Consider the following 113868-nt stretch of genomic DNA (forward strand, 5'->3'; position numbering starts at 1 on the left):
CGGGCATTTCGACGAGCTGATGCGCACCTTGGACGGCGAACGCAAGCGGGCCGATGCCTACCGATTGGCCCACCAAGGCGGACCGCAACGGATGATCGGTACCAGCGAGGCATTCAAACAGTTGCTGGGAGAAATCGACCTGGTGGCGCCCAGCGAGCTGACGGTACTCATTACCGGTGAAACGGGCGTGGGCAAAGAGCTGGTGGCGCGTCGGCTCCACAGCCACTCTCACCGTGCCGACAAGCCGATGATCAGCGTCAACTGCGCCGCCTTGCCGGAACACCTTGTCGAAAGCGAACTGTTCGGCCACGTCAAAGGCGCATTTTCAGGCGCCGTTGAAAACCGCCTCGGCAAATTCGAGATGGCCAGTGGGGGCACGCTCTTCCTCGATGAAATCGGCGAGCTGCCGCTGTCGGTGCAGGCCAAGCTGCTGCGGGTGCTGCAAGGCGGTGATGTGCAGCGCGTGGGCTCCGACCGTTCACACGTGGTGGATATTCGTTTGCTGGCAGCGAGCAACCGCGACTTGGCCGAAGAGGTTCGGACAGGTCGCTTTCGTGCCGACCTCTATCATCGTCTGACCGTGTACCCGTTGCGCGTGCCGCCACTGCGAGAGCGCAAGGAGGACATCCTTCTTCTGGCAGGCGCGTTCGCCGAGGAAAATCGGTACCGAATGGCACTGCCTCCGGTGCGGTTCGCTACCCACGCCAAAAGTGCGCTTGGGCAATACACGTGGCCGGGCAATGTTCGCGAACTGGAGCATCAGATCGCTAGAGCCGTGTTGAAGGCGAAAAAGCGGGTTTCAGGTTCAGCCCGTAAAGACATGCTCGTTCTGCTGGCAGACGATTTCGACCTCCCGACCACCGCCAGAGTCCTGGAAACCGAGCCCGCGCGTTCAAGCGACTCCGTTCGGTCGATGCCCCTCGACTACAAGGCCGCCGTTGATGACTACAAGAAAGAGCTTCTGGAAAACGCACTGATCCAGCATCAAGGCAATATCACCGCTGCCGCCAAGAGCCTCGGTCTGGATCGAGCCAATCTGGCAAGGCTTGCAGCTCGGCTAGGTGTCAGTGTTCAGCGTGCGTAGGGGCAGCTTTAACCAGTGCTTATCGCTGAGCATCGATCGAGGTATCGCAAACTTGTGTTGGTGCTGTGCAAAAACTAAACTTGACAAGATTTCCTCGTCAAATCAAAGATTACTAAAAATCGAGAACCGATCCTAGAGCCTGAAGAAACAACTCAATGCAAAACAAAAATGCGAATCACAGGCCCGTATTCTATAAACACCAAAGCAGCAAAAAATCCAGCAGCTTTTATCAATGGTAACGGCGCCTCCAGCTCAAAACCGGATCGCTCTTATCGCTCGTTATGGTTAATCAGACAATGTCGCCGTTTCAAAAAAGCTTGTTGCTTATAGCCGTCATGGCGCTGATCTGGGGTGCTGGCTTGCCGGTATCCAAGATTGGCGTGCAAACCCTGGGCGCTTGGCCGTTCCGATTAGCATGCGCTTTTATTAGTGTTCTTTTCCTCTACGCAGTATTTTGGAAACCTGTGAATGACCTCAGTACAAGCTTAAACGCCAAGCTTTATCTAAAGCTTTTCATTATCGCAGTTCCAAATGTCTTCCTTGTTCCGGCTTTAAACAATATAGCACTGGAGCACTTAAGCATCTCTGACTCCACTTCTCTAATCTCAACCGTAAACTTGATAGCTTTTCCATTGCTTCACTGACGCTCTGCTCAGTAGGTGTCTGGCTCATCATCGGAAGCTTTGAATTTTCTTCAAGCCACTTGATCATCCTGTCAAGCGCCGTCTCTTGGTCGATCGGCTCCCTCATCGCACAGCGATTAAAGACTGATATAGATTTTCGGGTGAAGGTATTTTGGCAGGTAACCTTCGGGTGCTTTTGCACCTTCTTGGTGTCGCCGCTATTTTTTGATTGGCCCACCGATATCATGGCGTTTTCTAGAAGCTTGTCATTATCTGCTGCTGCGTCGATTTTATTTATGGGCGTTGTTGGCGGCGCGATCGTTTTTTATATCTGGTTCTACCTGATCAAACTTCAAAGCGCCGAATACGCAAGCTACGCGACTTTATTTTCACCTATCATTTCTGTCGTATTGGCCATGACCTACTTCGGCGAAACACCTCCAGCCAGTACAATCATTGGCTTTGCCTTCATTCTTACGAGTGCATTGATCGTGAATATCTTGCGGCCTGCCTGGGTTTCAAGGACTTCTCCGGGGACCACATGATGTGTTCCGATAAAGTTGTTGGACAAATCAACCACCGCTTTGAGTCCGCGGCTCATCGCGTTGATGAGGACGCGCCCATGCTTAGCCTCGACGATGGAACGCTCACCGCCTGACCGTCCACAGCTGCCCGAGCTGCGTCGTATAGCTCTGGCTCATCATCTCCCTACGCATGCCCCAGTCCGGGTTGGTCGGCACCGCTGCTGGGCGCAGCGTGCCCCTGCCCCAGCGACCGTTGACCTGGTCGAGCACCTGCATCAGCCGCTCGGCGGCGGCCGGTTGCGCGCTGGCGAACAGGTCGTCGGTGAACTCGCCGCGCTGACACAGGCCCAGCAGGAGTATTTCCGCTTTGCTGTAGGTGAAGCCGCTGCGAAAGATGAATTCCAGGCCCTGCACCGCCGCCTTGGTCAACAGGCGTACATCGTCGGTCGGGTATGGCAGCTGCACCACCACGCCGTTGGCGTACTTGGCTTCCAGCGGGTTGAGCATGCCGGTGCGCACGCTCACGCGCAGCTGCCGACACAACGAATGCTGTGCCCGCAGTTTTTCCGAAGCGCGCATCACGTAGCTGGCCACCGCCTCGCGGATCGGCGCGATCTCGGTCAGGCGCTTGCCGAACATCCGGCTGCAGCAGATTTCCTGCTTGGGCGGATCGGGGTCTTCGAGCGCCAGGCAGGGCGTGCCGCCCAGTTCACGGGCGGTCTTTTCGATCACCACGCTGAACCGGCTGCGCAACAGCGCAGGGTCGGCGCAGCTCAGGTCCCAGGCGGTAGCGATGTTCATGCCTTGCAGGTGTGCGCTCATCTTGCGCCCGATGCCCCACACATCACTCACCGGGGTGACTTTCAACAGACGATCGCGGCGACCGGCCTCGCGCAGGTCGAGCACGCCGCCCAGCTGTTTATGCCATTTCTTCGCGGCATGATTGGCCAGCTTGGCCAGGGTCTTGGTGCCGGCGATACCCACGCCTACGGGGATGCCAGTGCGCCGGTAGACCTGTTCGCGAATGTCTCGGCCCAGTGCATCCAGGTCCTGGTGCATGCCAGTGAGGTCGGCGAATGCTTCGTCGATGCTGTAGACCTCAAGGGCCGGCACCATGGACTCGATGATGCACATCACCCGTTCGCTGATATCACCGTATAGCGCGTAATTGGAGGAAAACGCCACGATGCCATGCTGGCGCAGCAGGTCCTTGATCTGGAAATAAGGCGAGGCCATTTTCACCAGCGCCTTGGCTTCGGCGGATCGAGCGATCACGCAGCCATCGTTGTTGGACAGGACCACGATCGGCGTCTTCGCCAGGTCCGGGCGAAACACCCGCTCGCAACTGGCGTAGAAGCTGTTGCAGTCGATCAGCGCGAAGACCGGCTCATTCCTTTTCATGGGCACGTACGCTGAAGGTCACCACGCCCCAGATCAGCAGCTCGTCGCCTTCCATGATGTAGCGCGGCGGGTAATCGCGATTGGCCGACTTGAGGATTACCTCGCGTCCCCGCTTGTGCAGGCGCTTGCACACCGGTTCGCTGTTCACTGCGGCGATGACAACATGGCCATGCTCGGCCTCGATCGAGCGATCCACGATCACCAGGTCGCCGCAGAAGATCCCGGCGCCCTGCATGCTGTCGCCCTGGATGCGCACCAGGTAGATGTGCGGTGCGCGGATTTCCAGCAGCTCGTCCAGCGAAATGCGCTGTTCCATGTGGTCAGCCGCAGGCGAGGGAAAACCGGCCGGGACCTTGAACGAATACAGCGGATGCGCGGTGCTGCCCTGGGCGAGCGGGCCAAGAATGGTGATCATGGGATTGCCTGGTATTGATACTGTACGAATATACAGTTAACTTTGTAAGAACCTCGAGGTCAACCAAAGACCGCGACAATCTGACGGAGAACACCATGTGTGGTCGCTACTCGATGTACGAAGCGATGGAGGTCTATCTGCGCGAGTTGGCCCCGCGTCAGCAGGTCATCAGCTATGTCGACCCACAGCCGCAGGCACGCTACAACATTGCGCCGACGCAGCGCGCCATGGTGCTGCAGGGTACTGAGCAAGGCTTGCTGATCGATTCGGTGAAATGGGGCTGGGCGCCGTTCTGGGCTCAGGGCAAGCGCCCTGCCCCGATCAACGCCCGGGTCGAAACCGTGGCCACCGGCAAGTTCTTCAAGCAACTGTGGCCCAATGGGCGTGTGTTGGTGCCGGCCAACGGTTGGTACGAGTGGGTCAAGGATGCCGACGACCCGAAAAAGAAGCAGCCGTGGTTCATTCATCTTGCGGACGAGACACCGATGTTCTTCGCCGCCCTGGCGCAGGTCACGCCTGGGCTTGAGCCTGGTGAAGGCGATGGCTTCGTGATCATCACCGATGCCAGCAACGAAGGCATGGTCGATATCCACGACCGCCGCCCCGTAGTGCTGGCACCGGAGCAGGCGCGGGAATGGCTGGAAGCCGACGTGAGTGCCGAGCGCAGTCTGGAGATCGCCCAGCATGAAGGCCGGCCGGTGGCCGACTTCCGATGGCATACGGTGAGCAAGGCCGTTGGCAATGTGCGCAACCAGGGTGCGGAGCTGATTGCGCCCATTGATGAGGCGTCCTGATGCCGTGCTCGCCGCCTGCTGAACTCAGCCGCTGACGTTGACCAACGAGCCGGGTTCGAGCTGTTCCGTGCCCAGCGCGTGGATCAAGGTGATTGCTCGGGTCGACACCGCACGCAAGTGCACGGTGATCACTTCATCGATACGCGTCACATCCACCCACTGCCCATGAAACTGCACTGCCAGGCTCACGTCGCCCAGACCGGGCGGTGGCGCCGGGAACACCCGCAGCCCTTCCACGGCCGGACACACACCCAGGTAATGCCGCTGCATGACGTCCAGGGCGCCGGACATGGCTGCCAGGTGGACCCCTTCGCGCACGCCGCTGTCGGGCTTGGCGTCCAGATCGGTGCGCAGGCAGTGCTGGTAGTACATCCACGAGGCATCACTGTCGGTATGAGCCAGCGCACCGGCGCAGACGGTTTTCGACAGGCTGGATTCGTGGAAGACGTGGCCCAGGTGATAGTCCATGGTGCGCCGTGCGATGTCGTCGTCGAACGGGTAGCGCAAGCGAGCGAACAGGGCGTGCAACTGCTCATTGGACAATAGGTAGAACAGCATGAGGGTGTCGGCCTGCTTGCTGACCTGATAGTGGTCGCAATGATCACCGCGGGCCTCGAGCATCCAGTCCAGGCGTGGGTTGTCCTCGCTTTTCCACTCATCCGGGGCGGGCTGCAATCGTTCGAAGCCCTCGAATTGGTCGAGCACACCGTCGGCGGTGAATGGCAAGAACATGTTGCGGCTGACATGTTCCCAGTGCGATGCCTCGTCGGGACGCAGTGCCAGGCGTTCGACGAGGTCTTCGCGCAGCGCCGTCGGCAATCGCTGCAGCACGTCCAGTGCACGGCACAGCGTCCACACCGCCATCAGGTTGGTGTAGGCGTTGTTGTCCAGCCCCGGTTGCTCGGCATGGGGATAGGCGTTGTGGTATTCGTCGGGGCCGATCACGCCTTCGATGACGTAGCGCTGCCGGGATTCATCGAAGCGCGCCACGCTGGCCCAGTAGCGCGCGACCTCGATGATCAGGTCGCCGATCTTTCCGGCCAGTTGCTGTTCGTCACCGGTGGCCAGGTACAGCGTCCAGGCGTCGTAGGCCACGGCCGAGCCGATGTGACGCTGCAGGTGCGTTGGGTCGGGCACCCAATGGCCGGAAAGGGGGTAGTACTGGAACGGCGGGGTCTGTTCCTCGCCATCGTGGGCGCTGCGCCACGGAAACATTGCGCCGGAACAGCCCAGCCGAGCGGCTCGGCGCCGCGCTGCCGGCAGACGCGCATGGCGGTAGTCGAGCAACGAGCTGGCCAACTGCGGACGGTGGGTGGCGAACAACGGAAAGGCGAACAGCTCGTCCCAGAACACCTGGCCGAAGTAGCCCTCCTGCCAGCCGCGCGCCGGAAAACCCAGGTCATGGCTCATGCTCAGTGGAGAAACCGTCTGTTGGATATGCCAGCCGGCGAACTGCAGGGGGTGGTCGACAGCCGGATCGGCAACGCGGATGCGCCCGTATTCCCACGTGTCCTGCCACGCCTGCTCATGGGCAGCCAGCAATTGCGCATGGCTGGCGTCGGGCAGTGCCGCCATGCTGCTAGACAGTCCGTGAAACTCGTCGTCGACTTGAACGATGACACGCTTTTCCAGTACCAGCGGGCCATGCTCGGGCCACTCGACATCAGCTTCCTGCACCAGACGGTCGTCCGCCACTTGCCCCTGCCATTGGCACGGGGCGCAGGTCTGCACGGCCACGGCGACCTTGCGCGACGAGTCATCGAGGGTCGCCACGACCCCTGCCCGACCATCCGCCAGGTGTTCCCAGCGATGGCTGTGCAAACGACGCCCCTCGTAGTCGCGGTCGCGTTCGATCAGATAATTGCCGCGGCTGTTGTCCAGCGTCGTACGCACGCGCAGGCCGGTCAGCGGTTTCTGGGCATGCAGCTCCCAGCGCAGCACCGCCAGTTGTGCATTGGCGAGGCTGACGAAACGGGTCTCGACGAGTTCCACCGGAACATCGTCCAGCAGCAACGACAGCCGACGGGTCAGAACACCGCGCTGCATGTCGACATGCTGGTGATAGGACTGCAGGGTGTCCGGCCCAAGCTCAAGCCACGGCTGGTGATTGAGCGACAGCGTCAAGCCGAAGGGGTCTGGCAGGTTGACCAACGCCGCGGTATGGGTGGTGGTGCCGTTGACCTGGCGTGCGGCATCGTCGTACCAGCCCGCCCGGTACAGGCCGGGGTAATGCCCTTCGGGCCGTGGCACGGCGCAGGCCTCGGGCGAACAGGCGCGCCATGAGATCACGCCGTTGGCCAGGGTGAACAGCGCTTCGCGGCGCTGTTCGTCGTCGAGGTCGAAATGGTCGAAGACCAGGGAATGGGTCGGGCGATCCTTCATGGGCGTTGCCCACGAGCGTGCAACGGGGCGAGAGCGGTAACCGGCGTAAGCGTCATGCAAGGATTCCTCGAGTGTGCAGGCGTCGATAGTCCTCAATGCAGACCCATGCACAGGCTCTAGGTTCGGCCTCTTGGGGGGTGCGCAGTGGTTACATCATGTAACGCCGATGGAACTCCAGGGTGGCCTGATTCTTGTGCTTGGCCTCGAACATGATGTCGAAGCGCTCGAGAAACTGCAGCGCGTAGAGGTTGGTCCAGTGGTTCCACATAAGCTCGCTGTGGCCATACAGGTCGCGCTTGGACACCACTTGCAGCAGCGCTGGCATCTCCAGCTTCTGCTCGGCGCTGAAGCCTAGTTCCTGCAGGCGCTCCTGGGGCTGCGAGTAATGCATCACCGGGCGCACGCCGCGCCAGCTGTCGATGATGCGGTCCACGCGGGGATCGTTCGGGTCGATGTAGTCGTTCTCGTTGATCCAGCAGTGGTGGATATCCAGCACCACGGGTGCCAGGTCGGCGAGCTGCAGGCAGTCGTCGACGCCGTAGGTTTTCTCTTCGTTCTCGAAGGTGATGCAGTGGCGCGCCACGCTGGACAGGCGCGGCCAGATCGCGCGGATGCCTTCGGAGCCGAGGCGACCGGCGATGTGCACGTTGCACTTGAAGTCCTGGTACTGCACACCGTAGCCCATCATGCGGATCATGTCGGCGTGGTACTCGAATTCCGCCAGGCTGTTTTCCACCACCGGTGGCTTGTCCGAGCCCAGCACGCAGAACTGGCCGGGATGGAAAGACAGGCGGATGCCTGAATCGCGCGCCAACTGGCCCATGGCCGCGAAGCGTTCGGCCAGCCACGCCTGGCGCTCGGGCTGCTGGTAGAACGGCGCAACCTGCGGGTGGCTGTAGAACGGCAGCAGGTCGCTGCTCAAACGCAGCATGCGCATGGCTTCGGGCAGTTGCGCCACATAGTCGAGCAGTTGCAGTTGCGCCTGCAGGTTGTGGCGGACGACCTCTTGAAGCTTTTCGTGAGCCACTTGCGTGGCGACGCTGTTCATCCAGCGCAAGGTGGTAGTGCGGGGGTTGTAGGCGCCCTCGATGAGCTTCAATTCGGCGAGGGTCAGGGCGCGGATCGCGTGTCGGTATTGGCAGGCGAAGCCGATGCGGGGAGTGTTCATTCGAATAAGAGCCTGGCATTCAAGTAGGTAGGTCATAGACAACCGCAGCCAGCGTTCCTCTCTCCTTACCGCTACACAGCCGGGCAAATTGACAGACGCCCTGTGCCACTCTTAATCTGTAGCCAATACATTGTAAATTGGTATTACCAATTCAGCTTGCTCCCGGCAGATCTCCAACAACAATCAGGGAATCCGACCCATGCCAACGAACAGTTCAGCCTGCGCCGTTCTTCACGTCCGGGAGATGGCGCGCCCATGATCATTTCTGCCTCTACCGATTATCGCGCCGCGGCGCAGCGCCGCTTGCCGCCGTTCCTGTTCCACTACATCGACGGTGGCGCCTACGCCGAGCACACCTTGCGACGCAATGTCAGTGACCTGGCGGACATCGCCCTGCGTCAGCGGGTGCTGCGCAACATGTCCCAGCTGAGCCTGGAAACCCAGCTGTTCGGCGAGACGCTGGCCATGCCGGTGGCGCTCGCTCCAATCGGCCTGTGCGGCATGTTTGCCCGTCGTGGCGAGGTGCAGGCAGCCAAGGCGGCGGATGCCAAGGGTATTCCGTTCACCCTGTCGACGGTATCGGTCTGCCCCATCGAAGAGGTCGCACCGGCCATTACCCGGCCGATGTGGTTTCAGCTGTATGTGCTCAAGGACCGCGGCTTCATGAAGAACGCCCTGGAGCGCGCCCGCGCCGCCGGGGTGAAGACGCTGATCTTCACCGTGGACATGCCGGTGCCCGGCGCTCGCTACCGCGATGCGCACTCGGGCATGAGCGGCGCTAACGGGCCTATGCGGCGCATGTGGCAGGCCGTCACGCACCCGGCGTGGGCCTGGGACGTTGGCCTGCACGGTCGTCCGCACGATCTGGGCAATATTTCCACCTACCGCGGCAATCCCACCGGGCTTGCCGATTACATCGGCTGGCTGGGCAGCAACTTCGATCCGTCGATTTCCTGGAAGGATCTGGAGTGGATTCGTGAGTTCTGGGACGGGCCGATGATCATCAAGGGCATTCTGGATCCCGAGGACGCCCGCGACGCCGTGAGCTTCGGTGCCGACGGTATCGTGGTGTCCAACCATGGAGGGCGTCAGCTCGACGGCGTGTTGTCCAGCGCACGGGCCTTGCCGGCGATTGCCGATGCGGTGAAGGGCGATCTGGCAATCCTGGCCGATTCGGGGATTCGCAGCGGGCTGGACGTGGTACGGATGATCGCGCTGGGGGCCGACACGGTGCTGCTGGGTCGGGCATTCATCTACGCCCTGGCGGTGGCCGGGGGCGCGGGTGTGAGCAATCTGCTGGGATTGATCGAGAAGGAGATGCGGGTGGCCATGGTGCTGACCGGGGCCAAGTCGATCAGCGAGATCGGTTCGGATTCGCTGGTGCGTTGAGCGATAGGCATCACGGCAGCAGGTGGACCAGTTGCGGGTGCACCGCGTCGGGCTGGACGTCGAGCACCACCAGCGTGACGGGCAGCCTGAAGCGGCGACGGCCGGCACTGCCGGGGTTGATGTACAGGCACTCGCCGCGCCACTGGATCAGCGGTTTGTGCGAATGACCGGTGATGACCAGGCGTGTATCTTCGCGCAGCGCCGCGGGTACATCGGCGATGTCGTGTACCAACAAGGTGGGCCAGCCTTCTAGCTCGAAATGCAGTACCTCGGCGAGCGAGTCGGCCCAGGCCATGCCGACGTCGTTGTTGCCCGACACCACTTGCACCGGGGCAATCGCGGAGAGTTGCTGGACGATGTCGCCCTTGCCGATGTCGCCGGCATGAACGATGCGCTCGCAGCCCTGCAGTGCCGCCACCGCTTCGGGCCGCAACAGGCCGTGCGTGTCGGAAATGATGCCTACTTTCACTGTCGATATCCTGGGTGAGCTGTGCGGATCTGGACTGTGATCTACCTGGGCAGGTTCCCCCAAGATCATCCATCGACCGCAAAACCTACCGCAATCCTGCCACTACTAAGCGGTGAACCCTTCGCGGCCGGTGACCGCTCCTACGGGGGACCCAATACCTTTCTAGGAGCGGTCAGTGGCCGCGAACAGACGCTGCGGTGGGTCAGGTACAGGGGGATAACACTACTTGGCAGTGATCACCGCCAGTTTGGTGATGCCCGCCTTTTCGATGGAGGCCATGGCCCGGGCCACTTCGCCGTAGTTGACGCCGTCATCGGCCTGCAGCTGCACCCGCACATCAGGATCCTTCTGCCGGGCGTTCTGCAGGTTGACCTGAAGCAGGTCCGGCTGGATTTCATCCTTGTTGATGAACAGCTTCCCCTGCCCGTCGATGCTGACCACCAGCGGATCCTTCTGCTCGGCAGGCGCCACCGCTTCGGTCTTGGGCAGGTTGATCGGGATCGAATTGGTCAGCAACGGTGCGGTGACGATGAACACCACCAACAGCACCAGCATCACATCCACCAGCGGCGTCACGTTGATCTCGCTGAGCACTTCGTCCGTGTCCTGAGTCGAAAAGGCCATGTCAGGATGCCTCCTTCACTTTGTGGCCGGAAGCCGCAGTACCACTGCGAGCCAACGCCGGATGTTGCAGTACGCGGAAGGAATGCTTCTGCGCCAGGCTGTAGAAGTCATGGGCGAAGTCATCGAGGTCTGCCGCGGTCAGCTTCAGGCGCCGCAGGAAATAGTTGTAGACCAGCACCGCCGGCACCGCGACGGCAATCCCCACGCCGGTCGCCACCAAGGCTGCGCCAATGGGACCTGCCACGGTTTCCAGACTGGCCGAACCGGCTGCGCTGATGCCCTTGAGCGCCGACATGATCCCCCACACCGTGCCGAACAAGCCGATGAAAGGCGAGGTACTGCCGATGCTGGCCAGTACCGCAAGGCCAGTCTCCAGCGAGCGCCGCTCACGCACGATTTGCTGACGCAGGGCACGCTCCAGCCGATCCTGATGATTGATGGCCTGGCTCAGATCGGTGTGCGCCTGCTCGTTGACCTGAATGGCGGCATAGCCCGACTGTGCGACACGGGCCGCTGCACCGGGTTGTTCCTGCGCCAGGTGGGCGGCCGAATCGAGGCTGGAAGCGGCCCAGAACTGCTTGTGAAACTTGCGATCCTGGCCCTTGAGCCGGGCGAACTGCAGCCCTTTGAGCAAGGCCAGGCCCCAGGTGGCAACGGAGAACAGGATGAGCAGCCAGATGACCGAGTGCTCGACGGAAGTGAATGGCGATTCTGTCAGAAGATTCATGGTGAGGCTCTCTGTGGCAAGGCAATAGGTAATGCGACGCGCCTTTGGTCAGGTAGCCCGCTTGGTGCAAGAAAAGTTGTTCAGCGCAGTTTGAAATCGATCGGCACACTGACCCAGCCGTCGACTGGGTCGGAGCCCCGTTTGGCCGGGACGAAGCTCCAGCGTTTCACCGCTGCCAGCGCAGCGTCGTCCAACTGGGTGCGACCACTGCTGGTCTGTACCTGAACCTCGCTGGGCTTGCCGCTGGCCAGCACGTGAACGCGCAATAGCACGGTCCCTTCCCAGTTGCGACGCATGGCCAGGGCCGGATACTCGGGCGCCGGATTGTGCAGGTAGCCGGCATTGGCCGAGGCCGGTGTCACCGGTTGCGGCGCAGGGGGTGCAGGCGGCGTGGGCGGCGTCGGTGCGGCCACGGGTTGCGGCGGCGCAGGCGGTTGCACGACCGGTTTGGGCGCAGGCTTTGGCACCGGTTTCTTGACCACGGGCTGGGGTTTGGGCTTGGGCGGCGGCGGTGGTGCTGGCTTGGCCGCCAGTTCATCCTCGACAGGCGGTGGCGGTTCGACAACCGGTGCGACCGGCTCGGGCGGTGGCGGCGGCGTCTCCACCACCGGCGGTGGCGCTGGCTGCGAAAACTCGATCGTCATGGGTGGGATTTCCGGCGGCACTGTAGGCAGCGCCGGTGTCGGGGTCTGACTGATCCAATAGATCACCGCCCCATGCAGCACCAGCGCGAACACCCCCAGCAGCACGCCCTCGCGACGACCAAGGATACGCTTCGGCGCACGTTGCAGACGCAGCTCGCCCAAGGGCTCGCGGAACACCCGGCCCAGGTCGAGCACATCGCCGGGTACCGGATGCCACCGCACCTCCAGGGCGGCCTTGAGGTTATTCATCAGTTACTCCTGTTGACGGGTGATCGTGAAGAGACAAGTCCAATCGGCCTCTTCGGCGGGCGAATGATGTTCAAACTCGACGGGTTCGAAAAGTAATTGTTTGTTATCCCAAACTGCCTATCTGGCATAAGGGAAAGTTTGTGATTTAGCGCGTGCAATTCACTGTTGACTGCAGAACAGCTGAACAACTTAGCTGTTGCGCAGGCAACAACGGGTTGATTCGAGAAATATTCATTTCTCCAGCAGAATTAACCAGTTGCGCTCTACCGACAACGACCTTGCAAGCCGAGCAGGTGCATCGACGGACCGTCACGTTTTTTACGTCACGACATAAGCTAATGCTCATAAGGTATTTAACGATCGTTTTTTATATCCTTTAGTATCCCCTTCAGTGTCGCAGTGGCTGCCCAGGCAGCGCAGATGTGGCTTTAGATCGACTCATTCTTTTTACTCTGCACTTTGAAGGCGTCGCCATGCAGCTTTTGACACTCCCCCCATCGCCTGCCCTCGCCACCTCCATTCGCGCCACTGCCCAGGTGTTCGAAGACCCGAAGTCCAAGGCTTTGCTGGCGCATCTGGAGCAAGTTGCGCCCAGCGAGGCGAGCGTGCTGATCATCGGTGAAACCGGCACCGGCAAAGAGCTGGTCGCGCGCCATATCCACAACCTCAGTGGGCGGCGTAACAAGCCGTTCGTGGCCGTCAACTGCGGAGCGTTTTCCGAGTCGCTGGTGGAAGCCGAGCTGTTCGGTCACGAAAAAGGCGCTTTCACCGGCGCGCTGACAGCCAAAGCCGGATGGTTCGAGGAGGCCAACGGCGGGACTCTGTTTCTCGATGAAATCGGCGACCTGCCGATGCCCATCCAGGTCAAATTGCTGCGCGTACTGCAAGAGCGCGAAGTGGTACGCCTGGGTTCGCGCAAGAGCATCCCCATTGATGTTCGGGTATTGGCGGCGACCAATGTGCTGCTGGAAAAAGCCATCAATGCCGGCAACTTTCGCGAGGATCTTTATTACCGGCTGGACGTGGTCAACCTGGAGCTGGTGCCACTGCGCGAAAGGCCTGGCGATATCATCGCGTTGACCCGGCACTTCCTCGATGTGTACTGCAAGCGTCTGGGCTACAAACAGGCGACGCTGTCACCCGAGGCTGAGCACAAGCTGCTGCACTACAGCTGGCCGGGCAACATTCGCGAACTCGAGAACGTCATTCACCATACCTTGCTGATCTGCCGCAACGGCGTGATCGAGCGCGATGATCTGCGCTTGTCGAACATGCGCATCGAACGCGCCGATGACAGCCCGGCAGTGGACGATTCGGTGGAGGCTTCACTGGATCGGCTGTTCCAGCGGCTGTTCGACGAGCAGGTCGGCGATCTCCACGAGAAAGTCGAAGAGGCCCTGCTGCGCTCGGCCTATCGTTTCAGCCATTGCAACCAGGTGCACACGGCCAACCTGCTGGGCCTGAGCCGCAACGTGACCCGCACCAGGCTGATCAAGATGGGCGAACTGGCGGTGAACAAAAGGCGTGCTGTTTCCGATCAGCCCGATGCTCGGGTGTTCAGGCTGTCAATCTGAACCAGCCACTCGCGGCCGCTGACCGTTCCTGCATACAGAGAAAACCGTAGGAGCGGTCATCGGCCGCGAAAAGGACGTTGCGGTGTAGCAGGCACTGCGCGGTGAAGCCTTCGCGGCCGCTGACCGCTCCTACGGTGGATGTCGGGTCGACTGTCTTTCAGAACAATCCCGAGGTTGGCGGTGGCGTGCCCTTGAGCTGCCAGGTGCCCACCGCTGCGGCCTTCCAGTCGCGAGGGTTGTGGTTGGCCACCGTGCGGGCATTGCGCCAATGCCGGTCAAGGTTGTGGCCACGCCCTGTGGTGGAGGCACCGCCCACATCGAATACCCGTTCCGCCGCCTTGAGCGCACATTCGGCGGCGATGTATTGCGCCTGCGCGACCTCGATCGCCGCCTCATCCACCGCCGCCGGGTCGAGCCCGGCCCCCCAGGCGCGATCGATCGCTTCGGCAGCCTTGAGCACCAACGCCTCGGCGGTATAGGCGCGCGCTGAAATCTCGCCCACGCTCAACGCAACATACGGATCATCCACCGATTGAGCGGCACTGCTGTGCTTGATCGGACGCGCATGATTGCGCGCAAACGCCACTGCATCGTTCAGCGCATTGCGCGCGATCCCGGCCTGCACCGAGGCCAGGAACAACTGCAGGAACGGCGTCACCAGCGTACGCTTGCCCTCTTCCACCGTGCGTGCGCGTACTTCATGGGCATACACCTGCACGTTGTCCAGGCGCGTCGTGCCACTGGCGGTCAAGCGTTGGCCCATGGCATCGAAGTCATCCAGCAGCACCAACCCTTCGCGGTCACGGGGCAGCATGAATGACACTGGCTGGTCGTGCTCGTCCAACGCCACCGCGCTGATCCAGTCGGCGTACAGCGACCCGGTGCTGTAGAACTTGCTGCCGTTGGCGCGGTAGTGGTCGCCTTCGCGCACGATGCGCGCACTGATCGCCCCGTTGACACCGCCTACTTCCCATCCGGCATTGCCCAGCACTGCCCCTTGCAGGTAACGGGCGAACCAGAGCTGACGTTCCTGCTCGGCGCCTTCGGCTCGGGACACCAGCAGCCCTTCGATGAAAGCGAAACCTGGCCGCAGCGCTTGAGCCACATTGGAATCTGCCGAAGCGATGCGCACCAGCAGGCCGATGACGTCCTTGACCGAGCCGCCAGGGCCGCCGTAACGAGCGGGAATACGCAGGGTATAGAGCAACGCCTGGGCAATCTGCGCGACGGCCTCGTAAGGCAGTTGACGATCACGTTCGCGCGCCGCGGCGCCGGCAGCGATGTCCGGCAGCAGTTGCTCCGCGCGTGCCAGCAACTGTGCCACGCTCAGCGGCGCTTCGGGTGCAGTGGAAGGGGTGACTTTCGCAGCTTGAGTCATGAACGGTTCCTGTCTTGAAATGGGTGTAAGGAGCAGCGCGACGCCTTCAGATGGCGATCTTCCACAAGCGGGATTCATCGAACAGCAGCACGGCGTTTTCCGGTTCCAGTGGGGGCACCTGCAACGGCACGCCGGCACTGGGCAGCCGTGGCACCGCTCCCAGCAAGCGTTGCGTATACGGGTGCTGTGGCGACTCGAACAACTGCTCGACCGGCGCGTGCTCGACCACCTGGCCATGACGCATCACCAGCACCTCGTCGCTGACATGGCGGATGACGCCCAGATCATGGGAAATGAACAGGTAGGCCAGGCCCAGCTCGGCTTGCAGATCAGCGAGCAGATCCAGCACCTGGGCCTGTACCGAGACATCCAGTGCCGATACCGGCTCGTCGCAGACGATGACCTTGGGGTTGCTGGCAATGGCGCGGGCAATCGCCACCCGCTGGCGCTGGCCACCGGACAACTGCAGGGGCCGACGCGCGGCCAGCTCGGCAGGCAGGCGCACCTGTTGCAGCAGGCGGCGGATGTGCGGCGCTTGTTCGGCGGTGACGACGCCGGCCACGTCCAGCGCATCGGCAAGAATCTGCCCGACGTTCCAGCGCGGGTCGAACGAACTGAGCGGGTCCTGATAGATCACGCTGATGTCACGCCGCAGCGCTCGGCGCTGGCTTTCGGCGACCCGTGCGTCGGCGCTGCCGTTCCACGGCTGATCGAGGAAACGCACCTGGCCATCGTCTGTCTCGAGCAGCCCCAGGGCCATGCGCGCCACGGTGGTCTTGCCCGAACCGGATTCGCCGACAATGCCCAGGGTCTGGCCGGCACGCAGTTCGAAATCGACGCCGTCGACCACCTGGCGTACCTGTTGATCAGGCCCTACGTAGCGCTTGCCCAGGCCACGGGCGTGTAACAGCACCGGCTGATCGAGGCACGGCGTGCGGGCGATCGTGGCGGTACGCTCACCTGGGCTGAGCCGAGTGCCACGCGCATGCTCGGCCGGCACCGCATCGAGCAGGCTGCGCGTGTAGGGATGGCGCGGCGCGGTCAGCACCTGATGCATGCTGCCCTGCTCCACCACTTCACCGTGCTGCAGCACCAGTACCTCGTCGGCCAATTGCGCCACCACCGCCAGATCGTGACTGATGATCAGCAACGAACTGCCTTGGGCTTTGATCTCCTGCAGTACCCCGAGAATCTGCGCCTGGACGGTAGCGTCCAGTGCGGTGGTCGGCTCGTCGGCGATCACCAGCCCAGGATCCAGGGCCAGGGCGCTGGCGATCAACGCACGCTGGCGCAGGCCGCCGGACAACTCGCCAGAGCGCTGGCGGGCACGCAGGGCCGGTTCCGGTACGCCGACCCGTTCCAGCAGTTGCAGCACCCGCCCGGCACGGGAGGCACGGTCGCCCCAACCATGGGTCTGCAATACTTCGAGAATTTCCTTGCCGACCGGCCGCAGCGGGTCGAGCGAAACCAAGGCATCCTGCAGAACGAAGCCGATGTCCTTGCCGCGCACCCGACGCCACTGGCGGTCGCTCAAGGCCAGCAGGTCGAGATCGCCATATTGCAGGCGCCGTGCCCGCACCTGCGCGCCCTCTCCGGCCAGACCGATCAGGCTGCGCGCGGTGACGCTCTTGCCCGATCCGGATTCGCCGACCAAGGCCAGGGTCCTGCCCGGTTCCAGGGTGAACGACAGGTTACGCACCACACTCTGCCCGGCGAACTCCACGCTCAGGCCTTCGACGATCAGCGTCTTGTGGCTCATGTCAGGCGACCCTCCAGGCGTTGTTGCAGATAGCGACCGGCAACGGTGGTCGACAAGGTGGTGAGAACGATGAAAAGCCCGGGGAAAAACGTCAGCCACCAGGCGTTGGCAATGAAGTCGCGGCCCATGGACAGCATGGTGCCCCACTCCGGCGTCGGCGGCCGCGCGCCCAGGCCGAGGAAACTCAACGCCGAGGCCCAGACGATGGCCTGACCGACGCCCATGGTCAGGGTCACGATCAGCGGGCGCATGGCGTTGGGCAGCAGCTGTCGCCAGATGATGCGTCGAGTCGGATGGCCCAGGGCGCGCGCCGCTTCGATGTAGCCGGCGTTGCGCACCGCCAGAACCTGCCCGCGGACCATCCGCGCATACCCCGGTGCAGCGCCCAGGCCGGTGGCGATGATCAGCGGGCCGATACCACTGCCGAAAATGGCCACGAACAGCAACGCCAGCACCAGGCTGGGAAAGGCGAACAGCACTTCCAGCAACCAGCCCACGCCGCGGTCGGTGCGCAGCCCGCCCAGGCCGCCCAGCAGACCGAGGGCAATGGCGATGCTCATCGCCAGGGCCGTCGCGGCCAGGCCAACGAACAGCGACAGGCGCGCGCCGTGAATCACCCGTGAATAGATGTCGCGACCGGACTGGTCGGTACCGAACCAATGCGCCCACCCAGGTGGATGAAAGGCGTCGCGCGGGACGATGGCCAGCGGGTCGCCGTGAGCGAACAGCTGCGGTACCAGCGCGGCCACGATCACCAGCGCCAGGAAGGCGATGGACAGGCTTGCACCGAGGTGAATCCGACGCGGTCGACGTTGGCTGCGCAGCGGCAGCGCCGGGCTTTCGAGGGTCAGATCGCTCATGCCAGGGTCTCCTTCTGCCGTGGGTCGATCCACTGGTACACCAGGTCGACGAGAATGTTGGCCAGCACGTAACCGGCGGCTACCACCAGGCTGATGCCGATGGTCAACGGCAAGTCTTGAAGCTGCACCGCCTGATACAACTGACGGCCCAGCCCCCTGCGCGAGAAGATCACTTCGATCACCACGGCACCGCTGATCAGCGCGCCGATCGCCCAGCCCGACAGTGACACCCCCGGCAAGACGGCATGGCGCAGCGCGTGCTTGAAGCGCACTGCCGCGTCGCTCAGGCCACGGGTGCGCGCGGTCAGCACGAAGGGTTGCTCCAGGGTCAGCTCGAGGGATTCGCGGGTGACCTGGCCGATGAACCCGGCCAGCGGTACCGCCAGTGCGATCGTCGGCAGCACCAGGGTCCGCCAGCCGTCGCTGCCTGCCGGTGGGAACAGGCGCAGGCCGAAGGCGAACACCGCCAGCAGCACGATGCCCAGCCAGAAATGCGGAAGGGCCGCGCACAGGGTTTCAGCCAGGGACGCCAGGCGCCCGACCCAGCTGCGGCGACCTGCGCTGAACACGGTCAGGGCCAGCACCAGCAGCCACGCCAGCAGCAGCGCGCTGAGCGTCAGTTCCAGCGTCGCCCCAGCCTGCTCGGCGAGTACCCGTGTGACCGGCATGTGCTGGGAGTAGGAAACGCCCAGGTCGCCTTGCACCAGGCGCAGCAGATACAGCCCGTACTGGACCGCCAGGGGCCGGTCCAGGCCGTACTCGCGGGTGACCTCGGCGATGGTTTCCGGGGTCGGGTTGCCGCTGGGTCCACCCAGAATGGCTTGCACCGGATCGCCCGGCATCAGCCGTAAGGCGAAGAAGGTCAGCGTCGCGACCGCCCATAACACCAGCAGTCCACCGCCCAGGCGCACGGCCGCGCGGCGGCCCAGGCGAAGCAAACGCTGACGGCGCGGGTCCGGCGGCGCGACGGTTACGCGTGTCGTGGTCATTTGTTCACCCAGGCGTCATAGAGGTAGGTCACGGCCAGCGAGGGTTCCAGACGAACCCCCTGGGTCGTCTTGTAGATGCCCAGCCGAGTGCTTTGCGGGTAGGTGGTCAGTTGCAGGTAGTGGCTGGAGGCAACGGCTTGCGCCTGGCGGTACAACGCCTGGCGTTGGCTGGCGTCCTGAGTGGCCAGTGCCTGTTGCACCAGATCGTCGAACTGCAGATCGCTGAAGCCTGCGGTGTTCTGGTGATAGCCGCCGACACCCGCAGGCTGGATGAACGCGCTGCTGAAGATGATCCGCAGCACGTCGGCGGTGTTGGTATTCCAGTAGCCGACGCGGATGTCGTAATCCCAATCGGCCTGGCGCTTGGTCGCCTGCACATCGCTCATCTGCTCCATGATCAGTTCGATGCCGGCCTGCCGCGTGGTGGCCTGAACCTGCTCCCACAAGGTGAATTCCGATGGCGGCGTGCGGTTGCCGAGGATCACCCTCACCTGCAGGCGCTTGCCGTCCTTGAGGCGATAGCCGTCCTCGTCGCGACCGGTCCAGCCGGCTTCGTCGAGCAGTTGTGCCGCACGTGCCGGATGGTAATCCTGGGCGTGTTCGAAGTCGGGGCTGTAGAAGCGCGTGGCGTTGCTCAGCGGACCACCGGCGCGGGGAAACTCGCCGAAGTAGACGCTTTTCAAGGCACCTTCGATGTCGGCGCTGCGCACGAAGGCCTCGCGCACCTTGATATCGTTGAACGGCGCACGGCGGATGTTCAGGGTGCCGTTGGTGGGGTTGCCGGGGCGCTGGGCAATGATCAGTTGCAGGTCCGGGTTGCGCCGCGCCGCTTCGTGGGATTCGGGTGGCAGCGCTTCGATCACGTCCACTTCACCGGCCTGCAGCGACGCGAAACGCACGGACGGCTCCTGGATGAACTTCCAGACGATGCGCTCCAGATACGCGGGCCCCTGGTGCCGGGCCGTGGGCGGCGCCGAGTTGTACTGCGGGTTGCGTTCAAGCACGACCTGGCTTTGACGGTCCCAGCGCACCACCTTGAAGGGGCCGGTGCCTACCGGGCTTTCGCAGTTCACATCACGCGAGCGCAGTAGCGCTTCGGGGGATTCGATGCCGAGAAAACCTTGCGCCAGCACTTCCAGGAATGCCGCGTAGGGTGTGGCCAGGTGCACTTGGGCGGTGTAGCTGTCGAGGACATCGGTGCGCTGGTATTGACGGATGTAGCCGCCCGCGGTGCTCGACTGGGTCTTGGGGTTGGCCATGTGGTCGAGATTGGCCTTCACCGCCGCGGCGTTGAACGGCGTGCCGTCGGTGAAGCGCACGTCGTCGCGCAGGTGGAAGGTGTAGGTCAGGCCGTCGGGAGAGATCTCCCAGCTTTTCGCCAGCCATGGCCCGATGTGACCTTCGGCATCCATCGACACCAGTGAATCGAGGACTTGCTGGGCGAGAAACACTTGCGGCATGTCGCCGGCTACATGTGGGTCCAGGCAGGTCGGCTCGCGGTCGGTGGCATAGATCAACGTGCCGCCGCTGACGGGGGTGTCGGTGCGTGCGGCATTGGTGAGATGGTTGTCGCAACCGCCCAGCAGCAAGCTGACGGCCAACAGGCTGGCCCACGCGATGCCTGCGGGGGGTGTTGCGGGGGAACGCGAATGAATGTCTGGCATGGGTCGGGCTGCGCCTTGTGTCGATGCTGAAGCTCACAAGGGGTGATTGCACAAGCCATGCCGACTGCTCCGCCCCGTTGTTGCGGGGCTTTCCAGCGTTGTGTGAATGAAGGGACGAGGCATTTTGTTGAATGGGTGTTGCCTGGCAGACAGTTGCTGTGCCGGAGCCTTTGGAGTGCTGGATTATTTGATTTGACTACCGTCGGAAAAAGCCGCTGTCGCGAGCGGCTTCATACATACCTCGCGACAACCCGCCAATGCTCAAGGGGTTTTGCGGTGTAATATATTCACCACCACTCAACGCCGAGGTTGCCATGACCGGTATATCGCTGAACCTTCCGGAAGATCTGTCCAACTCTCTTTCGGACCTTGCCAAGAGCCATGGCCAGAGCGCGAGCTATCTAGCCATGGACGTCCTTCGCGACTACATCGAACATGAAAAAACACTGACAGCGCAAATCGAGCAGGCGGTAAAGGAAGCCGACAACGGCAAATTTGCCGATGAGGAACGAGTAGCGGCCATGCGTGCCCGGCGTTGGAGTCGGAATGAGGGTTGAATGGCTGGAAAAGGCCCTCAAGAACCTAGAGGACGAAGCCAACTACATTGCGTTGGAAAATCCGAAAGCTGCAGATGATTTCGCAGATGCAATCTTCGCAAGTGTTGATAAACTCGCGCAGTTTCCTACGATGGGACGCGAGGGTCGGGTCAAACACACACGCGAGTGGGCGGTTCCGAACTGGTCCTATCTGATTCCGTACCGGATTTGTGGCGATCGCCTGCAGATCCTCGGGATCTTCCACACAAGGCAGCGGCCACGCTCCAACTGGTGACGTGCACGACCTTGGCGAGGGCAATCCTGAATGCCCTCGCTGTGCAATAGCTTCAGCAGGCACATAACTCGCCCCACACACCGCTATTCTGCGGCGAATCACGATCAGGCTAAGCCGATGCGACTTCTTCGTCGTACGCGTTCTGTGCCTGGCGGCTCCATAGGCGGAAGTACTGGCCCTGCTTTGCCAGCAGGTCATCGTGGGAGCCGTCTTCGATGATACGGCCGTCCTCGAACACCAGGATGCGGTCCAGGTGGGCGACGGTCGAGAGCCGGTGGGCCACGACGATCACGGTCTTGTCCTGCATGATTTCGTCGAGTTTCTCCTGAATGAAACGCTCGGTGATCGAGTCCAGCGCCGAGGTCGCCTCGTCCATCACCAGGATCGGTGCGTTCTTGAGCAGCACGCGGGCGATGGCGATCCGTTGGCGCTGGCCGCCGGAAAGCTTCACACCGCGTTCGCCGACCAGCGAATCCGCGCCCTGGTCCATGCCGTCGATGAACGCGCTGGCGCCGGCGCGGTGGATGGCTTGTGCCAATTCCTGCGGGCTGGCATCCAGCCGTCCGTAGTTGATGTTTTCGGCAATGCTGCGGTGAAACAGGCCCGGCTCCTGAGGAATCAGGCCAATCTGCTGATGCAGCGAATGCTGGGTCACGCTGCGCACATCCTGGCCGTCGATCAACACCTGGCCCTGATTGACGTCGTACAGGCGCAACAGCAGATTGAGCAGCGACGACTTGCCCGAACCGGACGTGCCGACCAAACCCACCCGCTGTCCCGCCGGGATCGACAACTGCAGGTGTTCGAACACCGGTTTCTGCGGTGAATAGCCGAAGCTCACATCGCGGAACTCGATGGCGCCGCGCACGGCGGCGAGCGGCTGCGCATCGGGCTCGTCGACCACCTCATGGGGGCGGATCAAGGTGCGCACGCCATTGGCGATGTTGCCGGTGGCCTCGAAGAAGTCCAGGAAGCGCCGCGACAGGTTGGCCACGTCGGTGATGATCAACAGCGACAGGCTGGTAGCCATCACGAAGGTCGCGATGTCGATGCTGCCCAGGCGCCACAGGTACAGGGCGATCAGCAGCATGCCGACCTTCAGCGACAACCCGCAGATCGACTGGAACCAGCGAATCTTCTCCATGTAGCCAAACGAACGGCCTGCGGCTTTCAGCTCGCGGTCCAGGTAATCGCCCAGGTAGCGATGCTCGAACGAGTGCCGGGCGAACAGGCGGATGTTGGTCAGGTTGGACACCGCATCCACCACCTTGCCGTTGCTGGTGCTGCGCGCTGCCGAGTATTGCTGGGACAACGGATGGCTGCGCTTGGCCAGGAAATAGCACACGGCAATGAACGCCACCGACCAGCCGAACATGAACAGCGCCAGCCAGACCGAGGCCGTAGCCAGCACCGCCACGGCGAGCGTCAGGGTGACCAGCAACGGAATCAGGTCGAACAGCAACAGCGCCAGCGCCTGGCCTACGCCCATGGAGACTTCGGAGATCTTGTGCGCCAGGGCGCCGGCGAATTCGCTGCTGACGAAGCGATGGGAGTGACGCTGCAGGTAAGCGTAAACCGCATGGGTCACGGTGCGTCGCTGCAGCGGCAGCACCCGGATGTGCGCACCGGTGGCGCCACGGGTGCACAGCATTTCCAGCAGCAACAGGCCGGCGAACAGCAGCAGAGGTTGGCTCAATGTCTGCCAGTCGAGGGTCGCCGCGCTGGCGTTGCTCACCACCCGGGTGATCTGCCCCAGCACCCAGGGCACCAGCACCGTGCAGGTGACCGCCACGACCTGCAAAAGGAGAATCGCCAGGTACCAACCGCGGAAATGGCCGACGAAGAAGCGGGCAAAGGCAAAGGGCGTGTCCGGCAGCGACTGGATGTTCCAGCTGCGCAGGGCGTGTTGACGATCCTTGTACGAGGGTTTCAAACGATAGTCTCCAAGTGTCAGCGGCGCGAGCCGCTTTTGGGGTTTTGCGTTTCTACTGGTGCACCGCGTATGCCGCCGACGCGGCTTGCGCCGCTGCTACAGAGGAACGCGTAAATCGTGTAGCAGCGGCGCGAGCCGCGTCCGGTGTGGCGAGCGGACCGTGTAGGGGCTCGGCTCAGATCGCCAGGGGCAGATAGGTGAGCGCGCGCAGGGCGCCGGTCTGCAAGGTCGGTACGGCGCTGAGCAGGGCTTGGGTGTAAGGGTGTTGCGGCCGGTCGAGGACCTGGCGCACTGCGCCCGCCTCCACCACTTCGCCGTCCTTCATCACCAGCACATGGTCGCTGACGTGGTTGATCACCCCCAGATCATGGGAAATGAACAGGCACGCCAGCCCCAGCCGGTGTTTGAGATCGTCGAGCAATTGCAGAATCTGCGCCTGCACCGACACATCCAGCGCCGACACCGGCTCGTCGCACACCAGAATCTGTGGCTCGGCCGCCAGCGCGCGGGCGATCGCAACGCGTTGACGCTGCCCGCCGGACAATTCGATGGGCCGCCGATCGAGCACCGCAGCATCCATTTTCACCAGCGCCAGCAAGCGCTCGGCCCGAGCGTCCCAGGTCGCCCGTGGATGCCCCGCCACTTGCAGCGCTTCGAACAAGACCCTTTGCACGGTATAGCGCGGATCGAACGAGCCGAGCGGATCCTGGAACACCACCTGAATGCTGTGCCGGACCCGAGCTTGCCGGGCGTTGTCCAGATCGGACCAGCGCTGGCCGTCGATCCACACGTCGCCGCTGTCGGGACGCTCCAGCCCCAGGATCATCCGCGTCAGGGTGGTCTTGCCCGAACCGGATTCGCCGACGATACCCAGCGTACGGCCGCGCTCCAGGCGCAGCGAAACATCTGCCACCACCGTGCGCACACGCCCGTCCGGGCCTTGGAAAGACTTGCTCAGGTGCTCGGCTCGCAGCAGGACTTCACCGGCTGCAGGCGTCGCAGCGGCCGCGGCCGAGTCGCCGTAGGCGCGGCGGAAATGCACCGCGGTACCGGCTGCCAACAGGCTCTGGGTATAGGGATGGCGAGGGTCGCGCAGAATCTGATCGACGCTACCCTGCTCCACGATCACCCCGCGGTACATCACTGCTATGCGGGTGGCCAGGCGCGCGACTACCGCCAGGTCATGGCTGACGATGAGCATGGCGGTGTCCTCGCCGCGCAGCGATTCGAGCAGGCTCATGACCTGCGCCTGAACGGTCGCGTCCAGCGCCGTGGTGGGTTCGTCGGCGATCAGCAAGCGGGGGTTGCAGGCGATGGCCGAGGCAATCAACGCGCGCTGGCGCAGCCCTCCCGACAACTGGCCCGGATGCTGGCGTGCGCGCAGTTCGGGCTCGGGAACGCCGACCGAACGCAACAGCTCGATGACACGCAACTCGCGCTGCCGGCGCTTCAAATCGGTGTGCAGACGCAGCGGCTCGGCGATTTCCTGACCGACTCGCCGCAGCGGGTCCAGCGCCCCCAACGCATCCTGCATGACGAAACCCAACTGGGCGCCGCGCAGCTGCAACCAGTCCTTTTCGCGAAACGTGCGCAGATCACGCCCGGCGAACGACAAGCGCCGGGCCTGCACTTCGGAATGCGCGCCGGTGAGTCCGGCCAGCGTACGCGAAGTGACGCTCTTGCCCGAGCCGGACTCGCCCACCAGCGCCAGGCATTCGCCGGCGGCCAGCTGAAAACTGATGCCGCGGATCACCGGTTGCGCGTGGGCGCTGAACGCCACGTGCAGGTCTTGCACGTCGAGCAGCGGCTGCGGCGGATTGACGATGGCATTCATAAGCGCTTTCCTTCGCTGCGACGCAGCAGTTCACGGCCAATGGCGGTGATCGAGATGACGGTAAAGGTGATCGCCAGCGCCGGCCACGCCACCAGCCACCACGCGTTGGCGAGAAAGTTGCGGCCGATGGCGAGCATGGTGCCCCACTCCGGCGCGGGCGGCGGCGCGCCGAAACCCAGGAAGCTCAAGGCCGCCCCAGCGGTGATGTTGCCGCCGATGCCGATGGTGGCCAGGATCAGGATCGGCTTGATCGCATTGGGCAGCACGTGTCGCCAGATCACCGCCGCGCGACCCAGGCCCAGCGTCGTCGCCGCTTCCACGTAGCCAGCACCGCGCACCACCTGGGTTTGCGCACGCACCAGGCGGGCGTAGCGCGGCACGCTGGCGATCCCGACGGCAATGATCAGGTTCAACGTGCCCTGGCCGAAAAAGGTGATGATCACCAAGGCCAGCAACAGATCCGGAAACGCCAGCAGCACATCCACCGCGCGCATCACTGCGGCGTCGAGCCAGCGCGGCCCCAGGCCTGCAACCAGACCCAGCAAGGTGCCCAGCGCCAAACCCATGGCCGTGGCCGCCAAACCCAGCAGCAGCGACGGACGCACGCCATGGATCAGGCGGCTGAGGACGTCGCGGCCGTTTTCGTCGGTGCCCAGCCAGTGCACGGCGTCAGGCGCTCGATACGCATGGCGTGCCACAGCGTCGAGTGGATCGACCGTGGTCAGCAGGCCTGGGGCGATGGCTGCCACGATCAGCAGCAGAACGAACGCGCCGGCCAGTACCAGTCCCGGCCGCAGCCGGGTGCGCGCCCGAGGGTGATCGATGCCTGCGTCCAGCGTGCCTGCGGGTACCGGACCCAGCACCGTGAGTGATGAGCTGATTGCCATGGCGATTCTCCGTAGGGCAGGTACCGATCAAGGCGCCGGGTTGGGGGTCGCGCGATGGATCTCGGCGATCTTGTCCAGCAGGGTCGGGGTGAACTCGATGTCCAGCGCACTGAAGTTGTCCTGCAACTGCGCTTCGCTGGTCTGGCCGGTCAGCACGCTGCTGACGAACGGCTGCCGGGCGACGAAGCCCAGCGCCAATTGCGCGGGGGTGTAGCCATAGTCATTGGCCAACTGCACGTAGGCGGTGATGGCGCGGCTGGCCGACTCGCTGTCGTAGCGGTTGAAGGTGCGATACACCGACGTCAGCCGCGAGCCCTGTGGTCGCGCGCCGTTCAGGTATTTGCCGGTGAGCGTGCCGAACGCCAGCGGCGAATAGGCCAGCAGCCCTACCCCTTCGCGATGGCTGAACTCCGACAGCCCGCCTTCGTACAGTCGGTTCAACAGGCTGTAGGGGTTCTGCACGCTGGCGATGCGCGGCAGCCCGCGCTGCTCGGCCTGCTGCAGAAAGCGCGCAACGCCCCAAGGGGTCTCGTTCGACACACCGATGTGACGGATCTTGCCGGCCTTGACCAGTTCACCGAGCACCTCCAGGGTCTCTTCGATGGCGACGCTGCCATTGTCCTCGACGTACGGGTATTCACGCTGGCCGAAGATGTTGGTGGTGCGATCGGGCCAATGCAGTTGGTAGAGGTCCAGATAATCGGTCTGCAGGCGCTTGAGACTGCCGTCCAGTGCTGCGGTGATGTTGGCGCGGTCGTGGCGGGTCAGGCCGTCGCGGATATGCCCGCCGGTGCCCGGCTGGCGCGGTGGGCCGATGATCTTGCTGGCCAGCACGATGTCGGCACGGCGCCCGCTGCGCTGCAGCCAGGTGCCGATGAAGCGCTCGGTGCTGCCCCAGGTTTCGGCATGGGTCGGGGTGGGGTACATCTCTGCGGTGTCGATCAGATTGACGCCGTGCGCCAGGGCCAGGTCCAGTTGCCGATGGGCGTCCTGCTCGCTGTTCTGATGCCCCCAGGTCATGGTGCCCAGGCCCAGCAGGCTGACGTTGAGATCGGTATTGCCAAGGGTGCGATATTTCATGGTTCGAATCGGTCCGTTGCGGGCATGAAAGGTTCAGGCGCTGCGTGCGTACTGGCTGGCCGGATACGGCAGGCCCAGGTGATCGCGCAGGGTGTGGCCGCTGTACTCGTGGCGGAAAACACCGCGCTGGCGCAGCAGCGGCACCACCTCATCGACGAAGATTTCGACGCCGGACGGAAACATGTCCGGCATGATGTTGAAGCCATCGGCAGCACCGGCCAGGAACCAATGCTCGAGGGTGTCGGCGACCTGCTCCGGGGTGCCGACCAGCAAGCGGTGGCCGACCAGAATGCGCCGCGACAATTGGCGAATGCTCAGGTTTTCCCGGCGCGCCAGGTTCAGCTGGGCTTCGAGAAACCCGTGCGAGCCGCGCTCGAAGGATGCCACCGGGCCGATCCTGTCCCAGGGCAACGGCGCATCGGGGTCCAACTCGGCGACGCTCAACCCCACCCGCGCGGCCACCTGATACAGCAGCCCTTCTTCGCCGTAGAAATCGTTGAGGCGATCGAAACGTGCATGGGCTTCGGCCTCGGTGCTGCCGATCACCGTCGACAGCCCTGGCATGATCTTCAGGTGCGCCGGGTTGCGCCCCCATTGCCGGGCGCGGTGTTTCATCTCCTGATAGAAGCCCTGGCCGTCTTCCAGGGTGGTCTGGGTGGTGAAGATCGCATCGGCATAACGCGAGCCCAGCGCCTTGCCACCTTCGGACGAGCCGGCCTGCACCAGCACCGGCCGGCCCTGGGGCGAGCGCGGCAGGTTGAGCGGCCCCTTGACCGAAAAGTGTTTGCCGACGAAACCGGGCGTGTGCACCTTGGCCGGATCGGCGAAACGGCCGCTGACGGCATCGCCGATGATGGCGTCGTCCTCCCAGCTGTCCCACAGCTTGAGGGTGATGTCGATGAACTCGTCGGCGCGTGCATAGCGGTCCACGTGCAGCGGCGCACCGGCCAGGCCGAAGTTCTGCGCGGCGGCATCGCCAGCGTTGGTCACCACGTTCCACGCCGCTCGGCCACCGCTGATATGGTCCAGCGAAGAGAAACGCCGGGCCAGGTTGAACGGGTCGTTATAGGTGGTCGATGCCGTGGCAATCACGCCGATGCGTTGCGTAGCCAGGGCCACGGCCGTCAGCAGCACCGTGGGCTCGAGGCGCCCGGCCGGGTGCTGCGCCACGTCGCCGCCCAATGCCGGACCGTCGGCGAGGAAGATCGCGTCCAGCGTGCCACGCTCGGAGATGCGCGCGATGTTGCAGTAGTACTCGGCATCCAGGTAGGCATTGGCCGGCACCTCGCCCATTCGCCAGGCGGCGGAGTGCGAGCCGAAGCCGAGGATGTTCATGCCGATGCTCATTTGCGGTTTGGGGCTCATGGCGGTTCCTTGAAGGCGGTTCAGACGGCGCTGGCTTCATCGTGCAGAGCAGCGACCGGTTCGGATCGGGCGGCGGCGTGCTCGGCCTGCGAGGCGCGCCAGGCGGCATTCGGGCTGATGCCGTTGAGGTAGTAGTTGCCCAGCGCCCGTTCGCGGTAGATCGCCGGGTTGTGCGAGGCCAGCGTGCGCGCGTTGCGCCAGTGCCGGTCCAGGCGCCGCGACTGGCTGGTGGCCGATGCACCGCCCACCTCGAACAACAACGTGGTGGCTTCCAGTACCTGCTCCAGAACGATCTGCTGAGCCTGAAAGGCGCGCACCTCGGCCTCGGTGTAGTGGGCTTCACTGGCCTGCCCGGCGCGTTCGGCTTCGTGGACGTTCTGCAGCACCTGCGCCACCGCCAGTACCTGGGTCTGCGCGGCATAGGCCAGGCTCGACAGGCGGCCGACGACACGCTGCACCAGTGGATCGTCCTTGGGACTGGACTGGCCCGGCACACCGAAGGCACGGGTCCGGCCCTGGACGAATTCGCTGGCGTCGCGCAGCACCGCGCGGGCAATGCCGGCCAATGTCGCCAGGTGAAACAGCTGATAGAAGGCAGAGATATAGGACTCGGGACGCTGCTCGCCGGCCGCATAGCGACGCAACACGTACTCGGACGGCACCGGGACGTTGTCGAAACGCGTGGTGCCGCTGCCCGACAGGCGCTGGCCGAAGCCGTCCCAATCGTCGTCGCGGCTCACGCCTGGCGCGGTGGTGGGCACCGAGACGCTGACGAAGTCTTCACCGGTCAGCGCCGACACGGCGATCCAGTCGGCGTACAGGGTGCCGGTGCAGTAGAACTTCTTGCCGTCCAGGCGCCAGCTCTGCTCACTTTCGGCCGTCAGGGTCACGCTCTGTTTGCTGGTGTCGGTGCGCTCGGCCATGGCCGCGCCCCACAGGTCACCGGCCACCACCTTGGCCAGCCAGTACGCCTGCGACTCGGCTTCATCGCGGGACAGGCGGCCTTCGACGAAGCCGAAATGCGCGCGCAGGATATGCGGCAGGTTGGAGTCCGCCTCGGCTAGCTCGATCAGCAGCTCGAACAACTGCGGCAGGGTGGCGCCCGCGCCGCCCTGCTCGCTTGGCACACGCAAGGCACCAAAACCGGCCTCGCGCAGCCAGCTCACCGCTTCGAAGGCCAGTTCGCGCTGCTGTTCGCGGGCCAGTGCAGTCTCCTCGATGCGCGTGAAGATCGGCGCAAAAGGGGCACGCAGGCGGGCATAGTCGGGGGCCAGCGGGAAACCGCCGGTACGTTGTTCAACACTCATGGTCTTTTCCTTGCGTCATCGGGCTGCCTGGCAGCCGTGAAAATTCGGGTCATGCGGGCTTCACTCGCGGGTCGATCCAGTGGTTCACCAGGTCCACCACCAGGTTCACCGCCACATAGATCGCCGCTGCCAACAGGGTGATGCCCAGCACCATGGGCACGTCCTTGGCATTGGCCGCATCGAGCATCAGCCGGCCGATGCCTTGGCGGGAGAACAGCAGCTCCACCACCACCGCCCCGCCGAGCAGGCTGGCGAAGACGAAACCGGCCAGGGTCACCAGCGGCACCAGGGCATGGCGCAGGGCGTGGCGCAGGCGCACACCGGTCTCGGACATGCCGCGGGCGCGGGCCATGGCAATGAAAGGCTGGTCGAGAATGTCTTCCAGCTCCTGGCGCAACACCTGGGTCAGTACGGCGGCAATCGGCAGGGCCAGCGCCAGGGTCGGCAGGATCAACGACTGCCAGCTACCCGACCCCGAAGGTGGCAGCACGTGCCAGTGAAAGGCGAACACCAGCAGCAGGAGAATGCCGATGACGAACGAGGGCGCCGACGACAACACCAGCTCAGATCCCGATACCAGCGAGCGCACCCATGGGCTGCGCTTGGCCGTGGTGATCGCACTGATGACCGACAGGATCACGGCTACCAGCGCCGCGCAGATCGACAGCTGCACGGTGGCGCCGATCTGTGCGCCGATAGCCCGGGTGACCGGAATGCGCAGACGATAGGACTCGCCCAGATCGCCTTGAGCCAAGCGAGCGATATAGTGGCCGTACTGCACGATCAGCGGCTGATCGAGGCCGTATTCGGCGCGTACCCGCACGATCATCTCTGGGGTCGGCATGGATTCCGGACCGCCGAGAATGGCCAGTGCAGGGTCACCGGCACTCAGGTTGATGGCCAGAAAGGTGAGGGTCGCGGCTCCCCAGAGCACGCCGACACCGGCCAGCAGGCGCCAGAGCACCTTGCGCAGGACACTGTTCATTTCGCCTCCGGTTGCAGCCACAGGCTGGGCAGAAAGACCGTGTTGTGCGAGGTGTCGAAGATCACCCCGGCAAGGCGGTTCGAGTAGGCGACCAATACATGGCTCTCGAACGACGGCACCACCGGCACCAGTTCGGCCAGGCGTTGCTGGGCCTTGCTGTACAGCCGTTCGAGACGAGCCGGGTCGTGGCTGCGTCGGGCTGCGGCCAACAGTCGATCCAGTTCGGCATCGCGAAAACGCCCGCCGTTCTGGCCGATACGTTTTTCCGAAGTGATGGAATCGCTGTGGTACAGGATGTACAGACCGTCCGGGGTGTTGGTGTGCCAGTAACCACCGCCCATGACCTGGAAGTTGCCGGCATAACGGCGGTCGGTAACCTGGGCCAGCGGCAGCAGTTCGATGCGCAACTCGAAACCGAGCTTCTTCAGGTCCGCCTGAATCGCCACCGCAACACTGCTGGAGAAGCTCGCGCTTTCGGTTGCCAGCAGGGTCGCGCCCAGCCGCTCACCGTTGCGGGTGCGGTACCCCTGCGCGTCGCGCTCTGTCCAGCCGGCGTCGTCGAGCGAGGCGTTGGCGGCCTTGACGTCGTAGGCCAGCACATCCTTGTACGTGGGGTCGTAGTAGCGCGTATTGGCGGCGAGAAAATCCGCCTTCACCCGGTATTCGCCGAACCCGATGATCCAGGCCAGGCCCTCGCGGTCGATGCCTTTGGCTACCGCGCGACGTACCCGCACGTCATCGAACGGCGCCTTTTCGACGTTGAACGTCAGGCTGCGAAACGGGTTGCCCTTGCGAATGCGGCTGCGCAGGGTCAGGTCGGTGGAGGCGCGAATGGCCTTGGCGTTCTGCGGTGGCGCATCCAGCGTCAGGTCCGACTGCCCAGCCTGGAGTGAGGTGAAGCGGATCATCGCCTCGGGCACGAAGCTGAGTTCGATGCGATCCAGGTAGGCCTCGCCTCGATGGCGAGTCACCGGTGGCGACCAGTCGTAGCCGGGGCGACGGGTGAACACCGCACCCTGGTCGCGGGTATAGCTCTGCAGCACGAACGGCCCGGAGCCGACGGGGTGCTCGGCGATAGACTTGGGTGCTTCGAGGATCTGCTTCGGCGAAATCATCCCCAGCCAGGACTGCGCCAGCACGTCGAGAAACGGCGAATAGGGTTCGCGCAAAGTCGCCTGGAAGGTGTACTCGTCGATCACCCGACCCTGGTCATACGGTGCGATATAGGCTGCCGCCAAGGGCGACTTGGTCGCGGGATCGCGCATGTGTTCCAGGTTGATCTTCACCGCCTGGGCATTGAATTTCTCCCCGTCGCTGAAGGTCACGCCCTCGCGCAGGTGAAAGGTGTAGGTCCTGCCGTCTTCGGACACTTCCCAGGATTTTGCCAGCCAGGGCGAGACCCTGCCCTCCTCGTCCTGGTAAACCAGGCAGTCGTACAGCACTCGCCCCAACCACTGCACGTTGCCATGGGAAATCGAATGGACGTCGAAGGTGCCGGTGTCGGCGGCGGTGGTCACGCGCAGCGTCCCGCCGCGCTTGCCGGGTACCTCTTCGTGGTAGTCGGAAGCGGGGTAGCTGATCAGATCGCCATTGACGATGCCGTCGGTGCTCGGTGCCTGCGCCACCGGGGTGGCTGGCGCATCGGCAGCGGGCGAACAGGCCGAGAGCGTGAACAGCACGCCGATCAAGGCGCAGCCGAAGAAGGTCGAGGTCATGGGTCGGGCAGCCATCAGAAGTTGTAGGTCACGCCGGTGAACGCACCGAAGCCGTCCCCCGGATACAGCGCTGCAGTGTCCTGCCCCTGAGCGTTGTAGCCCGGTACGATGGCGGTCACGTAATCCTTGTCGCCAAGGTTTTTCAGGTCCACGTAGGCCTGCCACTTCTTGCTCGGCGCGTCGTATCCCAGGCGTGCGCCGAAGATCGTGTACGACGGTGCGTTGAACGTGTTGGCGTAGTCCACCGCCGTACTCGACGCGGAGCGAACGTTGACGCCGGCGTAGAAACCATTGGCGTACTGGTATTGCAGTTCGGCCTGGTAGATATGCTTGGGCAGGCCCGGTAACTCGTTCTTGCTGAAGGCAGGGTCGTGGCGGTAGTAAAAGTCGTTGAGGGTGTAGGCCTGGCGCCAGCTGAGTACATCACCGTTGCTGCCCTGCCAGAGCTTGGTGGTCAGGCCCGCTTCGATACCTTGGTGGATGGTCGGGGTGGCATTGGATGTCGAGACAATCGCCGCGCTGGTGCCGGTGGCGGCGGCAATCTGGGTGGTCAGCAACTCGTTCTTGACCCAGGAGCGGTACAGCACCAGGCTGCCGTCGAAACGCTCGGACTGGCCGCGGACACCGAATTCCACGGTGTTCGCGGTTTGTGGTACCAGCGGCTTGATGTAGTTGTTGGTCACCCCGGAGTTGGAGATCGACCACGAACTGGGCGGATCGACGGAGCGGCTGACGTTGCCGAACACTTGCAAGTTTGGGGTCAGTTCAAAACGCAGCCCCGCACGCGGTGCCAGGGACCAGTCGTCGTAGTCGTAGCGCGTGGGAAAGCCGCTGGTGTTGGGCCGATCGCTGAAAGACACGTCGATGTCGCGCTTGATCTGGATCGCCGAGACGCCGGTGGTCAGGTACAACCGATCGGTCAGGCCCAGGTCGTTGCCGACGGTGAACACATGGTCGAAGGAGCCGTCGTACTTGACGTTTTTCTGCAGGAGCCCAAGGTCCTTGTCGCCGCGATAGGTCTTGGCGCCTGCGTTCAAGTGCTCGGTGCTGGTGAAGCCCAGGGTGGTGGTGCTGTCGAGGCCGAACAGTTGGTCGTAGCGGGTGTATTTGAGCGATGCGTTGATGTCGCTCCAGTCCCAGTAGTTGGGGTTGACCGTGCTGCGACGGTTCAAGATCTGCGGATAGTCGTGGTACCCAACGCCGAATTCCAGGGTGGCGTCGTCGTCGAAGGTGTAGGTGGTCTTGCTGGCTACCCAGGTAGAGCCGCGTTTGGTCGAGTCGCCGCGGCTGGCGCGCGTGGCCGCGTTGGTCTGGGTGCTGTCGTGCTTGAGCTGGGCGCGCGTCAGCGCACCGGCGTTCTCGTGAAACTCCTCGCGGTAGCGCACGATCAGACGCGTCTGAAGTTTCGGATTGAACCGGTAGCCGAAGTTACCCACGACTCCCTTGGACTTGCTGAAGGTGTAATCCTGATAACCATCGCGTCGAGCGTTGTCGACGCTGACGAAATAGTCTGCATCACCGACCACACCGCCGGTGCGAAGGGTCTGTTTCTGCCAACCGAAACTGCCACCTTCCAGTTTGATCTGGCTGCCCGGCGCGCTGTAGCCGGTATGGGTGATGAAATTGATGCCGCCACCCAGAGACAAGGCGCCGTACTCGAAGGCATTGGCGCCACGCAGGATCTCGGTGTACTGCAAGCCCTGCCCGTCCAGCAGCTCGTACGGAGTACCGCCGGCGCCGGTCAATGCCAATCCGTCGAAGAGGAACTTGGTGCCCTCGCGGAAGTAGCCCGGTGATGCATTGGCGCCGGAGCCGCGGATGGAAATCTTGACCGCGTCGTTGCCACCGGCCGACTGCGCATACACGCCAGGCTGGTACGCCAGAGTATCTTCGAGGCTGGCGGAGCGCCCTTTGTCGACCTCGGCCTGCTCGACCAGGCTGGTGCCCCCGGGCACTTCCTTGAGCTGCGCACGGGATTGCTCGACCGGTGTCGCCTTGGCGGCCTGCACAGTGACCGTTTGCAAGCGTTGCTCTGGTGTATCGGCGAAGGCAGGAGCGACAGTGAACAACAGGCAGGCACTCAGGCCTGAAGCGAATTCGGTATAGCGATAGGCGGTACTGCGCCGACTGTTCAACGACGGCGTATAGGCATGTAACTTCAAATGTGTTGCTCCCACCCAATGAATATAAGGCGAGCTTCTATTGGTATAGTCGGACTCGAGTGATGAGGTCTGCGACGCCATCGATAACGTTGTAGATTGCAGTGTTCGTGCCAATCGCCAAGTGCCCTGAACAGGGAATTTCATTGATATCAGGTAGCGGCTGGATGTTTGAAATGGCCGCAACTGCTTAATGACTGCTGTTCCAGCAACACTTATCATCGTTGTGGGAGCGGGCTCTGCCCGAGAAGAATGTCCCCCAACACACCAGACACACCGCAGCGCCCTTTTCGCGGCCGACGACCGCTCCTGCGCAGGCATTGAGTCACCGGAAACTGTACTGCACCCCGGCATATGCGCCGAACCCATCCCCTGGGATGATTGCCCGCACATCATTGCCGCCGGCATTGAACGCCGGACTGATGGACGCGGCATACTTCTCGTCCGTCAGGTTGCGCAGGTCCAGATAGACATTCCAATCCTTCTTCGGCGAGTCCCATCCCAGGATCGCGCCCCACAGGTTGTAGGAGCCGGCATCCTTGGTATTGGCAAAGTCCATCGGCGTCTTGGAAGCGTAGTAAGTGTTCACCCCCACATACACGCCATTGCTGAAGTCATAACGCAGTTCAGCCTGATAGTTGTGCTTGGGAATACCCGGCAACCGATTGCTGCCGAACTGCTCGTCGTCGCGGTAGAAGAAGTCGCTGTAGGTATAGGACTGACGCAGGTGCAACGCATCGCCGTCGTTCTGGTACAGCAGAGAATCCAGACCCAGCTCCACACCCTGATGAATGGTCTTGCTGGCGTTGTATTCGGAGGTCAATGCATCGGCGCTGGAAGTCGCCTCCCTGATGATCACCGAGAGCAGTTCATCCTGCACATGGGAGCGATAGAACGTCAGGTCCCAAGTGTTGTTGCCCAACTGCCCACGGGTACCGAACTCCAACGTATCGGCGATCTGCGGTTCGAGCTTCTGCCCACCGGAATTGAGCCCGGTGGCCGGCCCGGACGTGAACACCTGCGCACCGGACACGTAGGCCCACGACTGCTGCGCCTCGACCGTGCGACTGAGGTTACCGAACAGCTGCCAGTTGGGGTTGATCTGATAACGCACCCCCAGCCTGGGCGCAAACTCCCAGTCGTTCTTTTCGATGGGGTTGTTGGGGTTGTCGGCCTCGCCACCCACCGGATACGACACCTTGGCCTTGCGCTGGAACTCCACGGCGGAAAGTCCTGCACTCAACCACAATGTGTTGTCGATCCACTCGGTTTCGTTGCTTGCGCTCAACACGGTATCGGAGCCTTCGTACTCAGCCTTGCGCACCAACGCGCCGGACGGCAGGTTGGCGGTGATACCGGAAGGAATCCGCACCTTGGTCTTGGCATAGGCATTCAAATGCTCGGTCCGCAGCGCGTTGAATCGGGTGATGCTGTTCTTGCCGAACAAAGTGTCCAGACGGTCGTACTTCAAACTGGCGGAGTAATCGCTGAAGCCCCAGGCCGTGCGATTGACACCCTGTCGCGCGTCGATTGGATAGTCGTGGTAGACCAATCCTACTTCCAGGTTGGAATCGTCATCGAAGGTGTACTGGGTCTTGCTGGCGACCCAGGTCGAGCCTGGCTGTTTGCGATGGGCGCGCACGTTCACGCTGGCCGGGTTGGCTTGTTCGGGGTCATCCTTGAGTTGCGCGCGGGTGATATAACCCGGCGTCTCGTTGTCGGTGGTTCGGTAGCGGTAGTACAGACGGGATTTCAACTGCGGCGAAAACTGATAGCCGACGTTGCCGACAAACCCGGCGCTCTTGCCTTGGGTCTGATCCTGAAAGCCGTCCGACGCCGAGTCGGTGAGGCTGACGTAATAGTCGAGCGGACCCAGCACTTGCCCCGAACTGATCTGACGTTTTTGATAACCGTAACTACCGGCCTCGTAGCGCACTTGCAAGGGCGCGGAATTGTAGCCGGTCTTGGTCACGTAGTTGATTGCACCCCCCAGATACAACGAGCCGATATCGAAAGCATTGCCGCCGCGCAGCACTTCGGTATGACTCAGGCCCAGCGGCTCGAACAGTTCGTAGGGGGTACCGCCGGGCCCGGACACCGGCAGGCCGTCGAACAGGTAGAAGATGCCGGCGCGGAAATAACCCACGCCCTTGTTGATACCCGACCCACGAATGGAAATCCGTGTGCCGTCGTTGCTGCCGCCGCCCTGGGTGGCGATTACACCGGGCTGCAGCGCGAAGATATCGGTACTGGTCGACACGCGCCCCTTTTCAACGGTCGCGGAATCGACATAGTTGACCCCGCCTGCCACTTCCTTCAAAGCCGTTTCGGCGCGTTGGTTCTCGTCCAGTCTGGCACCCTGAACAACTACGGTACTCAGTTGACTGGTCGGCTTCTGCTCGGCCGATTCGCTGACTGGTGCGGCATGCAGTTGGCCGATAAACAGCAATGTCGCCCCAGCGCCCAGCGCCGACGGCAAGCGACTGCGTGCCGTGGTTGTTGCAATGACTTCCCCGTTCATTCCCTGCTCCTGCTTGACTCATATAACACCGCCCTGAAAAAAGACGGTGCTTATTTATTGGCAACAGGGTGATAGCAGAGAGCGTGCCAGCTATTGAGCAGTTGAAACGCGTTAAAACCGTACGTTAGAGCGGCCAAGTGGCTGCCAGCACACACTTGCTGATGGACGACTGCCCAGATACGAACACTTGGACAGTATTAACGTTTGTCATTTGGCATTGACGATATTTACCTGCACGAGCAGTCATCGGCGGCGCAGGAAGACTCTCTTAACCAATCAGCGGCGCCACGCTTGAACACCAGCGTGTCACACCCCCCGAAGGCATCGGATCGACGATCACCGACCAGGGTGCGAACCAGGCGAAACCCGACCGACTCCGCGAGCCGGCGGCTAGCGGCGTTGGCCGAAGACGTAGTCAGGTACAAACGTGCTCCAGGCAACTGGGCAATCAGTGCCGTCAATGCTTCGCGCATCAACCCCCGGCCCTGGAACGATTGGTTCGCCCAGTAGCCTATTTCGTGGGAGCCATCGGCCTTGGGGGTGAAGCCAATACACCCCACCAGTTGCTGCGGGTGCTCGCGAGTCAGCAGGAAGAACTTTTTCTCCGCATCGTGGCGGACGAAATCGCTCTGCGCTCGCTGCAGGGTGTCCAGCGTATCGGTCAGCTCCCAGCGTGGCCGGCTCCAAACCAGAAACAGACGATGGGTTTCGTAACTCGCGTTCAAGGCATCCGCCAAGAGCTGTGCCAGGGCAACATCCGGGGCGACTATTTCAAGACGTGGCGTCAGCAGTGGTGTCTGCACATCCATGAACTGAACCTTGCCCTGCCCGCTTTGTAGTTCAAACGCTTTGAATTCCGTTTCCTGCATGTGATCGCCTCGTCCTGGATCGGTCCGCGTAACGTCCGTGTGAGTGGTGCACTAAAGCCATTCGGCGCCCGATGCGCCATGCAGAATCGGTCAATCAAAACCGAAACGCAACGCCAGTCGTGACGTTGAACGCATCCCCCGGATAGAAGTTGGCGGAATCCTGCCCGCGGGCGTCGTAGGTGGTGTTGGCTGCGGTGGCGTAGCGTTCGTCGGTCAGGTTGCGCATGTCCAGGAACACGTCCCAGCGTCTGCTCGGGGCTTCGAAGCCTACGCGGGCGCCCAGAATGGTGTAGGACGGTGCGCTGAAACTGTTGGCGTAGTCGACGAAATAGCTAGAGGCCGAACGCAGGTTGAGCTGGGCGTAAAAGCCTCCGGCCTGCTGGTACTGAAGCTCGGCCTGGTACACGTGGCGTGGCAGGCTGGGCAGTTCGTTGCCGCCGAAGGTGTTGTCGTGACGGTAGTAGAAATCGTTGAACGTGTAGGCTTGGCGCAGGTTCAGCGTATCGCCGTTGTCGCCTTCCAACAGCAGTGCATTCAAGCCCGCCTCGACGCCTTGGTGAATGGTTGGGCTGGCGTTGGACGAAGCCACCAGTTGGTCTTGATTGGCCGAGGCCTGACGCACCACCACGGACAGAATCTCGTCATCGATCCACGAGCGATAGAAGGTCAGGCTGCCATCGAAAATCCCGGCGCTGGCGCGCACGCCCAGCTCGGCGGTGGTGGCTTTCTGTGGTTTGACGTCGCGCACGAACGGCGAGCCGGTGCTGCCCAGCTGCCAGGTCACGGGCGGGTCGATGGAGCGGCTGACGTTGCCGAACAGCTGGATGTCTGGAGTCAGTTCATACCGCAGCCCCAGCCGCGGCGCGGTGTCCCATTCGGAGTAGTTCACGCCATCGGGAAACTCGCTGGTGTTCACCCCGGTGGTGTATTCGATCTCGGCCTTGCGCTTGATGTTGATGAACGAAAGCCCCGTGGACAGCCAGGTTCTGTCGTTGAGCTGCAACTCGTTGCCCAGCGCCAGCACGCTGTCGCGCGAGCCGGTGTACTTTGTGTACTGCAACAGTTGCCCGGTGCTGCGGCTGTGGGATTTGACATCGCCCAGGTAGGCCAGGGTATTGCTGAAGGTGATGCTGCTGTCGCTGGGCAGGCCGAACAGCTCATCATGGGCGCGGCGATAGCGCAGCACTACGCTGGTGTCCTTCGAGCGCCAGTCCTGCGGCGAGACCGAATACCGCCAGCCGTTGAGCAACGGGTAGTCGTTGTAACCCAGGCCCACTTCCAGGGTCGAGTCGTCGTCGAACCTGTAGGTGGTGTTGCTGCCCAGCAAAGTCGTGCCATCCTTCTTGCGACCAGTGGGGACGTCATTGCTGCGCGGATCGTGCTCGAGCTGCGCTCGGGTCAGGGTGTTGCCATTGGTGAGCTGTTCTTCGCGGTAGCGCAGGAAGAAACGCGTTTCCAGTTTGGGGCTGAACACATGGCCGAAGTTGGCGATCAGGTCGCGGCCCTTGTTGGCCGTATTGTCTTGATAGCCGTCGCGTTCGTTGTGCAGCACGCTGACGTAGTAGTCGCTGTCGCCGACCACGCCACCGGTACTCAGTTGCTGCTTGCGGTAGCCGAAACTGCCGACTTCGAACCGTGCGTAGTTGCCTGGGGACGTGCGTCCGGTACGGCTGACGAAGTTGATCGCGCCACCCAGCGACAGCGCCGTGTGCTTGAAGGCGTTGGCGCCGTACAGCACTTCGGTGTGATCGACTGCGGCCATGTTCAGCAGGTCTTCCTGAGTGCCGCCCGGCCCGGTGATCGGCAGTCCGTCGTAGAGGAATTTGATGCCCAGGGCATACCCCTGATAGAAGGTATTCAAACCCGAACCGCGAATCGAAATCTTGTTGGCACCGGTGCCGCTGGTGGCCTGCGCGAACACCCCCGGTTGTAGCGCAAGTACGTCTTCGGCATTGGAGGCACGGCCTTTCTCGACCTCTTTCATGTCGACGACTGCGGTGGTACCGGGAGTCTTGTCCAGTTCGACCTTGGCCTTTTGCGCCTCGCTGCGCGCCGCGCCCGTCACCACCACCGTGGACAGCTGCGTATCCTCCGCGTGGGCCAGGCCCAAACTGGTGACAGTGAACAATGCCACGCTGCTCGATACAAAAGCACGATATGAACCACTGGGCTTGCGGCCCGATGTTGAACCCATGAATGAAGCTCCTGAACGCTACGAAAAGAGAAGGAGCCTCTATTCGTATAGTCGCGCTCGCAGGGGGCTTCAGCAGCTATCGTGCCAAAGGTAAAACCCCATAGGCTGGGCTCGCGATAGCAGCGCAGCGATCGTTATCGTGCAACCTGTCCTTCTGCTGTTGGCTCAGCGACAGTACCGGCGGTGCAAAGGGATCGGTCGGGACACATGCGGCACCAGAACAACACTTGACCCTCATGCAATTGATCCAGAAAATCCTCCCAAAAAGGGAGATCCGCATCTATCATGAGAGTCATTGCCAAGCGAACATTGCGGGAATTCTGGGAGCGGAGCGGACACGGTGACGCGCAACGGCCGTTGATTGAGTGGCACAATCTCATGATCAACGCCAACTGGCTTACCCCTCAGGCGCTAAAAGCTGAGATCGGCACAGCGAGCATCATCAAAGCAGGCAGGGTCGTTTTCAACATAGCAGGCAACAAATATCGCTTGGTCGTAGCGATCGACTACAACCACCAGATTGCATGGTTAAAGTTCGTTGGCACTCATGCCCAGTATGACCAGATCGACGTGGAGACCATCTGATGAATCTGAAACCCATCCGTAACGAGACAGACCTTCAGAAGGCATTTGTTCGCATGGAGGAGCTGTGGGGTGCGCAGCCCGGTACTGCTAGTGCCGACGAATTGGAAGTCCTCGCGATACTTATCGAGAAATACGAGGACCAGCATTACCCTATCGGCCCGTCCAATCCTATCGAAGCGATAAAATTTCGAATGGACCAGCAAGGCCTGAGTATGCGCGATCTGGAGCCCTTCATCGGCTCGAGTGGGCGTGTGTCTGAGGTATTGAACGCCAAACGCTCCTTGAGTCTTGCGATGATCAAGCGCCTGCATGTCGGGATGAACATTCCCTACGAAAGCCTACTGGGCTAGCCTTTCTTCAGTCGAATGTTACTGGCTTCGAATCGCATATTTGTAGCCCAAGAAAAAGCCCGCGATGACCAGGTCAGCGCGGGCTTTTCTATAACCGTGGTATTGCGGGCGGTTGATTAGACCGCAGCAACAACCTTGGCAGGTGGCTGAGTGCGACGACCCAGTACACCCGCACCGGCCGATACCAGACCCGAGATCACCAGGGTGATCAGCAGGATCCAGGCGCCTTGCGAAACACGCTTGGCAGCCACTTCGGCAGCTTCACGGGCTTTCTGCTCGGCCTGAGCCTTCAGCTCTTGATACTTGGCGTAAGCCTGACGATAGCTGGCCTGAGCCTGATCGACGATCTGGTTGGCTTCGGCGTCGGTCTTGTTGCCACGAGCCTTGATCAGATTGACCAGTGCTTGACGGTCGGCAGCATCCCAAGCCTGGTCACCCTTGGCCTTGATGCGGTCCATCAGACCACCCAACTGGTTGTCGGCTTGCTGAGGATTCTCGGCGCTGCGCTGAGCAGTGTTCTGAGCATCCTGCTGAGTAGCCTGAGCTTCCTGCTTGACGTTGTCGGGGTTCAGTTCGGCTTTGCCGGTCTGACGCATGGCCAACTCGATTTCACCCTGGATATCGTCCAGGTTGAAGTCGATGCCCTGTGCGCGCAGTTGATCCTGGATCTTGTCGCCCAGCGCTGGAGCTACTTGGGCGATACCGCTACCCAGCGCCGACATGCCGCTGCCGGCCAGGTTCAGGCCGCCACGGACGACACCGGTGACTGCACTGGACACCAGGTAGACGGTGATCAGCGAAACGCTTGCCCATACCAGCAGACCGTGAAACGCGCCTTCGCGCTGTGCCAAACGACCTGCAGCCCAACCACCTACGAACAGCGAAATGACGGCGCTGACAACTACCCAGATGCCGGCACCGGTACCGATCCCGGACAGCGGATTGGCTTCCTGCATCGGATCGATGGTGGCCGTACCGATGGCCGTACCCAACAGGTTCAACAACAGCGAAACAACCATGGCCAGTACCACACCGGCCAGAATGGCACTCCACGAAATTCGCTTGAGCAACGGCGCGGTCGTGGCGTGGTCATGGTAGACCGGGGTGGTGTAGCCGTCTGGAGCGATACGGTCATCGCGGATCATGATGGTAGTCCTTGGGGTCAATGGCAGAGCGGGTACGAGCACCCGCTTACTGCAATGACCCAGGCGCAAGTGAAAAAGTTTGAAAAAAACCCTGAATATCTTTTTACGTACGAATGTGCCATATCCTCCGCCATCGGTAGCCTGCCACCTTTGCGCTGAGTACTATGCCGCCACAAGCCCTTCAATTTTCACGTATTGCAGCCCCGAGCACATGATGAGCACAGACCTGGACACGCTGTTCGACCGCACTGGCACCAGCAGCACCAAATGGAGCCGCTACCCGGAAGACGTACTGCCCATGTGGGTGGCCGACATGGATTTTGCTGCGCCACCGGCAGTCATCGAACGGCTGCAGGCGCGGCTGTCGCACCCTGTCCTGGGTTACAGCATGCCGTCCGAAGCGCTGCGTCAGGTGCTGGTCGATTACCTGCGCGATCACTATGACTGGCAGGTGCAGACGCAGGACATCGTGGTCCTGCCGGGCGTGGTGCCGGGGGTCAACATGGCCCTGCATGGTCTGGTGGCCGAAGGCGCCGGCGTGGTGGTGCATACGCCAAACTACCCGCCGCTGCGCGAAGCGGCCGGGCACTGGAAGATGCGCAGCATCGAAGTCCCGCTGACCGCCGATGCGCAAGGTGAATGGTCCTGCGACCCGCACCGCCTGCAACAGTCGCTGGGCGACAGCGCAGCGTTCATTCTCAGCAATCCACACAATCCGCTGGGCAAGACTTATTCGCGCGACGAACTCCAGGCCATCGCCGACACCTGCGTAGCGCAGAATGTGCTGATCATCAGCGACGAGATACATGCCGACCTGCAGTTCGACGGCCGCCGTCATGTCCCGATTGCCTCACTGTCGACTGAGGTCGCCGAACGCACCATCACTCTCATGTCAGCCAGCAAGACCTACAACGTAGCCGGGTTGAAGACGGCCTTCGCAGTGATCCAGAATGCTGATTTGCGCGCGCGCTTCGATGCTGCGCGGGTGGGCATGGTCGACAGCGTCAACCCGCTGGGCATGGAGGCCACTCACGCCGCGTATGCGCAGCCAGGCGAGTGGCTGCAGCAGCTGAAAACCTACCTGCAGGGTAACCGCGACTATCTGCTGGAAACGATTCGCGCGCGCCTGCCGGGCATCGTCGTCCATGCGCCGCAAAGTACCTACCTGGCCTGGCTGGACTGCTCGGCCCTGGGCCTGGACAACCCGCAGCGCTTTTTCCTTCAGCAGGCGCGCGTGGGGTTGAGCGCCGGCACGGATTTCGGTGCAGGCCTGGAACAGTTCGTACGGCTCAATTTCGGCTGCCCGCGCTCGCTGCTGACCGAAGGCCTCGCCCGCATCGAACGCAGCCTGCAAAACCGCCCCTTGTAGCAGCGGCGCAAGCCGCGTCCGGCCTCGACGCGTTCACCCAAACACACCGCAGGCACCGCCGACGCGGCTCGCGCCGCTGCTACACGCACAGCAGCCGCATCCGCACCCGACGCACCCCCTGTAGCAGCGGCGCAAGCCGCGTCCGGCTTCAACGCGTTTACCCAGACACACCGCAGCACCGCCGGGGCGGATACCGTATATCCAATGCATTGGCGAGCGCGGCGCCCGAGGCGGTGTTGTCGAACACACACCAGACCTCGGCGTCTGCGGTGGCCTCAGCCAGAATCACGCGCAAGCGTGAGAGATATTCGGCGTCGTACGCGTCGTGGTAGATGCGCGGCGAGCCATGCAGCCGCCAATATCGGAAGCCGCGCCAGCCACCGGGGGTGGCGTCGGTGGCCATACGCGAGGGATCGACAGCCGCCTGCGCAATACGCTGCGCCTGCAGCAGCGGCTCGGCCTCGACCCAGGAAAGGTGACGAGGCTCGACCACCACCGGCCCGACAAATCGCTCGCGCAGGCAACTGAAAAAGTCCTCGGCAACCTGAGCGTCGAACACCAGCGAAGGCGGCAACTGCACCAGCAGGCAACCGAGTTTGTCGCCAAGCTGTCCGCACTGCGCCAGGAATTCGTCCAAGGCCACAGCGCAATCTTCAAGCCGCTGCAAATGAGTGATCTGTTTCGGTACCTTGACCGAGAAGCGGAAATCATCGGGCACCGAAGCCGCCCATCGCGCATAAGTCTGCGGCCGGTGCGGACGGTAGAACGAGCTGTTGATCTCGACACAGCTCAACTTCGACGCGTAGCGCTGCAGATGGGTACCGTCAGCCGCGAAGCGCTCGGCATGTTCGCGTGACAGGCTCCAGCCGGCGCAGCCTACCCGTATGGAGTGACTGTTCAAAACAGCACCCCGCCCGCCTCGCGCATGAAAATCTCGACGGTTTTGGGCCCGACACCCTCGAACGCTTCCAGCTTGCGTTCGAAGTCACGGCGATCCGTGCTTGCCGCGCGCATCCCACCGATCGTACCGTCATACTCGGCTTGCAGTTTTTTCGCCAAGGCGCTCAAGCGCGTTGCGGTACTTTCGTCATAGCGCACGTAATGCGCCTCGCCCAGCATGGCCACCAATTCGCGGTGCGTGCAATTGCTCAGCTTGCGGGGCGTGTCGCGGTTATGTTTGTCGACCAGCACCCGATAGGCCTCCACGGCAATGTCCGCCTGGATCCGCTTGCCCATCAGAAAGCTGGCCAACAACCATTTGAACAGGCCGTGTTGCTCGTTGATGTCGATACCCAGTTCATGGGCGGTAACGTGCTTGCTCATCGGCTGGGTCCCCCATCGGCGTCATGCAGGTAAGGTTAGGTAGACGCTGGCCACGGCCGACAGGTTCGATCCGCCTGCATGCCAGTCGACCCCAGCCAGCGCCCGCGAACGGCGCCGCGACGCGCGGACCGTGCCGTCCCGCTCATTCGCCGCTACAATGGCGGCCTTGACCGTGATGACTCAGACCAGAAAAACATGTCCCTGCCCAAGCACCACCTCGAACTGCTCAGCCCTGCACGCGACGTCGCCATCGCCCGCGAAGCCATCCTGCACGGCGCCGATGCCATCTACATAGGCGGCCCCAGCTTCGGCGCGCGTCACAACGCCAGCAACGAGCTGAGCGACATCGCCGAGTTGGTGACCTTCGCTCGCCGCTATCACGCGCGAGTGTTCACCACGCTCAACACCATCCTGCACGACAACGAACTAGAGCCGGCCCGCAAGCTGATCCACCAGCTGTACGACGCCGGGGTGGACGCCTTGATCGTGCAGGACCTGGGCGTCATGGAACTGGACATTCCACCGATCGAACTGCACGCGAGCACCCAGACCGACATCCGCACCCTGGCTCGGGCCAGGTTTCTCGACCAGGCCGGGTTCTCCCAACTGGTGCTGGCGCGCGAACTGGACCTGAGCGAGATCCGCGCGATTGCCGCGGAAACCGACGCGGCCATCGAGTTCTTCATTCACGGTGCCCTGTGCGTGGCCTTCTCTGGTCAATGCAACATCTCCCATGCACACACCGGGCGCAGCGCCAACCGTGGCGACTGCTCCCAGGCCTGCCGCCTGCCCTACACCCTCAAGGATGACCAGGGTCGCGTGGTGGCTTATGAAAAACACCTGCTGTCGATGAAAGACAACAACCAGAGCGCCAACATTCGTGCGCTGGTCGACGCCGGCGTGCGTTCGTTCAAGATCGAGGGCCGCTACAAGGACATGGGCTATGTGAAGAACATCACTGCCTACTACCGCCAGCGCCTGGACGACGTATTGGAAGACCGCCCGGACCTGGCACGCGCCTCCAGCGGCCGCACTGCGCACTTTTTCGTACCAGACCCGGACAAGACTTTTCACCGCGGCAGCACCGATTATTTCGTCAGCGAACGCAAGATCGACATCGGCGCGTTCGACTCGCCGACCTTCACCGGCCTGCCGGTGGGGCTGGTGGAGAAAGTCGGCAAGCGCGACATGCTGGTGGTCAGCGAGCAGCCACTGTCCAACGGCGATGGTCTGAACGTGCTGGTCAAGCGCGAAGTCGTGGGCTTTCGCGCCAACATCGCCGAGCTCAAGGGCGAGTTCGAAGAGGACGGCCACAAGCGCTACCGCTATCGGGTCGAGCCCAATGAGATGCCTGCAGGGTTGTTCCAGCTAAGGCCCAATCACCCGCTCAACCGCAACCTGGACCACAACTGGCAGCAGGCACTGCAGAAGACGTCCGCCGAGCGACGCATCGGCCTGGCCTGGCTCGCACAGCTGACCGAGCAGCGCCTGCAACTGACTGCCACCAGCGAGGAAGGCGTGCGCGTGGAAGTCACGCTGGAAGGTCCGTTCGGCCCGGCCAACAAACCCGAGCAGGCCCTGGAGCAGCTGCATGATCTGCTGGGGCAACTGGGCACCACCCAGTACCATGCGACGGCCATCGAACTGGATGCGCCGCAGGCGTTCTTCATTCCCAACTCGCAGCTCAAGGCGTTGCGCCGCGAGGCCATCGAGGCGCTGACGGCCGCGCGTGTCCAGGCCCATCCACGTGGCAGCCGCAAGGCCGAAACGACGCCGCCGCCGGTTTATCCGGAATCGCACCTGTCGTTCCTGGCCAACGTGTACAACCAGAAGGCCCGCGACTTTTACCTTCGGCACGGGGTCGAGCTGATCGATGCCGCGTACGAGGCCCATGAAGAGCTGGGCGAAGTGCCGGTGATGATCACCAAGCACTGCCTGCGCTTCTCCTTCAACCTGTGCCCCAAACAGGCCAAGGGGGTGACAGGAGTGAAAACCAAGGTCGCGCCCATGCAGCTGATTCACGGCGACGAAGTGTTGACGCTCAAGTTCGACTGCAAGCCGTGCGAGATGCACGTGATCGGCAAGATGAAGGGGCATATCCTCGACCTGCCGTTGCCGGGTAGCGGAGTCCACGTGGTCGGTCAGATCAGCCCGCAGGACCTGATGAAGACCATCCGCCGCGCCCCGCATTGACAGTGACTCGACTGCGCGCACTCTGGCCCAGCCGCCAACCGATCAACGCTCGAGAAAAATGGCGCGCCTGCATTGGCGCGGCACTGGGCGTGCTGGTGGTCTGCACCTTAGCGGCGCTGGGCCTGCAAGGACACTGGGCTGCCGAACATGGCGCGTTGGGCCTGGCCATCGTGGCGCCCATCGGCGCCAGCGCGGTGCTGGTGTTTGCCCTTCCCGCAAGCCCGCTGGCACAGCCTTGGTCGGTGGCGGGCGGCAACACCCTGAGCGCGCTGGTGGGCATTGCTTGCGTCAAGTGGATCCCCGATCCCACGTTCGCTGCGGCCCTTGCAGTTGGCCTGGCGATCGCACTGATGCTCGCGGCCCGCTGCCTGCATCCACCCGGCGGCGCAGCAGCGCTGCTCATGGTGGTGATGGGCTGCGAGCAGTTCACCTACGCGGTGAATCCGGTGCTGATCGATTCGCTGCTGCTGGTCGCCGCCGGGCTGATCTACAACAACCTGACACGTCGGCCATGGCCCCATGTACCCGCCACCAGCACGCCGTCCAGCCCCAGCCGTTTCAGCCATGCCGACCTCGACGCCGCACTGGTGCACTACAACCAGGTGCTGGACGTCGATCGCAACGATCTGCAGGCACTGCTCGAGCACGCCGAGGCATCGGCGTACCAGCGCAACATGGGTGAGCTGCGCTGCGCCGAAGTCATGAGTCGCGAACCGATCACCGCACGCCAGGAAATGCCGCTGCGCGATGCCTGGGCGCTGATGCGCAAACACAAGATCAAGGCACTGCCGGTCATCGACCGACAGCGTCATCTGCTGGGCATTGTCACAGTGGCCGATTTCATGCAACAACTGGATCTGGATGCCCATGACGGAGTGGCCTGGCACCTGCGTGCCCTCCTGCGGCCCCGCCGGAACCAGCCGACGACGAACCTCGTCGGGCAGATCATGACGCGTTCAGTACGCGTAGCCAGCGCGGACCGCCTGCTGACCGAGCTGGTGCCGGTGTTCTCGGAAAATGGCCATCGGCACATCCCCATCATCGACACCGAACGCCATCTGGTCGGCATCATCACCCAATCCGATCTGATCCGCGCTCTGTATCGGGCCGTGAGGGCCTAGCGCACGACGCCTTCGGTCACTTCGATGTCGGTCAGCCCCATGCGCGCCGCCTGCTCGAGAACCTGCTCGTCGGTGTCCTCTGCAGTGGGCATCACCAAGCTGTTTTCGCCGTCGCCGAAATGCAATTGCAACAGATGCATCACGATGCTGTGAAGATTCTGCTCGACCTCGTCCGGCGGGGTCCAGTTGCGCGGGGCGCCGTTGAACAGGTATCGCACGGTTGCAGTTGCCATTGGCCAAATCCTCTCGATGGTGGGCGCGAGCCCGTTCTGGAAGGCCGCAAAGGGTCGGTCCTGAAGGAAATGACTGGGGTGATGCGCCAGCGTTCCATCCGACCCAAAGCGTACCAGACGCGGATTGTCTTGAACGTCTGCGGCCAAGTGCTTTCTGAAAACAGAACCGGGCAATGCGATGCGTTGCGTCCCTATACCTGCTGGAGAAGTTTGCATGAAGATCTTGATGGTTCTGACGTCCCACGATCAACTGGGCGATACCGGCAAGAAAACCGGCTTCTGGCTGGAAGAATTCGCCGCACCCTACTATGCCTTCGTCGATGCAGGCGCCGAAGTGACCCTGGTCTCGCCCAAGGGTGGCCAGCCACCGCTGGACCCCAAGAGCGACGAGCCGGATGCGCAGACCGACGCCACCCGCCGCTTCGCTCAGGACACGCAGGCTCAAAAAGTCCTGGCGGATACCTTTCCCCTCGGCGAGGCCGACCCGTACGACTTCGATGCCGTGTTCTACCCAGGCGGCCACGGGCCATTGTGGGACCTGGCCGAGGACACCGATTCGAAGACCATCATCGAAGCCTTCTACGCCGCCAACAAACCTGTTGCGGCTGTGTGCCATGCGCCTGGGGTGTTCAAGAACGTCAAGTCGCCGGACGGCGATTCCATCGTCAAGGGCAAGAAGGTCACCGGCTTCACCAACTCCGAGGAAGAGGCGGTCGGGCTGACGGATGTGGTGCCGTTTCTGGTCGAAGACATGCTCAAGGCCAATGGCGGCGAGTATTCAAAAGGTCCGGACTGGGGCAGCTATGTGATCGAAGACGGTCACCTGATCACTGGCCAGAACCCTGCGTCTTCCGAAGCCGCCGCACAGGCGCTGATCAAGCGCCTGCAACAGGAAGAAAACGCCTAACTGCGTTACCCCCCCGGCCAGCCGTTGCGCCCCCTTCGCGGCCAATGACCGCTCCCACGAGCCGTACGCCCTCCCCCCTGTAGGAGCGGTCCGCGGCCGCGAAGGGCCTCGACCGATAAACCTGACACACCGCGCCGCCCCCTTAGCGGCCGATGCCGCTCCCACGAACCGTACGCCCTCCCCCCTGCAGGAGCGGTCCGCGGCCGCGAAGGGCTTCGACCGATAAACCTGACACACCGCGCCGCCCCCTTAGCGGCCGATGCGCTCCCACACTGTGAGCAGCGGCAAAAATCATTCTAAAGTTTCATGTTATATCGTAACATCCGCATCCCGATCTATTCACGGATGCCATCCCATGGCCGACGCCGCTGCTTCCCCCCATTTCCAGGGCACTCTCTCCACCGCCAAGGTCACTGCCGCTTCACGCACCCGAATGCTCGCGATCGATGCACTGCGCGGCTTGGTCATGCTGTTCATGCTGGTAGACCATGTCCGAGAAACCTTCTTCCTGCATGTTCAGGTCAGCGACCCCATGGACCCGCTGAACACCCCTCCCGAACTGTTCTTCACCCGTATCAGCAGCATGGTCTGCGCGCCCGTGTTCGTCTTCCTCACCGGCCTCTCTGCCTGGCTGTACGGGCAGTCTCACAGCCCTCGGGAAGTGTCGATTTTCCTGTTGAAACGCGGCCTGTTCCTGGTTTTCCTCGAACTCACCCTGGTCAACTTTGCCTGGAACGCGACACTGGTTCCGACCACCCTGTGGCTGCAAGTGATCTGGGCCATCGGCCTGAGCATGATCGCACTGGCGGCACTCATTCACATGCCGCGCACCGCACTGGCGCTCGTGGGCGCGGTCATCGTCGCCGGACACAATCTGCTGGACGGCATCGTCCTGACCGCCGACTCACCATTCTTCGAGATCTGGTCGATCCTGCACCAGCGCGCTTTTCTGGAAATCACCGAATACACTCGCGCCCGCACCACCTACCCCATCCTTCCGTGGATCGGCCTGATCGCCCTGGGCTATTGCACCGGCCCTTGGTTCGCCCGCGGCGCCGACCCGGCACGACGCCAGCGCCTGCTACTCAATTGGGGGATTGGCCTGATCCTGGGCTTCATCGCCATTCGCTATCTCAATGGCTACGGCGAAAAACCCTGGAGCGTGCTGGACGACAACGTGCGTACCTTCATGAGCTTCATGTCACTGACCAAATACCCGCCGTCGCTGCTGTACCTGATGCCGACCATGGGCGCAGGCTTGCTGCTGCTTGCATTGTTCCAGCGCCTCGAAGGCCGGAAAGTGCTCGAGGTGCTGTCGCGCTACGGTGGCGCACCGATGTTTTTCTACGTGCTGCACTTGTTGGTGCTCAAGGCGATGTACCTGCTCGCCGTGCAGATCTGGGGTTTGAACCAGGGCAAGTACTACGGCTTCGACAGCCTGAGCGGAATCTGGCTGTGGACTGCGGTGCTGGCCATTGCCTTGTACTTTCCCACTCGTTGGTTTGCGCAGCTCAAGCAGCGTCGGCGCGACATCGGCTGGCTGAAGTACTTCTGAGCGCGTTCGAATCGCGCCTGCGCTACCGCTTGAACCGGGTAGACGACCGTTGATCGCCACCCTGCGCTCTTGCGCCGATATTTGAACGCATGGATGCACTTTAACGACGCTGAGGCAGTCCGACCGGAAGGCGTAGTATCACCATCGCAATGATGTCAAAATGACATCGAGTGACAGGAGGTCGCCGTTTCTCGTCCTTGTCTGGGTCCTTCACATGCTCGCAGCTGTCCCTGAAAAAGATTCAAAGCACACTGCTCTTCAAGGTCTGGTTCAGGCGGCAGCGGCCATCACCCACTGTTGCGGCGGCCTGCTCATCGAGGGCGCACCCGGCGCCTGGCGCGTGACTGCCGCCTTTGGCACCACGCGTGAAGTGCCCGTCGACGCCGCCACCGAGTCCTGGTTGCGCATGCTGATGTCCTACGGCGACGTAGTCGACATTGGCGACGGTTCACCTTTCATCCACTCGATCCCGGATTTCCTCGGCTCGCTGGCTGACACGTACCGCGTATGCATCGCTGTCAAAGACCACAGCGACGCGCTCGTCGGTATCGTTCTGTTGGCGCTGACGCCGCCGTTCAAGTTGCTTAGCCCCGCGCAGATCTACGCACTCAAGACCCATTCCGTTGCCCTTTACCACCCTGCACCGTCGCTGCTGGTCCCCACCAGTACCGGGCCTGCGGGGGTGATCGAGCGTCTGCGGCTGCTCGAGTCGGTGGTGGTGCATGCCAAGGATGCGATCCTGATCACCGAGGCGGAGCCGATCGACCAGCCCGGCCCGCGGATCGTCTACTGCAACCCGGCGTTCCTGGCGACCACCGGGTTCAGCCTGAAAGAAATCGTCGGCAAGACGCCGCGTATCCTGCAGTGCGAGGAAACCGATCGCGGCACCCTGGATCAGATCCGCAGCGCCCTGTCCACGTGGCAGCCGATCGAAGTCGAACTGATCAACACGCGCCGTGACGGTACCCGCTTCTGGGTGCAGCTGAGCATCGTGCCGGTGGCCAACGAAAAAGGCTGGTTCACCCATTGGGTGTCCGTGCAGCGTGACATCACCGAGCGCAAGGAAGCCGAAGAAAGCCTCAAGCAGGCGCAGATCGACCGCGAGGAACAGGTAGCGCTGCGCTCGCGCCTGGTGGAGCGTGAACGAATCCAGGAAGAGCTGACCTACGCCGCCTTCCACGACGACCTGACCCGGCTGAAGAACCGCGCCTACTTCATGGCCAAGATTCAGGAAGTGTTCAACCTTGACCATGCCGAGCGCGAAGCGGCAGTGCTGTACATGGACCTGGATCGCTTCAAATACATCAACGACGGCATGGGCCACCGTGCCGGTGACATCCTCTTGCAGATCGTGGCGCAGCGGCTGGAGTCCTGCCTGAACGGCAACGCCGTGCTGGCGCGCATCGGCGGTGACGAGTTCGCCATCCTCCACACCGGCAATGACTCCAAGCACGCTGCGATAGAGACCGCGCAACGGGTCATCCAGGCGCTTGGAGTTGCCGTCGACGTCGAGGGCCAGGCGATCTTCACCTCCTGCAGCGTCGGCATCGTCACACTCGACGCCGCCCACACCAGCGCCGAAGATCTGGTCCGCGATGCCGACGTCGCCATGTACGCGGCAAAGAAACAAGGCCAAGGCAAATGGACCCTGTTCGACCTGTCCATGCGCCAGGCGGCGGTCGATTTGCTGCTGATGCGCAACGCGCTCAAGCACGCCTTGGCGCGAGAAGAGTTCTACCTGGTCTACCAGCCAATTTTTGCCGCCCGCTCGCGCCGCATCGAAGGCGTGGAAGCGCTGGTCCGCTGGCAGCACCCCGTGCTCGGCAACGTGCCGCCCGACGTGTTCATCGCAGTGGCGGAAGACATCGGCATCATTCATGAAATGGGCCGCTGGGTCATGCAGACCGCCTGTGCCGAGCTCAAGCGCTGGAACGCCAATGCGGCCTGCACACTGAAGCTCAACGTCAACGTCTCGGGTGCCGAGCTCAACCATGTCGGGTTCGTGGCAAAGGTCGCGGAAATACTGAAGGACACCTCCTTCAGCGCCCACAACCTGCAGATCGAAATCACTGAATCGGTCTTCCTCAACGAACCGGAAACCGTGGCGATCGCCCTCGCCGACCTGCGCGAGCTGGGCGTACACATCGCGTTGGATGACTTCGGTACCGGCTACAGCTCGCTGGGCTACATCGACCGCTACCCGATCGACTCGATCAAGATCGACCGCTCGTTCGTCACGCGCATGATGACCCACAGACGCACCATCGCCATCGTCACCAGCATTCTGTCGCTGGGCAGCGCGCTGGATGTCGACATCGTCGCCGAAGGCGTGGAAACCCAGGACCAGCTGGACCGGCTGCAGGCATTGGGCTGCCCTTTCGTCCAGGGCTACCTGCTCAGCCCGCCGCTGCGCGGCGAGGAAATGAAGCAGCTGATGGCAGCGCGCAACGATACCTGAAAGCTACCGCGCGCCTGATCACATCAGGCGCGCGGCGGTGGAGGCATGTTCGCAGGTGGATAGCTTTTGAAAACGGATCGAGGCTAAGCTGCGCGCTCTACGGAAGGAGTCTGGAATGAAAACACTGTCTGCACTATTGATCTTGGGCGTACTGAGCGGCTGTGCCTCCTACAGCGACCAAGGCACCGGCGAAGGCGGTCGCGAGATCGGCAGCAAGGGCTACACGGTGCGCTGTGACGCCACGCCCGCCAATCAACCTGGCTGCTATTCTCCGCCGCCCTCCTATTCGTGGAATTTCATGAAGAATTTCCATCTCAAGCTTGGGCAGAACTGATCCGCAAGATCGGCCGCCTTCACGGCTTCCAGCGACCTCCCTCCACGATGACCAGATTAGGGTCGGTGTCCGCTGGCAAGTCCTTGCGCACGTACTGGTCATAAAGCTTGAGCAGGGCTTTCTCTTCACCCAGCTTGGCCAATTCGTCGTTCACCCAATCGCGCAGCTCGGTGTTGCCTTTCTTCACGGCCGGTGCGATAGGCGCCTCATCGCCCAGCTTCTGGGCGAGTACGCGGTAACCGGGGTTCTGTTTGGCCCAGTTGAACAGCACGAGGTTGTCCTGGGCATAGGCGTCGCCGCGGCCGCTGGCCAGGGCTTGCAGTGATTCGGAGTTCTTTTCGAACTTGAGCAGCTTCCAGTCAGGGTGATTCTTGGTCAACCACAGATCGGCCGTGGTGCCGGTGGTGACGATGGTGGTCTTGTCGGCCAGGTCATCGAGCTTCTGTACGCTGCTGCCGTCCGCCACCAACGCCTGCACGGCGACACGCAGGTTCGGGTTGGTGAAGTCCACCGCCTGGCTACGCTCGGGTGTCACGGTCATGTTGGCCAGGATCAGGTCGACCTTGTCGCTCTGCAGAAACGGGATGCGGCTGGCCGGCTCGACGCTGACGAACTCGACTTTCTTCTCGTCACCCAGCAGGTCCTTGGCGAAGCGCTTGCCCAGGTCGGTGTCGAACCCGACGTATTCGCCCTGCTCATTGACGAAACCAAAGGGCGGTTTGTCGCTGAACACCCCGACGATCAGCTTGTCGCGGGCCTTGATGGTTTCCAGGTAGCTGGTGGCAGGTTTCGCCGTCGCGGCTGGGGTGGCGGCCTTGGATTCGGCCGGTTTATCGCAACCGGCCAGCAATCCAAGAGCGAGTACGGGTAGAACCAGGGCAGTTTTGAAGTTCACGATGCTTTCCTTTTCGGCATGTTTTCTACGTAGGAAAACCTTTCCAGGAACTGCTGCGCGCGTGCGGTCTGCGGGGCGCTGAAGAAGGTTTCGGGATCGTTCTGTTCCGCGATACGGCCGCGGTCCATGAACAGAATGCGGTCGGCCACCGCGCGGGCGAAGGCCATTTCGTGGGTAACGATGAGCATGGTCATGCCGCCCTGCGCCAGGTCGAGGATCACCTCGAGGACTTCCTTGACCATTTCCGGATCCAGCGCAGCGGTGACTTCGTCGAACAGCATGACCTTGGGGTTCATGCACAGTGCCCGCACAATGGCGATCCGTTGCTGCTGGCCGCCCGACAGCTCGCGGGGGTAGGCGTTGGCGCGTTCGGCCAGGCCAACCCGAGCCAGCAGCGCCTCGGCCTGCTGCCGCGCTTCCCGGGCATCGCGCTTCTGCACTTGCAGCGGCCCCAGCAGCACGTTCTGCAGCACGGTCATGTGAGGAAACAGGTGATAGCTCTGAAACACCATGCCGATCTGCTGACGCACGCGGCGCCAGTCGGCATTGGCAGGCAGCAACTGCCCATCGAAAGTGAAGGTACCGCTGTGGCCCAGTTCCAGGCCGTTCAGGCAGCGCAGCAAGGTGCTCTTGCCGCAGCCGCTGGGGCCCAGGATCACCACCACCTCGCCTTCGGTCACCCGCAGATCGATGTCAGTCAGCACCGGTGTATCGGCGAATTTCTTGCTGAAGCTTGCGAGTTCGATCAATGCGCTCATGCGTGATTCCAGCGCCGTTCAAGCACGCGGGAAGCGGCCGACAGCGGATAGCAGACGATAAAAAAGAAGACAAACAGGAAGCCGTAGATCAGCACCGACTCGTAGGTGCGCTCGATGATCTGCTGGCCCACCTTGGTGATGTCGACAACGCCGATCAGCACCGCCAGCGAACTGGTTTTGAGCAAACGGGTGCAGACGTTGATGACCGGCGGCGTAAGGCGCTTGAGCGCCTGGGGCAGCAATACCCGACCGTACAACTGGCCCAGGCCCAGGCCGATGGCCAGTCCTGCCTCGCGCTGCCCGCGGGGTATGGAGCGCAGCGCGCCACGCACGACTTCGCCAATCTCGCTGGCGCCCCACAGCGACAACACCAGCACCGCGCACCAGAACGCAGGCAGGCTGACGCCGAAGAAGATTGGCAGGCCAAAGAAGAACAGGTACAACCAGACCAGTACCGGAATGGCGCGAAACAGCTCCAGGTAGACCCTCAGCGGCACGTCCAGCCAGCGCTTGCCCAGGCTGCGCAGCACGCCATAGAACAGGCCGCCGACACTGCTGAACACGATCGCAAGCGCGGAAATACCCAAGGTGCGACCGGCCCCGGTCAGCAGTTGAGGTGCCGATACCCAGAGCAGCTCAAGACCCGAACTGGCCATGTTGGAGCCTCCTTTCCAGCAGGCCCAGCAGCAACGACAGCGGCAAGAACAACAGCACGCACAACCCGGTCATCACTGCCAGCATCTCGTAGGTCTTGTAATACAGAGCGATGTAACTCTTGGTGGTGTAGAGAATTTCCGGCACGGCAACGGCCGACACCACCGTGGTCTCCTTGAGCAGGAACACGAAGTTGGCGAACAGCGCAGGCAAGCTGAGAATGCCTGCCTGGGGCAGCACTACATGGCGCAACAGCTGCCAGCGCGACAGACCGATGGACAGGCCAGACTCGATCTGCGACTTGGGCACCGCTTCGATGCCCGCGCGCAGTATTTCGGTCAGGTACGCACCTCCCATGAACGTCATGGCAATGACCGCCGCTGCGAAACCGGAAATCCGCACGCCCAGAGCGGGTAAGGCGAAGTAGATGAAGAACAGCTGAATCAGCAGCGGCGTATTCCGCGCAAGCTCGACGTACAGCGGCACGAGCCGATGCAGCACCGGGACCCGGAACGTGGCGATGGCCGCGTTGAGCACCGCGACGGCGAGTGAGCTCAGGATGGCGATCAAGCCGACCTGCAAAGTGACCCCCACGGCGCGCGCAAAAGCGGGAAGCGTGGACAACACGAACGCGTAGTCGAAGGTCATCGGTTGACCTCCAGACGTGTTGAAATAGATAAAGCGAACATCGGAAAGCGCCTGCGTCTGGCTTGCGGTCGCTGAGTGTAATCGACCGTTTTCAATCCAATTAATACTGAATAAACATAAGCTTAGACAGTGATCGTCAGGCCCCTCTTGCGTGGCGGACTTGACGGTCATGATCGCCACTAGCGCTTGTAGTGACAGTGAAAGAGGGCAATGCGAGGCGCCCTGCCCTCGGGTCGAGCATCTAAGGGGTGTAGCTTTCCAACAGATATTCGCAACAAAATATGAATAATAACCATTCCTATTTGTTACAGTTCTGCTTGTGCTGATCGTCGAGACGGAGGCGCGGCCTGATTTCGTCCCTCAGGCAAACAACGTTTAACGAACAGGAGTCCCCATGCCGGCAAAAAAATCTTTGCCTATCACCCGCTGACACTGGCGATGCTACTCAGTGGCCCGCCACTGAGCACGGCCTACGCCGCCGACAGCGCCAGCGCTGCCATATCCAACGCCACCCTGGAGCTGCAGGAAACCACCATCGATGCCCAGGCCCTGGAAAACCCGAATGGCCAGATCCGTGGACCTGTGGCCACGCGCAGCACCAGCGCGAGCAAGACCGATTCGGCGATCAAGGACATTCCGCAGTCGATTTCGGTCGTCACCCGCGACGAGATGGACAACCGCAAGACCGACACCCTGGCCGAGGCCTTGAGCTACACGCCAGGCGTGATCGCGCAGCCAGGCGGGTTCAGCCGTGTAGCCGACGACTTCGTGATCCGTGGCTTCAACGTCGGCTCAGGCACCGGCGGCATCCTGCGCGACGGGATGAAACTGCAAGGCAGCGTGTATGACGGAGGCATCGAGCCCTACGGCCTGGAGCGCGTGGAAGTGGTCAAGGGTGCTTCTTCTGTGTTGTACGGCCAACTGTCGCCAGGCGGTCTGCTCAACACCATCACCAAGCGCCCGACCGACACGCCCCTGCATGAAGTCAATGTCGAATACGGCAGCCATGCGCGCAAACAGTACAGCTTCGACCTGGGCGGCCCGATCGACGACGCCGGACAGTTCTCCTATCGCCTGACCGGCCTTTGGCGCGACAGTGGCACCCAGACCACCGATACCGACGACGACCGCCGCTACATCGCACCCGCCTTCACCTGGCGCCCGAACGAGAGCACCTCGCTGACGGTCCTGGCCAACTACCAGGAAACCCGTACCGGCTTTGCACCACCGCTGGATTTCGACCTGACCACCTCGTCCAGCACTCGCTACCCCAAGGTCGACCGCGACCTGTTCACCGGCGAGCGCGGCTTCGATCACTACAACAACTACTCGACCAGTCTGGGCTACCTGTTCGAACACGATTTCACACCCGACTTGAAAATCCGCCATTCGCTACGCCACTTCGAGGCGGACCTGAGCTGGGACTACATGCAGATCGCTGATACCGGCAGCGCCGCCCTGCGCAACCGAGGCCAGCTGGCGCGCCGAGCTAGCATCCGCCGCGAGCGCTCAGAAGGCTGGACCAGCGACAACAACATGCAATGGACCCTCGACAGCGGCCGCTGGCAGCACACCCTGCTGGCGGGCGTGGACTACTACCACAAGACCTACGACTCTCATCGCTTCGCTGGCGCCAACTCCATGTTCAGCCCGGCCAATCCGGTGTACGGCGCTGCGACCAACGTCACAACCGCCAACACCGGCTCGGACCTGCACAGCGCTCAGACCGGCGTCTACCTGCAAGACCAGATCAAGTTCGACGACAAGTGGATTCTGCTGCTGGGCGGTCGTCAGGATTGGGCCGAAAGCCGAACCTACAGCTTCGCCACTGGTGCTCGCACGCCGCGCGATGACAAGAAAGCCACCGGCCGTGTCGGCCTGGTCTACCAGGCGGACAACGGGCTGGCGCCTTATGTCAGCTGGAGCCAGTCGTTCCTGCCGGCCAACGTCTTCAACGCCAACGCCAACACCTCGTTCGATCCGACCGAGGGCGAGCAGTACGAGATCGGCGTACGTTACACCCCGCCCGGTACCACAGCGCTGCTGAGCGCTGCGGTCTACGACCTCAAGCAGAAAAACTCCCTGAGCACCGACCTCACCGGCAACAGCGTGCAGTTCGGTGAAACCCGCTCACGCGGTGTGGAGCTTGAGGCCAAAGCGGAGATCACCGCGAACCTGAGCGCCACTGCGTCGTACACCTACACCGATGCAAAGATCACCGACGATGCGGTGTCCACCCGCGTAGGTACGCGCATCGACGGCGTGCCGTATCACATGGCCAACCTGTGGGCCGACTACCGCTTGACTGCCTTGGGCCTGCCTCAGGTCATGGTCGGCGGCGGCGCCCGGTACATGGGCACCAGCCGTACGTCCAGCTCGGACGCCAACGAGAAGGTCTCCGCCTACACCCTGTTCGACGCGAAAGTCACCTATGAAGTCGACAAGAACTGGACCGTGGCCATGAAGGCGCAAAACGTCGCCAACGAGAAGTACCTGTTCTGCAACGTCTCGTGCCGCTACGGCGACGAGCGAGCGCTGATCGGTTCGGTCAACTATCGCTGGTAAGGGCTGATCATTGACACGTCGACCAGCCTCTTTGGTTAGTATCAGGTTCGCCTGGTAGATTGGGCTTTGTATCTGTCACGCACTGGAAACGAAGAACACAGGTGTACGGCACACATGCCTATCTGAACCGGGCGTTCATTTCTCCCAGGCTCAAGGTCAAGTCAGTGTCTATGCCAGACAGACGTTCGATGGCCAGGCGTTCAGAACGCAGATCCTCAAGGTCATCCTGCAGCGCTTGATAAGCGACCTGTTTTCGCACGAACGACCTAGTGTCTTGGTAGACTTGTCTCCCGTCACGTTTCGTACGGAACCGACCCGCATAGCAAACACCTCGCCAGCCCTTTTTCGTCCTCGAATAGCGGCCCCGGCGAAAGTGGTTAAGGTCATTCTCACAGTGGTAAAACTTACCACTCACCCCACGAAAACGTCCGAAAACGCCCGAAAACTGGTACAAAACGCGCAGAGTAAAATGGTACAGAATGTAGCTGAAACGCCCGTCACGCCTGGCCTGGAGCCCTCCCGCCGCTTTAGCGTGGCACCCATGATGGATTGGACCGACCGCCACTGTCGCTACTTCCTGCGCCTGCTCTCGCGGCACACCCTGCTCTACACCGAAATGGTCACCACCGGCGCTTTGCTCAATGGCGATCACGAGCGCTTTCTGCGCTACGACGATGCCGAGCATCCCATCGCGCTGCAGTTGGGTGGAAGCACGCCGGCCGATCTGGCCGCGTGCGCGCGCATGGCGCAGGCGCACGGTTACGACGAGGTCAATCTTAATGTGGGTTGTCCCAGCGATCGTGTGCAGAACAACATGATCGGCGCCTGCCTCATGGCGCACCCTGCGCTGGTGGCCGACTGCGTCAAGGCCATGCGCGACGCGGTGTCGATTCCGGTCACGGTCAAGCACCGCATCGGCATCAATGGCCGCGACAGCTACGAGGCGCTGTGTGATTTCGTCGGGCAGGTGCGCGAAGCTGGCTGCCGCAGTTTTACCGTGCACGCACGCATCGCCATCCTTGAGGGCCTGTCGCCCAAGGAGAACCGTGACATCCCCCCGCTGCGCTATGACATTGCCGAGCGCTTGAAGGCGGATTTTCCGGACCTGGAAGTGATACTCAACGGCGGCATCAAGACGCTGGAAGCCTGCGCCGAGCATCTGCAGACCTTCGATGGTGTGATGCTGGGACGCGAGGCCTATCACAACCCATACCTGCTGGCGCAGGTCGACCAGCAGTTGTTCGGCAGCGACACGCCGGTGATCAGCCGTTTCGACGCGCTGCGGCAGATGCGGCCGTACATCGCCGCGCATATCGCCTCAGGCGGCGCCATGCACCACGTTACGCGGCACATGCTCGGCTTGGGTACGGGCTTTCCCGGCGCGCGCAAGTTCCGTCAATTGCTGTCGGTGGATATCCACAAGGCCGATGACCCGCTGGCGCTGCTCGATCAGGCCGGGGCATTGCTCGAAGGGCGCTGATCGCCCAACGACGCATCATTGACCCGATAGGAGCGCATACTCGATCCATTGAACCGTCGCGCGGCGCGACACTCGAACGTAGGTCTTTCCGCCGCCCTCCCCCTGCTGCACGCCCTTGGCCCTTGAGCCGGACGCAGCGCTCGGGTAACGTCATTCATTCGCACAGGACAGAGCACGCTCATGACTTCCAAGCTGGAACAACTCAAGCAAATGACCACCGTGGTGGCCGACACCGGCGACTTCGACGCCATCTCCAAGCTCAAGCCGGTCGACGCCACCACCAACCCGTCGCTGCTGCTCAAGGCTGCCTCGCTGGAAGCCTACAAGGACATGCTGCGCAAGACCATCAGCGACAGCAACGGTGATGTCGGTCTGGCGTCGGACACTTTCGCGGTCGCCGTGGGTACCGGGATCCTCAAGGCCATTCCTGGCCGCATCTCCACCGAAGTCGACGCGCGCCTCTCTTTCGACGAGCAGGCCCTGCTGGCCAAGGCCAGCCAGATCATCGACCTGTACGAAAAGGCCGGTGTCGGTCGCGAGCGTGTGCTGATCAAGCTGGCCTCCACCTGGGAAGGTATCCGCGCCGCCGAGAAGCTGGAAAAGGCAGGCATTCAGTGCAACCTGACCTTGTTGTTCTCCTTCGCTCAGGCACAGGCGTGTGCCGACGCTGGTGTGTTCCTGATTTCGCCGTTCGTGGGTCGCATCTACGATTGGTACAAGAAATCCACCGGCCAGGAATACACAGGTTCCGACGATCCAGGCGTGCAGTCGGTGACGCGCATCTACAACTACTACAAAGCCAACGACTACAAGACCGTGGTCATGGGCGCCAGCTTCCGCAACATCAACCAGATCGAGCAGTTGGCCGGTTGTGATCGCCTGACCATCAGCCCGGAACTGCTGCACAAGCTGGCCGAAGATGAAGGCACGCTGGAGCAGAAGCTCAAGCCAGGCAATGCCGGTGAACCCAAGCAGATCCTCACCGAGGCGCAGTTCCGCTGGGCGTCGAACGAAGACGCGATGGCCACGGAAAAACTGGCTGAAGGCATTCGTCAATTCGCTCGCGATCAGGAAAAACTCGAAACCCTGCTGACTGCCAAGGTTTCCTGATTCCAGTCTGCCGCACACAAAAAAAGGCGACCGCAAGGTCGCCTTTTTTTATAGCCGAGCGAGTCACCCGAAGGTAATCAGCTGCGTTCCAGCGCGTTCACCAGATCGTGGAAGGCTTCGCGGTTAGACTCGTTCAGGCCCATGAGAATCTTGTGCGCTTCCAGCACCTTGGCCCTAACCACATCCTCGGACAGATCCTGCGAAGGCAGGTCGGTCAGGCAGTCGGGGCAAGGAATCGGGCGACCGACGATGTTGAACACCTGATCGAAACCCATGGACTGCAGCAGGCGCGTGATGTCCTCGTGAGTCGTCACCACCGTTGGCAGCAATCCGACTTTTTGACGAGACATGATCGACAACTTGGCCAGCAGGCCCAAGGTGGTGCTGTCGATGCTGCGGGTTTCGGTCAAATCGATCACGATGGCTGAAAAATCGAGGGCGGTGAAGATCCGCTCGATCGTCGCATCCAGCGCCGAGCAGAGCGTCAGGCGCACCTCACCCACGAATTTCAACACGAACGTGCCGCTTTGTTCAGCAAACTGGATTCTACCAGTACTCATGCAAGGTTCCTGCTCAGCACCATCAGGGCGATATCATCCGGCATCTCCCCGAGTGTGGCCAGTCCAAACTTTTGCCGCAAGCCATCCAGGCTGCCGCCCGCTGCACTGACGATCTCAGGCAATGCAGCTTCTTTTTCCTTAAGCGTTTCGCCTGGCAGCAAGTCCAGTATCCCATCGGAAAGCAGGGTAAGGCTGAACTGCTCCGGCAACGCCATGACGTGATCGGTATACGTGGCTTCGTTGAACAGACCCACCGGCAGGCCGCGGCCCTGCAGGTACTGCGTTTGCTCGGGGGTGTACAGCACTGGAAGCGGCAAATGCCCGCCGATGCTGTAGGTCAACAGCCCGGTGTGCTCGTCGATCACCCCGCCGACCATGGTGACATGCTTGCCCAAACGCGTGTTGATCAAACCCCGGTTGATATGGCCCAGCACGTCGGACGGTTTGAATTCGGGCATCGCACCACCGCGCCTTGATTCGAACATGAGGCGGGTGGTCATGAATTTCAACAGCACCGTGACGAATGCCGATGAAGCGCCGTGACCGGATACGTCGGCCAGATAGAACGCCACGCGGTTCTCGTCGACCCGGAAATAGTCGACGAAGTCGCCCGACAGGTACAGCGACGGGATGATCTGGTGTTCGAAACGGAATCCGTCGGTGCTCCAGGGACTCTGCGGCAGCATGTTCATCTGCACTTGCCGGCCGGCAGTCTGGTCTTCCTGCAGCAGATGCAGGCTGGCTTCCAGTTCACGATTGGCCGTTTCCAGCTTCTCGCGGTAGCGACGATTCTCCAGCAGCAGCCGCGAGCGATCCAGGGCCCGGCGAACCGAGTGCTCAAGCACGGCCAGATCTTCAAGAGGCTTTATCAGGTAATCGGCGGCGCCCAGGCGCAACGCTTCGACTGCGTCGTTCATCACCCCGGCACCAGACAGCACGATCACCGGAATATCGGGAGAACGCTCGGTCACCTGGCGAATCAATTCAAGGCCGCCCACCTGCGGCATGCGCAGGTCGCAGATGACGAGATCGGGCTGTTGTTGCTCGAAGACCTGGAGGCCCTGCAGGCCATTGTTCGCCTGCAGCACGCTGAAGCTGCTGTCTTCGAGGTAGGCCGCAAGGCTTGCGCGCACCACATCGTCGTCATCGATGATCAGCAGCGTTGCACTGGTTTTCTGCATGTGGGCAAACGGCGCCAAAAATTGGTTGTCGTAAGTAGGTCAGCAAGGTAAAAACTGGCGATGCAAGCAATGGGTCGCCTACCTTTACTTCTAGCCTCTCGCAGAGGCGAATACAAGCGCTGGGTGCCCTGAGCATTCGGATGCAGAGGTGCCTTGTAAGGCGCAGACGGTACTCCCATCCGGCAAGCGTTTCAAGGGTGTTGCGACACGGGCCAGGGCGGGCCGATTGGCCTATTACCTTGGGTTATAAGAACGTTAACAATAGCAACCAGATCGAAGGACAAACCATGAGCCACAGTGATCGTGACTACAGTGAGAAACGTGATTTCATCCGCATGACTGTGGATGCAAAGGTCGACCTCAGGGTCGGCGACGTTGTCGTTCCCGCCGTATGCAAGGATCTTTCGAGCACCGGTATGCAGCTGGAAGCCCAGACCCAATTAAGCGTAGGAGATCAGGTTGGCGTCCATTTGCCTTCCAACCACCCCATGCTCAGCGATCTGGACATCCAGGCGGAAGTGATACGCGTAGAAAGCTCGAAGCAGGATGGTATGCAGATCATAGGCCTGCACACGCTGAGCATGGACTGAACGCCGCGCATGAAAAAGGCGACCCTCGGGTCGCCTTTTTCATGCCTGGTTACAATTAAAAATCGTCTTCCACTTGGCCATCTTTGACCCGGAATTCACGGTTCTGCAAGTAAGCGTTACGCAAGAAGATGTACTTGTCGCCGTTGATCAGCTTTTCAGCCGACAGCAAGCTCGCGCGCGTATCCACCAGGTTCACCCCCAGCGTGGTATTGCGGGTCGGCACGTGGTCGATGTAGCGATACGGTGAGGTATAGGTATCGGGATACTTGGCGAACGCATCGCGCACGGTGCTTGGCCCCATCAGCGGCAGGACTACATAAGGCCCACTGCTTACACCCCAGTAGCCCAGGGTCTGGCCGAAATCCTCGTCGCTGCGCTGCAGGCCCATCTTGGTGCCCACATCGAAGAAGCCGAACAGGCCGAAGGTGGTGTTGAAGATCAGCCGCGCAGTGTCGGTACCGGCAGCGGCAGGCTTGAGCTGCATGACGTTGTTGGCCAGATTGCCAACGTCGCCGATGTTGCTGAACACGTTATGAATGCCGTCTTCCAGGAACTGCGGCGTGATCCACTGGTAGCCTTGGGCGATAGGCTTGAGCGCATAGGTATCCAAGGTATCGTTGACCCGGAAAATCGCACGGTTGACCGGCTCCCATGGATCCTCTTCGGCGGCCTGTGCTACCACGGGCGCCACGGCAAGCCCCAGGAGCAGACAGGCTCCAGCCACTCGGTCGATGACAGCTGAACCGGTCAGACGCATACATGTTACTCCTTGAGATACGATTGGGTCGCATGCGACCGCCAACAAAATGTGGCCCAGTATAAAGTGTCCAGGCCGGATTAGGCAGTGCGCTGGCGAACGCAGCGCTGCCGATCAATCTGAACTTACCCATGCCAGACTTCAGGCCCGCCCTCAAGTTCATTCGCGCAGCCGTCTGGAACGGCATGGAATTCCAATGATGCGAGCCGACACGGACCTTTGCGCACGGGGCGCGGTCCATGTAAGTGCCTATCACTCAAGGAGAACGTCATGCCAGCCCGCGAATTGCAGGAACAACTCGATGAACTGCGAGAGCAACTGGAAAAGAACCAGACGCTGTCGCTCGAGGAGCGTGAAGACATGCGCGTCCTGATGGAGCAGATCAAGGCGCGCATGGAGCTGGAAAATGCCACGGCGGACCCTTCCGTCGCCGACAGCGTGAACCTGGCCGTCGAGCGCTTCGAAGTCGACCACCCTGGTGTGGCTGGCGCACTGCGCAATATCGTGCAGACGCTCGGCAACATCGGTATCTGAAGACGGGACAACTGCAGCCGCCTGCCCAAGCGGCTGCTGGATGCACCCTTACTGGCGAACCAGCCGGCCATTGGCCGCGGGCAGCGTGTCAGTGCTGCGGTAGGGGTTGATGTCCAGGCCGCCGCGGCGTACGTAGCGGGCGAACACGGTCAGTCTTTCTGGCTGCAGAAGTCGCTGCAGATCGGTAAAAATCCGCTCGACACATTGCTCGTGGAAATCCGAATGCTGACGGAAGCTGACCAGGTAGGCCAGCACGCTGGCGTGGTCCAGCGCCGGACCGCTGTAGGCAACGCACACACTGCCCCAGTCCGGCTGGCTGGTGACTGGGCAATTGGACCGCAGCAGATGGCTATGGATGGTTTCTTCCACGAGGGAACTCGGGTCGCAACGCAGCAGCTCCGGCTGTGGGTGATCGTAGCTGCTGACCGTGATGTCCAACTCGTCGATGCACACCCCAGGCAGTTGAACCACGCCCTCCGCCTGCACATCTTCCAAGCGGCGCACCTTGACGCCTACCGTTTTGCCGGCAGCCCCGGAAAGGTCCGCCACCAGCACGGCCTGCAGGTCATCGATCGACGCAAATGCCGTCTGGTTGAGCGAGTTCAGGTACAGCTTGAACGACTTGGATTCGATGATGTTCGGTGAATCCGCAGGAATGGTGAATTCACCAATGGCTACGACCGGTTTTCCCGAAGGCAGCAACCAGGAAAGCTCGAAGCAATTCCACACGTCCACACCTGTATAGGGCAGGGTTTCCGCGCTCAAGCCCAACTCGGCCCACTTTGCTGCGCGGGGAATGGGAAACAGCAACGAGGGGGTGTAGGTGGAAACGTACTCGCTGGACTTGCCCAGGGGAGAATGTTCGGCTGCGGGATGCATGAAATAAACCTGACTGAATGAACGACGGCAGTTTAGCGAATTTGCCGCGTTGCTGCATGGCGACGACGGCGCGGCTGCAAGGCCGCACCGCAGTCGTCATGGATCACTCGTAGCGCAGGGCGTGCGCCGGTTCGATCTGTGAAGCCCGATAGGCAGGGTAGATAGTCGCAAGGAAGCTCAGCACCAGCCCTGCCCCGCAGATCAGCATGACATCTCCACCTTGCAGCTCGGAGGGCAGATTGCTGATGAAATACACGTCCGAAGTGAAGATGTGCTGGCCGCTGATGCGCTCCACCCAGCCGACGATGGCGCTGACGTTGATTGCGGCGATTACGCCCAGCACACCCCCGATCACGGTGCCGGCCACGCCGATGACCGTACCCTGGACCATGAAGATCCCCATGATCTGCCTCGGCGTAGCGCCGATGGTACGCAGGATGGCGATATCCGCGCCTTTGTCGTTCACCACCATGATCAGGGTGGCAATGATGTTGAACGCCGCTACCGCAACGATCATCAGCAGCAGCAGACCAATCATGGTCTTTTCCATTTTCATGGCACTGAACAGGCTGCCCTGGGTATGGGTCCAGTCGTCGGCCTTATAGGCCGTGCCTAGGTCCTTGACGATCGCCGCACTGACTTCCGGCGCCGTGTACAGGTCCTTTAGCTTGAGCCGCACACTCTGCACCTGACCCGGCTGCCAGCGCTGCATTTCCGCAGCATCCGCCGCGTTGATCAGACCCATGGAACCATCGAGTTCGGCGCCGACCTTGAACACGCCGACCACGTTGAGACGCTGCATGCGCGGGGTGATGCCACCCGGCGCAGTGCTGACTTCCGGAACGATAAGGGTGATCTTGTCGCCCACGTTCAAGCGGAAGCGCCTGGCAGTGATCTCACCGACGACGACGCCGAATTCACCTGGTTTGAGATCGTCCAGGCGTCCCTGGACGATGTGGTCGGCGACGATCGACACCTCGCCCTCGCGGGCCGGATCGACACCGCTGATCTGGATCGGCTGCATCATGCCCTTGTACGAGAGCATGCCGTCGAGCTCGGTGAACGGCACGGCCGCCAGCACCTCGGGGTTTTTCATGGCGGCGGCAGCGACTGGGCGCCAATCGTCCAGCGGCTTCACGCCCTGGATCATGGCGTGGGGCACCATGCCCAGGATGCGCGAGCTCATTTCGCGCTGGAAGCCGTTCATCACCGACAGCACCACGATCATCGCCAGCACGCCCAAGGCAAGGCCGATCATCGAGGTCATGGAGATGAACGAAATGAAGTTCTTGCGCCGCTTGGCGCGGGTGTAGCGCAAGCCGATGAAAATTGACAAGGGTCTGAACATGCAGAGGTAACCCGTTAGAAAAGAAGAAGCTAGATCGGCACCAGACGCCCGTCTTCCAGACGCAGTACGCGGTCCATCTGTCGAGCCAGGCTCAGATCATGGGTGACCACCAGAAACGCGGTGCGCAGCGAAACGCTGAGCTCGAGCATCAAGTCCTGAATGCCTTGCGCAGTGTGGTTGTCGAGGTTGCCTGTGGGCTCGTCGAGCATCACCAGCCCCGGCGTGTTTACCAAGGCCCGGGCAATGGCCACGCGCTGACGCTCACCGCCCGACAGTTCGGCCGGCTTGTGTTGCAGTCGATGGCCCAGGCCCACGCGCTCCAGCAATGCAGTGGCGCGCTGTTTCGCCTCGGGGATGGCGGTCTTGCCGATCAGCAGCGGCATGCAGACGTTTTCCAGCGCAGTGAATTCGGGCAACAGGTGATGAAACTGGTAGACGAAGCCCAGGGCACGATTTCGCAGCAGCCCGCGCGCCCGCTCGTTCAGCGCCGAAAGCTCTTCACCCGCCAGCCACACGCTGCCGCGGCTGGGCGTATCGAGCCCGCCAAGCATGTTGAGCAAGGTGCTCTTGCCCGAACCGGAGCTACCAACGATAGCCACGCGCTCACCGGCGTGCAGCTCCAGTTGCAGGTTGTCCAGCACGACCACGGATTCAGGGCCTTCCTCGTAGGATTTACCCAGGTTGCGACAACTCAGTACTGCTTGTTCACTCATGCCCGACTCACTCATAACGTAACGCCTCCGCCGGCTGGGTACGCGCAGCACGCCAGGCCGGATACAGGGTGGCGAGGAAACTCAGGACCAATGCCGCGCCGCAGACCATGAACACATCGTTGGCCATGAGCTGCGAAGGCAGGTAGTCGATGAAGTAGACATCGGCATTGAGAAACTTGTGGCCGATGGCTTTTTCCAGCAGGGCAATGGCCGCGCTGACGTTCAAGGCCGCCAGAATGCCGACCACGGCGCCGATCAAGGTGCCGACCACGCCGATCACCGTGCCCTGCACCATGAAAATGCGCATGATCTGCCCGGGCGTCGAGCCCAGGGTGCGCAGAATGGCGATATCGCCCTTCTTGTCGTTGACCACCATCACCAGCGTGGAAATGATGTTGAACGCGGCCACGGCCACGATCAGCAGCAACAGCAGGCCGATCATGGCTTTCTCCATGCCGATGGCCTGGTAGAGATTGCCGTGGGTACGGGTCCAGTCGCGCGCATAGTAGGTCTGGTCCCCCAACTGCTTGGCGATCTGCCAGGACACTCGCGGAGCCTGGAACAGATCTTCGAACTTCAAGCGCAGCCCCTGAACTTCGCCCGCTTTCCAGCGGTGAAGCTTGCCCAGGTCTTCGAGGTTGGCCAGGCCCAGGTAGCCGTCGAGCTCGCCGGCGCCGACGTGAAAGATGCCGGTCACGGTGAAGCGCTTCATGCGCGGGAACATGCCGGCCGGGGTGACCGTGACTTCAGGTGCGACGAAGGTGACCTTATCGCCCACACCCACACCCAGCTTGGTCGCGGCCTTGTCGCCGATCATCAGGCCGAACTCGCCGGCCTTGAGGTCATCGACCCTGCCCTGCTTGACGAAGGCGTCGATGATCGAGACGTTGTGTTCCTGCGCAGGATCGATGCCATTGAGCAGGATTTTCTGCACCTGGCCGGCGTGGGTCAGCAAACCCTGCATCTGGGTGAACGGCGCGACTGCCGCCACCTGCGGGTTCTGCCGGACCTGAGCCGCCAGCGCCGGCCAGTCGGCGATGGGCTGGCCGGATTCGACGGTGGCGTGGGGCACCATTCCCAGCACGCGGGTGCGCATCTCGTGATCGAAGCCGTTCATCACCGACAGCACCACGATCATCACGACCACGCCCAGGGCGAGGCCGATCATCGAGGTGAGGGAGATGAACGACACGAAATGATTGCGCCGCTTGGCACGGGTGTAACGCGCGCCAATGAAAACGAAAAGAGGTCTGAACATGTCGGGGCTTGTTCGGGTGAAAGAGGAGACGTCCTGCTGGCAGGGCGTGACGAGCAGCTTTACACTCGGACCATCGCCTCTACCCTGGGTTCGTCATGTCGACATCAGATGAAGAAGATCGCCGCGAATACTATCGCATCGATGACCGCATCGCACTGGAAATCACCATACTCCCGGCCAGCGAGACGGCGGGTGAAGACATGTTGCAGGATGCGTCGCCGCTGTTCGACCTGCTTGGCGAAATGCACCTGGCCGAGTTTGAAACCCAGCATCTGCTGCGCCAGCTCGGCGAAGCCGACCGTGCCGTGGAAGCCGTGCTAAAGGCCCAGAACAAGCGTATCGACCTGCTTGGCCAAGTGGTTGCGCAGACGCTAGTCGAGCGTATCGGCGAGGCTCGGCCAGTGGTGCTGTCCGAGGGCGGCCTGGCGTTCTTCCAGCAACAGCCGATGGAGGAAAATACGCGCCTGGCGTTGCGGATCGCGCTGATGCCCCAGGCGCTGGGGCTATCGCTCAAGGCAAGCGTCACCAACTGCATCGCAGTGGGCAACGACCAGTTCGAGATCGGTACCCAATTCGTCGACATCAGTGATGCCCAGCGCCAGTTGCTCGCCCGTTACATCCTGCACAAGCAGCAAGTCCAACGGCGTCAGGCGCGCGAGCGGCAAGACGCGACCACCGATTGATCCACTAATCTCACTCAAGGAGCGAACGTGACGCTTATCTATGGCCATCGCGGTGCCAAGGGCGAAGCCCCGGAAAACACCCTCGCAAGCTTCAAGCAATGCCTGGAACACGGTGTGCGCCGATGCGAGCTGGACCTGCATCTGTCCAGGGACGGCGAACTGATGGTCATCCATGACCCGACCCTCAAGCGCACCACTGGCCGTGGCGGCAAGGTCGTCGAGCACGACGCCCAGGCGCTGACCCGCTACGACGCGCGCAAGGGTGGGCCGGGATGGGTGTCGCCCTGCCCCATTCCACGCCTCGAGGAACTGTTCGAGCAATGCGCCTTCGAGCACTGGCAACTGGAAGTGAAGAGCGCATCGCGCACGCGCGCCGCCAGCATTGTGCTGGCAATCCGCGACCTGGCACAGCGCATGAATCTGCTGGACAAGATCACCATCACCTCCAGCTCACGGGAAGTGCTGCGCGCCGCTTTGGAGTTGACCCCGGACGTCGCCCGCGGTCTGGTGGCCGAATACGCCTGGCTGGACCCGATCAAGGTTGCCCAGGGCTACGGTTGCGAGATGCTTGCCTTGAACTGGACGTTGTGCACACCCGAGCGCCTGCTCAAGGCCCAGCGCCAGGGTCTGCATGTGTCGGTATGGACGGTCAACGAGCCTGCACTGATGCGCAGGCTCGCCGACTTCGGCGTGGACAGCCTGATTACAGACTTTCCCGGTTTGGCCAGCGCCACCCTCGAGAATCGCTGAAATCGGTCTCCCCGGCCGGCTCAGGCCACCGGCCGGAGCCGCTCAAAAAAGCCGGTTGAGGCCGTCGTAGGCTGCAACCCGATAGGCTTCGGCCATGGTCGGGTAGTTGAAGGTAGTGTTGACGAAGTACTTCAGGGTATTGAGTTCGCCGGGCTGGTTCATGATCGCCTGGCCGATGTGCACGATCTCCGAGGCCTGGTCGCCGAAGCAATGCACGCCCAGCACCTGCAGGGTTTCGCGATGGAAGAGGATCTTCAGCATGCCCACCGGCTCGCCGGAAATCTGCGCGCGGGCCATGCCCTTGAAGAACGCCTTGCCCACCTCGTATGGCACCTTGGCCTGGGTCAGTTCGTGCTCGTTCTTGCCGATCGAGCTGATCTCGGGAATGGTGTAGATCCCGGTCGGCACGTCGTTGACGAAGCGCCAGCTGCCGTTGTCGACCACACTGCCGGCTGCGGAGCGGCCCTGGTCGTGGGCAGCACTGGCCAGGCTCGGCCAGCCGATCACATCGCCTGCCCCATAGATCGTCGGCACCGAGGTGCGGTAGGCCTCGTCGACGCTGATCTGGCCGCGGCCATTGACTTTGATGCCAATGTTTTCCAGGCCCAGGCGATCGGTGTTGCCGGTACGGCCGTTGCACCAGAGCAAGGCATCGGCCTTGATCTTCTTGCCGGACTTGAGGTGCAGCACGACGCCGTTCTCGAGGCCTTCGACTTTCTCGTATTCCTCGTTGTGCCTGACCATCACGTTGTTGTTGCTGAAGTGATAGCTCAAGCCCTGGGAAATTTCCGCGTCGAGGAAGCTGAGCAACTGCTCGCGGTTGTCGATCAGCTCGACCAGCACGCCCAGGCCGCTGAAAATCGACGCGTACTCGCAACCGATGACGCCGGCGCCGTAGATGATCAATTTGCGTGGGGTATGGGTGATGCTCAGCACGGTATCGCTGTCGTAGATGCGCGAATGGCTGAAGTCGATGTCGGCGGGCCGGTAAGGCCGCGAGCCGGTGGCAATGATGACGCTCTTGGCGATGAGTTTTTCTTGCGCACCATTGGCGCAGATCACTTCGACGGTTTGCTCGTCGGAGAAACTGCCGGTGCCGAAGAACACGTCGACGCGGTTGCGCGCGTAGTAGCTGGTGCGCGAGGCCACCTGTTTGGCGATCACCCGCTCGGCGCTCTTGAGCACGTCCGGGAACGAGAACCAGCGTGGCTCGCCAATGGCACGAAACATCGGGTTGGTGTTGAACTGGATGATCTGCTTGACCGAATGGCGCAGCGCCTTGGAAGGAATGGTACCCAGATGGGTGCAGTTGCCGCCGACCTGGCGCCGACTGTCGACCATGGCCACCTTGCGCCCGGCCTTGGCGGCGTTCATCGCCGCCCCTTCTCCGGCGGGGCCGGAACCCAGCACCACTACGTCGTAGTTGTAGACAGCCATGCGTACTCCTTCAAATCTGGCCGGGCGCCACGACGGCGCCAGCGGCTGGCGTGCCCTCATCAGGCATCGAAAAACTTGCGGTGCATTCTATAGCAAGCGCAGGCACCGCGAACATTTACCCTGGGTCGGCGCGTAGCCTATTTTCCGTGGCCGGCAACGTCAACGTTTGCCTGCGACATTTCGCCACCCTGGGCCGTCGAAAACCCCTGCGCGTTGCGCGACCAGACCTGTGGAATGACAGGTACCTAGACCCTGGCGACGGTAGAGGTCGCCAGGGCGCTGTCGTCGAGCAATTCGAGCATCGCCGCCAGGTTTGCCGAGCCCGCGCCTCGACGCCAGATCAGCCAGGTGTGCAGCCAGCGAAAATCTTCGGCCAGGGTCCAGACACTGACGTTGCTGCTGCCGGGCATGCTCTCCAGCATGCTGCGCGGCATCAAGGCCAGGCCGGCGCCGGCACTGACGCAGGCGAGCATGCCGTGATAGGACTCCATTTCGAAGATCTTGCCAGGCGCGGCGCCGTCGGCGACGAACCAGTTCTCGAAATGCCGCCGGTAGGAACAGTTGGCGCGAAAGGCATAAATGGTTTCGCCATTGACGTCCTGGGCTCGGGACACCGGCGCATGACTGCGCGCACTCACCAGAACCATTTCCTCGTCGTACACCACCCGGCCGTCGAGCAGTGGATGACGCAGCGGGCCGTCGACGAAAGCGGCGGCCAGGCGCCCGCCGAGCACGCTGTCGAGCATGTCGCCCGACGGCCCGGTGGAGAGGTCCAGCTCGACCTTGGGATAACGATGATGGTATGCCGCCAGCAACGGGGGAATGCGCACGGCCGCCGTGCTTTCCAGCGAGCCCAGTGCGAACGAGCCCTGCGGTTCGGTGCCGGAGACCGCTTGGCGCGCTTCCTCGACCAGATCGAGGATGCGGCGCGTGTAGTCAAGAAAACTCCAGCCATTGGGCGACAGGCGCAAGCGCAGTTTTTCGCGGATGAACAGATCGACCCCCAGTTCGCTTTCCAGTTGCTTGATCCGCGTCGTGAGGTTGGAAGGCACTCGATGCACCCGCTGAGCGGCGGCGGCAATGCTGCCCTCTTCGGCCACCGCGCGAAACAGCTCCAGTTGGGTGAGGTCCATAAATTCTCCAAACGAGATGGTTTCGATGATTATTATTCAGTTTTCATGATTTAACCACGCCCGTATCGTGGCTGACATCTTCCTTCGACAGGTGAACGCCATGACGCATGCCATCTCCATGAACCCGGCCACCGGCGCCGAGCTGCGACGCTACCCCTTCGACAGCGAGGCGCAACTCGAGGACACCCTCGCCGGCAGTTTTGCCGCCTTCGAACAATGGCGCTACGTTGCGCTCGGTGAGCGCGCTGCAGCCATTGCACGCATGGCAGACGTGCTGCGCAAAATGAGTGAGCCGCTGGCGCAGATGATCACTCGGGAGATGGGCAAGCCCATCACCCAGGCGCGCGCCGAAGTCGAGAAATGCGCCGGACTGTGCCAGTGGTACGCCGAACACGGCCCGGCGATGCTCGCCGCCGAAGCGACCCAAGTGCCCGGCCAGAAAGCGCGCATCGAATACCGTCCGTTGGGGCCAGTGCTGGCGGTGATGCCGTGGAATTTCCCGCTTTGGCAAGTCTTGCGCGGCGCCATTCCGGTGATCCTGGCCGGCAATGGCTATTTGCTCAAGCACGCGCCGAACGTGATGGGCAGCGCCACACTGCTGCGGGAGGCGTTCGACCAGGCGGGCCTGCCCCAAGGCCTGTTCGCTGTGCTCAACGTCGAGCCCGCTGGTGTATCGCGGGCCATTGCCGACCCGAGGGTGGCTGCCGTGACCGTGACCGGCAGCGTCGGTGCAGGCTCGGCAATTGCCGCACAAGCCGGCGCGGCGCTGAAGAAGTGCGTACTGGAACTGGGCGGCTGCGACCCGTTCATCGTTCTGGCCGATGCCGACATGGACGAAGCGGTCAATGCTGCCCTGCTCGGCCGATTCCAGAACACCGGCCAGGTCTGCGCCGCCGCCAAGCGCCTGATCGTCGAGTCGAGCATCCTGCCGGCCTTCACCGAACGCTTCGTGGCCGCAACGCGCGCCCTCAAGGTCGGCGACCCGCAGCTCGACGATACCTATATCGGCCCCATGGCTCGCTTCGATCTGCGCGACGAGCTGGATGGCCAGGTACAGGCTTCTATCGAGCAAGGCGCCCAGTTGCTGCTGGGCGGACACAAGCTGGCCGGCGACGGCAATTATTACGCGCCCACCGTGCTTGCCAACGTGCAGCCGGGCATGACCGCCTTCGATCAGGAGCTGTTCGGCCCCGTGGCCTCCATCGTCGAGGCGCGCGATGCGAACCACGCGCTGGCACTGGCCAACGACAGTGATTTCGGGCTGTCGGCAACGGTGTGGACCGGGGATGTGGAGATGATCGAATATTTCACCGAGCGCCTGGAAACCGGTGCGATCTTCATCAACGGCTACGGTGCCTCGGATGCCCGCGTGGGCTTCGGTGGCATCAAGAAAAGCGGCTTCGGACGCGAGCTGTCGCACTTCGGTTTGCGCGAGTTCTGCAACGCGCAGACCGTGTGGCTGGATCGCCGCTGAGCTGTTCAGGCAACGGGCTTGTGCGGCATAGTCATGCACCGCAGTGACTCTCCGCACCCCGAGGCCCCATGACCCGAACCGTCCTCCAGCAGTTTCCCGCGCAGCGCGACGACATCGGTGACCTGATCACCCGTCGCCCGCTGCCTGGCCCCGGCATCGAGCAGCTCGATCCGTTCCTGTTTCTCAATCACCACGGTCCGCAGACCTACCCCCCCAACAACCAGGGGCTGCCGTTCGGGCCGCATCCCCATCGTGGCTTCGAGACGGTCACGTTCATCCTCAAGGGCGAGCTGTCGCACCTGGACAGCGGCGGCCATGAAAGCATCATTGGTGCCGGCGGCGTGCAGTGGATGACGGCGGGTTCCGGGCTGGTGCATGCCGAGTTGTCGCCGCAGTCGTTCAAGCGCGAAGGCGGCCCGCTGGAGATCCTCCAGCTGTGGGTCAACCTGCCAGGGCGTTTGAAAATGACGCCTCCGGCCTATGTCGGCCTGCAAGGCGCGGACATCCCCACGATCACCGAGCCTCTGGCCGAGGTTCGCCTGATTTCCGGGGACTATGTTTCCCCTGGGCATGGCGCCAGGCGCGGACCGATCGAGTCGTTGACCGGCCTGTGCCTGATGACCGTACACCTGCAACCCGGCGCCCGCCTCTCGCTGCCGGCACCGTTGGGCGAAAACGTCTTTCTCTACGTGGTCGACGGCGAGGCCGAGATCGCCGGGGCCTCGCTGCAATGCCATCATCTGGTCAAACTCAGTGACACGCACGACACGGTAACGGTCGATGCCACTGGCCCAGCCACGCTGCTCTATGGCCATGGCGCGCCACTGGGCGAACCAGTGGCCAGCTACGGTCCGTTCGTGATGAATACTCGCGAGGAAATCCAGCAGGCGTTTGCCGATTATCAGGAGGGCAAGTTCGGTCATATCGCAGACTGAGCGTGCCGCGTTGCCTTGGCCAATCAGCGCTGGTGACTGGAGCAAAACGTCAGAAACGAGTAATACTCTGCATGAAGTCGACCCGATAACCACAAGAACCGGACTTATTCATGCAAACCAGCCTCAGCCCGATCGATCGGCGCATCCTGCGCCTGCTCCAGCACGACGCGGACCTCTCGGCGGCCCAGGTCGCCGAACGTGTGGAGCTGTCCCAGTCACCCTGCTGGCGACGCATCCACCGCATGCAGGAAGAAGGGCTGATCGAACGCAAGGTTGCCCTGCTCAACCCGAAAAAACTTGGCCTGAGCATGACCATTTTCGTCAGCATCAAGCTGTCGGGGCACGGCAGACGGCACCTGACCGAATTCGAGGAAGCCATCATCGGCTACCCGCAGGTGCTCGAGTGCTACACGATGGCGGGCGGCATGGATTTCATGCTCAAGGTGGTGGCCAAGGACATTGCCAGTTACGAGCGGTTTTTACGCGACCATCTGCTGCAGAAGCCGCATGTGCAGGAAGCCTACTCGAATATCGCCATGAGCGAAGTCAAGCGGACCACCGAGCTGCCGCTGGAGTGAGGGATGGGCGCACAAGAAAAACAGGAAACCACAGACAAATCATTTGACATGCAAATGATAACGATTATTATTGAGCTCAACCGGTCGAGAGATCGGTTGGATAATCCGAAGGGCCTTAGGTCGGACCTTCAGATTATCTCCTCATCAGGCTAATCACGGTTTTTGACCCGGCTTTTTGCCGGGTCTTTTTTTGGATCTTCAGGCTAATGAAGAGCGTTGCACGCCGTCGGTTTCGAACTTCACCGACTTGAAGGCGCCACTGCAAAGATGGCGCGGATGATATCAAAAGAACATCGGAAAACGGAAGTCCGAACTCGCTTTCTCTCTACAGATGACCAGGTTTCGCGCAAATGGAGGTGTCACCGATGACCCCGCTGCTCACGCCCTCGCACGATCTGTCAGACCTCATTCACGACCAGCCACACCCGGACCGTCTTCATCGACAATTGCTGGATCTGCCAAGGCGGACTCGACAAGTCCTGCTCTACAGCCGCCTCGACGAACTTCCCTACCTGGACATCGCCCAGCGCTTGCATACGACAGTCGGCGACGTCGAAGCCAGGATGCAGGCCGCGCTGCGTGCCTGCTGTACACCTCTCCTTGCCGGCCAGAACATGGCCATCCACTGGTACGTCAAGCTACAAAGCCCATTGACCACCGCCAGCGAGCGCATCGACTTCCGGCGCTGGCTGGACAGCGACGGCGCTCATCCGTCCGCTTTCCATGCCACCGAGCTGCAATGGCGCCAGCTGCTCGCGCCAGCCACGCAGCTGGGCCACGACCGCTGGCACCACAAGGCACGCCAGGGGCTGGGGCTGCGCGGCTGGGTGACAGCAGGCCTGGCCATGGCGCTGGCGATGGAGCTCATCAGCCAGAGCCTCTGAGCCTACTGAAACAGACCCAGCTGGCCGCCGATCAGCGTATTGAAATCGTCGTTGACGAACGGCAGGATCGCATCGGCAACAGGCTGCAGCTGTCGGCTCAGGTAATGGTCGTAGTCGATGGCTGAATGTCGCGCTTCCAGAGGCTCGGGCCCCGCCACCGTCATCACATAGCTGATCCAGCCGCCGCGCTGATACTGCAGGGGCCGCCCCATCGAGCGGTTCAGCTCGTCGGCGATGCGTGCCGCTCGTACGTGCGGTGGCACGTTGCGTTGATAGTCGCGCAAGGGTCTGCGCAGTCGCTTGCGGTAGACCAGCAAGTCGTCCAGCCCACCCGCCAGGGTTCGTTTCACGTAATCGCGGACATACGCCTGATAGCCCTGATACTGGAAGATTCTCGAGTACAGCGCCTTCTGGAACTCACGGGCCAGCGGCGACCAGTCGGTACGTACGCTTTCCAGCCCCTTGTAGACCATCTCGTCCTGACCGTCGGCGCGCCTGACCAATCCCGCGTAGCGCTTCTTGCTGCCCTCTTCCGCGCCACGAATGGTCGGCATCAGGAAACGCCGGAAATGGGTCTCGAACTGCAGTTCCAAAGCGCTGCTGAGTCCATATTCACGCTGAAGGTGCTGACCCCACCAAAGGTTGACCTCGGCCACCAGTTCCTTGCCGACGCGGCTGGCCTCGGCTTCGTCGTGGGCGCTGTTGAGCCAGACGAACGTTGAGTCGGTGTCGCCGTAGATCACCTGGTAACCGCGCGCCTCGATGAGCTCGCGGGTACGGCGCATGATCTCGTGGCCGCGCAGGGTGATCGACGACGCCAGGCGTGTGTCGAAAAAGCGACAGCCGCTGGACCCGAGCACGCCGTAGAACGCGTTCATGATGATCTTCAGCGCCTGCGACAATGGCGCGTTGCCCTGCGCCTTGGCCGTCTCGCGCCCCTCCCAGACGCTGGCGACGATGGCCGGCAGGCAATGCCGGGTACGTGAAAAGCGCGCGCCGCGAAAACCTTCGACCGAGTGTTGATCGTCGGGGTTGGCCAGACCTTCCGCCAGACCTACCGGGTCGATCAGGAACGTGCGGATGATCGATGGATACAGGCTCTTGTAGTCCAGCACCAGCACCGACTCGTACAGGCCGGGCCGTGACTCCATGACGAAACCGCCTGGGCTGGCCTCGGGTGGGCGTTGGCCGATATTGGGCGCTACGAACCCCTGGCGATGCATCGCCGGCAGATACAGATGGGTGAAGGCGGCGATCGAGCCACCGCTGCGGTCCGCTGGCAAGCCGGTGACGCTGGCGCGTTCGAGCAGGAAGGTGAGCAATTGCGTCTTGGCGAAGATCCGCGTGACCAGCACGCAATCCTTGATGTTGTAGCGCGCCAGGGCCGGTTTGTCCTCGGCGAACATGCGGTTTATTTCGTCCATGCGCTGGTACGGCGTGGAAATGTCCTTGCCCTCGCCCAACAGCGTCCGCGACACGTTTTCGAGACTGAACGAGGGAAAGCTCCAGGTCGCCGAACGCAGCGCTTCGACCCCGTCGATGATCAGCCGGCCCGGCGCGCCGGCGAAAAAGTGGTCGCTGCCGCTGCCGTGTTCGCGCCAGGTCATCTCCGCGCCACCGCGGCCCAGCAACAAGGGTACGTTGAGGCGTCTGGCGTGTTCGTGCAGGACGCGCAAGTCGAACTGCACGACGTTCCAGCCGATGATCACGTCCGGGTCGTGTTCGGCGAACCAGGCATTCAGGCTTTGCAGCAGTTCCACCCGGCTCTGCCGGTAATGCAGGGCAAAATCCAGCGTGCGCGCATCGCCGTTGGGCGGTCCCAACATGAACACATCACGTTGGCCACAGCCTTCGATGCCGATGCAGTACAACTCACCCTGGGCGGTGGTTTCTATGTCCAGCGACGCCAGCCGTAGCTGTGGACGGTAGGCCGACGCCAGCTTGAGCCTGGCCTCGTGGTATTGGCCGTCGGCTTGCAGTTGTCCATCGAAGCCCACGGCCGCCGTAATGAAGCGCTCCATCAGGTAGCGCTCCGGTGGACGAATGTCAGCCTCGTACACTGCTATGCCGGCTTGCCTGAGCATGGTTTCCAGACGTTGCAACTGGCCGTACTGCCGGCAATACAGGCCTGAGACAGGTTGCTGGTCGAAATCGCGCAGCGCCAGCGGTTTGAGCTCCACACCGACCTCGCCTTCGAGCAGACGCCGCGCGTGTTCCTGCTGCAGTGTCGGCAGGAAGGCGACCGAAGGCTGGAGCGGCAGGCGTACCAGCCGCGGCCCGGCATCGGTCGCCAGCCACAGTTCGACCTGGGTGCCTTCGGCGGTGTCGCGCCAATGTCGCGTCAGGATGAAACCCTGTTGTGGGGTCACGGCGGCGGGCCTTTAACGAGGAAAGTAGGCGCGGCGACTGCAGGCCGAGCTCATATGAAGCAACATCATAAACTGTACATCCATACACATAAAGCTTGCCTGTCTTGATACGTCTGGCATGCTACGGCTCTGCACGGCTTCTTCATCAAGGTACCTATGCGGCTGTTTCTCTGCGAAAAACCTTCCCAGGCAAAAGACATCGCCAAAGTGCTGGGCGCCACGCGCCGCGGCGATGGCTGCTGGATCGGCAATGCCGTCACGGTGACCTGGTGCATCGGGCACCTGCTGGAAACCGCGCCGCCCGATGCCTACGACGCGCGCTACAAGCGCTGGGTGCTGGCGGATCTGCCGATCATCCCGCAGCAATGGAAAATGCAGGTGAAACGCAAGACGGCCAGCCAGTTCAAGGCGGTCAAGCGCTTGTTGGGTGAAGCCCAGGCACTGGTGATCGCAACGGACGCCGACCGCGAAGGCGAAATGATCGCCCGCGAGCTCGTCGATCACTGTCGCTACCGCGGTCCGGTGCAGCGGCTGTGGCTGTCGGCCCTGGACGACGCCTCGATTCGCAAGGCGCTGGCGGCTCTCAAGCCGGGCGCCGAGACGTTCTCCCTGTATCACAGCGCCCTGGGGCGCTCGCGGGCCGACTGGTTGATCGGCATGAACATGAGCCGGCTGTTCACCCTGCTCGGCCGTCAGGCGGGGTACCAGGGCGTGTTGCCCGTGGGGCGGGTACAAACCCCGACCCTGCGCCTGGTGGTGGACCGCGACCGAAGCATCGCCGATTTCGTCCCCGCCGCCTATTGGGCCATCGATGTGCAACTGCTCGGCGAACAGACCGAGTTCACGGCGCAGTGGATACCGCCAGCAGACAGTTGCGACGATCAAGGACGCTGCCTCAACCAGGCGCTGGCGCAGCAGGCCGCTGCAGCGCTCAGCCAGGCAAGCCACGCAACGCTGCGCAAACTGCGTACCGAGCGCGTCAAGGAGGCCGCCCCCCTGCCCTTCGACCTGGGCACCTTGCAGGAGGTCTGCTCGAAGAAGCTCGGGCTGGGGGCACAGGAAACCCTGGACGTGGCGCAGGCACTGTATGAAACCCACAAGGTCATCACCTATCCACGCAGCGACTGCGGCTACCTGCCGGTCAGCCAGCACGGTGATGCCAGAGCGATCATTGCAGCCCTGGGCCGCGCCGACCCCGGGCTGGCAGCGTTGCTCCCCCACCTCGATGCGCAGCGGCGCTCACGCGCCTGGAACGACGCCAAGGTCGGCGCCCACCACGGCATCATTCCAACCGCGGTCGCGGCAACGTCCGACAAGCTGCAGGGCAAGTACCGCGCGGTGTATACCCTGATCCGCGCCCGCTACCTGGCGCAGTTTCTGCCCAATCACGAATACGACCGCACCCAGGCCGACTTCGACTGCAGCGGCCAGGCGTTGCGCGCGGTCGGCAAGCAGGTGGTCGAACCCGGCTGGAAGCGCGCCATACCGCAGGCGCTCGGCGCTGCCAAGGGTCGCGAAGCGCCGGCTCCGCAGCCATTGCCGCGGCTGATCGAGGGCCAGCGCTGCGTGGTACGCGACGTGAAGCTCAAGGACCTGTGGACCCAACCCCCGAAACCCTTCACGGAAGGTGATTTGATCAAGGCGATGAAAAACGTCGCCAAGCTGGTCGAAGACCCGCGCCTGAAGCAGAAACTCAAGGACACCACCGGGATCGGCACCGAGGCCACCCGCGCCGGCATCATCCAGGGCCTGCTGGATCGCGGCTACCTGACCAAGCAGGGCAAGGCACTGGCGGCGGCACCCGCCGCCTTCAGTCTGATCGACGCGGTACCTCGAGCCATCGCCGACCCGGGCACCACTGCCATCTGGGAGCAGGCGCTGGACATGGTGCAGAGCGGTGAGATGTCGCTGGAAACCTTCGTCGCCAAACAATCGGCCTGGATGAGCAAGCTGGTGGAACGTTGCGCCGGGTTGCGCATGGTCATCAGCGGTCCTGCGCCAAAAGGCGCGACGCCGTGGAAAAACAAGCGCAAGCGCAAGTCTTCAAAGGCAGCCTGACCTGCAATCCGTCGCCCGACGCCTAGATGTGCACGCCTTGCTTTGTGAAATGGCGCAACTACCGGTACGCTGCCCCGATCATTTCCTGCCAGGCACTGCCCTTGATTGCGCTGCATGACATCGCTGTGACCAGCGACATCGACCCCTCCATCAGCTGTGACCGCTGCGCCGCCAAGTGCTGTCGCCTGGAAGTCATGCTGATCACCGACACCGGCGTACCGGAGCGCTTCATTGAAGTGGACGAATGGGGTTCGGAAACCATGTCGCGCCTGGACGATGGGTGGTGTGCCGCATTGGACCGACGCTCCATGAGCTGCAGTATCTACCTGAATCGCCCGTTGATCTGTCGCGAGTTCGACATGGGCGGGCCGGACTGCCAAGAAGAGCGCATGCGCCCTTAGGCAGCCCGGTTCCGGGTCATATCACCTTGACCGCACGACCGATGAACTGGATGGGGCCGGTTGGCCTGCCCGTCGTCGAGCCTGACTTGGGCTCCAGGGTCAGCTCGAACAACTGGTTGTTCTCCAGCGGCGGAAGCTTGTCCAGGGCTACGTGTACGCTCTGCCCCGGTTCCACCAGACCCAGCGAGACAGGACCTTGCCAGCTGTCGGCCTTGGTCCAGAACTGCAGGGCGCGGTCAGCCGGCACCGCCGTATCGTTCAACGGAATCAGCTGGACCTCCCTCGAGTCACTGGCCTGCACCACCCAACCTGGCGCCTTGTCCTGAGGCGCGATGAGCACGACGACATAAGCTGGACCCGGCACCGGCGCGCGAACGTTGAACAACAACGCGCCCAGCACTAGCGTTGCCGCCAGCCCGGCGCCCGCCAACCCGCGCCAGACACCCAGGCGATTCCACCAGATCGGGATGGGCTGCGCGCCTGCGCTGTCGAGGCTGCGCTGGATCCGTGGCCACAGCGTCGCCGGCGTCTGCACAGGGGTGACGCGTTGAGCCAGGGGCAACAGGCGCGCTTCCCATGCATCGACCGCCGCGCGCAGTTCCAGGTCAGTGGGCAATCGCCGTTCGACTTCTGCCCGCCGCTCTGCATCGAGCGTTCCCAGCACATACTCGCTGGCCAGTTCTTCAGTATTCATGGGCTCTACCGTCTCGCTTCGTTCGCTCATCCCATGCACTCACGCAGTGATGCCAGGCTGCGCTTGATCCACGCCTTGACCGTGCCCAGCGGCGTTTCCAGCCGCTGGGCGATCTCGGCATGGGTGTAGCCATCCAGATAAGCGTGGTACAGGCACTGGCGTCGCTGCGGCTCCAGTTGCTCCAGGCACCCGTCGATCCGCGCACTGCCCAGTGCCGCATCTGCGGCTTCGTCGGTGAACAACGACTGCAGATCGTCCTCGTTCAGCCCGCGCAACCGCGCGTTGCTGCGAATGTGGTTGAGCGCAAGGTGCCGGGTGATGGTGAACATCCACCCCCGCGCCGAACCTCGCTGCGCGTCGAAACTGGCGGCTTGCGTCCAGATCCGCAGGAACGCATCGTGGACGATATCTTCGGCCAACGCTCGATCGCCGACAATGCGCAGAGCCACGGCCAACAGGCGCCCGCCTTCGCGCTGATACAAGCCGTGCAGTGCCTGGCGATCGCCACGGGCACAGTTCTGCAGGGCAACTTCGTAATCGAATGGATTTTCCGGCAAGGACAAGAAAGACCGCCATGGCAAGTGGGAGAATGAAGCTCGCTCGGCAGTGTAGACCAGGCGCGCGGACTTGCCGTTCCGCGCGCCAGGTCTATACGACTTTTACTTGGCGGACCAGAAAATGTAGTCGGCCTTGTATTTGACGATTTCTTTCTGACCCTTCTGCGCGGTGGTACACGCGCTGGTCGGGGCAACGCCGCCCTTGAGTGCGGTGCGCTGGATATAGGTCACGCCCTGCATGGCGCCCTTGCCTTCGACCGGATTGGCTTTGACCAACTGGTAAGGCAGATTGCCGTCGCCGGCCGGTGCGACAGCAACCTGAGTGCCGGTCACCTTGGAGCCGTCTGCCGACTGCCAGGTGGCGGGCGGGCCGAAATAGGTGCCTACTTGCTTGCCGGAGCGATCATTGAGAACGGCCTTGGGACCAACGAACGTCCACTCTGTCTGGCCAGCGGCATTGGCCTTGTCACGGCATTCATAAGTGATTTCGCCCATGCCGACGGTTTCCATCGCGACCTTGTTGCCAGCCGGAACCTGAACCGGAGAAGGCAGATCCATCTGCGCGTGGGCAGTGGTGGCCAGGGCGAAGGTGGCGGCAAAGAGGACGTTGGCCAGGCAGAAACGGTGTGTGCTGTTCATGTCGTAAGCTCCATAAGAGTGATCGAACCGGCAGCGCCTTGTGTAGCTGCTGTAGGTACTACTCATCAGCGGGGCATTTGGATGCAGTTAAAAAAAGATTTTTCCTACAACGCCCATTCACATGCAGCGCAACCCCTGTCGCTTATTCGGGTCCATGCTTAAGCCCGCAGCAATTTCCAGAGAGCCCTATGCCTTCCAACATCGCCACCAACGACAGCTGGCCACAGCGTTTTCGCGACAAACCCTGGTTATGGACCCTCACCGGCCTGCTTCTGGCCGTCAGTGCGGTGGTGGTGGTATGGAGCATCGTCAATGCCCTGCTGCACGCCGACCGTCAACATGCCTGGTATGCACTGCTGGGTGGCACCGGTGGCTTTGCAGCGACTGCCCTGGGCGCATTGATCGCCCTGGCACTGAGGGAAATATCCTCCAAGGTACAGGACGTGATGCTTGGCTTCGCCGGCGGCATGATGCTGGCAGCGAGCACCTTCTCGCTGTTGCTGCCAGGCCTGGCAGCCGCCAATACCCACACCGACAGCTCTGCGGTCGCCGCCTTGGTGGTGATCCTCGGCCTGGGGCTTGGCGTGGGCTTGATGCTGGCGCTGGACAAGGTCATTCCCCACGAACATGAAAACGCCGGCAGGCACGGCCCCAATTCCGAACGAATCCACCGAGTGTGGCTGTTCGTGTTGGCCATCACTCTGCACAACCTGCCTGAAGGCATGGCCATCGGTGTCAGCCTGTCCGACGGCAACCTTGCAGTCGGCATTCCGCTGACCAGCGCGATTCTGTTGCAGGACATTCCCGAAGGCCTGGCGGTGGCCATGTCATTGCGGGCGACGGGACTCAGCGCGGGCAAGGCTGCCTTGGTGGCGATGGGCTCCGGTCTGATGGAACCGCTGGGCGCGATGGTTGGCCTCGGACTGTCGAGCGGCTTCGCGCTGTCCTACCCGATCAGCATGGGACTGGCTGCAGGCGCCATGATTTTCGTGGTGTCTCACGAAGTGATTCCTGAGACCCACCGCAATGGTCACCAGACCCCGGCAACGCTGGGCCTGATGCTGGGGTTCGCGGTAATGATGTTCATGGATACCGCGTTAGGTTGACGACTGGCTGCCCTGGACCAGCCTTTGCGCTATCTGGGGCAGAACCTGCTCGCACGGCTGCGTGACCTTGATGCTGAGCAGTCCATCGGCGCGAGTGCGGCCCATGTTGATCGCCAGCAGGCGTTTGCCTTGGCGAGACATCTCCTGACACAGGCGAAAGCTCGAATAGGCCATCAGTGATGTGCCGACGATCAGCATGCCAGGCGCCGCTTCCACTGCCTTCCACGCGGCCCGAGCCTGCTCCGGTTCGACGCCTCCGCCAAAGAACACCACGTCAGGCTTGAGCAGATCGCTGCCACAGCAAGGACAATGGGGCATGCGGAATGCCTCGAGAAAGCGCGCTGCCAGTTGTGCATCACCATCAGGCGCGAGTACCGCATGCACGTCCTGCAGGTAAGGATTCTGCTCTTCGAGCAGCAACTGCACATCGTCGCGCCGCAGTCGCATGCCGCAATCCAGACAGACCACTCGGTGCAGGTTGCCATGGAGTTCGACGACGTTGCGGCTGCCAGCCACATCGTGCAGCCCGTCGACATTCTGGGTGATCACCCCGCTGATCAGGCCCTGCCCCTGCAGTGCTGCCAGCGCCTGGTGAGCCGGGTTGGGCGTGGCCTGGTGCACACCCCGCCAGCCCACCATCGCCCGCGCCCAGTAGCGCTTGCGCGTGGCGGGGCTGGCGATGAAATCCTGATGCATGATCGGTGCGCAGCCCCGCCTGACCCCGTCGCTATCGCGATAATCGGGAATGCCGGACGCGGTGCTGATGCCTGCCCCGGTCAGTACCAGATAAGGCGCCTGCGCCATCTGCTGGTAAAGGTCATCGGCGAGTTCGACCATGGCTGCAATTACCTCGAGTTAGCGGGAGGCCACACGGCCGAGCAAAAGCGCAGGTTCAGGATTGCGAGGGGGTAGCCTGGTCCATCAGCTCGTCAACCGCCTTGGCGCACTGGACGCGATAGTCGGCAGGCAGCAGGCACAACTGCGGGCTGCCCAGCAGCCTGAGCTTCGCCGCTTCGGCAACCGCTTGCATGTCGACCCCGCGCAACGAAAATTCCTCGAGCAACGCCTGCATCGCATGGTGACGCTGATCCGGACTGGACGTTGAAATCGACATATTTTTTTCCACGATAAAGTGCCCATGTGAAATGCACTGCTTGAAATGACAATGACTGCCGGGGCCGACGAAATACTTCGCTGTGGCGATGGACGGTCGCCGGACATTGAACGGTTCGGCGCTGGCAATCACGCGCGGGGCCCCGCAATCGCTTAGAATACCCGCCTGCAATACCCGTCGATTTCCGGAGCCTTACATGATCGCAGCCCCTACAACCACGCTTTGCATCTACCACGGAAACTGTGCCGACGGCTTCGGCGCAGCCTGGGTAGTGCGCAAGGCGCTTGGGCCTGACGTCGAATTTCATGCCGCCGGACACGGTCAGCCGCCACCCGATGTCACCGGCAGGCGTGTGCTCATCGTCGACTTTGCCTACGACTACGAAACACTCATGGCGATGGCGGCTCAAGCTGTTTCGATCCTCGTGCTCGATCACCACAAGACCGCCCAGGCCGACCTGCTCCAGGTGCCGCCGGCCGCAGCCTTTGGTGAACAGGCAGAAGGCGGCAACGTGCACGCCCTGTTCGACATGAGCCGCTCGGGTGCCGGCCTGGCCTGGGACTACTTCTTCGCCGGCCAGCCGCGCCCTGCCCTGATCGACCATATCGAGGACCGCGACTTGTGGCGGTTCAACCTGCCGGGCACGCGCGAAGTGCTGTCCAATCTGTTCAGTTATCCGCAGGAGTTTGCCGTGTGGGATGCGCTGCTGGCTGCGCCCGTCGAGACGCTGTTGGCGGACGGCATTGCGATCGAACGGCAGCGACAGAAAACCGTGGCCGATCTGCTGCGCGCCACCGCGCGACGAATGTCGATCGGCGGTCACGACGTGCCGGTGGCCAACATACCCTCACTGTTCGCCAGCGATGCCGGCAACATCATGACCCAAGGCGAGCCGTTTGCCGCGTGCTACTCGGATGGCCCCAAGGGTCGCTCGTTTTCGTTGCGCAGCACCGATGAAGGCATGGACGTGTCGGAAGTCGCCAAACAGTTCGGCGGTGGCGGTCATCGCAATGCGTCGGGCTTCCTCGTACCGTACGGCCACGAATTGACGCGCTGAGCACAGGTGGAATGACCACCGACCACCCCTATTTTGCTGGAGAGCGTCACATGCCGCAGGAACGACTGGATCTACTGAAACTGCCCAAGGACGTACGAGGCTCGGTCAATGGCCTGGTCCGCGCGTTGAATGCCGCCAGCACCAAAGCGGATGTAGAGCGCGAAGGCGCGCTTGAAATTGCCCTGATCCTGGGACTCGAACAGTCGCGCAAACTCAAGCCGGCCGATATCGAGGCGCTGTACATGATTTTCGACGACGCCAAGGAGGCACGCCTGCAGGCGTTGCAGAAGTGACCGTTCAGGTTGCCGTTCAAGCCGCCGCGCTGCCTTCGAAAGGAGCCTGCCGCAGGCAGTTGCGCCCGGCGTTCTTGGCGGCATACAGGGCCTTGTCGGCAGCACCTATCAGGTTGTGCGCCGTGACGTAGGGCGCGATGCCCATCGCTATTCCCACGCTGATGGTCACGCGTGCCCCGGCGCCCAGAGCGGGATGGGCAAGCCCCAGGTCCGCGACCGCCGTGCACAGGTCCTGCCCCAACTGCCTGGCCTGCTGGCTATCGGCCCCCACCAGCAACACCAGCATCTCCTCGCCACCGAAACGGAACGGCATGGCATTGGATTGCCGGGACAACTCCTTGATGGTTGCACTGACCTGCTTGAGGCAGCTGTCCCCTTGCAGGTGGCCATAGCTGTCGTTGTAGAGCTTGAAGTGATCGATGTCGATGAGGATCGCCGTCACGCAGGTCGCTTCGGTCCCTGCTGCCTGCCACAGCTGGGCGGTGACATCGCCCTGGTGTCGACGGTTGAACAGTTGAGTCAGTGGGTCGGTGCGGGCCATTTCGGTCAGTTGCACTTCCAGCAGGCGCCCGCGCAAGGCAAACAGATAGCTGAGTCGGCTCGCACGCTCGAGGAAATACGAAGCCATCAGCAACAGCACCACTGTTGAGCCGTACAAGAAGGCATTGGCGCGCCACGTCACCGGGTCCATGAATCCCGCGATGTGAGTGGTCAGCAACTGGATGCCGAGCATGCTGGCCATGGCAGCCACCGCGAAGCGAAACGGTAACTGTTGAATCATCGTGCAATACACCATCAGCAACAGCATGCCTAACTGATAGTGCAGGCGATAGGGACTGTCGCTGTAGATCATCACCACCAGCGGCATCAACGAGGACAATACCGTGGCCAGCGCCGACACCGTCTCCAGCGCTCGACGTGAGGTGAGACGTTGGGCCAGCAGCAGGATGGCAATGATCATTGGGGTGATCAGCAGCAGGCGCCCTACAGCCACATAGGCGAACACATCTTCGAGGGCCAACCAGTCGCTGATCAGGAACAGGTTGTAGATCACTGCACCGCAGATACCGGTGGACGTCAGGAACTGCAGGCGCTGGCGTTGGGTATCGGCCTCGTAGCGACGCTCCAGTTCACGGTCGAACGTCAGACCACCCATGCCGCTTGCGATGGCCTGCTCGACCAGTGCCATGGTGTGCGGTTCGGGGGAATGAGCCGGTTGAGCTTGAACGGCTTGCATGGGGCACCGGAAAATATGATTCAGAATTTTACTAGACTGCCCCATGATATCTTAGTGCCATTATTGTGGGGCATTAGTTTGGCGCCAATGGAATGAACGGTCGTCGGGCTGCACCAGCGGTCGGGCGTGTGCGGTCTTTCACTGCGTCCGCTGTTCTGGTCAGGGATCAGTTTTCCTGGATGTGCCGGCGAAGAGCCGAAGATTCAAATCGCAGGTTTCAAACTGCGGGTCGTCAGATGATAATGCGAGACTTTATCATCTGATGCTCCGCGAGATCCTGCATGCACCTTTCGCACACCGACCCAGGCTTGGAAAGACTCTATCAGGATCATCATTCCTGGCTCCGGGCGTGGTTGTATGGCCGATTGCGCAATACCGCCGACGCCGCCGACCTGGCGCAGGATACCTTCGTGCGCTTGCTGCAGCGTCGTAGCGTGCAAACCATGGAGCAGCCGCGTGCCTACCTGCGAACGGTGGCCCGGGGTCTGGTCATCGACCTGTGGCGGCGTCGGGATATCGAAAGGGCCTGGCTGGAAACGCTGGCGGAACTGCCCTGCGAACAGGCGCCCTCGCCTGAAACGGGACTTCTGGTGATCGAGGCGCTGGTGGCCATCGACTGCCTCCTGGACAGCCTGCGCCCCATCGTGCGCCGGGCTTTCCTGCTCGCCCAGCTCGAAGGATTGAAGTGTCCCGCCATCGCCAGGGAGCTTGGGGTATCCGTGCCAAGCGTGGAGCGTTACCTCGCCCAGGCACTGCGCGCTTGCTACACCGCGACCTTCGCACAGGAAACACAGTGAGCACGCCATGTACCCTGGTGTCGCCGCAGATACTCGATGCGGCCATCGACTGGTCGCTCAAGATCAGCTTCAACACAGCCGACGCGGCGACCCACGACGCCTTCCGGCACTGGCTGGCGGCCGATGCCCGGCATGCCCTGGCCTGGCAACGCCTGCAAGGCCTGAATGAGCCCTTTGCGCGGCTGCCCGCCAGTGCCGCGATGAGCGCCCTGAACCGACTACCCACCGGACGCCTGCAGCGGCGGCAACTGCTCAAGCTGCTGGTGCTGGGTTCAGGCACCGCCGCGATTGGCTGTGGCACCCAACGGTATGCGCCCTGGCAACGCCTGCTCGCCGACTACAGCACCCGCACGGGGGAATTCCGTCGCTGGAAACTTCCCAGTGGCACCTTGCTCGAACTCAACACCGACAGCGCGGTGAAAGCCGACCTCGAAGGCGTGCAACGCGTCACCCTGTTGCGCGGCGAGATGGGTGTGACAACAGCCGGCAGTGGTTTGCCCCTGCAGCTGACAACGCCGCACTGCCGGGTGGATGCGCTTCATGCACGCTTCGAAGCCAGGCTGTTCGGGGACCACACGTGCCTGACAATCGCCGAGGGCACCGTCAAGCTGGAGGCGAGTGCCGGGCACGCAGCGCTCGAGATGCACGCAGGAGAGCAGTGGCTCGTCAGTCACTCAACGCTGCGGCGCACACCCGGGCCTGCCCCCGACCACGGTGCCTGGCGCAACGGTATGCTGATCGTTCGAAACCTGCCATTGGCTCAGGTGCTCGGCGAGCTGTCACGCTACCGGGTCGGTTACCTGAACTGGGAACAACGCATTGCCGCGCTGCCTGTCAGCGGTAACTTCAGTACCTTGCACGCCGATCAGTCGGTGGCGTTGATCGCCCGCGCCCATGGCCTGCACGTGCGAAAGATCACCCGCTATTGGTCCCACGTCGGCAAGGCAGCGTGAAACATCGATGCGCCGTGATGGGATTTCGAATCTGGGACGGCATAGCTCAGTGAATGCCTCACTCAATCCGTTCGAGATCCTCAAAGTGACCCAGCGCCCCTCGCCTCGCCTCCACCCTCGCCTGTTAGGTCGAACCGTCTTCCCTGCCGTGATCTGCTGGAGCCTCGCCGGTATCGCCGCCTCTGCGGTGCAGGCAGCCGACCTGCAACAGATCGATATCCAGCCGGGCAGCCTGGACAGCGCCTTGACCGAACTCAGCCGCAGCACCGGTGTGACCATCGTGTTCGATCCGCAACTGCTGGACAGCAAGCGCAGCCCAGGATTGCACGGTCGATTCAGTACCGACCAGGCCTTGGACGAGCTGCTGGGCGCCAGCGGAATCGGCGCCGTGAAACAGGGCGATGGTTTCGTCCTGATTGCCCTGACGACCGCCGGTGTCGGGCTCGACCTGGCGCCCACCCAGATCACCGGCAACCAACTGGGCAATATCACCGAAGGCACCGGCTCCTACACACCCGGCCTGATCGCCACGGCCACCCGGCTGGTACTGAGCCCCAGGCAGACACCGCAGTCAGTCACCGTCGTCACCCGTCAGCACATGGATGACTTCGCGCTGGACAATGTCGACGACGTGATGAGGCACACCCCAGGCATTACCGTCTCGGCCTATGACAGTGATCGCTCCAACTACTACGCTCGCGGTTTCTCGATCAACAACTTTCAGTACGATGGCATTCCATCTGCGGTACGCAATGTCGGCTATTCGGCCGGTAACTCGCTCAGCGACATGGCGGTCTACGACCGCATCGAAGTGCTCAAAGGGTCACCCGGCCTGCTGGTGGGTGCAGGCTCGCTGGGTGCCACGATCAATTTGATCCGCAAGAAGCCCACCACCGATTTCCAGGGGCATCTGAGCCTGGGCGCGGGCTCATGGGACAACTACCGCAGCGAAGTCGACGTCAGCGGATCGCTGACGTCGACCGGCAACGTACGCGGGCGTGCCGTGGCGGCCTATCAGGACAAGAATTCCTTCATGGACCGCTACGGCAGCCAGGCCGAGGTGTACTACGGCATTCTCGAGTTCGATCTTTCCCCGGACACGTTGCTGACCGTGGGCGGCGACTACCAGAACAATGATCCGCGCGGCTCGACCTGGTCTGGCAGTTTTCCTTTGCTCAACGCCGCCGGCGAGCGCAACGACGTCAAGCGCTCCTTCAGCAATGCCGCTGACTGGAGCAGCTGGAAGCAATACACGCGCACGGTATTCGCGACGCTGGAGCACCAGTTCGGTGATGGTTGGGTAACCAAGTTGCAACTGGACCACAAGATCAACGGCTATGACGCACAACTGGGCTCGATCCAGGGCGATACCCCAGCCGTCGACGGCACGGCCCGGCTCAATGGCCAGCGCTACCGTGGCGAAACCAGCAGCGATTCAGCCGATGCCTATGTCAGCGGTCCTTTCCAGTTCCTGGGCCGCGAACACGAGGTGGTTCTGGGCGGTTCGATCAGCAAGTCGCATTGGCAAGGCAAGGGCTTCTGGGATGTGACCTATCCCAACGGCAACCAGCTCGACTTCTTCAACTGGCACGGCAACGTCGACAAACCGGCCTGGGGTACCGCGCAGCAGATCAGCGACGATGTCGTTCGGCAGACCGGCGTCTACCTGACCACGCGCTTGAACGCGACCGACGATCTGCATTTCATCCTCGGTGGGCGCCTGGTCAACTACACCGTGACAGGCAATAACGACACCTATCGTGAAAGCGGTCGGCTGATCCCCTATGCCGGCACGGTCTACGACCTGAACGAGCAGTTGTCGGTGTATGCCAGCTACACCGACATCTTCATTGCACAGGATTCCTACAACCTGGATCGAAACCGCAAATTGCTCGAGCCCGATGAAGGCGAGAACTACGAAGTGGGCATCAAGGGCGAGTTTTTCGAAGGCCGGCTGAATGCCAGCCTGGCCTACTTTCAAGTCAAGGAAAGCAATCGGTCAGTGCCCGATGACGACTACAACAACCTCACCCCAACGCCTTCCAACTACGCGTTCAAGGGTACCGATGCGCAAACCAAGGGCTTTGAACTCGAAGTCTCCGGGGAGCTGGCGCAAGGTTGGCAGATGCAGGCCGGTTTTACCCATAAAGTGGTACGCGACGACAGCGGCGTGAAAATCTCGACGTTCGAGCCGGAAAACCAGTTCACCTTGTTCACTACCTACAATCTGCCCGGTGCGCTCGACCAGTGGACAGTGGGCGGCGGTGGACGCTGGCAGAGCAAGGCGTGGCAAGAGATCTGGAATTCGCCACGCGATACCTACGAAACCTTCGCCCAGAAGCAATACTGGGTGGTGGACCTCATGGCCAAGTACCAGATCACCCCGGCGTTATCGACCACGGTCAATCTCAACAACCTGTTCGACAAGTACTACTACACCAACATCGGCTTCTATAACTCGGCCGTCTATGGCGAGCCCAGGAACGTGATGATTACCACCCGATGGGACTTCTGACGACAGCCCACGCCGTTCTGACTGCACGGGCTGTCCGATGAACTGTCAGGCAGCTCGACGCTGACGCATGGCGCCGGTGATCAGCATGACGATGCCGGGCACGAGCAGCCCGATTGCTGTCCATCCGAACGCTTCCTGACCCGATGCGCCAAGCGCGGCAAAGACGCAACCGACTGCAAGCAAAGGGACAGCGGCGATGTAGAAAGGCTTGTTGGCATTCTTGCCCACAACGGATCCTCCTGATTTCTTTCCATTGAACCACATAGCTTTGCCAGCTTGAAGCGAGGGCGCATCCTGCGCATCGCAACAAGTCACACAGCGCTGAGCGCGCCCATGCTCAGAAGCCCGATGACGCCCAGGCCGAGCGCGATGCGGTAGTACACAAATGGCATGTAGCTCTTGGTCGAAACCAGCTTGAGGAAGACCACGATCACCCCGTAGCCGACGACGAACGCAATGATCGTGGCCAGCAATGTTGGGCCGCCGGAGAAAGTGCTGGATTCACCCCAGCTGCGGTACAGCTGGTAGAAGCCCGAAGCGATCACCGCCGGCACCGCCAGCAGGAATGAATAACGCGCTGCAGCCTCACGCGTGTAGCCCATTATCAGCCCGGCGGTAATGGTGCCGCCTGAGCGTGATACGCCCGGAATCAGGGCCAGCGCCTGGGCAAAGCCGAAAACCAGGCCATGGGTCCAGGTCAGTTGATCGAGCTTGCGCTCCTTGCGCCCCATTTTATCCGCTGCGGCCAAGATCAGCGCGAACACGATGAGCATGGTTGCCGTGAGGTAAAGATTGCGCAGGCTTCCTTCGATATAGTCCTTGAACAGCAGTCCAAGGATCGAGATCGGCAAGGTGCCGATGATGATCAGCCAGCCCATTCTGGCGTCCGGATGGCTGCGGTAAGAGGCGTCAGCCAGCGACTTGATCCAAGCCATGGCAATGCGCAGGATATCCTTGCGAAAGTACAGCAGCACTGCTGCTTCGGTACCCAGCTGGGTAATGGCAGTGAACGCAGCGCCTGGGTCACCGCCAGAGGGTAACAATGGCCCGATGATGCGCAAGTGCGCGCTGGAGGATACCGGCAAGAATTCGGTCAGTCCCTGGACCAACCCCAGAATAATGGCTTCCAGCCAGATACTTAATTCACTCACGCCTCAGCAGCTCCCAATTAGTTTTATCAGTCGGGCTGCCGTAAATGGCAACACACAGGATACGTCGGGAGTAACTGACCGCTGGATCGGATAAAGATTCTTGAGCGCCAGCAATGATTTGAATTCGATGCTTGAGGCTATGTCCCAGCGGCGCGAGATCGCCAAGAAGATCTACCGACGAGTCAACGCAATCGCGGAGCTGTCGAAGAATGGTTCTGGAACACATACCCAGAAGTTCTGGAGCACATGCCTTTTCGATCGCCCAAAGAAAAACCCCGCAGACGTTAATCTGCGGGGTTCTCGATGATGGAGGCCGAGGTCGGAATCGAACCGGCGTAGGCGGATTTGCAATCCGCAGCATAACCACTTTGCTACTCGGCCCCAAACGTGAAGCAAGAAACTGCTGCACGCAAACAAACTGGAGCGGGAAACGAGACTCGAACTCGCGACCCCGACCTTGGCAAGGTCGTGCTCTACCAACTGAGCTATTCCCGCATCGTGTTGACGGGCGCCATTCTATCTAATCGGCGACACCCGTCAAGCCCTTGATTCAAAAATAGTTTTATTTCTTCTCGGCTGTGATGCGCAAGTGCGGCCAGGCGGCGCGCAGGTATTGCAGCATGGACCACAAGGTCAGTGCGGCGGCGACCAGCAAAAGGGCGTAGCCCAGGATGACCCAGAAGGTGGCCGCCTTGGGGTTGGCCAGCAGGATGACCAAAGCCAGCATCTGCGCGGCGGTTTTCCATTTGCCCATGTTGGACACTGCGACCTGGGCACGTGCGCCGATCTCGGCCATCCACTCGCGCAGCGCCGAGACGACGATTTCGCGACCGATGATGATCGCCGCCGGCAGGGTCAGCCAGAAGTTGGCATGTTCCTGCACCAGCAGCACCAGGGCCACCGCCACCATGAGTTTGTCGGCCACTGGATCGAGGAACGCACCGAATGGTGTGCTCTGCTCCCAACGGCGGGCCAGGTAGCCGTCCAGCCAGTCGGTTGCCGCCGCTATAGCGAACACGGTGCTGGCTGCCATATAGCTCCAATGGTAAGGCAGATAGAACAGCAATATGAAGAACGGTATCAGCAGGACGCGCAGTACGGTAAGCAAGTTAGGGATATTCATCGGCACAACTGGCTGCAAGGTGAGATGGCATTCTACTCGCTGTGCAGGTTTGCATAAATCGACTCTGCCAGCTTTTTACTGATTCCCGGTGCCTTGGCGATTTCCTCGACACTGGCGCGGGCGATTTCCTGCAGCCCGCCGAAATGCTTGAGCAACTCGCGGCGACGCTTGGGGCCCACGCCTGCAACCCCTTCCAGGGTCGAGGTGCGACGTGTCTTGCCACGTCGCGCGCGGTGACCGGTGATCGCAAAACGGTGGGCTTCGTCACGAATCTGCTGGATCAGGTGCAGCGCCGGCGAGTCGCCCTTGAGGGTGAATTCGTGGGCGACGTCGTTCAGGTACAGCGTTTCGAAGCCGGCCTTGCGGGTCGTGCCCTTGGCCACGCCGAGCAGGATGAGGTCGGGAATGGCCAGTTCGTTCAGCACTTCACGGGCCATGTTCAACTGGCCCTTGCCGCCGTCCACCAGCAGCACGTCGGGCAGCTTGCCCTCGCCTGCCTTGATCTTGCTGAAGCGGCGCATGAGCGCCTGGTGCATGGCCGCATAGTCATCGCCTGCGGTGACGCCTTCGATATTGTAGCGGCGGTAATCCGACTTGATCGGCCCTTCGGGCCCGAACACCACGCACGACGCCACGGTGGCTTCGCCGCTGGAGTGACTGATGTCGTAGCATTCCAGCCGCTGCGGTGGCTCGTCCAGGTTCAGCACCTCGGCCAACGCGTCGAACCGCGCAGCCACGTGCTGGCGATTGGCGAGCCGTGCGCCCAGCGCCTGCTCGGCGTTGGTCACGGCCAGCTGCTGCCAGCGTGCGCGGGTGCCGCGCACGCGATGGCTGAGGCTCAATTCACGACCACGCAAAGTATCGAGGGCATCGAGCAACGCTTCGTGGTCTTCGGGAATGACGTTGACGATCAACTCGCTCGGCAAGTCGCGCTCGGAGCTACCCAGATAGTACTGCGAGAGAAACGCCGACATGACTTCGGCGACTTCTTCTTCGATACCCACCTGCGGGAAGAAATTCTTGCTGCCCAGCACCCTGCCGGCACGCACGGTGATCAGGTGTACGCACGCGCCGCCCGGGTTGACGAAGGCAGCGATGACGTCGACGTCGCCGCTGCCGCCTTCCATGCTCTGCTGATCCTGGACGCGCCGCAGCAGGCCGATCTGGTCGCGCAGTTGCGCGGCCTCTTCGAACTGCAGGTCCATCGCCGCCTTCTCCATGCTGGCGGAAAGCTCGTTGGTCAACTGGTTGCTGCGCCCTTCCAGGAACATCACCGAATGGCGGACGTCTTCGGCATATTCAGGCGCCTCCACGAGCCTCACGCACGGCGCCTTGCAGCGCTTGATCTGGTGTTGCAGGCACGGGCGCGTGCGGTTTCTGAAGTAGCTGTCCTCGCACTGGCGAACGAAGAAGGTCTTCTGCAACAGGCTCAGGCTCTCGCGAATGGCTCCTGCGCTCGGATAGGGACCAAAGTAGCGACCCTTGGCCTTCTTGGCGCCGCGATGGATGCTCAGTCGCGGAAACTCGCCGTCGGAAAGAAACACGTACGGATAGGATTTGTCATCGCGCAGCAGGATGTTATAGGGCGGCCGCCACTCCTTGATCAGGGTCTGCTCGAGCAGCAAAGCCTCGGTTTCGTTGGCCGTGATGGTGGTTTCGATCTGCTGGATCTTGCCCACCAGGGCAGCGGTCTTGGGCGCCTGGCCGGTTTTTCGAAAATAGCTGGCCAGGCGTTTCTTGAGGTTCTTGGCCTTGCCCACGTAAAGCAGGCGCATGGCGTCGTCGAACATCCGGTACACGCCCGGACGTCCGCTGCAGGTGGCAAGAAAGGCACTGGGATCGAATGCAGCAGTCATGGTCAAAGGTTGGTGTCTACCATGCCGTGCCGCACCGCCAGCAGGGTCAATTCCACATCGCTGGTCACGGAGAGCTTCTCGAAGATCCGGTAGCGGTAGGTGTTGACCGTTTTTGGCGACAGGCACAGCTTGTCTGAGATGATCTGGACTTTCTGGCAGCCAACGATCATCAGGGCAATCTGGATTTCCCGTTCGGACAGCAGATCGAACGGCGAATTACTGGTCTGCGGCTGGAACGACTTGAGCGCCAATTGCTGGGCAATCTGCGGACTGATGTAACGCTGGCCGGCGAATACCAGGCGAATCGCCTGGACCATTTCGGCCAGCCCTGCCCCCTTGGTCAGGTAACCGGCGGCACCGGCTTGCAGCAGGCGCGTCGGAAACGGGTCTTCCTCGCAGACAGTGACGGCCACCACCTTTATGTCGGGATGGCTGCGCAGCAATTTGCGAGTCGCCTCGAGACCACCGATACCGGGCATCTTGACGTCCATCAGCACCACGTCCGGCTTGAGATCGCGAGCATACTGCAACGCCCCCTCGCCCGACTCTGCCTGCCCTACGACCTGCAGGTCGTCGATATCGGCCAGCATGCGGGTGATACCGGTACGGACCAGGTCGTGATCGTCGACTACTAGAACCCGAATCAAACGGACACCTCGTAATAGTGGTCTCGGGGAATGCTGCCACATTACCAAACATTGCCGCCTCGGACCTAGCTCAAAGCGTCATGAATATGGCGTGGGGCGTCGGTGCGGAAGATCAGTCCGGGGTATTTCTCGCCCGTGTTTTTTTCTGGACCGTACTGCGCGTTGAATAGTTCGCCGCCATCTCGGCCAGGCTGCTGGCCAGATTGCCCAAGACCGCTTGGCCGGAAGTAGGAAGTGTCCGATATGTCTCTAGGACTTTTTCCTCTCCGCCGCTGAGAGCCTGCTCGGCCAATGGCGTCCGGCGGCCCAGCACGACGTAGAGAACGTCGACGCCTATCGTCGAAACGGCCGCCAAGTAATCGGCCCGTGGTGATCTTTCGCCGTTTTCGTATTTGCCCTGCGCATTGGGTTCGACACCACCCACCTGGCCAAACTCTCGTTGCGTGAGCTCCAAACGCTCGCGCTCTTCCCTTAGTCGGGGACCGATTCCAGTCATTTGAATGTATAATCCTTTATCGAAACACCCGAAACGGTGCGAAATAAAACTACTTTGAACCCTCTAAAACGGACTTGAACTATGCATGGTATACGGACTGCCGCACAAGCCAGAGCCTGGCTCGATCAGCAAGGGAAATCGGTACAAGAGTTTGCGCGCGAGCACGGCGTGGACCCTGCCACCACCTATCAGGTGTTGGCAGGACGCAAGAAGGGGCGGCGTGGCGAGGCGCACCGGGGCGCCGTATTGCTGGGCATGAAACTAGGCATCATCAGCGCAGCACTGGAGAACGGCCAGCGCTGACCGCACGTAGTCAACGGGCGGGGCTGGGCAGCACGTACTCCATGCGCAGGAAGCTGTCCTGCTCCCCCACCACCTCGAAACCGTGGCGGCCATAGAGCCGCTGCGCGGGGTTGTCCTTGAACACCATCAGACGCACCCGCGGCAAGCGTTCACTACGCGCTTGCCGCATCACCTGCTCGAGCACCCAGTGACCCACGCCCTGGCCACGATACGCCGGCAACAGATGCACCTCGCGAATGAACAAGGCATGGGCATCCCTGGAAAGGCTCATATAGCCCAGCGGCAATGCATCGCGACAGATCAATCGGTTGTCGCGCCAATGCCAGGCCTGATCGAAACCCTCGTCCAGCCACAGCAGATCGTGACGGCCGTAGTAAGGCAGCATCGCTCGCCGAGTGAGGTCTCGAGCGAAACGCAGATCCTGATCGACAGCCGGCCGCAGGTACAAAGTCATTGCATCCTCCCCACGTCAAGAATGAGCTTGAATCCTTCGCCATGGCTGAAGTAAGCTCCAGCCATCCACCGGAGACTATCAATGTCGCACAACACCTTCAGCCCTGCATCCTTGCCTGCGACCTGCGCAGCGATGACGGCTGTCCGTGCACCGGCAAACGTTTATTTTGGGTATTGGTTTAGCCACTGGCGCGCCTGATACCCAATATCGGCGCCCATTTCACAGGGGTCGCCGACAGAGAACTCTCAACCCCCAGTCGGCCTCCCGACTGGGGGTTTTTGCTTTTCAGGGCTTCATGTTTTTTTCGGCACTTTCGCCACGAAATCGAGGAACGCTTCATGAACAACTTCACTTATTACCGTTTCGACATCCGCAACCTCTGGCGATTTAGCAACCTCCGTTCGGGCCAGCCTGCCGCCTCCGACCGGTCGTTGATGGGTGGCATGACCCGCAGTCCAGACTCCCCGGCACTTTGTCGAACACCTTGACAGGGCAGCGCATGCGGGCAAGCACCCCGCCGCTGTCCAGGACCCAGACCATGAACAACAGCCTGACCACTCTGCACCCTACCCCTGCTGTCCAGACTCGCGCAGCCGCAACTGCCGCCGCGGCAAAAGACGCCGCCAACACGCCGGCGACTCACCGCCTGCCCACGCATTTCGCGCTCAAGCAGCAACTGCCCCTTGCCGATCACCTGGGTACCCAGGTCCAAGCCCATCGCCAAGCCATCCGCGCCATTCTCGAAGGCCGTGACCCACGCCTGCTGGTCGTAGTGGGCCCCTGCTCCCTGCACGATCCGAAGTCCGCGCTGGAGTACGCACGCAACCTGAGCCAGTTGGCGCAGGAGTTAGAGGGCGAGATGCTGCTGGTGATGCGCGCCTACGTGGAGAAACCACGCACCACGGTGGGCTGGAAAGGCCTGGCATACGATCCTTACCTGGACGGCACCGACGACATGGCGGGCGGCCTGACCCTGTGCCGCGACCTGATGCGGGAAATGCTGCGCCTGGGCCTGCCACTGGCGAGCGAAGTATTGCAACCCATGGCCTCAGGGTACTTCGACGACCTGTTGAGCTGGGTGGCGATCGGTGCACGCACCACGGAATCGCAGATCCACCGCGAACTGGCCAGCGGCCTGGGGATCCCGGTCGGCTTCAAGAATGGTACCGATGGCGGCGTTGCCGTCGCGTGTGATGCCATGCGCAGTGCGGCCCATGCCCATCGCCATTTCGGCATCGATCCGCAGGGGCACCCGGCCATGATCGACACCACTGGCAATCCCGACACTCACCTGGTGTTGCGCGGGGGGCACCGGGGGCCCAACCATGACCGGCAGAGCATTGCCCAGGTGCACAACGATCTGGCCAAAGCGGGTGTGAAGGCGCGCATCATGGTCGACTGCAGCCATGCCAACAGTGGCAAGGACCCATTGCGCCAGCCAGCGGTGTTCGACGACGCGCTGCAGCAGCGCCTGGACGGTGACCGGTCATTGGTGGCGGTCATGCTGGAAAGCCACCTGCAGGAAGGCAGCCAGCCGATCAGCGGGCACATGCGCTACGGCGTGTCGGTCACCGACGGTTGCCTGGGTTGGGCCGCCACCGAGCGACTGCTGCGCCAAGGTGCCGAGCGCCTGCGCGGCGCTGCCGAGGTTTGATGCACCTGCGTGAGCCTGCGCCGATCCGGATCCGGCTCGGCGCAGGCAACCAATTGGACAGGGTCGAGTCCAATCTGCACGTTCTGAACATCGGAGATCATCATGAAACTCATCCCGTGCGCCGGTCTGGTGCTGTGTCTGGCACTGCTGCAAGGCTGCTTCGACAGCGCCGACAAGAGCACCACCAAAGGCAACAACGACGGCACCCCTTCCTCGGTACAGATGCAGAAGCCCGATCAGTCCAAGGATAAATAAGCGTCGGCGCCTGCCCCCACAGGCGCTTTCATGAAATGATGGCGGCTTTCCCGCTCGCATCTCCTGCGCACAAGGACTGTCGCCAGCATGCCGCTGACACTTGCCGCCTCCAAACGCAAATTTTCACGCCTGCTGTTGCCCTGGCTGGCAGCCGCAATACCACTGGCCAGTGGTGCGGTCATGCTGACCTGGGAAGCCGGTCGTTCGCTGCAGCTTGCAGCGGCGCGCACCAGCCAGTTGGCGGTCGAGCAATTCGAACTCATCCTCGATAACGTTGCGGCAGCGGCGGATGCCGTTCTGCCCCTGTCCGGACAACCCTGCGCGCAGGTACAACCGGCGCTGCTGGACCAGGTGACCCGGCGGCCCTTCGTGCGCTCGGTGAATCTTATCCAGGGCGACACTCTTTACTGCAGCTCCCTGTCGGGCGCAGTGAGCGAAAACGTGAATCCGCTCGATTACGTCGATGGGCAGCTGTGGCTGCTGCCCGGCAATTCGGTGACGCCCGACCGCGGCTTGTTGATCTACCGCGCCGTCCGTGGCGAGGCCAGCGCGCTCAGCACCGTCGACGGTTATCACCTGGCCAACGCCTTGCGCATGATGGGCTCGACCTACTCGATCACCCTGCACGTCGGGCGCAGCTGGATCGAAGCCAGCGGCGAGGTTCATCAGGGCGCGCCGCTGCCTGCCGCAGGCGGGCAAACTCGACTGCAGTCCGCGCGCTACCCGTTCAGCGTGGTCAGCGGCATCCCGCAAGGTGCGCGCTGGACGTTGATACGCGAGCAGTACGCCGGCATGTTCGGCCTGCTGTTGCTCATCTCGGCGGTGGTCGGCCTGCTCTGCCGGTGGGTGATGAGTCGTTCCGGCTCGCGCTATCAGGAGCTGCAGCGTGCATTGGACGCCGAGGAGTTCGTGCCCTTCTTCCAGCCGGTGGTGTTCAGCGAGGACGGCCGCTGGGCGGGCGCCGAAGTGCTCATGCGCTGGCAACATCCTCGCGAAGGCCTGGTCCGCCCCGACCTGTTCATTCCCTACGCCGAGGACTGCGGGCTGATCGTACCGATGACCCGGTTGCTGATGAAGCGCACCGCACAGCAACTGGGGAGCTGCCTGGATCAGCTGCCGCACGGCTTTCATGTCGGCATCAATATCACCGCCCAGCATTGCCTGGATTCAGCGTTGTTCGATGACTGCAAGGCGTTCCTCGACGCGTTTCCGAAAGACCGGATCGCCTTGACCCTGGAATTGACCGAACGCGAGCTGATCCAGCCCTGCGCGCAGATTCACGCGCTGTTCGAACGGCTGCGCGGGTTGGGCGTGAGCATCGCCATCGACGACTTCGGCACCGGGCAGTCCAGCCTGAGCTACCTGCAGCAGTTCCAGGTCGACTTCCTCAAGATCGACCAGAGCTTCGTGGCCATGATCGGCGTCAATACGCTTTCGCGGCATGTGCTGGACAGCATCATCGAGCTGTCGGCCAAACTCGAACTGCAAGTGGTTGCCGAAGGCGTGGAAACCGACGAACAACGCGCTTACCTCGCCGCACGCCACGTGAAATATCTGCAGGGTTATCTGTTTGCCAAGCCAATGCCGCTGGCGGATTTCGCGCACGCCTTGCGCCGTCTCTGAAAGCAGTGGTTGTACCCTGCCCGCCTGCCTGAGATCATTGTCGGCTCAGTCAGGTTTTTCGCGCTTCGAGGCTCCCGTGTCCAAAGGCATCATCACGTCCGTCACAGCGTCCACTCTGTTCGCCGTGATGTATTTCTATACCTCGCTGCTGACACCGCTGAGCGGCGAAGAGATGTTCGGCTGGCGCATGCTGCTGACCTTGCCGTGCGTGACCCTGTTCATGTGGCTCAGTGCCGATCTGCATCTGGTCGCCAGGGTGTGGCGCAACATTGCCCAGCGCCCGGTGCTGCTGCTGGGCTCCATAGGTACCTCGGCGCTGATGGGTGTGCAGCTGTGGCTGTTCCTCTGGGCGCCGCTGCACGGGCGCAGCCTGGAAGTGTCGTTAGGTTATTTTCTGCTGCCGCTGACCATGGTCCTCACAGGCCGCCTGGTGTATGGCGAACAGCTCTCGCACCTGCAGAAGCTGGCGGTGTTCTGCGCAGCCTGCGGTGTAGGCCACGAGTTGTTCCAGCATGGTCGGTTCGCCTGGGAAACGTTGCTCGTGGCTGCCGGCTATCCGGTGTATTTCGTGTTGCGTCGCGCGTGCGGCAATGATCACCTGGGCGGTTTATGGACGGACATGTGCCTGATGCTGCCGGCCGCGCTGCTGTTCATCGTGCAAGGGCAGCTGTCGCCGGCCGACATGGAAGCGCGACCGCTGCTGTACGCTCTGATACCGATTCTTGGCGTCATCAGTGCATCGGCGTTGATCTGCTACGTGATGGCCAGCCGTCTGTTGCCATTCAGCCTGTTCGGGCTGCTCAGCTACGTCGAGCCGGTGCTGTTGGTGGGGGTGGCATTGCTGCTGGGCGAGAGCATCGCGCCAGACCAGTGGCTGACCTACTTGCCGATCTGGCTGGCGGTGCTGGTGCTGATGTTCGAAGGCGCCAAGCACTTGGCGCGCTCGCGTCGCGCCGTGTGATTGCTCGCGGTTTCGCTACACCTCCAGCGCTTGCTTGCGCAGGAGCACCTGTTTGACCCGGCGCTCCTCCACGGTCAGCACGGTCAGGCTCCATTGCTCCCATTGCAGCGTGTCGCCTTGCTTGGGCAAACGGTCCAGCAGACTCATGACCATGCCCGCCAGGGTCTGGTAGTCATTGGTCGGCGCTGCATCGAAACCGATGCGCGTCTGCAGCTGCTTGAGGTCCAACGCTGCACTCACGCGATAGCCCTCTTCCTGCTCGACGATATCGGGGGCCTGCACTTCGCTGGCGTCGGGCAGCTCGCCGGCAATCGACTCGAGAATGTCGGTCATGGTCAGAATGCCGATGAAGCCACCGAACTCGTTGACCACGAAGGCAATGTGCGTGGACTGCGCACGCATCTGCTCCAGGGCGTTGAGAATGCTGAAGGTTTCGAGCAGGTTGATCGGCTGGCGCGCCAGGCTGGCCAGGTCCGGTGCGTCGCCCGCCAGCAGTTGCTTGAGCAACTCCTTCTTGTGCACGAAACCCAGAGGCTCGTCCACCTGGCCTTGTGCGATCAATGGCAGGCGTGAGTAGGACGACTGCATCAAGGTCTGCTCGGTGACTTCGCGCGACGCACCCAGGTCCAGGCAGTCAACCTGGGCACGCACGGTCATGATGCTGCGGATGGGTTTTTCGGCCAGGTTCAACACCCCACTGATCATCACCCGCTCACGTCGATCGAACAGCGCTTCGCTCTGCTCCTGGCCCACCAGGTCTTCGATTTCCTCGTCCATGGCTTCGCTGGCCGGACGCCGGCCACCCAGCAGGCGCAGCACGGCGTGGGCGGTACGCTCGCGCATCGGCCGGTCCTGATGCTTGTGCTTGCGCCGTGCCCGAGCGATCTGGTTGAACACCTCGATGAGAATCGAGAAACCGATCGCGGCGTAGAGATAACCCTTGGGGATGTGGAAGCCCAGGCCTTCGGCGGTCAGGGCGAAGCCGATCATCATCAGGAAGCCCAGGCACAGCATGATCACGGTCGGGTGGCCGTTGACGAAGCGCGTCAACGGCTTGCTGGCGATGATCATCAGGCCGATGGAGAAGATCACCGCGATCATCATGATCGACAATTCGTCCACCATGCCCACGGCGGTGATCACCGCATCCAGGGAGAACACAGCGTCCAGCACGACGATCTGCGCGACGATTGGCCAGAACAGGGCGTAGGTCTTGACGCCAGCCCGCTGCGCGACATGGCCTTCGAGCCTTTCATGCAACTCCATGGTCGCCTTGAACAGCAGGAAGATACCGCCGAACAGCATGATCAGGTCGCGCCCGGAGAACGATTTGCCGAACACCTCGAACAGCGGCTCGGTCAGCGTCACCATCCAGGAAATGCTGGCCAGCAGGCCCAGGCGCATGATCAACGCCAGCGACAGGCCGATCACCCGCGCGCGGTCACGCTGATGCGGGGGCAGCTTGTCGGCGAGAATCGCGATGAATACCAGGTTGTCGATGCCCAGTACCAGTTCCAGGACGATCAGGGTCGCCAGGCCTAGCCAGGCCGTGGGGTCGGCTAGCCATTCCATGGAAGGGTACTCATCAGGCAGAAGGAGGATGTTGCATGAAGCGCGGGACTGGGAGGTTCCGTGACGGGATTCATAGAGGTCTTGAGTAGTTTCGGAGTCTGATCCTACCGCCCGGCGTACTGATTCCTACAGCGGGAAAGTATTTCAAGGCTTGTACGGCTGTGCCTTGGGGCTGTGCCCTGCCGTCAGGTGCTGGCCTGTAAAAATCGTTAGCTAGCTTTGTATTTTTCCGGAAAATCAAGCACTTCCGATGATGTTCATCATTCGCAATGATAGTTACCTTCGAACCATTCGATTCGTCGATTGTCCCGTCTGCGCCGCATGATCCGCCCATCGTTGATGCTCCCTTACTTCACTTGGCGGATCTGCACATGCACCAGTCACTCACTCCGTTGCGTTTTCCGTTGGCGGCCCTTGCGCTGATGGTCATCGCCGCTTGCGGAAAAACACCCGATGTCGCTCAGGCGCCTGCTGCACCCAAGGTTACCGTGGCCCAGGTGCTGGAACAGCCGGTCAATGAATGGGACGAGTTCACCGGGCGCCTGGAAGCACCGGAAACCGTCGAGATTCGCCCACGCGTGTCGGGCCAGATTGACCAGGTAGCCTTCACCGAGGGCGCCCTGGTGAACAAGGGCGACCTGCTGTTCCAGATCGATCCGCGGCCTTTCCAGGCCGAAGTGCGGCGCCTGGAAGCGCAACTTCAACAGGCCCGTGCCAGCTCCGCACGCAGCGACAACGAAGCGCAGCGTGGACAGCGCCTGCAGGCGAGCAACGCCATTTCCGCCGAGCTGGCCGAGACCCGTGCCACCGCGGCGCAAGAGTCGCGCGCCGCGCTCGCCGGCATCCAGGCACAGCTCGACCTGGCCCGGCTGAACCTGAGCTTCACCCGCGTCACGGCGCCGATTTCCGGGCGCGTCAGCCGTGCTGAAATAACCGCAGGCAACATCGTCAGCGCCGACGTGACGCCGCTGACCAGCGTGGTCTCTACCGACAAGGTGTATGCCTACTTCGATGCCGACGAGCGCGTGTACCTCAAGTACACCCAGCTCGCCCGCCAGGGCCAGCGCGGCCAGACCACCCCGGTGTATCTGGGGCTGTCCAACGAGGCGGGCAACCCGCACCTGGGGCACATGAATTTCGTCGACAACCAGGTCAATCCCAAGACCGGGACCATCCGCGGTCGCGCCGTGTTCGACAACAAGGACGGCAGCTTCACCCCCGGCCTGTACGCACGGCTGAAACTAGTGGGCAGCGCCACCTATTCGGCAGTGCTGATCAAGGACGAAGCGGTGGGCACCGACCTGGGCAAGAAGTTTGTGCTGGTGATGGACCAGGACAACAAGGCCGCCTACCGCAGCATCGAGTTGGGCCCCAAGCTGGAGGGCCTGCGCATCGTGCGCAGTGGCCTGAACAAGGATGAGCGCATCGTCATCAATGGCCTGCAGCGGGTTCGTCCCGGTTCCCAGGTCGATCCCGAAGTCGCCCAGATGGCCAGCCCTGCCACCCTCGCCGCCCTGGCCGAACAGCGCCATGCCCTGGAAGCCAGCAACACGCCCGCTGCTGCGGTCAAGGTTGCCAGCGTTTCGACTCCACGCGGTTAAGAGATCACTGCGATGAACTTCTCTCAATTCTTCATCAAGCGGCCGATCTTCGCCGCCGTGCTGTCGCTGATCATTCTGATCGCCGGCGCCATCTCGCTGTTCCAGCTGCCGATCAGCGAGTACCCCGAAGTGGTCCCGCCGACCGTGGTGGTGCGTGCCAGCTTCCCCGGCGCCAACCCCAAGGTCATCGGTGAAACCGTGGCCGCGCCGCTCGAGCAGGCCATCACCGGTGTCGAGAACATGCTGTACATGTCCTCGCAGTCTACCGCCGACGGCAAGCTGACCCTGACCCTGACCTTCGCTTTGGGCACCGATCTGGACAATGCCCAGGTGCAGGTGCAGAACCGAGTGACGCGCACCCAACCCAAGCTGCCCGAAGAAGTCACGCGGATCGGCATTACCGTGGACAAGGCCTCACCGGACTTGACCATGGTGGTCCACCTGACCTCCCCCGACCAGCGCTACGACATGCTCTACCTGTCCAACTACGCGACCTTGAACATCAAGGACGAACTGGCCAGGCTCAATGGCATTGGCGACGTGCAGTTGTTCGGCATGGGCGACTACTCGCTGCGGGTCTGGCTTGACCCGAACAAGACCGCTTCGCGCAACCTGACGGCCACCGACGTGGTCACCGCCATTCGTGAGCAGAACCGTCAGGTTGCCGCTGGCCAGCTGGGCGCGCCGCCTGCGCCCAACGCCACCAGTTTCCAGATGTCGGTCAACACCCAGGGCCGCCTGGTCACCGAGGAAGAATTCGAGAACATCGTCGTGCGCGCCGCCGACGACGGCGAAATCACCCGGCTCAAGGACATTGCCCGCGTGGAGCTGGGTTCCAGCCAATACGCGTTGCGCTCGCTGCTGAACAACCAACCGGCGGTGGCCCTGCCGATCTTCCAGCGCCCCGGTTCCAATGCCATCGACGTGTCCAATCAGGTTCGGGCGAAAATGGCCGAACTCAAGCAGTCGTTCCCTGAAGGCATGGACTACAGCATCGTCTACGACCCGACCATCTTCGTGCGCGGCTCGATCGAGGCGGTGGTACACACCTTGTTCGAAGCGCTGATCCTGGTCGTGCTGGTGGTGATCCTGTTCCTGCAGACCTGGCGCGCCTCGATCATTCCGCTGGTGGCCGTGCCGGTGTCGCTGATCGGCACCTTCGCCGTCATGCACATGTTCGGCTTTTCGCTCAACGCGTTGTCGCTGTTCGGACTGGTGCTGGCCATCGGTATCGTCGTGGACGACGCCATCGTGGTGGTAGAGAACGTCGAGCGCAACATCGAGCTGGGGCTGGAACCGGTGGCCGCCACCGAGCGGGCCATGCGCGAAGTGACCGGGCCGATCATCGCCACTGCGCTGGTGCTGTGTGCGGTGTTCGTGCCGGCAGCGTTCATCTCCGGGCTCACCGGGCAGTTCTACAAGCAGTTCGCCCTGACCATCGCCATTTCCACGGTCATTTCGGCGTTCAACTCGTTGACCCTGTCGCCGGCGCTGGCGGCCGTGCTGCTCAGGGCACACGACGCACCCAAGGACCGCTTCTCCCGGCTGCTCGACAAACTGCTCGGCGGCTGGCTGTTCCGGCCGTTCAACCGCTTCTTCGAAAAGGCCAGCCATGGCTATGTCGGCACCGTGGCGCGGGTGATCCGCAGCAGCGGTATCGCGATGCTGGTGTATGCAGGGTTCATGGTGCTGACCTGGTTCGGTTTCGCCAACACCCCAACCGGTTTCGTGCCTTCCCAGGACAAGCAGTACCTGGTGGCGTTCGCGCAGTTGCCGGACGCCGCCAGCCTGGACCGCACCGAAGATGTGATCAAGCGCATGTCGGACATCGCCTTGAAGCAGCCAGGCGTGGAGAACGCCATCGCCTTCCCCGGCCTGTCGATCAACGGCTTCACCAACAGCCCGAACAACGGCATCGTGTTCGTCGCGCTCAAGGACTTCGATCAGCGCAAGGACGCCAGCCTGTCGGCCAATGCCATCGCCGCCGAGCTCAACGGCAAGTTCGCCGGTATCCAGGACGCCTACATGGCGATCTTCCCACCACCGCCGGTGATGGGCCTGGGCACCATCGGTGGTTTCCGCCTGCAGGTTCAGGATCGCGGCAACCTGGGCTATGACGAGTTGTACAAGCAGACCCAGAACATCATCGCCAAGAGCCGCAGCGTGCCGGAACTGGCCGGGCTGTTCACCAGCTACACAGTGAACGTGCCGCAGGTGGATGCCTCGATCGATCGGGAAAAGGCCAAGACCCATGGCGTGGCCATCAGCGATATCTTCGATACCCTGCAGGTGTACCTGGGCTCGCTGTACGCCAACGACTTCAACCGCTTCGGGCGCACCTATCAGGTCAACGTCCAGGCCGAGCAGCAGTTCCGCCTGGAGGCCGAGCAGATTGGCCAGCTCAAGGTGCGCAACGATCGCGGCGAGATGATCCCGCTGGCCACGTTCATCAAGGTCAGCGATACCGCAGGGCCTGATCGCGTGATGCACTACAACGGCTTTGTCACGGCGGAAATCAACGGCGCGGCTGCACCCGGCTACAGTTCGGGCCAGGCCCAGGCGGCGGTGGAGAAGCTGCTCAAGGACGAACTGCCCAACGGCATGGCCTACGAATGGACCGAGCTGACCTACCAGCAGATTCTGGCAGGCAACACCGCCCTGTTCGTGTTCCCGCTGTGCGTGCTGCTGGCCTTCCTGGTGCTGGCGGCGCAGTACGAAAGCTGGAGCCTGCCGCTGGCGGTGATCCTGATCGTGCCCATGACCCTGCTCTCGGCGATTGCCGGGGTGATGATCGCGGGCAGCGACAACAATATCTTCACCCAGATCGGCCTGATCGTGCTGGTCGGACTGGCGTGCAAGAACGCGATCCTGATCGTCGAATTCGCCAAGGACAAGCAGGAGGAAGGCCTCGACCCGCTGGCCGCCGTGCTGGAGGCATGCCGCTTGCGGCTACGGCCGATCCTGATGACCTCGTTCGCGTTCATCATGGGCGTGGTGCCGCTGGTGCTGTCGTCCGGCGCAGGTGCCGAGATGCGCCATGCCATGGGCGTGGCAGTGTTCTCCGGCATGCTGGGGGTGACTTTCTTCGGCCTGCTGCTGACCCCGGTGTTCTTCGTGCTGATCCGTCGCCATGTCGAGCGTCGCCAGGCCCGCAAGGCGGATCGCGCGCTCAAGCTTGAGGTACAACCATGAACCGCTTGAAACCCCTTCTGCCCAGCCTGCTGGTGATGGCCCTGGCCGCGTGCGCGGTGGGCCCTGACTACCGCGCGCCGCAGGCGTTGGATGCGACCGTGGCGGCTGCGCAAGATGCTCGTTACTACCGCGCCGAGCAGTTCGATGCGGTGTGGTGGCAGCAATTCGACGACCCGACGCTCAATCGGCTGGTCAACGAATCGCTGCAGGGCAACCGCGAGCTGCGCGTGGCCTTCGCCCGCCTCAAGGCATCTCGGGCGATCCGCGACGACGTGGCCAACGATCGCTTCCCGGTGGTGACCAGCCGCGCCAGCAGCGAGATCGGCAAGAGCCAGATACCTGGCCAGACCAACGACCGGGTCAATACCGAGCGCTACGACCTGGGCCTGGACATGGCCTGGGAAGTCGATTTGTTCGGGCGCATCCAGCGTCAGTTGGAAGTCAGTTACGCCCAGCAGGGTGAAGCCGCGGCCAACCTGCAGCAGTTGCAGGTCACGTTGATCGCGGACCTGGTGGATGCCTACGGACAACTGCGCGGCGCTCAGTTGCGCGAGAAGATCGCCCTGGCCAACCTGAAGAACCAGCAGGATTCGCGCGGCATCACCCGCAGCCTGGAGGAAGCCGGCGTCGGCAATCAACTGGACGTGGTGCGTGCCGATGCACGCCTGGCCGCGGTCGAAGCGACCGTGCCGCAGCTGCAGGCCGAGCAGGTGCGGGCACGCAACCGCATCGCCACCCTGCTCGGCCAGCGCCCCGATCAACTCAGCGTCGATCTGAGCCCGGCGCAGCTGCCGGCCATTGCCAAGGCGCTGCCGATCGGTGATCCGACCCAGTTGCTGCGCCGTCGTCCGGACATTCGCAGTGCCGAACGCCGACTGGCAGCCGCCACCGCACAGATCGGCGTGGCCACCGCCGATCTGTTCCCACGGGTCACCCTCACTGGTTTCCTTGGGTTCACCGCAGCGCGTGGTTCGCAGATCGGTTCGTCGGCAGCCAATGCCTGGGGCCTGGGGCCGAGCATCACCTGGGCGGCTTTCGATCTGGGCAGCGTGCGCGCGCAGATTCGCGCAGCCAACGCCGATGCAGAGGGCGCGCTGGCCAGCTACGAGCAGGATGTGTTGCTGGCGCTGGAGGAATCGGAAAACGCCTTCAGTGACTACGGCAAGCGCCAGCAGCGTCTGCAGGCCTTGATGCGCCAGAGCGATTCCAGCCGCGCCGCGGCGGCGCTGGCGTCGATCCAGTACCGCGAAGGCACGGCCGATTACCTGGTGCTGCTCGATGCCGAGCGCGAGCGCTTGAGCGCCGAAGACGCCCAGGCCCAGGGCGAAACCGAGCTGTATCGCGGCATCGTGGCAATCTACAAGGCACTGGGCGGTGGCTGGCAGCCGGACACGCTGGCACGCCGGTAGCCCGGGAACGGCCGCCGTCACGCGGGAAAAACGTCGACGGTCGATGGTAGGATAGGCGCCATCCAGGCACCTCGGGGGCCGCTGTCGGGCATGTCTGCCTGGCAGCGGCCTGCGGTGGGCCGACCCCGATCCGCAGCGAGCGCCCCATGATCAGCATCCGCCCCATGACCCCCTCCGATTTCGAACGTTTCTGGCCCACCTTCAATGCGGTGGTCCAGGGTCAGCAGACCTACGCCTACGATCCGGCCATGACCCGCGAGGCCGCCGAGCACACCTGGCTGCAACTGCCCTTGCATACCTTCGTTGCCGAGGATGAACAAGGCCAGCTGTTGGGCAGCTACTACCTCAAGGCCAATGCCGCAGGCCCTGGCAATCATGTGTGCAACTGCGGCTACATGGTCACCGAGGCGGCGCGCGGCCGTGGCGTGGCGCGAATGATGTGCGAGCACTCGCAGCAGGTGGCACGCGACAGTGGTTTCCTGGCCATGCAGTTCAACTCGGTGGTAGCCAGTAACGAAGTGGCAGTGGCCCTGTGGCACAAGCTGGGGTTCGAAACCGTCGGGCGCCTGCCGCGGGCTTATCGGCATGCGCAACAGGGGCTGGTGGATTGCCTGGTGATGTACAAGTGGCTGGCCGAGGAATCTGCGCCGCCGACCCGGTTGATCGGTCGCAAGAACATCGAGTCGGTGGTGTCGCGGCCGCGGCGCACGCGCTGAACCGTTACCGGCATCACGGAAGTCGATGATGGCTATCGAAAAACGGAATTTTTCTTCAGGGCGCGGGATCAGCAGTATAGGTCCCCTTACCACGCCAAGGATTTCGTCCCGATGAATATCAACCTGACTCTGTGCTGCATGATCGTCGTTTCATTCGGTATCGCGTTGAGCCACGTCTGATTCTGCGCACAGGTGCAACGCGGGCCTCAGAGATTGCCCAGATGCTCGCGCAGGAACTCGATCAACACCTGCACCGGCCGCGATGTCTGTCGATGCTGCGGATACACCGCCGACAACGCTAGCGGCTCGGTTACGAAGTCATCGAGTACGGTCTGCAACTGTCCTGATGTGATTGCCTGCTGGACGATGAACCGAGGCAGGTAGGCGATCCCCATGCCGGCCACGGCAGCCTCGCAGAGCAGTTCGCCGTTGTTGGCACGCAGACGCCCGCCCACGCCGATTACCAACGGTTTGCCGTCCACCTGGAAACGCCACTGTACTTGCCGCGCGTGACCGTAAGGCAAGCAGTCGTGGGCCGCCAGCTCTTGCGGGGTGGCCGGGATGCCGCGTTCAGCAAGGTAGCCAGGGCTGGCACAGTAGACGCGTGCGATGGAGGCAATGCGCCGAGCGATCAGCGATGAGTCTTCCAGCATGCCGATGCGCAGGACGAGGTCGTAGCCCTCGCCGAGCAGGTCGACCGGGCGGTCGCTGAGGTCCATTTCGACCTGCACCTGGGGATAGCGCTGGAGAAATCGCGGCATCAGGGCGCTGAGTTGTGCCATTGCAAACGACAGCGGCGCACTCACGCGCAAGACGCCACGGGGTTCGGCAGCCTGCCCGGCTATGCCCTGCTCGACCTGTTCCACTTCTGCCAGCAGGCGCACGGCCGAGTCGTAGTAGCTCTGGCCCAGGGCGGTCACGTCGAGGCGTCGGGTGGAGCGATTGAGCAAGCGCGCGCCGAGACGGTTTTCCAGCTGCATCAAGCGCCGACTGATGTACTGCTTGGAAATCCCCAACTGCTCGGCAGCGGCGGTGAAGCTGCGTGATTCCAGCACCTGAACGAAAAGCCGCATGTCTTCGAAAGCGTTCATCGTCACTCCTTGGTTGACAATGCATTGTGGAACAGCCTTCCGGCCTGAACAACCGCAGTGCCCCCGGACGCGGCTCGCGCCGCTGCTACAGAGATCGTAAGCTGCATCCGGGAACACCGCACAGAGCCGGCCCGAGCATCTGTAGCAGCGGCGCGAGCCGCGTCGGCAGGCGCCGCAATGCGTCAGGCCAAGGGTTTTCG

The 113868-nt window shown here is 62.2% G+C and carries 104 protein-coding genes and 2 tRNA genes (1 of these 106 cut by a window edge); 46 read left to right on the forward strand and 60 right to left on the reverse strand.

Going from position 1 to position 113868, the window contains the following annotated elements; genetic code table 11:
* From norR to ONG87_RS11870, 3 genes are all read left to right on the forward strand, one after another.
* Positions 1 to 1084 carry the 3' portion of a nitric oxide reductase transcriptional regulator NorR gene (gene norR / locus ONG87_RS11860; RefSeq protein WP_264381309.1) on the forward strand. Its footprint begins 503 nt before the window's first position, so 1084 of the gene's 1587 nt are visible here — the last part of the coding sequence; its start codon lies off the left edge, out of view; the stop codon is at positions 1082 to 1084.
* 296 nt (positions 1085 to 1380) lie between these two features.
* Positions 1381 to 1728, forward strand: a complete 348-nt coding sequence (locus ONG87_RS11865) for an EamA family transporter (RefSeq protein ID WP_264381310.1) — start codon at positions 1381 to 1383, stop codon at positions 1726 to 1728.
* Positions 1729 to 1787: 59 nt separating this feature from the next.
* Positions 1788 to 2252, forward strand: a complete 465-nt coding sequence (locus ONG87_RS11870; protein WP_264381311.1) for a DMT family transporter — start codon at positions 1788 to 1790, stop codon at positions 2250 to 2252.
* Between the two features lie 102 nt (positions 2253 to 2354).
* Here the strand turns inward: ONG87_RS11870 and umuC are convergent, their stop codons facing one another.
* Positions 2355 to 3632: a translesion error-prone DNA polymerase V subunit UmuC gene (gene umuC / locus ONG87_RS11875; protein WP_264381312.1), complete on the reverse strand. Its 1278-nt coding sequence runs from the start codon at positions 3630 to 3632 to the stop codon at positions 2355 to 2357.
* A complete protein-coding gene (locus ONG87_RS11880) occupies positions 3619 to 4047 on the reverse strand; it encodes a LexA family transcriptional regulator (RefSeq protein ID WP_122477662.1) in 429 nt (142 codons plus the stop codon). Before ONG87_RS11880 ends, umuC begins: the two co-directional genes overlap by 14 nt.
* Before the next feature lie 95 nt (positions 4048 to 4142).
* Here ONG87_RS11880 and ONG87_RS11885 point away from each other — a divergent pair, with 95 nt between their 5' ends.
* Positions 4143 to 4841, forward strand: coding sequence for an SOS response-associated peptidase family protein (locus ONG87_RS11885; RefSeq protein ID WP_192055370.1), 699 nt, complete (start codon positions 4143 to 4145; stop codon positions 4839 to 4841).
* A gap of 24 nt (positions 4842 to 4865) precedes the next feature.
* Here the strand turns inward: ONG87_RS11885 and ONG87_RS11890 are convergent, their stop codons facing one another.
* On the reverse strand, positions 4866 to 7223 hold the full coding sequence (locus ONG87_RS11890; protein WP_264381313.1) for a glycoside hydrolase family 65 protein: 2358 nt from the start codon (positions 7221 to 7223) through the stop codon (positions 4866 to 4868).
* Between the two features lie 148 nt (positions 7224 to 7371).
* The gene (gene uvsE, locus ONG87_RS11895; RefSeq protein WP_264381314.1) at positions 7372 to 8391 is read right to left on the reverse strand and encodes a UV DNA damage repair endonuclease UvsE; all 1020 of its coding nucleotides are present in this window, start codon (positions 8389 to 8391) and stop codon (positions 7372 to 7374) included.
* 255 nt (positions 8392 to 8646) lie between these two features.
* Here uvsE and lldD point away from each other — a divergent pair, with 255 nt between their 5' ends.
* The gene (gene lldD, locus ONG87_RS11900; RefSeq protein WP_264381315.1) at positions 8647 to 9780 is read left to right on the forward strand and encodes an FMN-dependent L-lactate dehydrogenase LldD; all 1134 of its coding nucleotides are present in this window, start codon (positions 8647 to 8649) and stop codon (positions 9778 to 9780) included.
* Positions 9781 to 9790: 10 nt separating this feature from the next.
* Here the strand turns inward: lldD and ONG87_RS11905 are convergent, their stop codons facing one another.
* The 4 genes from ONG87_RS11905 to ONG87_RS11920 form a co-directional block, all read right to left on the reverse strand.
* Positions 9791 to 10249, reverse strand: a complete 459-nt coding sequence (locus tag ONG87_RS11905; protein WP_264381316.1) for a metallophosphoesterase family protein — start codon at positions 10247 to 10249, stop codon at positions 9791 to 9793.
* 222 nt (positions 10250 to 10471) lie between these two features.
* Entirely contained in the window at positions 10472 to 10873 is a 402-nt protein-coding gene (locus ONG87_RS11910; RefSeq protein ID WP_122477651.1) for a biopolymer transporter ExbD, read from the reverse strand.
* 1 nt (position 10874) lies between these two features.
* Positions 10875 to 11600: a MotA/TolQ/ExbB proton channel family protein gene (locus ONG87_RS11915; protein WP_192055378.1), complete on the reverse strand. Its 726-nt coding sequence runs from the start codon at positions 11598 to 11600 to the stop codon at positions 10875 to 10877.
* Between the two features lie 80 nt (positions 11601 to 11680).
* The gene (locus ONG87_RS11920; protein ID WP_192103380.1) at positions 11681 to 12493 is read right to left on the reverse strand and encodes an energy transducer TonB; all 813 of its coding nucleotides are present in this window, start codon (positions 12491 to 12493) and stop codon (positions 11681 to 11683) included.
* A gap of 473 nt (positions 12494 to 12966) precedes the next feature.
* On the opposite strand from ONG87_RS11920, the gene ONG87_RS11925 reads away from it, so the two are divergent.
* A complete protein-coding gene (locus ONG87_RS11925) occupies positions 12967 to 14067 on the forward strand; it encodes a sigma-54-dependent Fis family transcriptional regulator (RefSeq protein WP_264381317.1) in 1101 nt (366 codons plus the stop codon).
* 157 nt (positions 14068 to 14224) lie between these two features.
* Here ONG87_RS11925 and ONG87_RS11930 read toward each other — a convergent pair whose 3' ends face one another.
* Genes ONG87_RS11930 through ONG87_RS11950 form a run of 5 tightly spaced genes read right to left on the reverse strand, consistent with a single transcriptional unit; the run spans position 14225 to position 20717 of the window.
* A complete protein-coding gene (locus tag ONG87_RS11930) occupies positions 14225 to 15445 on the reverse strand; it encodes an acyl-CoA dehydrogenase family protein (RefSeq protein WP_192103378.1) in 1221 nt (406 codons plus the stop codon).
* Between the two features lie 46 nt (positions 15446 to 15491).
* Positions 15492 to 17204 (reverse strand): ABC transporter ATP-binding protein, encoded by a 1713-nt coding sequence (locus ONG87_RS11935; protein WP_264381318.1) that lies wholly within the window; start codon positions 17202 to 17204, stop codon positions 15492 to 15494.
* Entirely contained in the window at positions 17201 to 18064 is an 864-nt protein-coding gene (locus tag ONG87_RS11940; protein ID WP_264381319.1) for an ABC transporter permease, read from the reverse strand. The genes ONG87_RS11935 and ONG87_RS11940 overlap by 4 nt, the downstream gene beginning before the upstream one ends.
* Positions 18061 to 19053, reverse strand: coding sequence for an ABC transporter permease (locus tag ONG87_RS11945; protein ID WP_122477640.1), 993 nt, complete (start codon positions 19051 to 19053; stop codon positions 18061 to 18063). The genes ONG87_RS11940 and ONG87_RS11945 overlap by 4 nt, the downstream gene beginning before the upstream one ends.
* Positions 19050 to 20717: an ABC transporter substrate-binding protein gene (locus ONG87_RS11950; RefSeq protein WP_264381320.1), complete on the reverse strand. Its 1668-nt coding sequence runs from the start codon at positions 20715 to 20717 to the stop codon at positions 19050 to 19052. The genes ONG87_RS11945 and ONG87_RS11950 overlap by 4 nt, the downstream gene beginning before the upstream one ends.
* A gap of 314 nt (positions 20718 to 21031) precedes the next feature.
* On the opposite strand from ONG87_RS11950, the gene ONG87_RS11955 reads away from it, so the two are divergent.
* Positions 21032 to 21274: a CopG family ribbon-helix-helix protein gene (locus ONG87_RS11955; RefSeq protein ID WP_122477637.1), complete on the forward strand. Its 243-nt coding sequence runs from the start codon at positions 21032 to 21034 to the stop codon at positions 21272 to 21274.
* Positions 21264 to 21548: a type II toxin-antitoxin system RelE/ParE family toxin gene (locus tag ONG87_RS11960; RefSeq protein WP_122477635.1), complete on the forward strand. Its 285-nt coding sequence runs from the start codon at positions 21264 to 21266 to the stop codon at positions 21546 to 21548. Before ONG87_RS11955 ends, ONG87_RS11960 begins: the two co-directional genes overlap by 11 nt.
* A 109-nt stretch (positions 21549 to 21657) precedes the next feature.
* Here ONG87_RS11960 and ONG87_RS11965 read toward each other — a convergent pair whose 3' ends face one another.
* From ONG87_RS11965 to ONG87_RS12020, 12 genes are all read right to left on the reverse strand, one after another.
* The gene (locus ONG87_RS11965) at positions 21658 to 23481 is read right to left on the reverse strand and encodes an ABC transporter ATP-binding protein (protein WP_240998763.1); all 1824 of its coding nucleotides are present in this window, start codon (positions 23479 to 23481) and stop codon (positions 21658 to 21660) included.
* A gap of 175 nt (positions 23482 to 23656) precedes the next feature.
* Positions 23657 to 25315: an ABC transporter ATP-binding protein gene (locus ONG87_RS11970; RefSeq protein ID WP_264381321.1), complete on the reverse strand. Its 1659-nt coding sequence runs from the start codon at positions 25313 to 25315 to the stop codon at positions 23657 to 23659.
* Positions 25312 to 26202, reverse strand: coding sequence for an ABC transporter permease (locus tag ONG87_RS11975; RefSeq protein WP_264381322.1), 891 nt, complete (start codon positions 26200 to 26202; stop codon positions 25312 to 25314). The genes ONG87_RS11970 and ONG87_RS11975 overlap by 4 nt, the downstream gene beginning before the upstream one ends.
* Before the next feature lie 27 nt (positions 26203 to 26229).
* On the reverse strand, positions 26230 to 27282 hold the full coding sequence (locus tag ONG87_RS11980) for an NADP(H)-dependent aldo-keto reductase (RefSeq protein WP_122477630.1): 1053 nt from the start codon (positions 27280 to 27282) through the stop codon (positions 26230 to 26232).
* Positions 27283 to 27315: 33 nt separating this feature from the next.
* Positions 27316 to 28647 (reverse strand): LLM class flavin-dependent oxidoreductase, encoded by a 1332-nt coding sequence (locus ONG87_RS11985; RefSeq protein ID WP_264381323.1) that lies wholly within the window; start codon positions 28645 to 28647, stop codon positions 27316 to 27318.
* Between the two features lie 20 nt (positions 28648 to 28667).
* Entirely contained in the window at positions 28668 to 29954 is a 1287-nt protein-coding gene (locus tag ONG87_RS11990) for an acyl-CoA dehydrogenase family protein (protein WP_122477626.1), read from the reverse strand.
* 49 nt (positions 29955 to 30003) lie between these two features.
* The gene (locus ONG87_RS11995) at positions 30004 to 30939 is read right to left on the reverse strand and encodes an ABC transporter permease (protein ID WP_264381324.1); all 936 of its coding nucleotides are present in this window, start codon (positions 30937 to 30939) and stop codon (positions 30004 to 30006) included.
* Positions 30936 to 32654: an ABC transporter substrate-binding protein gene (locus tag ONG87_RS12000; protein WP_264381325.1), complete on the reverse strand. Its 1719-nt coding sequence runs from the start codon at positions 32652 to 32654 to the stop codon at positions 30936 to 30938. The genes ONG87_RS11995 and ONG87_RS12000 overlap by 4 nt, the downstream gene beginning before the upstream one ends.
* 14 nt (positions 32655 to 32668) lie before the next feature.
* Positions 32669 to 34816, reverse strand: a complete 2148-nt coding sequence (locus ONG87_RS12005) for a TonB-dependent receptor (protein WP_240998762.1) — start codon at positions 34814 to 34816, stop codon at positions 32669 to 32671.
* Between the two features lie 322 nt (positions 34817 to 35138).
* The gene (locus ONG87_RS12010) at positions 35139 to 37334 is read right to left on the reverse strand and encodes a TonB-dependent receptor (RefSeq protein WP_264381326.1); all 2196 of its coding nucleotides are present in this window, start codon (positions 37332 to 37334) and stop codon (positions 35139 to 35141) included.
* Positions 37335 to 37561: 227 nt separating this feature from the next.
* Positions 37562 to 38203 carry a GNAT family N-acetyltransferase gene (locus ONG87_RS12015; RefSeq protein WP_264381327.1) on the reverse strand — a complete coding sequence of 214 codons (642 nt, stop codon included), beginning with the start codon at positions 38201 to 38203 and terminating at the stop codon, positions 37562 to 37564.
* Positions 38204 to 38297: 94 nt separating this feature from the next.
* Positions 38298 to 40397, reverse strand: a complete 2100-nt coding sequence (locus ONG87_RS12020; RefSeq protein ID WP_264381328.1) for a TonB-dependent receptor — start codon at positions 40395 to 40397, stop codon at positions 38298 to 38300.
* A gap of 285 nt (positions 40398 to 40682) precedes the next feature.
* Between ONG87_RS12020 and ONG87_RS12025 the strand changes: the two genes are divergently transcribed.
* Together ONG87_RS12025 and ONG87_RS12030 are read left to right on the forward strand one after the other, a co-directional pair.
* Entirely contained in the window at positions 40683 to 40982 is a 300-nt protein-coding gene (locus ONG87_RS12025) for a type II toxin-antitoxin system HigB family toxin (RefSeq protein WP_185793154.1), read from the forward strand.
* Positions 40982 to 41332, forward strand: a complete 351-nt coding sequence (locus tag ONG87_RS12030; RefSeq protein ID WP_122477607.1) for a type II toxin-antitoxin system HigA family antitoxin — start codon at positions 40982 to 40984, stop codon at positions 41330 to 41332. The genes ONG87_RS12025 and ONG87_RS12030 overlap by 1 nt, the downstream gene beginning before the upstream one ends.
* A 116-nt stretch (positions 41333 to 41448) precedes the next feature.
* Here the strand turns inward: ONG87_RS12030 and ONG87_RS12035 are convergent, their stop codons facing one another.
* The gene (locus tag ONG87_RS12035; protein WP_122715619.1) at positions 41449 to 42477 is read right to left on the reverse strand and encodes a hypothetical protein; all 1029 of its coding nucleotides are present in this window, start codon (positions 42475 to 42477) and stop codon (positions 41449 to 41451) included.
* A 214-nt stretch (positions 42478 to 42691) separates the two neighbouring features.
* On the opposite strand from ONG87_RS12035, the gene ONG87_RS12040 reads away from it, so the two are divergent.
* The gene (locus tag ONG87_RS12040) at positions 42692 to 43846 is read left to right on the forward strand and encodes a MalY/PatB family protein (protein WP_264381329.1); all 1155 of its coding nucleotides are present in this window, start codon (positions 42692 to 42694) and stop codon (positions 43844 to 43846) included.
* A 157-nt stretch (positions 43847 to 44003) separates the two neighbouring features.
* On the opposite strand, the gene ONG87_RS12045 is transcribed toward ONG87_RS12040, so the two are convergent.
* Together ONG87_RS12045 and ONG87_RS12050 are read right to left on the reverse strand one after the other, a co-directional pair.
* Positions 44004 to 44747: a DUF72 domain-containing protein gene (locus tag ONG87_RS12045; RefSeq protein WP_264381330.1), complete on the reverse strand. Its 744-nt coding sequence runs from the start codon at positions 44745 to 44747 to the stop codon at positions 44004 to 44006.
* Positions 44744 to 45169 (reverse strand): DNA methylase, encoded by a 426-nt coding sequence (locus ONG87_RS12050; protein ID WP_122477603.1) that lies wholly within the window; start codon positions 45167 to 45169, stop codon positions 44744 to 44746. Before ONG87_RS12050 ends, ONG87_RS12045 begins: the two co-directional genes overlap by 4 nt.
* A 195-nt stretch (positions 45170 to 45364) precedes the next feature.
* Here ONG87_RS12050 and ONG87_RS12055 point away from each other — a divergent pair, with 195 nt between their 5' ends.
* Positions 45365 to 47362: a U32 family peptidase gene (locus ONG87_RS12055; RefSeq protein WP_264381331.1), complete on the forward strand. Its 1998-nt coding sequence runs from the start codon at positions 45365 to 45367 to the stop codon at positions 47360 to 47362.
* A 2-nt stretch (positions 47363 to 47364) separates the two neighbouring features.
* On the forward strand, positions 47365 to 48483 hold the full coding sequence (locus ONG87_RS12060) for an HPP family protein (protein WP_264381332.1): 1119 nt from the start codon (positions 47365 to 47367) through the stop codon (positions 48481 to 48483).
* Here the strand turns inward: ONG87_RS12060 and ONG87_RS12065 are convergent.
* Complete coding sequence (locus ONG87_RS12065) at positions 48480 to 48716, reverse strand: hypothetical protein (protein ID WP_264381333.1); 237 nt, start codon at positions 48714 to 48716, stop codon at positions 48480 to 48482. The genes ONG87_RS12060 and ONG87_RS12065 overlap by 4 nt on opposite strands.
* A gap of 214 nt (positions 48717 to 48930) precedes the next feature.
* On the opposite strand from ONG87_RS12065, the gene ONG87_RS12070 reads away from it, so the two are divergent.
* From ONG87_RS12070 to ONG87_RS12085, 4 genes are all read left to right on the forward strand, one after another.
* Positions 48931 to 49623, forward strand: a complete 693-nt coding sequence (locus ONG87_RS12070; RefSeq protein ID WP_264381334.1) for a type 1 glutamine amidotransferase domain-containing protein — start codon at positions 48931 to 48933, stop codon at positions 49621 to 49623.
* 433 nt (positions 49624 to 50056) lie between these two features.
* Positions 50057 to 51178 carry a DUF1624 domain-containing protein gene (locus tag ONG87_RS12075; RefSeq protein ID WP_264382854.1) on the forward strand — a complete coding sequence of 374 codons (1122 nt, stop codon included), beginning with the start codon at positions 50057 to 50059 and terminating at the stop codon, positions 51176 to 51178.
* Between the two features lie 214 nt (positions 51179 to 51392).
* Positions 51393 to 53636, forward strand: a complete 2244-nt coding sequence (locus ONG87_RS12080) for a bifunctional diguanylate cyclase/phosphodiesterase (RefSeq protein ID WP_264381335.1) — start codon at positions 51393 to 51395, stop codon at positions 53634 to 53636.
* 115 nt (positions 53637 to 53751) lie between these two features.
* The gene (locus ONG87_RS12085) at positions 53752 to 53970 is read left to right on the forward strand and encodes a hypothetical protein (RefSeq protein WP_192103341.1); all 219 of its coding nucleotides are present in this window, start codon (positions 53752 to 53754) and stop codon (positions 53968 to 53970) included.
* 19 nt (positions 53971 to 53989) lie between these two features.
* On the opposite strand, the gene ONG87_RS12090 is transcribed toward ONG87_RS12085, so the two are convergent.
* From ONG87_RS12090 to ONG87_RS12105, 4 genes are read right to left on the reverse strand one after another with little or no spacing between them, the layout of a single operon-like run.
* Complete coding sequence (locus ONG87_RS12090; RefSeq protein WP_264381336.1) at positions 53990 to 54865, reverse strand: transporter substrate-binding domain-containing protein; 876 nt, start codon at positions 54863 to 54865, stop codon at positions 53990 to 53992.
* A complete protein-coding gene (locus ONG87_RS12095) occupies positions 54862 to 55623 on the reverse strand; it encodes an amino acid ABC transporter ATP-binding protein (protein WP_122797098.1) in 762 nt (253 codons plus the stop codon). Before ONG87_RS12095 ends, ONG87_RS12090 begins: the two co-directional genes overlap by 4 nt.
* Positions 55620 to 56279, reverse strand: a complete 660-nt coding sequence (locus ONG87_RS12100) for an amino acid ABC transporter permease (protein ID WP_122477585.1) — start codon at positions 56277 to 56279, stop codon at positions 55620 to 55622. Before ONG87_RS12100 ends, ONG87_RS12095 begins: the two co-directional genes overlap by 4 nt.
* Positions 56260 to 56925, reverse strand: a complete 666-nt coding sequence (locus ONG87_RS12105; RefSeq protein WP_264381337.1) for an amino acid ABC transporter permease — start codon at positions 56923 to 56925, stop codon at positions 56260 to 56262. The genes ONG87_RS12100 and ONG87_RS12105 overlap by 20 nt, the downstream gene beginning before the upstream one ends.
* A 438-nt stretch (positions 56926 to 57363) precedes the next feature.
* Here ONG87_RS12105 and ONG87_RS12110 point away from each other — a divergent pair, with 438 nt between their 5' ends.
* The 3 genes from ONG87_RS12110 (at position 57364) to tal (ending at position 62080) form a co-directional block, all read left to right on the forward strand.
* Positions 57364 to 59490 carry a TonB-dependent siderophore receptor gene (locus ONG87_RS12110; protein ID WP_264381338.1) on the forward strand — a complete coding sequence of 709 codons (2127 nt, stop codon included), beginning with the start codon at positions 57364 to 57366 and terminating at the stop codon, positions 59488 to 59490.
* 469 nt (positions 59491 to 59959) lie between these two features.
* A complete protein-coding gene (gene dusA, locus ONG87_RS12115) occupies positions 59960 to 60970 on the forward strand; it encodes a tRNA dihydrouridine(20/20a) synthase DusA (RefSeq protein ID WP_264381339.1) in 1011 nt (336 codons plus the stop codon).
* 180 nt (positions 60971 to 61150) lie between these two features.
* The gene (tal, locus tag ONG87_RS12120; RefSeq protein WP_122477480.1) at positions 61151 to 62080 is read left to right on the forward strand and encodes a transaldolase; all 930 of its coding nucleotides are present in this window, start codon (positions 61151 to 61153) and stop codon (positions 62078 to 62080) included.
* 77 nt (positions 62081 to 62157) lie between these two features.
* Here tal and rssC read toward each other — a convergent pair whose 3' ends face one another.
* Both rssC and rssB read right to left on the reverse strand, forming a co-directional pair.
* Positions 62158 to 62640 (reverse strand): anti-sigma factor antagonist RssC, encoded by a 483-nt coding sequence (gene rssC, locus ONG87_RS12125; protein WP_122477478.1) that lies wholly within the window; start codon positions 62638 to 62640, stop codon positions 62158 to 62160.
* Positions 62637 to 63821, reverse strand: a complete 1185-nt coding sequence (gene rssB, locus ONG87_RS12130; protein WP_264381340.1) for a two-component system response regulator RssB — start codon at positions 63819 to 63821, stop codon at positions 62637 to 62639. Before rssB ends, rssC begins: the two co-directional genes overlap by 4 nt.
* A 287-nt stretch (positions 63822 to 64108) precedes the next feature.
* On the opposite strand from rssB, the gene ONG87_RS12135 reads away from it, so the two are divergent.
* Entirely contained in the window at positions 64109 to 64411 is a 303-nt protein-coding gene (locus tag ONG87_RS12135; RefSeq protein WP_264381341.1) for a PilZ domain-containing protein, read from the forward strand.
* A 55-nt stretch (positions 64412 to 64466) separates the two neighbouring features.
* On the opposite strand, the gene ONG87_RS12140 is transcribed toward ONG87_RS12135, so the two are convergent.
* On the reverse strand, positions 64467 to 65168 hold the full coding sequence (locus ONG87_RS12140; protein WP_122477473.1) for a VacJ family lipoprotein: 702 nt from the start codon (positions 65166 to 65168) through the stop codon (positions 64467 to 64469).
* 270 nt (positions 65169 to 65438) lie between these two features.
* Here ONG87_RS12140 and ONG87_RS12145 point away from each other — a divergent pair, with 270 nt between their 5' ends.
* Positions 65439 to 65702: a DUF4404 family protein gene (locus tag ONG87_RS12145; protein WP_122477471.1), complete on the forward strand. Its 264-nt coding sequence runs from the start codon at positions 65439 to 65441 to the stop codon at positions 65700 to 65702.
* Between the two features lie 48 nt (positions 65703 to 65750).
* Here ONG87_RS12145 and queF read toward each other — a convergent pair whose 3' ends face one another.
* The 4 genes from queF to ONG87_RS12165 all read right to left on the reverse strand — a co-directional run bounded on the left by queF (position 65751) and on the right by ONG87_RS12165 (position 69900).
* Positions 65751 to 66581 carry an NADPH-dependent 7-cyano-7-deazaguanine reductase QueF gene (gene queF, locus ONG87_RS12150; protein WP_264381342.1) on the reverse strand — a complete coding sequence of 277 codons (831 nt, stop codon included), beginning with the start codon at positions 66579 to 66581 and terminating at the stop codon, positions 65751 to 65753.
* A gap of 103 nt (positions 66582 to 66684) precedes the next feature.
* A complete protein-coding gene (locus tag ONG87_RS12155) occupies positions 66685 to 67929 on the reverse strand; it encodes a lipoprotein-releasing ABC transporter permease subunit (protein ID WP_122477468.1) in 1245 nt (414 codons plus the stop codon).
* 29 nt (positions 67930 to 67958) lie between these two features.
* Complete coding sequence (lolD, locus tag ONG87_RS12160) at positions 67959 to 68642, reverse strand: lipoprotein-releasing ABC transporter ATP-binding protein LolD (RefSeq protein ID WP_192049034.1); 684 nt, start codon at positions 68640 to 68642, stop codon at positions 67959 to 67961.
* Between the two features lie 7 nt (positions 68643 to 68649).
* Positions 68650 to 69900: a lipoprotein-releasing ABC transporter permease subunit gene (locus ONG87_RS12165; RefSeq protein WP_122477464.1), complete on the reverse strand. Its 1251-nt coding sequence runs from the start codon at positions 69898 to 69900 to the stop codon at positions 68650 to 68652.
* Between the two features lie 95 nt (positions 69901 to 69995).
* Between ONG87_RS12165 and ONG87_RS12170 the strand changes: the two genes are divergently transcribed.
* A complete protein-coding gene (locus ONG87_RS12170) occupies positions 69996 to 70583 on the forward strand; it encodes a PilZ domain-containing protein (RefSeq protein WP_122477463.1) in 588 nt (195 codons plus the stop codon).
* Between the two features lie 27 nt (positions 70584 to 70610).
* Positions 70611 to 71333: a glycerophosphodiester phosphodiesterase gene (locus tag ONG87_RS12175; RefSeq protein ID WP_264381343.1), complete on the forward strand. Its 723-nt coding sequence runs from the start codon at positions 70611 to 70613 to the stop codon at positions 71331 to 71333.
* A gap of 42 nt (positions 71334 to 71375) precedes the next feature.
* Here ONG87_RS12175 and sthA read toward each other — a convergent pair whose 3' ends face one another.
* Together sthA and ONG87_RS12185 are read right to left on the reverse strand one after the other, a co-directional pair.
* Positions 71376 to 72770: a Si-specific NAD(P)(+) transhydrogenase gene (gene sthA / locus ONG87_RS12180; protein WP_049859964.1), complete on the reverse strand. Its 1395-nt coding sequence runs from the start codon at positions 72768 to 72770 to the stop codon at positions 71376 to 71378.
* A gap of 245 nt (positions 72771 to 73015) precedes the next feature.
* The gene (locus tag ONG87_RS12185) at positions 73016 to 73903 is read right to left on the reverse strand and encodes a LysR family transcriptional regulator (protein ID WP_264381344.1); all 888 of its coding nucleotides are present in this window, start codon (positions 73901 to 73903) and stop codon (positions 73016 to 73018) included.
* Between the two features lie 100 nt (positions 73904 to 74003).
* Here ONG87_RS12185 and ONG87_RS12190 point away from each other — a divergent pair, with 100 nt between their 5' ends.
* From ONG87_RS12190 to ONG87_RS12205, 4 genes are all read left to right on the forward strand, one after another.
* A complete protein-coding gene (locus ONG87_RS12190; RefSeq protein WP_264381345.1) occupies positions 74004 to 75377 on the forward strand; it encodes an aldehyde dehydrogenase family protein in 1374 nt (457 codons plus the stop codon).
* A 68-nt stretch (positions 75378 to 75445) separates the two neighbouring features.
* Positions 75446 to 76312, forward strand: coding sequence for a pirin family protein (locus tag ONG87_RS12195; RefSeq protein WP_264381346.1), 867 nt, complete (start codon positions 75446 to 75448; stop codon positions 76310 to 76312).
* A 110-nt stretch (positions 76313 to 76422) separates the two neighbouring features.
* The gene (locus ONG87_RS12200; RefSeq protein WP_122477453.1) at positions 76423 to 76890 is read left to right on the forward strand and encodes an Lrp/AsnC family transcriptional regulator; all 468 of its coding nucleotides are present in this window, start codon (positions 76423 to 76425) and stop codon (positions 76888 to 76890) included.
* A 365-nt stretch (positions 76891 to 77255) separates the two neighbouring features.
* Positions 77256 to 77774 carry a sigma factor-like helix-turn-helix DNA-binding protein gene (locus tag ONG87_RS12205; RefSeq protein WP_264381347.1) on the forward strand — a complete coding sequence of 173 codons (519 nt, stop codon included), beginning with the start codon at positions 77256 to 77258 and terminating at the stop codon, positions 77772 to 77774.
* 2 nt (positions 77775 to 77776) lie between these two features.
* Here the strand turns inward: ONG87_RS12205 and ONG87_RS12210 are convergent, their stop codons facing one another.
* Complete coding sequence (locus ONG87_RS12210) at positions 77777 to 80143, reverse strand: DNA polymerase II (protein ID WP_264381348.1); 2367 nt, start codon at positions 80141 to 80143, stop codon at positions 77777 to 77779.
* 156 nt (positions 80144 to 80299) lie between these two features.
* Between ONG87_RS12210 and ONG87_RS12215 the strand changes: the two genes are divergently transcribed.
* Together ONG87_RS12215 and ONG87_RS12220 are read left to right on the forward strand one after the other, a co-directional pair.
* Positions 80300 to 82201 carry a DNA topoisomerase III gene (locus ONG87_RS12215; protein WP_264381349.1) on the forward strand — a complete coding sequence of 634 codons (1902 nt, stop codon included), beginning with the start codon at positions 80300 to 80302 and terminating at the stop codon, positions 82199 to 82201.
* Between the two features lie 110 nt (positions 82202 to 82311).
* Entirely contained in the window at positions 82312 to 82602 is a 291-nt protein-coding gene (locus tag ONG87_RS12220) for a YkgJ family cysteine cluster protein (RefSeq protein ID WP_192103543.1), read from the forward strand.
* Between the two features lie 16 nt (positions 82603 to 82618).
* Here ONG87_RS12220 and ONG87_RS12225 read toward each other — a convergent pair whose 3' ends face one another.
* The 3 genes from ONG87_RS12225 to ONG87_RS12235 form a co-directional block, all read right to left on the reverse strand.
* Positions 82619 to 83296 carry an anti-sigma factor gene (locus ONG87_RS12225; protein WP_264381350.1) on the reverse strand — a complete coding sequence of 226 codons (678 nt, stop codon included), beginning with the start codon at positions 83294 to 83296 and terminating at the stop codon, positions 82619 to 82621.
* Between the two features lie 26 nt (positions 83297 to 83322).
* A complete protein-coding gene (locus ONG87_RS12230; RefSeq protein ID WP_192103313.1) occupies positions 83323 to 83859 on the reverse strand; it encodes a sigma-70 family RNA polymerase sigma factor in 537 nt (178 codons plus the stop codon).
* 96 nt (positions 83860 to 83955) lie between these two features.
* Complete coding sequence (locus ONG87_RS12235; RefSeq protein WP_264381351.1) at positions 83956 to 84492, reverse strand: DUF3455 domain-containing protein; 537 nt, start codon at positions 84490 to 84492, stop codon at positions 83956 to 83958.
* A gap of 188 nt (positions 84493 to 84680) precedes the next feature.
* On the opposite strand from ONG87_RS12235, the gene ONG87_RS12240 reads away from it, so the two are divergent.
* Positions 84681 to 85598: a ZIP family metal transporter gene (locus tag ONG87_RS12240; protein WP_264381352.1), complete on the forward strand. Its 918-nt coding sequence runs from the start codon at positions 84681 to 84683 to the stop codon at positions 85596 to 85598.
* Here ONG87_RS12240 and ONG87_RS12245 read toward each other — a convergent pair.
* Positions 85590 to 86435, reverse strand: a complete 846-nt coding sequence (locus tag ONG87_RS12245; RefSeq protein ID WP_264381353.1) for an NAD-dependent protein deacetylase — start codon at positions 86433 to 86435, stop codon at positions 85590 to 85592. The two genes, ONG87_RS12240 and ONG87_RS12245, sit on opposite strands and share 9 nt — an antisense overlap.
* Before the next feature lie 55 nt (positions 86436 to 86490).
* A complete protein-coding gene (locus ONG87_RS12250; RefSeq protein WP_122477437.1) occupies positions 86491 to 86712 on the reverse strand; it encodes a hypothetical protein in 222 nt (73 codons plus the stop codon).
* Positions 86713 to 86908: 196 nt separating this feature from the next.
* On the opposite strand from ONG87_RS12250, the gene ONG87_RS12255 reads away from it, so the two are divergent.
* Both ONG87_RS12255 and ONG87_RS12260 read left to right on the forward strand, forming a co-directional pair.
* Positions 86909 to 87769 carry a DHH family phosphoesterase gene (locus tag ONG87_RS12255; protein WP_264381354.1) on the forward strand — a complete coding sequence of 287 codons (861 nt, stop codon included), beginning with the start codon at positions 86909 to 86911 and terminating at the stop codon, positions 87767 to 87769.
* Positions 87770 to 87819: 50 nt separating this feature from the next.
* Entirely contained in the window at positions 87820 to 88062 is a 243-nt protein-coding gene (locus tag ONG87_RS12260; protein WP_122477434.1) for a hypothetical protein, read from the forward strand.
* A 16-nt stretch (positions 88063 to 88078) separates the two neighbouring features.
* Here ONG87_RS12260 and ONG87_RS12265 read toward each other — a convergent pair whose 3' ends face one another.
* Positions 88079 to 89299 (reverse strand): diguanylate cyclase, encoded by a 1221-nt coding sequence (locus ONG87_RS12265; RefSeq protein WP_185793122.1) that lies wholly within the window; start codon positions 89297 to 89299, stop codon positions 88079 to 88081.
* Between the two features lie 281 nt (positions 89300 to 89580).
* On the opposite strand from ONG87_RS12265, the gene ONG87_RS12270 reads away from it, so the two are divergent.
* Genes ONG87_RS12270 through ONG87_RS12280 form a run of 3 tightly spaced genes read left to right on the forward strand, consistent with a single transcriptional unit; the run spans position 89581 to position 93564 of the window.
* Positions 89581 to 90096 carry a sigma-70 family RNA polymerase sigma factor gene (locus tag ONG87_RS12270; protein ID WP_264381355.1) on the forward strand — a complete coding sequence of 172 codons (516 nt, stop codon included), beginning with the start codon at positions 89581 to 89583 and terminating at the stop codon, positions 90094 to 90096.
* Positions 90093 to 91049 (forward strand): FecR domain-containing protein, encoded by a 957-nt coding sequence (locus tag ONG87_RS12275; RefSeq protein WP_264381356.1) that lies wholly within the window; start codon positions 90093 to 90095, stop codon positions 91047 to 91049. Before ONG87_RS12270 ends, ONG87_RS12275 begins: the two co-directional genes overlap by 4 nt.
* Positions 91050 to 91056: 7 nt before the next feature.
* Positions 91057 to 93564 carry a TonB-dependent siderophore receptor gene (locus ONG87_RS12280; RefSeq protein WP_301335536.1) on the forward strand — a complete coding sequence of 836 codons (2508 nt, stop codon included), beginning with the start codon at positions 91057 to 91059 and terminating at the stop codon, positions 93562 to 93564.
* A gap of 45 nt (positions 93565 to 93609) precedes the next feature.
* Here ONG87_RS12280 and ONG87_RS12285 read toward each other — a convergent pair whose 3' ends face one another.
* The 8 genes from ONG87_RS12285 to ONG87_RS12320 form a co-directional block, all read right to left on the reverse strand.
* Positions 93610 to 93792 carry a hypothetical protein gene (locus ONG87_RS12285; protein WP_264381357.1) on the reverse strand — a complete coding sequence of 61 codons (183 nt, stop codon included), beginning with the start codon at positions 93790 to 93792 and terminating at the stop codon, positions 93610 to 93612.
* Between the two features lie 83 nt (positions 93793 to 93875).
* On the reverse strand, positions 93876 to 94715 hold the full coding sequence (locus ONG87_RS12290; RefSeq protein WP_264381358.1) for an undecaprenyl-diphosphate phosphatase: 840 nt from the start codon (positions 94713 to 94715) through the stop codon (positions 93876 to 93878).
* Between the two features lie 307 nt (positions 94716 to 95022).
* A tRNA-Cys gene (locus ONG87_RS12295) sits at positions 95023 to 95096 on the reverse strand.
* Positions 95097 to 95134: 38 nt separating this feature from the next.
* Positions 95135 to 95210 (reverse strand) — tRNA-Gly (locus ONG87_RS12300).
* 67 nt (positions 95211 to 95277) lie between these two features.
* A complete protein-coding gene (pgsA, locus tag ONG87_RS12305; RefSeq protein ID WP_122477422.1) occupies positions 95278 to 95838 on the reverse strand; it encodes a CDP-diacylglycerol--glycerol-3-phosphate 3-phosphatidyltransferase in 561 nt (186 codons plus the stop codon).
* Between the two features lie 32 nt (positions 95839 to 95870).
* Positions 95871 to 97694: an excinuclease ABC subunit UvrC gene (gene uvrC, locus ONG87_RS12310; RefSeq protein ID WP_122715717.1), complete on the reverse strand. Its 1824-nt coding sequence runs from the start codon at positions 97692 to 97694 to the stop codon at positions 95871 to 95873.
* A 2-nt stretch (positions 97695 to 97696) separates the two neighbouring features.
* Complete coding sequence (uvrY, locus tag ONG87_RS12315; RefSeq protein ID WP_122477418.1) at positions 97697 to 98341, reverse strand: UvrY/SirA/GacA family response regulator transcription factor; 645 nt, start codon at positions 98339 to 98341, stop codon at positions 97697 to 97699.
* 112 nt (positions 98342 to 98453) lie between these two features.
* Positions 98454 to 98837: a helix-turn-helix domain-containing protein gene (locus ONG87_RS12320; RefSeq protein ID WP_122477417.1), complete on the reverse strand. Its 384-nt coding sequence runs from the start codon at positions 98835 to 98837 to the stop codon at positions 98454 to 98456.
* Between the two features lie 81 nt (positions 98838 to 98918).
* On the opposite strand from ONG87_RS12320, the gene ONG87_RS12325 reads away from it, so the two are divergent.
* Complete coding sequence (locus ONG87_RS12325) at positions 98919 to 99140, forward strand: DNA-binding protein (RefSeq protein ID WP_264381359.1); 222 nt, start codon at positions 98919 to 98921, stop codon at positions 99138 to 99140.
* 10 nt (positions 99141 to 99150) lie between these two features.
* Here ONG87_RS12325 and ONG87_RS12330 read toward each other — a convergent pair whose 3' ends face one another.
* Positions 99151 to 99594 (reverse strand): N-acetyltransferase, encoded by a 444-nt coding sequence (locus ONG87_RS12330; RefSeq protein ID WP_264381360.1) that lies wholly within the window; start codon positions 99592 to 99594, stop codon positions 99151 to 99153.
* A 338-nt stretch (positions 99595 to 99932) separates the two neighbouring features.
* On the opposite strand from ONG87_RS12330, the gene ONG87_RS12335 reads away from it, so the two are divergent.
* The 5 genes from ONG87_RS12335 to rarD all read left to right on the forward strand — a co-directional run bounded on the left by ONG87_RS12335 (position 99933) and on the right by rarD (position 104087).
* Positions 99933 to 100082 carry a hypothetical protein gene (locus ONG87_RS12335; protein WP_185793061.1) on the forward strand — a complete coding sequence of 50 codons (150 nt, stop codon included), beginning with the start codon at positions 99933 to 99935 and terminating at the stop codon, positions 100080 to 100082.
* 50 nt (positions 100083 to 100132) lie between these two features.
* The gene (locus tag ONG87_RS12340; RefSeq protein WP_264381361.1) at positions 100133 to 101248 is read left to right on the forward strand and encodes a 3-deoxy-7-phosphoheptulonate synthase; all 1116 of its coding nucleotides are present in this window, start codon (positions 100133 to 100135) and stop codon (positions 101246 to 101248) included.
* 102 nt (positions 101249 to 101350) lie between these two features.
* Positions 101351 to 101503, forward strand: a complete 153-nt coding sequence (locus tag ONG87_RS12345) for a hypothetical protein (protein ID WP_163007546.1) — start codon at positions 101351 to 101353, stop codon at positions 101501 to 101503.
* Between the two features lie 87 nt (positions 101504 to 101590).
* A complete protein-coding gene (locus tag ONG87_RS12350) occupies positions 101591 to 103126 on the forward strand; it encodes a cyclic diguanylate phosphodiesterase (RefSeq protein ID WP_122477410.1) in 1536 nt (511 codons plus the stop codon).
* Between the two features lie 76 nt (positions 103127 to 103202).
* Complete coding sequence (gene rarD / locus ONG87_RS12355; RefSeq protein WP_122796432.1) at positions 103203 to 104087, forward strand: EamA family transporter RarD; 885 nt, start codon at positions 103203 to 103205, stop codon at positions 104085 to 104087.
* Positions 104088 to 104102: 15 nt separating this feature from the next.
* Here the strand turns inward: rarD and ONG87_RS12360 are convergent, their stop codons facing one another.
* Positions 104103 to 105659, reverse strand: coding sequence for a TerC family protein (locus tag ONG87_RS12360; protein ID WP_264381362.1), 1557 nt, complete (start codon positions 105657 to 105659; stop codon positions 104103 to 104105).
* A 371-nt stretch (positions 105660 to 106030) separates the two neighbouring features.
* Here ONG87_RS12360 and mexE point away from each other — a divergent pair, with 371 nt between their 5' ends.
* The 4 genes from mexE (at position 106031) to ONG87_RS12380 (ending at position 112577) form a co-directional block, all read left to right on the forward strand.
* Positions 106031 to 107260 (forward strand): multidrug efflux RND transporter periplasmic adaptor subunit MexE, encoded by a 1230-nt coding sequence (gene mexE, locus ONG87_RS12365; protein ID WP_122478236.1) that lies wholly within the window; start codon positions 106031 to 106033, stop codon positions 107258 to 107260.
* 12 nt (positions 107261 to 107272) lie between these two features.
* Positions 107273 to 110452, forward strand: a complete 3180-nt coding sequence (locus ONG87_RS12370) for an efflux RND transporter permease subunit (RefSeq protein ID WP_122477407.1) — start codon at positions 107273 to 107275, stop codon at positions 110450 to 110452.
* A complete protein-coding gene (locus ONG87_RS12375) occupies positions 110449 to 111861 on the forward strand; it encodes an efflux transporter outer membrane subunit (protein ID WP_264381363.1) in 1413 nt (470 codons plus the stop codon). The genes ONG87_RS12370 and ONG87_RS12375 overlap by 4 nt, the downstream gene beginning before the upstream one ends.
* A 146-nt stretch (positions 111862 to 112007) precedes the next feature.
* Positions 112008 to 112577: a GNAT family N-acetyltransferase gene (locus ONG87_RS12380; RefSeq protein ID WP_264381364.1), complete on the forward strand. Its 570-nt coding sequence runs from the start codon at positions 112008 to 112010 to the stop codon at positions 112575 to 112577.
* A gap of 206 nt (positions 112578 to 112783) precedes the next feature.
* Here ONG87_RS12380 and ONG87_RS12385 read toward each other — a convergent pair whose 3' ends face one another.
* Positions 112784 to 113668, reverse strand: a complete 885-nt coding sequence (locus ONG87_RS12385) for a LysR family transcriptional regulator (protein WP_122477402.1) — start codon at positions 113666 to 113668, stop codon at positions 112784 to 112786.
* Between the last annotated feature and the right edge of the window lie 200 nt (positions 113669 to 113868).

The sequence above is a fragment of the Pseudomonas sp. MM227 genome (assembly GCF_947090715.1).
Lineage (GTDB): Bacteria > Pseudomonadota > Gammaproteobacteria > Pseudomonadales > Pseudomonadaceae > Aquipseudomonas > Aquipseudomonas baltica.

What these genes read in the sequence shown, in the direction of transcription:
- ONG87_RS11865 (WP_264381310.1), top strand. Translation starts at nt 1,381, where the DNA reads ATGTCGCCGTTTCAAAAAAGCTTGTTGCTTATAGCCGTCATGGCGCTG.
- umuC (WP_264381312.1), bottom strand. Translation starts at nt 3,632, where the DNA reads ATGAAAAGGAATGAGCCGGTCTTCGCGCTGATCGACTGCAACAGCTTC.
- ONG87_RS11880 (WP_122477662.1), bottom strand. Translation starts at nt 4,047, where the DNA reads ATGATCACCATTCTTGGCCCGCTCGCCCAGGGCAGCACCGCGCATCCG.
- ONG87_RS11885 (WP_192055370.1), top strand. Translation starts at nt 4,143, where the DNA reads ATGTGTGGTCGCTACTCGATGTACGAAGCGATGGAGGTCTATCTGCGC.
- ONG87_RS11890 (WP_264381313.1), bottom strand. Translation starts at nt 7,223, where the DNA reads ATGAAGGATCGCCCGACCCATTCCCTGGTCTTCGACCATTTCGACCTC.
- uvsE (WP_264381314.1), bottom strand. Translation starts at nt 8,391, where the DNA reads ATGAACACTCCCCGCATCGGCTTCGCCTGCCAATACCGACACGCGATC.
- lldD (WP_264381315.1), top strand. Translation starts at nt 8,647, where the DNA reads ATGATCATTTCTGCCTCTACCGATTATCGCGCCGCGGCGCAGCGCCGC.
- ONG87_RS11910 (WP_122477651.1), bottom strand. Translation starts at nt 10,873, where the DNA reads ATGGCCTTTTCGACTCAGGACACGGACGAAGTGCTCAGCGAGATCAAC.
- ONG87_RS11915 (WP_192055378.1), bottom strand. Translation starts at nt 11,600, where the DNA reads ATGAATCTTCTGACAGAATCGCCATTCACTTCCGTCGAGCACTCGGTC.
- ONG87_RS11920 (WP_192103380.1), bottom strand. Translation starts at nt 12,493, where the DNA reads ATGAATAACCTCAAGGCCGCCCTGGAGGTGCGGTGGCATCCGGTACCC.
- ONG87_RS11925 (WP_264381317.1), top strand. Translation starts at nt 12,967, where the DNA reads ATGCAGCTTTTGACACTCCCCCCATCGCCTGCCCTCGCCACCTCCATT.
- ONG87_RS11930 (WP_192103378.1), bottom strand. Translation starts at nt 15,445, where the DNA reads ATGACTCAAGCTGCGAAAGTCACCCCTTCCACTGCACCCGAAGCGCCG.
- ONG87_RS11935 (WP_264381318.1), bottom strand. Translation starts at nt 17,204, where the DNA reads ATGAGCCACAAGACGCTGATCGTCGAAGGCCTGAGCGTGGAGTTCGCC.
- ONG87_RS11940 (WP_264381319.1), bottom strand. Translation starts at nt 18,064, where the DNA reads ATGAGCGATCTGACCCTCGAAAGCCCGGCGCTGCCGCTGCGCAGCCAA.
- ONG87_RS11945 (WP_122477640.1), bottom strand. Translation starts at nt 19,053, where the DNA reads ATGACCACGACACGCGTAACCGTCGCGCCGCCGGACCCGCGCCGTCAG.
- ONG87_RS11950 (WP_264381320.1), bottom strand. Translation starts at nt 20,717, where the DNA reads ATGCCAGACATTCATTCGCGTTCCCCCGCAACACCCCCCGCAGGCATC.
- ONG87_RS11955 (WP_122477637.1), top strand. Translation starts at nt 21,032, where the DNA reads ATGACCGGTATATCGCTGAACCTTCCGGAAGATCTGTCCAACTCTCTT.
- ONG87_RS11960 (WP_122477635.1), top strand. Translation starts at nt 21,264, where the DNA reads ATGAGGGTTGAATGGCTGGAAAAGGCCCTCAAGAACCTAGAGGACGAA.
- ONG87_RS11970 (WP_264381321.1), bottom strand. Translation starts at nt 25,315, where the DNA reads ATGAATGCCATCGTCAATCCGCCGCAGCCGCTGCTCGACGTGCAAGAC.
- ONG87_RS11975 (WP_264381322.1), bottom strand. Translation starts at nt 26,202, where the DNA reads ATGGCAATCAGCTCATCACTCACGGTGCTGGGTCCGGTACCCGCAGGC.
- ONG87_RS11980 (WP_122477630.1), bottom strand. Translation starts at nt 27,282, where the DNA reads ATGAAATATCGCACCCTTGGCAATACCGATCTCAACGTCAGCCTGCTG.
- ONG87_RS11985 (WP_264381323.1), bottom strand. Translation starts at nt 28,647, where the DNA reads ATGAGCCCCAAACCGCAAATGAGCATCGGCATGAACATCCTCGGCTTC.
- ONG87_RS11990 (WP_122477626.1), bottom strand. Translation starts at nt 29,954, where the DNA reads ATGAGTGTTGAACAACGTACCGGCGGTTTCCCGCTGGCCCCCGACTAT.
- ONG87_RS11995 (WP_264381324.1), bottom strand. Translation starts at nt 30,939, where the DNA reads ATGAACAGTGTCCTGCGCAAGGTGCTCTGGCGCCTGCTGGCCGGTGTC.
- ONG87_RS12000 (WP_264381325.1), bottom strand. Translation starts at nt 32,654, where the DNA reads ATGACCTCGACCTTCTTCGGCTGCGCCTTGATCGGCGTGCTGTTCACG.
- ONG87_RS12010 (WP_264381326.1), bottom strand. Translation starts at nt 37,334, where the DNA reads ATGAACGGGGAAGTCATTGCAACAACCACGGCACGCAGTCGCTTGCCG.
- ONG87_RS12015 (WP_264381327.1), bottom strand. Translation starts at nt 38,203, where the DNA reads ATGCAGGAAACGGAATTCAAAGCGTTTGAACTACAAAGCGGGCAGGGC.
- ONG87_RS12020 (WP_264381328.1), bottom strand. Translation starts at nt 40,397, where the DNA reads ATGGGTTCAACATCGGGCCGCAAGCCCAGTGGTTCATATCGTGCTTTT.
- ONG87_RS12025 (WP_185793154.1), top strand. Translation starts at nt 40,683, where the DNA reads ATGAGAGTCATTGCCAAGCGAACATTGCGGGAATTCTGGGAGCGGAGC.
- ONG87_RS12030 (WP_122477607.1), top strand. Translation starts at nt 40,982, where the DNA reads ATGAATCTGAAACCCATCCGTAACGAGACAGACCTTCAGAAGGCATTT.
- ONG87_RS12035 (WP_122715619.1), bottom strand. Translation starts at nt 42,477, where the DNA reads ATGATCCGCGATGACCGTATCGCTCCAGACGGCTACACCACCCCGGTC.
- ONG87_RS12040 (WP_264381329.1), top strand. Translation starts at nt 42,692, where the DNA reads ATGAGCACAGACCTGGACACGCTGTTCGACCGCACTGGCACCAGCAGC.
- ONG87_RS12050 (WP_122477603.1), bottom strand. Translation starts at nt 45,169, where the DNA reads ATGAGCAAGCACGTTACCGCCCATGAACTGGGTATCGACATCAACGAG.
- ONG87_RS12055 (WP_264381331.1), top strand. Translation starts at nt 45,365, where the DNA reads ATGTCCCTGCCCAAGCACCACCTCGAACTGCTCAGCCCTGCACGCGAC.
- ONG87_RS12065 (WP_264381333.1), bottom strand. Translation starts at nt 48,716, where the DNA reads ATGGCAACTGCAACCGTGCGATACCTGTTCAACGGCGCCCCGCGCAAC.
- ONG87_RS12070 (WP_264381334.1), top strand. Translation starts at nt 48,931, where the DNA reads ATGAAGATCTTGATGGTTCTGACGTCCCACGATCAACTGGGCGATACC.
- ONG87_RS12075 (WP_264382854.1), top strand. Translation starts at nt 50,057, where the DNA reads ATGCTCGCGATCGATGCACTGCGCGGCTTGGTCATGCTGTTCATGCTG.
- ONG87_RS12080 (WP_264381335.1), top strand. Translation starts at nt 51,393, where the DNA reads ATGCTCGCAGCTGTCCCTGAAAAAGATTCAAAGCACACTGCTCTTCAA.
- ONG87_RS12085 (WP_192103341.1), top strand. Translation starts at nt 53,752, where the DNA reads ATGAAAACACTGTCTGCACTATTGATCTTGGGCGTACTGAGCGGCTGT.
- ONG87_RS12095 (WP_122797098.1), bottom strand. Translation starts at nt 55,623, where the DNA reads ATGAGCGCATTGATCGAACTCGCAAGCTTCAGCAAGAAATTCGCCGAT.
- ONG87_RS12100 (WP_122477585.1), bottom strand. Translation starts at nt 56,279, where the DNA reads ATGGCCAGTTCGGGTCTTGAGCTGCTCTGGGTATCGGCACCTCAACTG.
- ONG87_RS12105 (WP_264381337.1), bottom strand. Translation starts at nt 56,925, where the DNA reads ATGACCTTCGACTACGCGTTCGTGTTGTCCACGCTTCCCGCTTTTGCG.
- ONG87_RS12110 (WP_264381338.1), top strand. Translation starts at nt 57,364, where the DNA reads ATGCTACTCAGTGGCCCGCCACTGAGCACGGCCTACGCCGCCGACAGC.
- dusA (WP_264381339.1), top strand. Translation starts at nt 59,960, where the DNA reads ATGGTACAGAATGTAGCTGAAACGCCCGTCACGCCTGGCCTGGAGCCC.
- tal (WP_122477480.1), top strand. Translation starts at nt 61,151, where the DNA reads ATGACTTCCAAGCTGGAACAACTCAAGCAAATGACCACCGTGGTGGCC.
- rssC (WP_122477478.1), bottom strand. Translation starts at nt 62,640, where the DNA reads ATGAGTACTGGTAGAATCCAGTTTGCTGAACAAAGCGGCACGTTCGTG.
- rssB (WP_264381340.1), bottom strand. Translation starts at nt 63,821, where the DNA reads ATGCAGAAAACCAGTGCAACGCTGCTGATCATCGATGACGACGATGTG.
- ONG87_RS12135 (WP_264381341.1), top strand. Translation starts at nt 64,109, where the DNA reads ATGAGCCACAGTGATCGTGACTACAGTGAGAAACGTGATTTCATCCGC.
- ONG87_RS12140 (WP_122477473.1), bottom strand. Translation starts at nt 65,168, where the DNA reads ATGCGTCTGACCGGTTCAGCTGTCATCGACCGAGTGGCTGGAGCCTGT.
- ONG87_RS12145 (WP_122477471.1), top strand. Translation starts at nt 65,439, where the DNA reads ATGCCAGCCCGCGAATTGCAGGAACAACTCGATGAACTGCGAGAGCAA.
- queF (WP_264381342.1), bottom strand. Translation starts at nt 66,581, where the DNA reads ATGCATCCCGCAGCCGAACATTCTCCCCTGGGCAAGTCCAGCGAGTAC.
- ONG87_RS12155 (WP_122477468.1), bottom strand. Translation starts at nt 67,929, where the DNA reads ATGTTCAGACCCTTGTCAATTTTCATCGGCTTGCGCTACACCCGCGCC.
- lolD (WP_192049034.1), bottom strand. Translation starts at nt 68,642, where the DNA reads ATGAGTGAACAAGCAGTACTGAGTTGTCGCAACCTGGGTAAATCCTAC.
- ONG87_RS12165 (WP_122477464.1), bottom strand. Translation starts at nt 69,900, where the DNA reads ATGTTCAGACCTCTTTTCGTTTTCATTGGCGCGCGTTACACCCGTGCC.
- ONG87_RS12170 (WP_122477463.1), top strand. Translation starts at nt 69,996, where the DNA reads ATGTCGACATCAGATGAAGAAGATCGCCGCGAATACTATCGCATCGAT.
- sthA (WP_049859964.1), bottom strand. Translation starts at nt 72,770, where the DNA reads ATGGCTGTCTACAACTACGACGTAGTGGTGCTGGGTTCCGGCCCCGCC.
- ONG87_RS12185 (WP_264381344.1), bottom strand. Translation starts at nt 73,903, where the DNA reads ATGGACCTCACCCAACTGGAGCTGTTTCGCGCGGTGGCCGAAGAGGGC.
- ONG87_RS12190 (WP_264381345.1), top strand. Translation starts at nt 74,004, where the DNA reads ATGACGCATGCCATCTCCATGAACCCGGCCACCGGCGCCGAGCTGCGA.
- ONG87_RS12195 (WP_264381346.1), top strand. Translation starts at nt 75,446, where the DNA reads ATGACCCGAACCGTCCTCCAGCAGTTTCCCGCGCAGCGCGACGACATC.
- ONG87_RS12200 (WP_122477453.1), top strand. Translation starts at nt 76,423, where the DNA reads ATGCAAACCAGCCTCAGCCCGATCGATCGGCGCATCCTGCGCCTGCTC.
- ONG87_RS12205 (WP_264381347.1), top strand. Translation starts at nt 77,256, where the DNA reads ATGACCCCGCTGCTCACGCCCTCGCACGATCTGTCAGACCTCATTCAC.
- ONG87_RS12215 (WP_264381349.1), top strand. Translation starts at nt 80,300, where the DNA reads ATGCGGCTGTTTCTCTGCGAAAAACCTTCCCAGGCAAAAGACATCGCC.
- ONG87_RS12225 (WP_264381350.1), bottom strand. Translation starts at nt 83,296, where the DNA reads ATGAATACTGAAGAACTGGCCAGCGAGTATGTGCTGGGAACGCTCGAT.
- ONG87_RS12235 (WP_264381351.1), bottom strand. Translation starts at nt 84,492, where the DNA reads ATGAACAGCACACACCGTTTCTGCCTGGCCAACGTCCTCTTTGCCGCC.
- ONG87_RS12240 (WP_264381352.1), top strand. Translation starts at nt 84,681, where the DNA reads ATGCCTTCCAACATCGCCACCAACGACAGCTGGCCACAGCGTTTTCGC.
- ONG87_RS12245 (WP_264381353.1), bottom strand. Translation starts at nt 86,435, where the DNA reads ATGGTCGAACTCGCCGATGACCTTTACCAGCAGATGGCGCAGGCGCCT.
- ONG87_RS12250 (WP_122477437.1), bottom strand. Translation starts at nt 86,712, where the DNA reads ATGTCGATTTCAACGTCCAGTCCGGATCAGCGTCACCATGCGATGCAG.
- ONG87_RS12255 (WP_264381354.1), top strand. Translation starts at nt 86,909, where the DNA reads ATGATCGCAGCCCCTACAACCACGCTTTGCATCTACCACGGAAACTGT.
- ONG87_RS12260 (WP_122477434.1), top strand. Translation starts at nt 87,820, where the DNA reads ATGCCGCAGGAACGACTGGATCTACTGAAACTGCCCAAGGACGTACGA.
- ONG87_RS12265 (WP_185793122.1), bottom strand. Translation starts at nt 89,299, where the DNA reads ATGCAAGCCGTTCAAGCTCAACCGGCTCATTCCCCCGAACCGCACACC.
- ONG87_RS12270 (WP_264381355.1), top strand. Translation starts at nt 89,581, where the DNA reads ATGCACCTTTCGCACACCGACCCAGGCTTGGAAAGACTCTATCAGGAT.
- ONG87_RS12280 (WP_301335536.1), top strand. Translation starts at nt 91,057, where the DNA reads ATGCGCCGTGATGGGATTTCGAATCTGGGACGGCATAGCTCAGTGAAT.
- pgsA (WP_122477422.1), bottom strand. Translation starts at nt 95,838, where the DNA reads ATGAATATCCCTAACTTGCTTACCGTACTGCGCGTCCTGCTGATACCG.
- uvrC (WP_122715717.1), bottom strand. Translation starts at nt 97,694, where the DNA reads ATGACTGCTGCATTCGATCCCAGTGCCTTTCTTGCCACCTGCAGCGGA.
- ONG87_RS12320 (WP_122477417.1), bottom strand. Translation starts at nt 98,837, where the DNA reads ATGACTGGAATCGGTCCCCGACTAAGGGAAGAGCGCGAGCGTTTGGAG.
- ONG87_RS12325 (WP_264381359.1), top strand. Translation starts at nt 98,919, where the DNA reads ATGCATGGTATACGGACTGCCGCACAAGCCAGAGCCTGGCTCGATCAG.
- ONG87_RS12330 (WP_264381360.1), bottom strand. Translation starts at nt 99,594, where the DNA reads ATGACTTTGTACCTGCGGCCGGCTGTCGATCAGGATCTGCGTTTCGCT.
- ONG87_RS12335 (WP_185793061.1), top strand. Translation starts at nt 99,933, where the DNA reads ATGAACAACTTCACTTATTACCGTTTCGACATCCGCAACCTCTGGCGA.
- ONG87_RS12340 (WP_264381361.1), top strand. Translation starts at nt 100,133, where the DNA reads ATGAACAACAGCCTGACCACTCTGCACCCTACCCCTGCTGTCCAGACT.
- ONG87_RS12345 (WP_163007546.1), top strand. Translation starts at nt 101,351, where the DNA reads ATGAAACTCATCCCGTGCGCCGGTCTGGTGCTGTGTCTGGCACTGCTG.
- ONG87_RS12350 (WP_122477410.1), top strand. Translation starts at nt 101,591, where the DNA reads ATGCCGCTGACACTTGCCGCCTCCAAACGCAAATTTTCACGCCTGCTG.
- ONG87_RS12360 (WP_264381362.1), bottom strand. Translation starts at nt 105,659, where the DNA reads ATGGAATGGCTAGCCGACCCCACGGCCTGGCTAGGCCTGGCGACCCTG.
- mexE (WP_122478236.1), top strand. Translation starts at nt 106,031, where the DNA reads ATGCACCAGTCACTCACTCCGTTGCGTTTTCCGTTGGCGGCCCTTGCG.
- ONG87_RS12370 (WP_122477407.1), top strand. Translation starts at nt 107,273, where the DNA reads ATGAACTTCTCTCAATTCTTCATCAAGCGGCCGATCTTCGCCGCCGTG.
- ONG87_RS12375 (WP_264381363.1), top strand. Translation starts at nt 110,449, where the DNA reads ATGAACCGCTTGAAACCCCTTCTGCCCAGCCTGCTGGTGATGGCCCTG.
- ONG87_RS12380 (WP_264381364.1), top strand. Translation starts at nt 112,008, where the DNA reads ATGATCAGCATCCGCCCCATGACCCCCTCCGATTTCGAACGTTTCTGG.
- ONG87_RS12385 (WP_122477402.1), bottom strand. Translation starts at nt 113,668, where the DNA reads ATGAACGCTTTCGAAGACATGCGGCTTTTCGTTCAGGTGCTGGAATCA.